Raw genomic sequence first — 113,883 nt, forward strand, 5'->3', positions numbered from 1 at the left:
CCAGCAAGGGCAACGAGGTCGAGGGCGGCGCCCTGGCCAAGGGCAAGAGCGCGATGTACCACGCGGCCACCGCCCTGCAGGCCACCCAGCTCGGTGCCGCGATCGGCGCCGACAACGTCGGCATCGGCTTGCCGCTGGAGGGCGTCAAGCGGGTCGCGTTCGGCATCCCGGGTGCCCTGGTGCTGGCCAAGCACGCCGAGAGCAAGGACGCGGCGAAGAAGTTCGCCACCTACCTGTCCTCGCCCGAGGTCGCCGCCAGCCTGGCCGCGGAGTCGGGCTTCTTCCCCGCCCGTACCGACGTGACCGTGCCGGGACAGTCGGCCGCGGCCACGGAGTTCGCCAAGTCGCTGCAGTACGCCTTCCCCGGTGACACCCACCCGAAGGCCCGCCAGGTGATGGGCGTCATCGCCCCGCACATCCAGGCGGCCCTGCTCGGCAAGGAGGACGCCAAGACGGCGCTCGACGCGGCGGCCAAGGAGGCCGACGCGCTGCTGGGCAACGGCGGATAGGGATGCGCCAACGCCTGCGTGACCCGGTCACGGGCCTGCTGTTCGTGCTGCCTGTGCTGGTGCTCTTCCTGATCTTCAGGATCTTCCCCGCCCTCGGCGCGGCGGGGATGAGCCTGACCAACTGGAACATCGGCGGAGAGTGGAGCTTCGTCGGCGCGGACAACTACGCCCGGCTGCTCGACGACACGATCTTCTGGACGAGCCTGCGCGTGACGCTCGTGTACGTGGCCGTCTACGTGCCGCTCACCCTGCTCGTGTCGCTGGGCACGGCGTTGCTGCTGAACCAGGTCGTGTTCCTGCGCGGCCTGTTCCGCGGCATGCTGTTCCTGCCGTACGTGACCAGCTTCGTGCTGGCCGGCGTCATCTGGCGGTGGATCTACGAGTTCGACGGCCTGATCAACGGCATCCTGGGCAAGGCGGGGCTCGGCCCGGTGGCCTTCCTGGAGCAGTCGTCGCTGGTGCTGCCGGCCCTGGCCGTGGTGTCGGCGTGGAAGGGCTTCGGCTACTCCATGCTGATCCTGCTGGCCGGATTGAAGGCGATCCCCGGCTCCTACCTGGAGGCGGCCCGGGTCGACGGGGCCTCGGCGTGGCAGCGCTTCCGCCGGATCACGCTGCCGCTGCTGAAGCCCGCGCTCTTCTTCGTCCTGGTGATCGAGACGATCAGCGCCTTCCAGACCTTCGACACCGTCTACGTGATGACCGGCGGCGGTCCCGCCAGGGCCACCTACACCCTCATCTACGGCATCTACGACCACGGCTTCAGATCCTTCGACTTCGGCTACGCCGCCACGTGGGGGATGGTCCTGTTCGCCCTGGTGCTCATCGTGTCGCTGATCCAGCGCCGCTTCCTGGACCGGGGGAACACATGACGCGCACGCGGCAGAGATGGCCGCTCGTCGCGCTGCTCGGCGTGCTGTCGGTGCTGACCGTCAGCCCGTTCGCCGCCATGCTGATCGTCGCGCTGTCGCCCGCGGGCGCCCCGACCCTGCCCGCGCAGTGGCCGGACTCGCTCACGCTCGACAACCTCACGCGGGTGCTGTCCGCCTCCGGCTTCGTGGGGTGGACGGTCAACTCGCTGGTGTACTCCGTGGTCTCGGTGGTGATCATCCTGCTCACCGCCTCGATGGCCGGGTACGCCTTCGCCAAGAAGCGCTTCCCCGGCCGCCAGGCGATGTTCTGGACGTTCCTCGCGACCATGATGGTGCCCTTCCAGGCCACCCTGATCCCGACGTTCGTGCTGGTCAACAGCCTCGACGGGGTGGACACGTTCTGGGGGCTGATCGTCCCGACGCTGGCCAACTCGCAGGCGGTGTTCCTGATGCGGCAGTTCATCATGGGGCTGCCCGACGAGCTGTTCGACGCGGCCAAGGTCGACGGCGCCTCCGAGCTGCGGGTCTACTGGACGATCGTGGTGCCGCTGACCCGGCCCGTCCTGGCCACGCTGGGCGTGTTCGTGTTCCTGTGGCACTGGAACGACTTCCTGTGGCCGCTGGTGGTGGGGCAGAGCGACGCCACGCGTACGCTCACCGTCGGCCTGACCACGCTGCGGACCGAGGAGATGCAGCTGTCGGTGCTGATGGCGTCGGCGGCGATCTCCGTGGTGCCGTGCCTGCTGGTCTTCTTCCTGTTGCAGCGGTACCTGGTCAACAGCATCGCGATGACTGGGCTGAAATAAGCTCTCTCGGGTGGATATTTCGGCACAAGTCCTCCGTGATCGTCTTCGCGGCACGCTGCTCGCCGCCGCGGCCACCCCCATGACGGAGTCGGGCGAGGTGGATCTCGGCGTGGTCTCGCGCTACCTCACCGGGCTGGTCGAGGACGGTGCTGACGGGCTGGCGGTGCTCGCGCACACCGGCCGCGGGCCGTACTTGACTCCGGACGTACGCGCCGCCGTGATCGAGCGCGCGGTCGCGCTCGGCGTGCCGGTCATCGTCGGCGTCGGCGGCGCCCCCGAGCGGGCCGTGGCGGAGGCCCAGGTGGCCGCGAGGCTCGGCGCCGATGGCGTCCTGGTCTTCCCCGCCGAGGGCGACCGGCTGGGCGGCCACGAGGCGATCTGGCGGGCCGCCGGGATCCCCATGATCGCCTTCGACCTCTACACCCGGCCCTGCCCGGCCGACACCATGCGGGACCTCCTCCGGCATCCCGGCGTGGCCGGGATCAAGACCGCGCTGCTGTCCGACGCCATGGGCTGCCAGCGCGCCATCACCCTCGCGAGAGAGGCGGGCCGGCTGGCCATCACCGGTGAGGACCGCATGTTCGGCCCGTCGCTCCTGTGGGGCGCCGAGGCCGCCCTGGTGGGCCTCGCGGCCGCGTCGGTCCAGGTCACTGCCGGGGTCATGGCCGCCTACCGAGGTTCGGACCTGCGGGCCTTCGACGCGGCGTCGGGCCGCCTGGACCGCCTGGCCACCGTCACCTTCACCGAGCCCATGGAGGGCTACGTCCAGCGCATGCTGTGGCTCGCGGCGGCCGAGGGCCGCATCCCGGAGTCCCACGCCCACGACCCGTACGGCCCGCCCCTGCCGGAGCAGGAACGGGCCGCGGTGGCGAGGGCGGGGGGCTACCTCGCGATGTAGGCGTCGGCGACGGTCTGCGTGACGGCGCTGCCGTCCTTGCCCTTCGCCTCAGCCTTGATCGTGATGCTGCCGGCCGGGTTGACCACCAGGACCTTGTAGGAGCCGCCCGGCGCCGGGAGGACCACGGCCGGCGTCCAGTGGGCACCCTTGTCGGCGGAGGTCCAGACCCGCAGCGCGGACGCGCCGCCCTCGGCCTTGACGGTGAACGCGAACGGCCGGCCGGCCGCCACGGTGTCGTTGCCCGGCAGGTTGAGCTCGTACCGGAGCTGGATCAGCGGCAGCCGGGCGCACGGCTGCTTGTCACCGAAGAGCAGGCCGTCCAGGCAGGTGTAGGGGGCGTTGTCCTTCACCGGCCGGGCCGAACGGAACGTCCAGGTGGACTCGACGCTGGTGCCCGCGTGCTTGCCGGTGAACCCGTCCTTCCACACGTTGGTCAGCCGGTACGTGCCCGACCCGGCCGGCACGCTGTAGTACGGCAGGCCGATCTCGTCGGACTGGGGCTGCACCTCCGTCTCGCCGCTGAACAGATGGGTCTGCTCGTCGCCCGGCGCCCCTACATAGGTGTGGCTGGGGTTGGCGGCGTCGGTGTAGTAGCCCAGGCCGAACGGGACGAGCGCGCGCATCCGCAGCCGGTCGCCCTGGCGGCAGCCGTCGCAGAAGATCCCCGGATCGACCCAGTCCGGCCGGTCAGGCCCGGTGGTGATCTGGGTGGGCATGAGGGCCTCGTTCCACTCCTCCCGCTCCTGGGTGGCGCGGGTGAACCCCCGTTCGGACATGGCCAGGCGAGTGGTGTCCGTGGCGGGGTCGCGGAACTGGTAGCCGCGCTGCCACAGCACCTCGCCGCCGGTCGTGTTGTAGTACTCGGTCCGGGTCACGGGCGCGTTGAAGAGGTGCGAGCCGCGGACGCTGAGCGGCTGGACGGGGATGTAGGTGTGGTCGACCTCGTTGAAGTTCGGGTACGGCCCCCACCTTCCCGCCTGCATGGGGAACTGGGCGTGGTAGGTGGTGTCGATCGCGGTCAGGTCGCGGGCCTTCGGGGCGAAGGTCAGGCGGCCGGCGGTGGTGCCCTTCACGTAGTAGGCGAGCTTGTACTCGAACGGGCTGTTCGGCTGGACGGTCAGCTTCCCGGCCGGGTACGGCTTGCGGGCCATGGCCTTGCCGAGGGCGTCGGCTTCGGCGCTGTCGAGCCACAGGAGGGGCAGCTTGTTCTGGGCGAGGTAGGCGTCGGCGCTGAGGATCCAGGCGAAGCGGTCGTTGGTGATCACACCCGCGGCCCCGCCCTTGATCGCCGTCTCCATGTCGGTCAGGAGGAGTTGCAATGAGTCCCTGGCGGGGAGATAGACCAGCTTGCCGCGTATGTCCGCGCCGATGGTGGTCAGGCTCAGCCGCTGGTCGGCGGCGAACTTGGGCACCAGGGCGTCGTGCTCACTGACGTAGCGCGGATGCAGCGACAGGCCCGGCACGCTCAGCGAGACCTCCGGCGCCCGGCGGATCTGGTCGAACAGGAACGTGAAGGTGCCCACGGTCGGCTTGGACGTGACCGGCGTGACCCAGTAGTTTCCGGTGATCGCCGGCTCGTAGCTCAGCAGCGAGGCGCCGGCGTACATCCGCCCCGAGGCGGTCGTGCGGACGTTCATCGTGTTCAGGAACACCGGCTCCGACTCGCGCGGCGTGCTGATCCGCAACGGTTCGGTCTTCGTCGCGTCCAGGGTGATCGTGGTCTCGCCGGTGAGCTTGGTCTCGGGGGCGATCAGCAGGCCGTACTGGAGCTGGTGGGCCGGCATGGTGTACCACCACGGCTGGGTGCTGATGGAGTAGACGCCGCCGTGGGCGAGCTTCACGTCCACCTGCACCGTGCCGGGCACGTCGGTGGCCCGCCAGCTCTCGGTGACCATGGTGCGCGGCTCGCCGTCGAGGAGCGGATCGGTGTCGCTGACCCTGATCACGGACAGCGGTCCGGGGTTCAGCCTCGCCCACTCGGGCTTGCCGACGAGCTTGACGTGCACCGTGTCCATCTGGGCCTGCTTGCGGAAGGCGATGGGCGCCGTCAGCCGGTCGGTCCCGGCCGTCGCCGTCAGCCGGCCCTCGTACCAGCCGGGTTCGCCGAGCTTGGGCTCGATGGTGAGGTCCGCCGAGGCGGTGCCGCCCGCGGGCACGGTCAGCGACGACGGCGTGATCGAGGCCATCCCGGCGGGCACCTGCGCCTCGCCGCGCGCCAGTGCCAGCGACAGGGACAGCGTGACGGGGTCCTTGCCGGTGTTGCGGTAGGTCACCTTCTTGGTGAGCGTCTGGCCGGTGTACGGGTCGGTGAACCCGGCCGACACCACCGACAGGTCGTCGAAGACCTGCTGGGTGACGGCCCGGCCGATGTCCAGCCGACCGGCGCCCTGGTCGTACGGCGAGGTGGCGTCAAGGGGCTGCGCGGTGCCCACCAGGGCGGTCTTGAGCTGGTCGGGCGTCCAGTCGGGATGCTGGGCGGCCAGGATGCCCGCCGCGGCGGCCACGTGCGGCGTGGCCATCGAGGTGCCGGACGCCGCCGTGTAGTTGTCGTCGATCGGGCCGCCGCCCGGGACGCTGCTGCCCTCGCCGAGCGAGGTCCCGGCCGCGCGGGCCGCGATGATGTTCACGCCGGGCGCGGTGATCTCCGGCTTGATCGCGAAGTCGTCGCTCAGGCGCGGGCCGCGGCTGGAGAACGACGCGATCTTGTCGGCGGAGTCGACCGCCCCGACCGTGAGGGCCGAGGTCGCCGCGCCGGGCGCGGCCACGGTGAACCGGTCAGGGCCCGAGTTGCCCGCCGCGACCACGAACAGCGTGCCGTACTCGGCGGTCAGGTCGTTGGCCGCCTGGCTCAGCGGGTCGGTGCCGTCGGTCGCGCCGTTGCTGCCCAGGCTCATGTTGACCACCCGGGCGTGCTCGGTGGCCGCCTGCCACTCCATCGCCGCGATGATCTCGGAGTTGTTGCCGCTGCCGGTGTCGTCCAGCGCCTTGGCGATGGTCAGCCGGGCACCGGGCGCCACGCCCTTGTAGCGGCCGTTGGACGCGGCGCCGCTGCCCGCGATGATGCCCGCCACGTGGGTGCCGTGGCCGAACTTGTCGGAGGCGTTGGCCGGGTCGCCGCCGCCGGGCCTGCCCGCCGGGACGAAGCTGCGCGCCTCGGCGATCCTGCCCTGAAGGTCGGGGTGCTGGGCGTCGATGCCGGTGTCGATGATGCCGACCGTGGCGCCGGTGCCGTCGAACCCGGCGGCCCACGCCTTCGGCGCGCCGATCTGCGGGTTGCTGACGTCGTCGAGCGCCTTGGCCTTGCCGTCGAGCCACACCTTGCGCAGGCCGTTCTCGAGGGCGGGGGCCGCCTTCGCCTTGGCCTCCGACGGGGTCGTCTCCCCGGTCACGGACTGCCAGAACGTTCGGGCCTGCTTCTTGTCGACCTTCAGCGCGGCGCCGTCGATGCTCTTCAGGACCAGCGGTTCCGTGCCGCCCTTCAGCGCCCGGGCCTTGCCCGCGACGTCGCCGGACTTCACCTGCGGCTGGTACTGGACGATGAGGGGCAGCCGATCGGCCTTGGCGTCGCCGTACCCGTTGACGGCCAGGTAGTCGACGTTGAACAGCTCCTTGTCCAGCAGGCCGCTGCTGACGTAAGGACCGGCGTCAGCGGGGATCACGTAGTAGCCGTGCTCGTCCTGCTGGGCCTGGTAGGTCGTCGCCTCGTGGCCGTCGCGGGGGTCCACGACGACCGCCGCGCGGCCCGCGGCGTCCTTGGAGTAGGTGAGGGTGTCCCCGGTGACCAGGGTGATCTTGACGGGCGCCGTACCCCGCGCCTTGACGGCGGCGGGCGCGTTGGCGGACCCGTTGGCGGGCGCCTCAGCGGGTGCGGCGGCGGGCGCGGCGGTGGCCGGCTCGGCTACGGCGACCAGCGGCACCGCCAGCGCGAGCGCGAGTAAGGCCCCGAGACCGCGGCGCCGGGGGGTGGACAGCATGCGCACGGCACTCTCCTGTGCGGTGGAGATCGTTTCCTCGCTGACCTAATCTGGGAATCAGTCAGGGCACAAGTACGCCGGAGGGGCCAAAACCCGCCAGGTGGCGGTATCCCGCCATTGGTCAGAAGGGTGCCGCCATGCTCGAAGCGATCGGCCTGTCACCGGCCGAGAGCCGCCTGTACACGATGCTCGTCGAGAATCCGCGGTCATCGGCCGCCGAACTCGCCACGCACTGCGGGGTCTCGACGCCGCTGGCCGCGCGCACGCTCGCCGGATTTGCCCGGCGCGGGCTGGCCAGCCGCCTGCCCGGCCGCCGCGCCCGATACGTGGCGGTCGCGCCGGACATCGCCATCCGGCCGATGCTCAGCCGCCAGGAGGAGGAGCTGCACCAGGTACGGACGGCCATCCACGAGCTCACCACGTCGTTCCAGCGGGCCTCACGCTACGCGGCGCACCCCGCCGAGCAGGTGGAGGTGGTCATGGGCACCGACAACATCATCAGCCGGGCGTACGCGCTCCAGGAGAGCGCGCAGAGCATGTTCCGCAACATCGACAAGCCCCCGTACGTCATGCCGGACCTGTCGGGCAATACGGAGCGCGAGCTGCGGATGCTCCAGGCGGGGGTCGACTACCGCAGCGTCTACGACCTGGAGGCGCTGGCGATGCCGGGCCGGCTGGAGCTGATCCAGGCCGCGGCGGCGCGTGGTGAGAAGGTGCGCGTGGTGGCGGACGCGCCGGTGAAGATCTGGATCGCCGACGACGCGCTCGCGCTGATCCCCATCCGCAGCGGGGCGTACGCGATCGACGCGGCGTTCATCCTGCACCACTCGGCGCTGCTGGACGCGCTGATCGCGCTGTTCGAGCGGGAGTGGCGGCGCGGCTTCCCGTTACGCGCGGTGCCCCGGCCGCCCGCCGACGGTCCGGACGAGCTGGCCAGGGACCTGCTGGCGCTGATGGCCGGGGGACTGACCGACGAGGGCATCGCGCGGGCGCTCGGGCTCGGGCTGCGTACCGTGCAGCGCCGCATCCACGACCTCATGCAGGACCTCAACGCCATCACCCGCTTCCAGGCGGGGATGGCGGCGAGGGAACGTGGGTGGATCTGACGGTTGTTCTGACGGCTCAGCGGCGGCCTGAGATGGCGATGCGGACCAGGTCTCGGCCGCGTACGCCGTACAGGGCCTTGCCGGAGGGGTCCAGGGCCAGCTTGGGCTCGCCGCCGAACCACTGACCGGCCAAGCCCTCGACGATCGTCTTCGCCGTGAACGTGACCAGGTCCAGCTTGTACACCTTGTCGCCGTCGGTGCAGTAGGCGACACGGTCGGTGACGAACAGCTCGCCGCCCTTGGCGCCCACCTTCAGCGTCCTGGTGACCTTCTTGCGGATCAGGTCGAACTCGAACACCTCACCCGTGCTCGCCATGCCGTACAGGGTGATCGGGCCCAGCGCGAGGGAGGAGATGTACCGCGCGCCCGCGATCGGCTCGACTTGCCACAGCAGCTTCCGCTTGACCAGGTCGAACGCGGCCAGCCTGGCGCTCGTGGTGACAGGCGGCAGCCCGAGGCCCTCCTGGGTGGTGGTGCCGAGGTAGGCGGTGCCGAGGCGGGTGGCGACGGAGTAGACGGTCTGCCGCTCGACGGCTGGACGATAAGTCTCGTACGTGCCGGTGCGCGGTGAGTAGAGCGACAATGCGCCGTTCATGTGGCCGGGCTCCGGCTGCGTGGGCATCACGACCAGGCCCGTCCGCGCGTCGTAGGCGAGGTCACGCGGCCGGTCCTGCTGGTTGCCGGTACGGGCCAGCAGCTTCGGCTCCGCCTCGTCCGGCCGGTAGGAGTAGAGCGCGGCCTGGGTGTAGACGCCGAGGTAGGTGGTGCCGCCGACGGTCAGCAGCGTCTTCGGCTCGCCCGAGATGCCGAGCCTGCTCACCTTGCCCGTGGCCAGGTCGTGGACGTCGGCGCCGCCCTTGCCGCCCACGTAGACGCGGCGGCCGTCGGAGTGGACCGACATCGGCTCCTCCGGCGCCGCCTTGAGCCCGCGCTGCACCAGGTTGAGGTAGTCGAGGGTGCCCGTCGCGGGGTCGTACACGAAGACCGCGCTGTCCTGGATGCCGTAGACGCGCCCCTCGTGGGCCAGCAGCCGATGCGTGAGCGCCTCGAAGTACGGCAGGCCGAGCACTTCCAGCTTGCCCGTGGCCAGTTCGTAGCGGTAGAAGGTGCCCGAGGGGCGGCCGGAGAAGTAGACATAGCCGTCGTGGATCAGCACCGCGACGACGTACTTCTCGCCCGGAGCCGTGGCCTTGACCAGCTTGTAGTCGCCCGGCGCGGCCTTGTCGAGGACGACCAGCTCGGCCAGGGAGTTCATGCCGCCGGCGATGTGGGTGTCGGAGATGTTCATGCTCGACACCCAGTCGCGGTCGGCCAGAGCGGCCGGGAGCAGCTCCCGCTTCTCGCCGGTCGCCCGGTCGATCGCGACGAGGTGGGCGTGGGAGCCGACGCCCGCGTAGACGTACTTGTCGTCGGCCTGGATGCTGCGCACGTACGCCTCACCGGGGGCGGGCTGGCCCAGGTCGCGGCTGGTGCCCGTGGCCGGGTCGTACTCCCAGACGCGGCCCGGCTCCGACGTGCCCATGTAGACCTTGCCGTCGGGGGAGGAGGCCATGGTCCAGATGTAGTGGTCGGGGTATTCGGCGACCTTCGTCACCTGTCCCGCGACGGTGTCGATGCGGTAGAGGTCGGAACGGGCGTGCGTGCCCACATAGACGTCGGTGCCCACCCGGCACATCGCCCAGACGCCCACGCCGGTGGGGATGTCGAAATGGGTGGTGACCGAATCCTTGGCCAGGTCGTAGGCGCCCACCACGTTGGGAGACAGGCCGCGGGAGCCCACGTACAGGACGCCGCCGACGAACTCGCCGTTGCCCAGCGGGCTGGCGACGCTCGCTGGCCCGAGGCCGGTGACGGTGCCCTCGGGCTCGCGGCTGCTCTTGGTCTCCTCGCCGGACCGGGCTTCGGCGGCCTTGGCCTGGATGACCGGTACGGCGGTGAGGGAGGCGGCCGCGGCGGCCGCTCGCAGGAAACGACGACGGGGGATCATGTGCGGCTCCCTTGGTGAAGTTGCGCCGCACGCTATAACGGACCGGGCCGTAATGTCCAGATCGTGTTAGTCGGTCTCCAGGCCGAACAGTTCCGCCGCGTTGCGCCACGCGATCCGCTCGGCCGTCTCGCCCCTGAGGTTCGCCGCGGCGACCGAGCCGAAGGCCGACGACGGGTCGATCAGCGTCGCGTCGGTGCCGAACAGCAGTTGCCGCGCGTCCACGTTCGCCGCCACCTCGGCGATGCGGCCCGCCGGGGCGTGGGACCAGCAGGGCTCCAGGTAGAGGCGGTCGCAGGCGCGGGCCGCCTCGATCGCGTACCTGAACCCGTCGGCGCCCATGTGCCCGGCGATCACCCGGAGCCCCGGCGTGTCGAGGCAGACCTGGGCCAGGTCGAGCACCGAGGGGCCCCAGGTGTGGACCAGCGCCGGGCAGCCCGCCGAGGCGACCAGTTCGAGGGCGTCGCGCAACTGGGGCGAGGTGGCGGGGGAGCCCGTGTAGTCGGTGTGGATCTTGACACCGACGAACCGGCCGGTAGGCAGGTACTCGGCCAGATCCCGGACCGCCTCCTGAAGCCTGCGCGGGTTGATGGTGACATAGCCGTACAACCGACCCTGTCCGCCTTCGCGCCCACTGTCTGGACCGCCTTCGCGCCCGCCGTCCGGGTCGCCTTCGCGCCCGCCGATCCCGCCGTTTCCCTGGTCGTTCAGGGCTGCGGCCAGGGCGCGGTTGCCCGCCGGGGCGTCGTAGATGACCGCCTCGGTGGACGACACGATGGCCCGGTCGATGCCGTAGCGGTCCATGGTGGCGAGGGTCGCCCCGGCCACGTCCATGGTGAAGAACCAGGGGCCCCAATGGGCGTGGACATCGATGATCATCCGAGTAGCCTCCTGGCGTTGCCGCCCGCCACGGCGGCCACCTCGTCGGGCTTCAGGCCGCTGGTCGCCAGCCTGAGCAGCGGGACAACGGGTTCGTAGTGGGGGGTCCGCGAGCCGTACAGCAGCCGGTCGGCGCCGAGCTCCGCGGCGACCGTCTCCAGCGCGTCGGGGGAGTTGAGCAGGCGGGTGGAGGTGTGGAAGCCGGGCTCGTCGGCGGCGGCCACCAGGAAGTCGCCCAGATGGTAGAAGTGCGTGTCGAGGAAGACCACCCTGGCCTCCAGCCCGGCGAACGGCTGCCAGAACCTGCGTACGTCGCCACCGGTCAGGACCGTCATATCCAGCCGCGCCGCCCGCCGGGCGACATGCCGGACCGACGGAAAACCGGGCTCCACGCCCTGCTCATCCGGAAACAGCCGGACCGCCCGCACACCCGCGGCCGCGAGACGGTCCATCTCGTGCCCCGCACCCACGGGATCCCGCAGATCGACCACCCCTACCGGTACGAACGCCGCCGCCGCTCCGGCCGTCGGCCCGCGCGACGCCGCCCCTCCGTTGGGCGCCGCCAAGGTGTCGGCTGCCGTCAGGTCGTCGGGCGCGGTCTGTTCGCCGGATACCGTCAGGGTGTCGGCTGCCGCCAACGCATAGGGCGCCGCCAGCGCGATGGTCGTGTCGTTGCCCGAGCGTACGTCGAAGAGCGCCGCCCGCAGGCTCGCCACCGCCCCCGCCCGGATCCGGTGCGCCGCCAGCATCGCCCGTACGGTGGCCGGAGTCCCGGGCGGCCCGTCGCGGTCCGGGTAGGCGCCCACGAGCACGTCGACGTCCAGGGCCACCTCCAGCCCACCGATCAGCCCCCAAGCGTCGAACGCCATACCGGTCTTGTCCCTAATCGCCATGAAGCCAATCATGCCATTGACGAACAGCGCGCATAAGATTACGGTCATGGCCAAAATCGCTCAGTAATGAACGCGAGGCCCACATGCTCCGCTCACTCATGGTCGTCGTGGCCGGCCTGTTACCCGCCCTCCTCACAGCCCCCACCGCCGAAGCCGCTGCCGTCGCCGATTGTGCGAGCCCGGCGGTGGAGACGTTCGGGCCGGCGTCGGTCACCGGCGCGATCGTCGGCGCCGTCGTCCACGAAGGACACGCCTACGTCGTCGAACGCGGCCCCAAGCCGCCCGTACTGGCGGAGATCGACCTGGCCACCCGCAAGGTCGTCAGGAGCGTCACGCTCCCCGACGGCCCGGCGGCGGGCGAGGCGGAGGGTGGCTGGGCCACCGCCGTGTCCGGCGGCAAGATCTATGTCGGTACGTACCCGGTCCCCGACCTCTACAGCTTCGACCCGGCGACGGGTGAGGTGAAGCGCCTGTACTCGTTCGGGAAGAACGGCGGTTTCGTCTGGAGCCTGACCGCGGCGCCCGACGGCACCCTCTACGCGGGGACGTACCCGGACGGCAAGGTCTGGGAGTACGTCCCCAGCACCGGCGCGGTCCGGAACTTCGGCGTACTGGCGCCCGGCGAGCGTTACGTCAGGGCCATCGCCGCGGACGCCGACCACGTCTACGCCGGCCTGCTCGACAAGGCCCAGCTCATGTCGATCGACCGGGCCACCGGCACGGCCACGCGGCTCGCCACCGGCCCCACGGGATTCGGCGCCGTCGCGGAGCACGGCGACCGCGTGTACGCGGCCAGCGGTGGAACCCTCATCGACGTGCGCAAGGACGGCACCGACCTCCGGCAGCCCGCCCTGGCGGAGGGCAGCCTCGACATGCTCACGGTGGTCGCCGACGGCACGGTCTACGCCACCACCCGCCCGGACGGCGCGGTCTACCGCTACCGGACCGGCGACGCCGCGTTCACGAAGATCGCCGACCCGCCGTCCCCCGGTGACGAGACCAGGCGGCTGCAACTGCTCGACGACAACACCCTGTTCGGCGTCTCGGGCAGCGGCGGCATGTGGTGGCTCGATCTGCGTACGGGCAAGTCGGAGTTCGTGGACCTGGTCGAGGCCGGAATACCCGCCGGTGCCGAACGGCCGCAGAGCATGCTGCTCGTGCCCAACCGCGCCCTCTACATCGGCGGGCACTTCTCGATGGAGGTCCGCGACCTGCGTACGGGCGCCAAGCGCAGGTTCCGCCTGCCCGGCGAGCCCAAGGACCTGGTGCGGCGCGGCAACAAGATCTACGCGGCCATGTACCCGAGCGGGCAGATCCTCTCCATCGACATCCGCACCGACCAGGTGCGCGGGCTCGGCTACCTGGGCCACGACCAGCAGCGGCCATGGGACATCGAGTACGACCCGCTGACCGACAAGCTCCTGGTGGCCTCCGCGCCACTCGGCGCCAAGCTGTCGGGCGCCCTGTCCGTGGTCGACCCGGACACCGGCAAGATGGACGTGTACGTGGACGTCATCCCCGGTCAGAGCCTGATGAGCCTGTCGCTGGGCGCCGGCGTCGTCTACCTGGGCGGCGACGTGCTCGGCGGCGGGGGCACTCCGCCGGTCAAGACCTCGGCGTCCGTGGCGGCCTTCGACCTGAGGAAGCGCAAGGTGATCTGGCAGGTCGATCCGGTCGCCAATTTCCGGACGTTCCAGGACATCAAGGTGCACCGTGGGCTGCTGTACGGCGTGTACAAGCGCGACTCGGGAGCCTGGATCGCGCTGGACCTGGCCACCAAGAAGGTGGTCAGCCAGGGCAAGCTCGCCGGCTACGGAGAGTTGACCGTACATCGGGGCAAGGTGTTCGTGTCCACCTTCTTCGGCGGCGGCAACGCCTACGAACTCGGCACCGACGCCAAGCTGCTGGCCACCGGCCTGGGCGACGAGTGGTACACCAACCCCCAGCTCCACTTCGAGCCCGGCAGCTGGCGTGCCTGGGCCCTGGTGGGCCGGAACCTGGCCCGGATCAGGCTCGACCCCGGCTGCCCGCCCTTGACCATCCCGGCGACCACTGGCTAGATTTCGGTCTGTGCCGAAATGTGTGATCGATGCCCACCGGCTGATCGGTCCCGTACCGTTCGACGACCTGCCGTCGGACCCCGGGCCCGAGATGGACCGGCTGGGCATCGACCGGGCCTGTGTGACCCACACGCTCAGCCTCTACTCGGACGCGCAGGCGGGCAACGAGGTCCTCCTGCGGCTGGACGACCCCCGGCTCATCCCGGTGCCCGTCGTGGTGCCCGGCGTGACCGGGGCGTCCGCGCCGGTCGCGGTTCACGAGGTGCTGGCGTGGAACGTCCGCATGATCAGGCTCTGTCCCGAACGCCACCGCTTCGACCTCACCGGCCCGATCGCGCTGCGCTGGCTGGCCGCCATCGCCCTGCCCATCGCGATCGACCTGGATGAGACGTCGCCCGCCCAGCTCCGCACGCTGCTGGAGCGGCTGCCCGAGCAGCGCGTCCTCCTGCTCAACCCCGGCTACCGTCGCCTGCGCGCGGTGGCCGAACTGATGGCGGAGACCCGCCGCCTCTGGCTGGAGATCGGCACCGTCAACACCCAGGGCGGCGTCGAATGGCTCGCCGATCGGTTCGGGGCGGACCGGCTGGTCTTCGGTACGGGCGCGCCGATCGCCGACGACTGCGGCCCCCGTTTCCTCCTCGACCACCTCGACCTGGAGCCGTCCGCCGTCGACCTGATCGCCGCCGACTCCCTGAGCGGGCTGATGTGAGCCCCCTTCCTGGGCGGGCCGATGTGGTCCTTCGTCCTGAGCGGGCTGATGTGGTCCTCGACGCGCACGGTCACGTCGGCGACTGGCCCGACTTCCTCATCCCCGATCCGTCCGCGGAGGGCCTGGTGGCCACGATGGACCGGATCGGCGTCACCGCGATGGGCATCAGTCACCTGCTCGCGGTCGGCCCGGACGCCGTACGCGGCAACCGGCTGGCCGCCGAGATCGCCGAGCGCTTCCCCGGCCGGTTCGGCGTCTGGCAGGTCTACAACCCGCACCACCGCACGCCCCTGACCCTGGAGGGCGTGTGGGGCGTGAAGCTGCATCCCGACGTACACCAGTGCCGTCTGGACGACCCGCTCTACGACCCGGTGTGGGAGCTCGGCCTGCCCGTTCTCGCCCACGGCCAGACCGACTCGCCGTGGAGCGACCCCGCCCAGTTCGCCGCAGTCGCCGCCCGCCATCCGGCGGTGCCGCTGCTCATGGGGCATACCGGGCTCTGGGCGTACGGCTTCGCTCGCGCCGCCCGTCTGGCGGCCGACCACCCGAACCTCTACCTGGAGATCTGCGGCTCCAAGATGACCGGCCGCTGGATCGCCCGGCTCGTCGACATGATCGGGGCGGATCGGGTGGTGTTCGGGTCGGACGCCTGTTTCCTGGACCTGCGCACCGGTTTCGGCCGGATCGCCCTCGCCCCGCTCACTGACAGGGACCGCACCCTCGTCCAGGGCGCCAACCTCGCCCGCCTCCTCGCTCTCCCTCTGTGACCTGAACCCCCCGAGCCCCCAGCCCCGAGCCATCCCGAGCCCCCAGCCCCCACCCATCAGCCCCGAGCCCCGAGCCATCAGCCCCGAACCCCGCGAACCCCGACCTCTCCAACCCATCCCGGACCCCCAACCGCCAGCTCACCCCAACACGCCCCACCTCACCCCGAGCCGAATCGAAAGGGACGCTCCCCGTGACACTCGCCCTCCACGGTGGTACGCCGGTCCGCTCGGCGCCCTGGCCCGCGTGGCCGCCGCCGCTCGACCCGGCCCAGCGCGCTCTCGTCACCGAGGTCCTGGAGAGCGGCCAGTGGGGCGCCACCCAAGGCGGCTCCACGGTCGCGGACCTGACCGCCGCGTTCGCCCACAGGTCCGGCGTGCCGTACGGCGTGGCGGTCGGGAACGCGACACTGGGCCTGTTCGCCGCGCTGAGAGGTCTGGGGGTTGGGCGGGGCGACGAGGTGATCGTTCCGGCCTACACCTTCGTCGCCTCGGCCACGGCGGTGCTCCTGGCCGGTGCCACGCCCGTGATCGTCGACGTGAACCCGGTGGACCTGCACCTGTCACCAGAGGCCGTCGAAGCAGCGCTGACGGACAAAACGGCCGCCATCATGCCCGTCCACCTGGCCGGCAGCCCCGCCGACATGGATCCGCTCAACGCGCTGGCGGCCCGCCACGGCCTGGTCGTGGTCGAGGACACCGCCCAGGCGCACGGCGCGACCTACAAGGACCGCCCGGTCGGCGGACTGGGCGATGCCGGGGTGTACAGCTTCCAGGCGAGCAAGGCTATGACGGCGGGCGAGGGCGGCTTGATCGTCTGCCGCGACGAGGCCGCGTACGAGGCGATCTGGTCGGTCTGCAACCTCGGCCGGCGGCTCGGCGGTCAGTGGTACGGCCACCCGTCGGTCGGCTGGAACCTCCGGCTCACCGAGATCCAGGCGGCCCTCCTGCTGCCCTGGCTCGACCGCCTCGACACTGAGATCGCCCGCCGCGAGGCCTTCTGCGCCGCCGCCGAACGCGAACTGGCCGACTGGTGCGCGGCGCATGGCGACCAGTCGGCGGGTGTGGGTGCAGCGGGTGGTGGTGAATCGGCGGGTGCGCAGTCGGCGTGCGGTGCGGGCCCGTCTGGGGCGCGGACGGCGTACGGCCGCGGGTTGCCGGTGAGTGTGGTGCCCCGGCCGCCTGGTACCACCCGGGACTCCCGCCATCTGCTCATGCTCCGCTTCCATGAGCCGGTGGACCGGGAGTTCCTGCTCGCCGCGATGGCCGCCGAGGGGGTGCCGCTCGAAGGCGGGTACCCGCCGCTCGGGACGATGGCGGCGCTCGTCCGGGAGGGTGCTCGGGTGGAGCCGTGCCCGGCCGCCGAGGCGGCGGCACGGGAGGTGGTCTGGGTCCGGCAGTCGATGCTCATGGACGACCCCCGCCACGCCGCCCACCTGGCCGAGGCCCTGGCCAAGGTGCTGGCCGCCATGCCGCCCGCCTGATCGTCGTCATCCATGCCCGCTCAGTTCGATCAGCAGGGCGCCGGGATCGCTCTGATCGGATTTTTGAAACCTGGCGATCGGGTAGCGGTGGAGGATCTCCTCCGGGATGGCGAAGGCGTCCACAAGCAGCAGCGCGTACGGCGCGAGCCGCGCGACCGCCTCGTCGAGGAGGATGGGCAACTGCTCGACGTGCTCGGCCGACAGGTGGCCCGCGGCCATCAGGCTTCCGCTGTGCGGGGAGATCCGCCGCAGGGCGAAGATCCGGTGGAGGAGGTGCAGCAGGTCCTGTCCCGCGACGTCTGGGACACCGGGGCGCAGCAGGTCCTGCCCAGCAGCGTCCGGAACGCGGGGGTGCGGCAAGTCCTGCCACATGGCGTCCGAAACGCCGGGGTGTAGCAGGTCCTGCTCGGTAGCGTCCGGAACGTCGGCGGCGGCGTTCAGCAAGGCATCCCCCGCCAGTCGCTGCGCATGGGCGGCGACGAGTTCCAACGCGGGGTTGGTGGCGGCGTTCCAGCGGTTCAGCGGGTGGGGGTCGGCGCATCGTTCGAACGCGGCGCGGGCGCGCCGGTCCCAGATGTGCTCGAGGCAGATCATCAGGTGGTGCAGGAAGCGCGGGCTGGTCAGGGCCGGGGGCGGCGCGGGCGGAGGCGGTGGCAGCGGGTCCCTCAGCAGCATCTTTCCCGCGGCCTTGAGCCAGATGGGCAGGTTGTCGCCTTCGGCGGTGATGGGCAGCTCGCTGCCGGTCAGGAAGTCGGCCAGTCCGTTGACCAGGAACAGCCCCTGGGCGCCACAGCGCTCGCGGCACTCGATCAGCACGTCCCTGCACTGCCAGGTGATCCAGCCCTTGGCGATCGCCACCAGGTTCTCCGCCTGGCCGCGGTCATGCGTGGAATGAGCCGCCCACTGTCGTACCGCGGTCCGGTGCAGGAGCGTGGCGGCGTACACGGTGGCCAGCGCGTCGAGCAGCCGGGCGTGATGGCTGCGATAGGCGAACAGGGGCACGCTGCCGCCCGTGACCTGGCTGAGCCCGGAGGTGTGCCTGGTGTGCGCGTAGCGGATGGCGATGGCGAGCGCGGCGCGGGTGCCGCCCAGGCTGGTCGCGCTCATGCAGAGCTTGCCTTCGGTGACGCGGCCGATCGAGTACAGGAACCGTCGCCGGCGCTCGACGCCGCCGGTGAAGGAACCGTCCGGAAGGATCCGGCCGCGCTCTGACTCCAGCAGCGCGTGGCGGGGCAGTCGTACGTGGTCGAACCCCGTCAGGCAGTGGTCGATCGGGCTGCCCATCCGTTCGGGCAGCCACCGGATCTCGACCCCGGGAAGCGGTCCCGACTCGTCGCTCAGTGGGGTGAGAAAGAGGAACACGCCCTCGTCCGCACCGTCGACGATTAGGCGGGCGGCGACCACCGCGGTCTTCGGGCCGCCGATCGCGCTGGTGTTCGGCATGAACTTGCGGGCGCCCGGGTGCGGGGTGTGCAGGTCGAAGCACGCGGTGAGCGGATCGTAGACGGCGGTGGTCTCCAGCTCGGCGGCGCTGTTGCCGTGGGCGAGCTCGGTGCACAGGAATGTCCCGGTCCGCTGGAGCGGGGCGTAGTCGCGCAGGCTGCGCCGCTCGTGCGGGGTGTGGTCGTGGAGGCTGCCCAGGAACAGGTTGTAGTGGATCCCGGCGAGCATGGTGGTGCCGCAGTCCACGGGACACGCCCATTCATGCAGGGCGGCGAGCGTCTCGATGTCGGACACGAGATCCTCGACCGACCGCACGCTATTGTCGACGTGCCTGAGCCGTTGGTACGACCGGCGCATGCGGTCGTCCGGAGACAGGTCGGCGTTGTCGCGGAAGGGCTCGGAGGCGAACAGGCGGCGCCACGGTTCGTGGACCTCGCTGAAGCGCGGTCCGAAGAGCGCCGCTGTGAGTGCTGATACGTCCGTGACGCCCAAGGTGCGCCCTTTCAGAGTGAAGTACGGCGCACCCCCTGCGGGCAGGAGGTACGCCGTGTCGATCAGAAGCCGGGCCGATCAGAAGCCGGGCCGATCAGAAGCCGGGCCGATCAGAAGCCGGGCCGATCAGAAGCCGGGCCGATCAGAACCTGTGCTCGTCAGAAACCTGGACCCGTCAGAACCTGCCGAACAGGGCGTTGGCGGCTGCGTCGGGATCGGTGCCGAGGAAGTACTCCGTCGACGCGCGTTGCAGTTCCTCGCGCGTCAGGTGCCCCTTCGCTTCCTCGTCGAGCAGGGCGAACGCCTCGGCGCTCTCGTCCGCCGGGACGCCGAACCCGTGCGTGAGGCTGCGGGCGAACTCCTCGCCGGTGATCCGGCCGTCGCCGTCCGCGTCGGCGATGTCGATCAGCGCGTCGAGCAACGGCCGGATGCGCTCGTAGCCGTCGGACTCGTCGAGGACGCCCTCGGTGAAGCCGTCGACGTATTCGGCGAAGCTGACGTGCCCGTCGCCGTCGGCGTCCATGGGCTCGATGACGTCCTCCCAGAACCGGCGGAACGTCGCGCGGACGGCCTCGTGCTCGGGCGATCCGGGCGCCAGGCCGCATGACGCGCTGACGCCGTCGGCGGCGGCGAGATAGTCGTCCAGTTCCAGGGTGTCGCTGCCGTCCCGGTCCATCAGCCCGAAGAAGTGCCGCAGTTTCCGCTCGAGGAGATCAGTCATGGGGTGCCCCTTGCCTTGACGGTTCCTTTACTGATTGTGATGGCTGGATAACTGTGAGTAAAGGAGCGTTCCGATGGATCTACTTTGTAAAGGCGAGCCGGCGCGGCTATGGCACCATGCACTACATGGGACCGTCGCGGATCCTCGCCGTACGACACGGCGAAAGCGAGGCGAATGCCGCCTACCGGCGAGCGGGCGACACGCCACTCGTCTACGAGCGTGGCGATGACGAGGTGACCCTGACGGACCTGGGCCGGCGGCAGGCCGGGGCGCTCGGGCAGTTGCTGGGGGCGCTGCCGCAGGAGGAGGCGCCCGAGTTCGTGTGGTGCTCGCCCTACGCGCGTGCGCTCGACACCTGGGCGAGCGCCTCAGAGGTGTGGCGGACGTTGCCGGTGACGACGGACGAGCGGCTCAGGGATCGGGAGCGGGGGATGCTCTCCCCGTACAACGAGGCGGAGATCGGGCGGCGCCATCCCGAGGAACTGGCGCGCCGGCGGGCGGCGGGGGACTACGACTATCGGCCGCCGGGCGGTGAGTCGGTGGGTGACGTGGCGGTCCGGGTGCGCGCGGCGGTCGGTGATCTGGGCGCGCGGGCCGCTGGGCGGCGGGTGCTGATCGTCGCGCACGACGCGGTGGTGCTGACCCTGCGGCATGTGATCGCCGAGACGCCGGACGCCGAGCTGGCCGCCATGGATGAGTTCGCGCCCGTGCTCAACGCCTCCGTCTCGACGTGGGAGGCGCTGGACGGCCGTCTTGAGCTGCTGTCCTTCAATGACGTCGACCACTTGCGGTCCTTATAGCGGCCTCAACCACTTTTGATGAGATCGGCGCGACCCCGCGTGTCGTCGGCGTCGAACCAGGCCTGCTCCTTGGCGAACCACTCGCGCCACCGCGGTTCCAGCTCCGGCCCGTCGCGCTCGATCACCCGGCGCAGCCGCACCTCTTCGGGGGCCTCCACCCAGATGGTGAACGCCAGCAGATGGCCCGCCGATCGGCGGGCCGTGCCCACGCCTTCGATGATCAGGACCGGTGCGGCAGGGACCGTGATCAGGTCCGTGTATTCGCCGCGTACCCAGTCATAACGGCGGAACGCGCCCGGGAGTCCGCGCTGGAGCGGGCGGAGCACCTGCGTGTCGAGGGCGTCGAACCAGCCGCCGGGGCCCTCGTCCCACGGGACCGGGAAGTCGTCGCTGTGCACTACCTGGCAGCCGAGTTCGGTGGCCAGTTCGCCGGCGAACGTGGTCTTGCCCGACCCGGCGGGGCCGTCGACGGCGACCAGCCGGACCGGCCCGCACGACGGATCGAGCGCCTGGATGCGGCGGGCGGGCGATTCCACGGCTCCCAGGGTAGGTGAAGGAGACACGAAGCCTGAAAGACTACTCTTTCGCCACGAACGCAATTCTGGAGGCTGACCTTGCCCGGACCCCTTGGTGACATCGTGGTGCTGGATCTGTCCAGGGCCTTGGCGGGCCCGCACGCCGCTCAGATGCTCGGCGATCTCGGCGCCCGGGTGATCAAGGTGGAGCATCCGGACGGAGGAGACGAGTCCCGGGGCTGGGGGCCGCCCTTCGTCGGGCCGGATCACGATATTTCCACTTATTTTCTGGCGGCGAACCGCAACAAGCAGTCCATCGCCATCGACCTCAAGTCCGCCGACGGCAAACAGCTCGTCGAGCGCCTGGTACGCCAGAGCGACGTGCTCATCGAGAACTTCCGTACCGGCGTGCTCGACCGCCTCGGCTTCTCCGTCGAGCGGCTGCACGAGCTCAACCCGCGCCTGGTCATCCTGTCGATCACCGGCTTCGGCCACGACGGGCCCGAGGGCGGCCGGCCGGGCTACGACCAGATCGCCCAGGGCGAGGCCGGCCTGATGTCGCTGACGGGCCCCTCGCGCGACGAGCCGTACCGTGTGGGCGCGTCCATCGCCGACCTGCTCGCGGGCATCCACGGCGCGTACGGCGTGACCGGGGCCCTGTACGAGCGCGAGCGGACCGGCCGGGGCCGGGTGGTGCGTACGTCGCTGCTGGCCGCCGTCACCGGCGTGCACTCCTACCACGGCACGGCGTGGACCGTGGGCGGCCAGGTGCCCGGCGCCAACGGCAACCACCACGCCTCGATCGCCCCCTACGGCGCCTTCCATTGCGCCGACGGGATGCTGCAGATCGCGGCGGCCAACGACGGCCAGTGGAAGAAGGTGGCCGCCCTACTGGGCATAGACCCAGATGTGGCTAAATATGCGACGAACAGGGAGCGATTCGCGCACCGGGATGAGCTGATCGCCGACATGGAGAAGGCTCTGGCCGCGCACGACCGCGGCCACTGGCTGGCCAGGCTCGGTGAGGCGGGAGTGCCCGCGGGCGCGATCCGCTCGATCGACGAGGTCTACACCTGGGACCAGACCCGCTCGCAGGGCCTGGTGATCGAGGTGGACCATCCCGTACTCGGCCGCATCGAACTGCCGGGCCCCCCGCTGCGCTTCGAAGACGGCCCCGAGGTGGCGCACACTCCGCCGCCCGCCCTGGGCCAGGACGGCGACGCGGTGCTCAGCTGGCTGGAAGAGCGCGAGGGGTGATGCGAATCCGATGGCACCGGCGGGCGCTCTGGTGCGTCAACATTCCGACATCGCCGGTTAGTAGGGAGCCATGGTGAGCCGTCCGGACGCGCGCACACTGATCGAAACGGTCCTCGACGCCGGATCGTGGAAGTCGTGGGACGCGCCGCCCGCCGATCCGGTGGCGCCGGGCTCCTCCTATGCCGACGAGCTGGCCGCGGCCCGCGCCAAGTCCGGCTATGACGAGTCCGTCGTCACCGGCGAGGGCCTGCTCGACGGGCGGCGGGTGGCCGTGGTGGTCTCCGAGTTCTCGTTCATGGCCGGGTCGATCGGGGTGGCGGCGGCCGAGCGGGTCGTCGCCGCCGCCGAGCGGGCCACCCGTGAGCGGCTGCCGCTGCTGGCCGCGCCCGCCTCGGGCGGCACCAGGATGCAGGAGGGCGCGCTCGCGTTCGTGCAGATGGTGAAGATCACCGCCGCGGTGCAGGCGCATCGCGGGGCGGGCCTGCCGTTCGTGGTGTATCTGCGGCATCCGACGACCGGTGGGGTGTTCGCGTCGTGGGGCTCGCTCGGGCATGTCACGGCCGCGGAGCCGGGGGCGCTGATCGGGTTCCTGGGGCCGCGGGTGTTCGAGTCGTTGCACGGTTATCCGTTCCCCGAAGGCGTACAGGTGGCGGAGAACCTGCACGAGCACGGGCTGGTCGACGCGGTGGTGTCGGCCGACGACGCGCGGGAGGTGGCGATCAGGGCGCTGTCGGTGCTGTGCGCCGAACGTAGCGGGCTGGTCGCCGGCGAGCCGCCCGAGGAGGACCTGCGGCCGGTGGAGGCGTGGGAGGCGATCACCCGCTCGCGCCGCGACGACCGTCCCGGCGCGCGCACGCTGCTCAAGCTGGCCGCCACCGACGTGACCCCGCTCACCGGCAACGGCGCGGGCGAGAACGAGCCGGGCCTGCTGCTGGCGCTGGCGCGGTTCGGCAGCGCGCCGGCCGTCGTGCTCGGCCAGGACCGGCGCCGGGCGCGGCCCAGCTCGCCGCTCGGCCCCGGCGGGCTGCGGATGGCCAGGCGCGGCATGCGGCTGGCCGCCGAGCTGGGGTTGCCCCTGGTCACCGTGATCGACACGGCGGGTGCGGCGCTGTCGAAGGCGGCCGAGGAGGGCGGGCTGGCCGCGGAGATCGCCCGCTGCCTGGCCGACCTGGTCATGCTCGACGCGCCGACGGTGTGCCTGCTGCTCGGTGAGGGCGCGGGCGGCGCGGCGCTGGCCTTGCTGCCCGCCGACCGGGTGCTGTGCGCGCAGCACGCGTGGCTGTCGCCGCTGCCGCCGGAGGGCGCCTCGGCGATCCTCTATCGCAGTGTGGACTTCGCGCCGGAGATCGCTCAGCAGCAGCGGGTGCGGGCCACCGACCTGCGGCGTGACGGGATCGTCGACCGGGTGATCCCGGAGGTGCCCGATGCCGCGTACGAGCCGCGCGCCTTCTGCGAGCGGGTGGGACGGGCGCTGGAGTACGAGATCGCCGGGCTGCTGGCGCGCAGCCCGGCGGACCGTCGAGCGGCCCGCCAGGCCCGCTACCGCAACCTGGGCGGCTAGCCTGGCGGGCCGTTACCGCTTAGCGCGGCTCCTTCGGCTCGTACGTCCACAGCACGTGTCCATCGGCGGCGAAGCCGGTGAACCGCATGCCCGACCAGAACAGCCCCTGATTGCCGACCGCCTTGGGCACCGGCCCGGCGAACAGCAGCACGCCCTGGTTCCAGGGGTCGGGCACCGTGCTCGCGGTGAGGCGCCCGCCGCCCTTGAGCGTGACCTCGACCTTGGCCGTGCCGGGCACGGTGAAGCCGTACCACTCCTGCCGGTTCCCTGACCATTGCAGGGGGAGCTCCGGGGCGGCGATCATGTCGCTCAGCTTCCCACCTGGGGCGGGCTGGAAGGAGCCGGGCTGTTCCTTGCCGTCCTTCCACCACTTGACGCACGGGCCGTCGTGCAGGTTGGCGGTGAGCCCGCTGGGGAAGACGTGACCGGCATCGAGGGGCTTCTTGTCCTCCCAGCACCAGCCGCGCCGCGTCAGGTCGACCTGTTCGATTTGCTTGCCTCGCACCTTGTACGCGAAGGCGCGCACTTTCGCGTCGCGCGGGTACCTGACCCACCACACGGGCGCGGGCAGGTCCTTGCCGCGCGTCAGGGTGGCGGGCAGGCGACGTCCGTCCTCCAGCACCGCGTCGATCGACAGCCAGTCGTCCTCGGCCGCGCCGAAGGCGACGACGCTGCCCGGCAGCGGCAGGTAGGTCTCCACCCGGCCACTGGAGAGGCTGTCGGACGGCGGTTCGGGCCGCACCCGGGCGCAACCGATCTGCTCCCCGCCGTCGGCGCCGGTGCCACCGGTGGCGCACAGCTGCAGGCCGTCCTCGTAGGGGTACTTGCCGAACGAGAGCCGTACCGGTCCCTTGCTGAAGTCGTCGGTTCCGGGGACGGTGATGGGCTCGCCGATCCGCTTGAAGTTCGAGTTCGGCGACGAGGTGCGGCGTGGCCTGTCCTCACGCCAGAGCTGCTTGCCCGCGGCGTCGTAGCCCGCCCACCAGCCGCCGAGAGACCAGTCGAGGGGTGGCAGGTGCGCGAGGGTGAACAGGTTGCGGTCGAGGTTCCACGGATCGGGGATGCCCTGCATGGTGAGCGGGGCGTCGGAGCCGAGCGCTATCTGGATCTTGACGGTGTCCCGCTTCGTGGCGGTGTAGATGAGTCCGTCCTCGGAATGGATCATGGGGGCCTTGGCCGTCATCGGATCCTTCAGGTCGAGGTTGACCCAGCCGAGCTCCTTGGTACCGCGGAACCAGACCACACTGCGGCCCTGGACCTTGTCGTCGTAGGGGCGCACCATGACCTCGCCGGGCAGCCGCATGGGCTGGCCGATCGGTGTGTGCCTGCTGCTCTCGCCGGCGAGGCGCCTGGGCGAGGTGTCCGAGCCTCGCCTGCCGCGCGCGTCGGTGAACTCGACCGTGGACACCTTGTCCCCGGCCGACAGGGCCAGCGTCCAGATGACCATCGGGGCGCCCTCGGAACGGTGCACGGTCGCGTCGACGCGCCGGCCGTCCGCCAGCACGGCCGTGACCTTCGCCACGTCGTTGTCGGCCACGCCGTAGTCCACGTAGGCGGACGGGGTGTCGGCGCGGGTGGAGCCCTCGTACATGCCGCTGCGTTCAAAGATCTCGGCCACGCGCAGGTCGTGGCACGAGCCGTACGGATCGCCGTCCGCAGGGACGGCGACGAAGCACACTTCGGGGACGCCGAGCGGGTCCCGGGCGAACCACAGACGCAGCGGCTTGCCCCGCGCCGGATCGTCCACCACCACCTGCTCCCCGGCCGCCGTCTTGCCCTCCATGAGCTGCTTGTAGACCTCGTCGGGATCGCTCGCGCTGTTGCGGCCCAGACCCCCGTTGAGCAGGATGGGGACGAAGATGGCCAGCAGCGCGATGGGCAGGGCGGCGAGCAGCCACCGCCCGCGCGGCACCGGCGGGGGAGTGCGGCGCTGGACCTTGAGCCAGGCGTTCGGATCGGCCTCGTAGGTCTGGGCACGGGCTTCGAGTGCCGCCCGCAGGCGTGCTTCGAGGTCGCTCACTGGTCCTCCTCCTTCAGCGCCTTGCCCAGAGCGGCCAGGGCCCTGCTGGCGTGGGTCTTGACCGAACCCGCCGAGACGCCCATGACGTCGGCGATCTCGCGTTCGGACAGGTCGAGCCAGTAGCGCAGGACGAGGGCTTCGCGCTGCCTGCGCGGGAGGCGGTCGAGTGCCGCGAGCAGTTCGCGGTGCTCCTCGGCGACGATCACCGCGTGCTCGCTGCTGCGTTCATGCTCGGGAGGATCGGGGCGGCGCAGCCGGACCAGCCTGAGGTGGCGCAGGCGGTTGCGGGTGAGGTTGCAGACGATCGTGCGCAGGTACGACACGGCCGCCCCGTCGTCGCGCAGCCGTCTGATGTGCAGCCGGGAGAACGCCTCCTGGGCGATGTCCTCCGGGTCGTCGGCGCCGAGCAGGCCCGCCAGCCGTACCAGGGGGTGGTAGTGGGCGGCGAACAGCTCGGCGAATGACGGCTGCGCCATGGTGGAGGAGTCGATCACAGTACAGAGACACCCAAGACGGGCGTCGGTTGACTAGGGGACGGGAATCCGTTCGACGCGGATCGAGAAGACCTCCTCACGGGGCACCACGACCTCGTAGGCGCCGTGGTCGACCATCCAGTAGCCGAGCGCCTCCGCCTTCATGCCGCTGTGGCCGGTGTAGGCGATGTGCAGGCCGTCGTCGTCCTCGTCGAGCACGATGCACGGCTCGCCGCCGAACGCACCGACCGTGCGGATCAGCGCCAGCCAGTCGAGCTCGGCGCGGCCGACCGTACGCCGCCAGTAGCCGGAGCCCGGCTCGAATCCGTCGAGCTCCTCCTCGCTGAACAGCACCACCTGGTCGCTGTCGGGGCCGAGCGCGGCGGGCAGCGTGCGCTCGGCGAAGCGCGCGACGAAGCCGGCGGCCACGGGGGTGATCTCGTCACTCATGCGGCGGGCCGCCAGGTGAGCCCGTCATAGGTGGCGAACGGCCGCTCCTGTTCGGGGGTGATGTGCACGATCTCCGCCCCCGCGGGGATGGGGATCGGCGTGGTGTGGAACTGCGGGACCACGTGCTCGCGCGAGGTGGTGAACCCGTTTCCGGCGAACGGCGGCGCGTCGCTCCAGTCACCGCCCATATGCGGTCCGTACGGAACGGCGTAGGTGTCGGCGTCGCGGGCGTACCAGCGCATGACATAGAGCTCGGGCACGTCGGCCGTCAGCTCCGATCCCTCGAACGAAAGGTCGAGTCCGTAGTAGAGCTGTCTGGGGGTCGTCAGCCGGACGCAGTCCTGAAGCCGGTAGACGTAGCCGGAGATGACCGTGCGTTTACCCGATAGGTATGGCACGAGCAGACGCGGCGGGACGACCTTCTGCATCTGCGTTCTGCTCACTGTTCTACTTTACGATCGCTTGATACCTAGTACGCGATGTTCGAGGCACGGCAGGGCGGTCCTGGCCGCTGCGGTCACTTCTGGATCCACCTCCACGAGCTGAATGCCCGGATTGGTGCCCAGATCGGCGCGGACTACACCGAGCGGGTCGACCAGCATGCTGCGGCCCACCCCGAAACCGTCGCTCGACTCGGCCGGATTGGGTGCCTGGCCGACGGCGGCGGTCCAGGTCGTGTTCTCCAGCGCCCGCGCCCGGACCAGCGTGGTCCAGTGATCCTCCTTGAGCGGGCCCGATCCCCACGCGGCGATGACCGCGAACAGCTCGGCGCCCTGGTCGACCAGCGCTCTGGCCAGCTCGGGGAAGCGGACGTCGTAGCAGGTGATCAGCCCGACGCGGAGCCCCGCGAGCTCCACCACCGTGGGCTCGGCGCCGGGGGCGACCAGCTCGGATTCCTTCGCGCCGAAGGAGTCGAACAGGTGGATCTTCCGGTAGGCGGCCTTGACGGAGCCGTGCGCGTCGATGGCCACGGCGGTGTTGTGCACTCGGCCGGAGCTCGGCTCGAACACGCCGGCGATCACCGCGAGGCCGTGCTCGCGGGCCGCCCGCGCCATACCGGACACGAACGGCCCGTCGAGCGGCTCGGCCAGGTCGGTGATGCGGCTGCCGTAGCGGGTCAGCGTCGCCTCGGGGAAGATCGCCAGGTCGGCGCCTTCGGCCTTGGCGAGCGCTTCGCGGACCCTCTTGAGGTTGGCAGACGGGTCAGGAGACACCGGGATCTGGCAGAGGGCGATTGTGGTCACGGCCCGACTCTAACCGGTTGGGCACCCGTCGAAACCAGGTCAGGCATCGCCAGATCCACTCGAGCGGGCCGTACCTGAATCTCGCCAGCCACCAGGCGCTGAACGGAACCTGTACGGCCAGCGTCGCCACGGTGATGACGAGCACCCACCAGCGCGTGGGATCGGTCTTGAGCAGGGGGCCCGCCAGGGCGATCACCAGCGTGCCGGAGACGTAGTTGGTCAGCGCCATCCGCCCGAGCGGCTCCAGCGCCGCCGACAGCGGCGCCGACCACCGGGTGCGCAGGGCCAGCAGCAGGCCGGTGGAGTAGGCGGTGGCCCCGGCGAGCGCGGCCACGCTGTAGACGGTCCAGTTGTGGTTGGTGGTCCAGGCGGCGGTGAGCAGCGCGCAGGCCAGCGTGCTGACCGCGAAGACCGGCAGCAGCAGCCGCCCGGACGGGCGCGACTGCATCAGCGCCATGCCGAGCAGGAACAGCGCCGGGATGAGATATGGCCCGGCCCCGACCGACACCGTCCACACGACCGCGGCCACCCCGAGGATCATCATGGGCAGGCCGCCGGCCAGGAACGAGGCGGGCAGCAGCACCAGCGCCCCGAAGGCCGCGTAGGCCGTCAGCACCTCGCCGCTGTAGAACGTGCGCTGGAGCAGCCCGAAGCACAGCAGCCAGAACAGCCGGCGCAGCAGCACCCACCGCCCGGCCCGCTCCAGGACCAGGACGAAGCTGATGCCGAACAGCAGCGAGAAGATCGGGTAGAACCGGCTCTGGAACAGCGCGTCGATGGTCCAGTCGATGCCGTTCTTGGGTTCGTGCACGGCGTGCTGCCAGGTGTTGACCAGCATGATGCCGCCCACCGCGAAGCCGCGGAGCGCGTCGAGCTCTCGGATGCGCCTCACAGGATCCAGGCGAACCACCATACGAGGAATCCGGCCGCCGTGACCGCGGCCACCGCCTGTGGCCATCCCCGCCGCAGCGCGAGCGCGCCGAGCGTCAGTACGGCCGAGCCGACCGCCACCCAGGTGTACGGCCAGGCCGAGGCGGGCAGGCCGACGGCCAGCGCGGTCTCGTTCTCCTTGAGCATGCCCCACACCGCCGAGCCGAGCAGCCCCGTGAACGCCGTCCCCGCCAGTCCGGCGAAGGCGGTCAGCGCCCGGCCCTTCAGCGCGCCCGCGACCAGCTGGATCAGCGACACCAGCGCGAACAGCGCGAACGGGGCGGCCAGCCAGGGCGACAGCGAGATCTGGTACGGGGCGCCGGTCGCGAGTACGTCACCCGGGTTCAGCCGGGGGAAGACGGTCGCCTTCTCAGGCGAGCAGGGTGCGGCCGCCCCGCCTGACGGGGTGTCCACGAAGGCCAGGATGTGGCGGCGGGCGCAGGCGTTGGCCAGGAACACCGCGTGGCCCGTGCCCGCGAACTCCACGAAGCGGGCGTTGGGCAGGCTCTTGGCGGCGGGCTCGCTGGTCCTGGTCGGCGTCGTGGGGTCGTACTGGCCGCCCACCACGAGCACCGGGGCCTTCGTGGTGGCGTTGACGGGTGCCGACTTGGGAAGCTTCCAAGCATCACACACCGCTTTGTCGCTGTTTACGGTGAAAAGTCGGGATTTTGTGGCGAATGTGTTGAACGGGAACTCGTCCTGGCACTGCACCGCGTTGTACAGCCCGAACTCGTGGGAGACCAGCCCGTCGCCCACCGCGTCGGCGAGCGGGCGCAGCAGCTCGTCGTGGCCCTTGCTCAGCGCGTCGATCATCGCCGGCGCCACGGCGAGCACGTCGGCCTCGTGCAGCGCCTCCGCCATGATCGTCGAGACGTCGTCGCCGGTCAGCCGGGCGGTAAAACCCGTGCCGAGCAGCGGGTCCGTGGTCGGCACGCGGGCCGGGCGGGCGTTCAGCCGCTGCACCATCGCCTCGAACGGCTCGCGCAGGCCCAGCTTGGCCACGGTGTCGGTTAAGTTGCGGTCGGCGTCGTCGTACCAGCCGACCTTCTCCGGCAGGTACGAGTCGAGCACCACCGAACGCACACCCGCCGGGTCGGCGGCGGCCACGTCCATCATGACCCGGGTCGAGTAGCTGACCCCGAACAGGTTCCAGGTGGGGTAGCCGAGCGCCTTGCGCAGCTCGACGACGTCGGCGGCGATCTCCTTGGTGTTGTAGCCGCGCAGGTCCACGCCCTGCCGCGTGAGCCGCTCCCGGCACTTCAGCGCGGCGGCGCCGACGTCGGCCGACGGCTCGCGCAGCCGGTCCAGCATCGCCTCGGCCGTCTCCGGGCAGCCCAGCGTCGGCTGGGAGTATTTGCTGCCGCGCTGCTCGACGGCCACCACGTCACGGTCGGGGAACATCTGGCTCAAGAACCCCGTGAGCTGCATCGACGCCGAAGCCGGGCCGCCGCTCATATAGACGACCGGGTCGGGCTTACGATCCTTGGCCGTGGAGGCGTGCACGGCGTAACCGACCTTTATCGTCTTGCCCGGCGTGTCCCTGCGTTCGGGGACGATCAGGAAACCGCAGGTCGTCTGGTCGGGCGTGGCGACGGGACACGCGCTCTTCTCGACACCGCCCGGAGCCATGACGGGCGGCGCGGAGAGGGCGAGTGCGAGGAGGACCCGGATGATCACGGGAAGAGGTTAGCGGGAAGAGATTAATCGAGGGGAGACTAATAGTGTGGGGCCGTGACGGAACCACTTGTATCCCGGATGCGCGCCTTCGGCACGACGATTTTCGCGGAGATGAGCGCGCTGGCCGTACAGACCAGCTCGATCAACCTTGGGCAGGGATTCCCCGACACCGACGGGCCCGCGGCGATGCTCGACCGGGCGGTGCAGGCCATCGTGTCCGGCGCCAACCAGTATCCACCCGGCCCCGGCGTCCCTGAGCTGCGGCAGGCCGTCTCCGAGCACCGGGCCGACCACTACGGCCTCGACTACGCCGCCGACGGCGAGATCCTGGTGACCGTGGGGGCCACCGAGGCCATCGCGGCCAGCGTGCTGGCGCTGTGCGAGGCGGGCGACGAGGTGATCGCCTTCGAGCCCTACTACGACTCCTACGCCGCCTCCATCTCGCTGGCCGGGGCCCGGCTGGTCGCGGTGACCATGCGGCCGGTGGAGGGACGATTCACCTTCGACCCGGACGAACTACGCGCCGCCGTCACGCCGCGTACCCGGGCGATCCTCGTCAACTCCCCGCACAACCCGACCGGGACCGTGTTCACCCGCGCCGAGCTGACGGTCATCGCCGAGCTCTGCCAGGAGGCCGGGCTGACCGCGATCACCGACGAGGTGTACGAGCACCTGACGTTCGACGGCGTCGAGCACATCCCCCTGGCGACGCTGCCCGGCATGCGCGAACGCACGGTGATGATCTCCTCCGCGGGCAAGACGTTCTCCGTCACCGGATGGAAGACGGGCTGGATCTGCGCCCCCGCCCCGCTGATCACGGCGGTGCAGACGGTCAAGCAGTTCCTCACCTTCACCGCGAGCGCGCCGTGGCAGCTCGCGGTCGCCTACGGCCTGCGCAACGAGCTGGAATGGGTCTCGGCGCTGTGCGACGGGCTGGGGCACAAGCGGGACCGGCTGATGGACGGGCTGGCGGCGGCCGGGTTCGAGGTGCTCAAACCGTCGGGGACGTACTTCGTGCAGACCGACATCCGGCCCCTGGGCTTCGAGGACGGGCTGGAGCTGACCCGGCGGCTGCCGGAGCTGGTGGGCGTGGTGGCCATCCCGACGCAGGTCTTCTACGACCACCCGGACCGGGGCAAGCACTTCGTCCGGTTCGCGTTCTGCAAGAAGGACGAGGTCATCGACGAGGCGGTCACCCGGCTCAAGCGCCTGTCGGCCTAGCGGCCTCTCGGAAGTGTAGTTGTTCGGCTACGGCGAGGAATGAGCGCAGGTGGGCTAGGGTAGGAGCCGCCCCCAAACAGGGATCGCCTCTGGGCCCCGACCCCCCGAAGGAGACGGAATCGTGCTCACCGTCGGTGACCGCTTTCCCGAATACGCGCTCACGGCGTGCGTCGGCCTCGACCCCGAGCGGGCGTTCGCGGAGATCGACCACAAGACCTACGAGGGCAAGTGGCGCGTCGTGTTCTTCTGGCCGAAGGACTTCACCTTCGTCTGCCCGACCGAGATCGCCGAGTTCGGCCGGCTCAACGGCGAGTTCGCCGACCGCGACACGCGGGTGCTCGGCGTCTCCGTCGACTCCGCGTACGTCCACCACGCCTGGCGCAAGCACCACGACGACCTGCGTGACCTGCCGTTCCCGATGCTGAGCGACGTCAAGCGCGAGCTGAGCGGCGCGTGCGGGGTGCTCGGCGAGGACGGCACGGCCCAGCGGGCCACGTTCATCGTCGACCCGCACAACGAGATCCAGTTCACGATGGTGACCGCCGGATCCGTGGGCCGCAACGTCAAGGAGGTCCTGCGCGTCCTCGACGCCCTGCAGTCCGACGAGCTGTGCCCCTGCAACTGGACCAAGGGCGAGGCCGGTCTCGACGCGCGGATGCTGCTGGCCCAGTGAGCGAGCTGACCTACGGACCCGGTGGCGCATGAGCATCGACGAGCTGAAGACGGCGCTGCCCGGCTACGCCAAGGACATCCGGCTCAACCTGGGCTCGGTCACGACCACCTCACCGCTGACCGACCAGCAGCTGTGGGGCACCGTGCTGGCGAGCGCGCTGGCCACCAGATCCGGGCGGGTCATCGCCGCGGTCTGCGAGGAGGCCGCCGGCAAGCTGTCGGCGGAGGCGTTCACCGCCGCCAAGGCCGCCGCGTCGATCATGGCGATGAACAACGTCTACTACCGGGCCACCCACCTCATCGGCGACGAGACGTACGCGACGCTGCCCGCCCGGCTCAGGATGACCGTCATGGGCGATCCGGGCGTGGACCGGGGCGACTTCGAGCTGTGGTGCCTGGCGGTCTCCGCGATCAACGGCTGCGGCCGGTGCCTGGAGTCGCACGAGCGGGTGCTGCGCGGCTCCGGCCTGCCACGCGAGCACATCCAGGAGGCGCTGCGCGTGGCCGCCGTGATCAACGCCACCGCCGCGACCCTCGAAGCCGAAGCGGCCCTGGTCACGGTCTGACAGCCGCTCTTGGGGCTTCCATGGCGGAGGTGGGCTCTCCGGGTGTCCACCTCCGCCACGGTTCAGCCCTTGGCGCTCTTGGTGTCGTTCGCGTCCTCGATCTGCGGCGCGTCCAGCGGGGTCAGCGACGCCGTCGCCTCCTCGTGGTCCATCCCGGTCGCCTGGAGCAGGTCCACGGCGATGGAGCGCAGCTGCGCGATGATGACGTGCGCCGAGAAGCCCAGCCGTTCGGGACGCTCCCGCGCCGCGACGGCGAGCAGCGCCTGCCGGGCCAGCATGGGCTCGCGGCCGGCCGCCAGTTCGAGCTGGAGCAGCAGCGCCGCCTCCGACACCTCGCGCATCGCCTCGGCCAGCGAGGTCGGCGGCGGGCTCGTCTCACCCAGTGCCGCCAGCGTCCGGCGGGCCAGCACCCTGGCGTTGCGCAGGGCCAGGTCCACCGGCACGGCCACGGTCTCGTACCTGGCCAGGCGGCCACGGCGGTGCCAGTGCAGCGGCGAGATCAGGGTGATCTCCTTGCTGGTCTCCACCGCCCGCTCGAACTCCGCGACCGCCGCCTGGGTGTTGCGCGCCTCCTCCAGCGCCTCGGCGGCCAGGTCCACGTCGCGCTTCTCGATCGCCTCCGCGGCCCGTTCGAGCACCGTGGACAGCGCGTCGAGCACGCCCGACAGGTGCTTGGCGGCGATCGTGAAGGGGCTGGCCGGAAGCAGCGCCGCCGTGGCGATGCCGATGACGCCGCCGGTGAGCGCGTCGGCCATCCGGTCCCAGCCCCCGGCGCCGTCCGCGGGCACCAGGGCGGCGACGAGCACCGCGGACGACCCGGCCTGCGCCACGAAGAGCGCCCCGCTGTTCAGCAGCACCGCGGCGGTCATCGCCAGCGCGACCACCAGCATGATCTGCCAGGCGCCCGAGCCGATCCAGGACACCAGCAGGTCGCCGACTCCGACGCCGAGGCTGACCCCGACCACGAGCTCGGCCACCCGGCGCAACCGCTGCCCGAGGCCCACGCCGAGGCAGATCAGCACGGAGATCGGCGCGAAGAACGGGCGAGGGTGGTCGAGCAACTGGATGGCGACGGTCCAGGCGAGCGCCGCGCCGACCGCGCACTGCGCGATGGAGGGCGCCATGAGGCCGAACCCGCTCAGCCGTTCCCGTACATGATCGCTGAGCCTCGTTCGCACCCCTCTACCCTGGCGGATCTTTGTGACATTAAGGTCACATTGCCCGTATTCGGGCGTGTCGGGACCGCGGTGGTCACCGCATCAGGGGACGTCCTCTTCGCCCGCGTCCAGGGGCGGGAGGGCGGCCATCGCCTGCTCGCGGTCGCCGCCGCTCGCCTGGAGCAGGTCCACCACGATCGACCGGTACTGAGCGACCATCACCCCGGCCGAGAACCCCCACCGCTCATCCGCCACCTGCCGCGAGGCCACCGCCAGGATCGCCTCGCGGGCCCGATCCGGCTCGTGCCCCAGGGCCAGCTCCTCCCGGAGCAGCTGGGTGGCGTCGGCCAGGTCGCGCAGCGCGACCGGCAGCCAGGCAGGCGGCGGGTTCTGCCCTCCGAGGGCCACGACGGCCCGCCTGGCCAGCACCCTGACGTTCCTGACCGCGTGATCGAGCGGTACGGCGGCCGTCTCGTACCCCTCCAGCCGGTGGCGGCTCTGCCAGTGCAGCGGTGAGATGGTGGCGATCTCCCAGCTGGTCCCCAGCGCCTGCCGGAAGGTGTCCACGCTCGCCTGCGTCCCCCGCGCGACCTCCAGCGCCTCGGTCGCCAGGCCGGGGTCGGTCCTCTCGATCGCCTCCGCGATCCGCCGGAGCGCGTCGCCCAGCGCCTCGAACATCCCCGACGCCTGCCTGGCCACGAGGGCGAACGGGCTGGCCGGCAGCAGAGCCATCGCGATGATCCCCATGACGCCGCCGACCAGCGCGTCGAGCATCCTGTTGACCCCGCCGACGCCCGACGGGGGCAGCAGGGTGGCGACGAGTACGGCCGAGGACCCGGCCTGCAGGACGATCAGGGAACCGCTGTCCAGGAGCACGCCCATGGCCATAGCCAGCGCCACCACGAGCGCGATCTGCCAGGCACCCGAGCCGATCCAGGACACCAGCACGTCGCCGACGCCCACGCCGAGGCTGACCCCGACGACCATCTCGACCATCCGGCGCCGCCGCTGCCCGAGGCCCACGCCGATGCAGATGATCACCGCGATCGGCGCGAAGAACGGGCGAGGATGCCCGAGTACGTCCTTGGCCACCAACCAGGCCAGCGCCGCCGCCACGGCGCACTGCCCGACCGTCGGCGCCATCAGGACCAGCCTGCTCAGCCGCCGTTTCACCTGCACGAACCCTCGCCTACCCAGCTTGCGGCGCTCCATCGGCCAGGAACTCGTCCACGGCCCGCAGGAACGCCGCCCGCGCGGAGACGTGGATGAGATGCCCGACCTCGATCGTGACCAGCTCGGCCCCCGGAATCCGCTCGGCCACCGCCTCGACGTCGAGATGGCTGGCCCCCGACAGGACCAGCGTCGGCGCGGTGATCGAGGCGAGCCCCTCGGCCCACGCCGGATCGGGCGCGAGGAACTGCCGCTCGGTCTCGTGCACCATCCGCCAGTCGAAGCCGGGGGACTCGCCCTCCTCCACGATCGGCGGGCGGTTCTTCATCGCGTACGGGGGCGCCGGATCCTCCAGGACCAGCCGCTCGACGCGATCGGGCCACGTCATGGCCATGAGATAGGCCACCGCCCCGCCCAGCGAGTGCCCCACCAGCGTCGCCCGCTCGAAGCCCAGTTCGTCCAGCAGCGCGACGACGTCGCGCGCCATGTCGGCCAGCGCGTACGCGCCCGGGTAGTCGCTGGCGCCGTGCCCCCGCAGGTCGATGGCGAAGACGTGATGGCGGGCGGCGAAGTGCTGGGTGATGCCGTTCCAGTCGTTGTGGTCGGCGGTTCGCCCGTGGATGAGCACCAGCGGGGGAGCGGCGGGGTCGCCCTCCTCCCGATAGACGAGCTTGATCCCGTTTACGTGTGCTTCGCGAATCACACGGTGACCCTATCCCCGAGGCCGGCCGCCACGTTGGGCAGACATTGCCGGTGAGAGCCCGTTCGGCTGGTGGATAGCGTGTTCTGCGTGCCGCCTGGGTAGGTCTGGGAGTCGCGCGTGTTCGCCGCCGAACCGTCGAATCGCTGAATCGTCGAATAGGGGTTGTGATGCCGGATCCGATAGAAGTGCGCAAGGTGCCGATCGAGAGCGTGACGGACGCCTCCGGCCTGGCGCGGCTGATCGACGACGGAGTGATCGAGGCACACCGGGTGCTCGCGGTGATCGGCAAGACCGAGGGCAACGGGGGCGTGAACGACTACACCCGGATCCTGGCCGACCGGGCCTTCCGTGAGGTGCTGGCGGCCAAGGGGCATCCGGCGCCGGAGACCGTACCCCTGGTGTGGTCCGGAGGGACGGACGGCGTGCTCAGCCCGCACGCCACCGTGTTCGCCACCACCGACCCGGCCGGCGCGCCCCGATCGGATGAGCCGCGCGTGTCGGTCGGCGTGGCAATGAGCGACGTGATCCTCCCGGAGGACATCGGCCGTCCGGCGATGGTGGAGAAGGTCGCGGCCGGGGTGCGCGAGGCGATGAAGATCGCGGGCATCGATGACCCGCGCGACGTCCACTACGTGCAGACCAAGACGCCCCTGCTCACCCTGGCCACCATCACCGACGCCAAGAGCCGCGGCCAGGACACCGCCATCGAGGAGACCGGCCCCTCCATGGACCTGTCCAACTCCACCACGGCACTCGGCATCGCCGTCGCCCTCGGCGAGATCGAACCGCCGCGCGCCGATCAGATCCACAAGGACCTGTCCCTGTACTCCTCGGTGGCCTCGTGCTCGTCCGGGGTCGAACTGGACCGGGCGCAGATCGTGCTGGTGGGCAACGTACGGGGGATCGGCGGGCGCTACCGGATCGGCCACGGCGTGATGCGGGACGCCCTGGACGCCGACGGCATCTGGGACGCGATCCGCGACTCCGGCCTCGCGCTCCCCGAGCGGCCGCACCACACCGACCTCGGCGACCGCCTGGTGAACGTCTTCATGAAGTGCGAGGCCGACCCGTCCGGCCGGGTCCGGGGGCGGCGCAACATCATGCTCGACGACTCCGACGTGCACTGGCACCGCCAGATCAAGGCCACGGTGGGGGGAGTGGCGGCGGCGGTCACGGGCGATCCGGCGGTGTTCGTCTCGGTCGCCGCCGTCCATCAGGGCCCGTCGGGCGGCGGTCCGGTCGCCGCCATCGCCGACCTGGGAGAAGGGTAGTCTCGGGCGTTGTGCCCAGCATTCCCCAGCCACTCGATCCCGGCGACGACGGCACGGCCGCGCCCGCCGTGGCCGCCGCCCTGGCCTCCTACGAGCGAGGCGAGGCGGACGCCACCGAGGTGCTCAACGCCCTGACCGGCGCCCGGCTGCTCGTCCCCGTGGTCGCCCTGCTGACCGAGTCCGAGGTGGGCGAACACGGGCTGCGCCAGGAAAAGGAGAGCGAGATGGCGCTCCCCAAGCTCGTCGGCAAGGACGGCAGGCAGGCGGTGCCGGCGTTCACCGGCGCCGAGTCCCTGGCCAGATGGCGCCCCGACGCCCGGCCGATCCAGGCCGGCCTGCTCCAGGTCTGCCGGGCCGCCGCCGGTGAGCGGGTCGCGGCGGTCGTGGTGGACGTGGCGGGGCCGGTGCCGTTCGTGATCCAGGGCGACGTGCTGGAAGCGCTCGCGGCCGTCGAGTCCGGCACGCTCGACGAAGTCTCCGGCGTGACCGTGGCCCACGTAGAGCCGATACGCAAGCGCCGCTGGTTCTCCAGGAAGTAGTCTCGGCGGAGTGGTGGCACTCGTCGCGCTCCTTGGACTGATCGTCGGCCGCTACGTCAGGACGCTCGCCGGCTGCTTCGTACCGAACCCCCCGGACACCCGCGAGGAGGCCCACGCCGCCCTGGACGCCGTGCTGCGCACGGTGCCCGTGCCGGGCGGGCCGCCCACCGTCGAGGTGGCCACCGCCGCCGTCGCCGCCCTCGTCGCCTGGCGCGCGGGCCTGCCGTACGTCTACTTCGCCCTGGCCGGTACGGCCCTGGCACTCATCGACTGGCGGACCACGAGGCTGCCCGACGTGATCACGCTGCCGTCGTACCCGATCCTGGCGCTGACCCTGCTGCCCACCGGAGAGCTGCCCAGGGCGCTGCTGGGCGCGCTGGCGCTGGCCGCCGCGTACGCCGTGCTCTGGTTCGCCCGCCCGGAGGCGATGGGACTGGGCGACGTCAAGCTCGCCGGGCTGATCGGCATGGCGGCCGCGGCGATGAGCTGGCAAGCCTGGGTCGTCGCGGCCGTCGGCGGCCAGCTGTTAGGTGCCCTCTACGCCATCGTCCTGCTCCTCACCAGACGCGCCACTCGTGACACACAGTTCCCTTTCGGCCCGTTCATGCTGCTCGGCGCCTTCACGGCACTCTGTCTCGGCCAGTGAACACCGGACATCCCACTAGGCGGCACGTGGAAGACTTGTACGCATGTTGCGCTGGTTGACCGCCGGAGAGTCCCACGGCCCCGAGCTCGTAGCCGTCATGGAAGGCCTGCCGGCCGGGGTCGAGGTGACCACGGCCGCCATAGACGAGGCCCTGCGCCGCCGCCGGCTCGGCTATGGCCGCGGCGCCCGGATGAAGTTCGAGCAGGACCAGGTGACGATCGCCGGCGGCGTCCGGCACGGCCGCACGATGGGCAGCCCGATCGCCGTCCGCATCGGCAACACCGAGTGGCCCAAGTGGGAGAAGGTCATGTCGGCCGACCCGGTCGACCCGGCCGAGCTCGACGGCCTGGCCAGGAACGCCCCCAGGTCGCGCCCCAGACCGGGCCACGCCGACCTGGCCGGGATGCAGAAATACGGCTTCGACGACGCCCGCCAGGTCCTCGACCGGGCCAGTGCCCGCGAGACCGCGGCCCGCGTCGCGCTCGGCGAGGTCGCCAGGCGCTTCCTGAAGCAGGCGCTCGGCGTCGACATCGTCAGCCACGTCACCTCCATCGGCGGCGCCCAGACGCCCACCGAAAACCTGCCGGGCCCCAACGACCTGGCGCGCATCGACGCCGACCCCGTCAGGTGCGCCGACCCCGAGGGCAGCGCCGCGATGGTCGCCGTCATCGACCAGGCGCACAAGGAGGGCGACACCCTCGGCGGCGTCGTCGAGGTGCTCGCCTACGGCCTGCCGCCCGGCCTGGGCAGCTACACCCACTGGGACCGCCGCCTCGACTCCCGGCTGGCCGGGGCGCTCATGGGAATCCAGGCCATCAAGGGCGTGGCGGTCGGCGACGGCTTCGAGACCGCGCGCCGGCCCGGCTCGCGCGCCCACGACGAGATCGAATACACCGCGGCCGACGGCGTCAAGCGCATCACCAACCGCGCGGGCGGCGTCGAGGGCGGCATGACCAACGGCGAGATCCTGCGGGTCAGCGCCGCGATGAAGCCCATCTCCACCGTCCCGCGGGCGCTGGCCACGATCGACGTCAAGACCGGCGAGGCGGCCAAGGCGCACCACGAGCGCTCCGACGTCTGCGCGGTCCCGGCCGCGGGCATCGTCGCCGAGGCGATGGTCGCGCTGGTGCTGGCCGACGCGGCGCTCGAGAAGTTCGGAGGCGACTCCGTCGAGGAGGTCGCCCGCAACCTGTCCGGCTACCTGTCATCGATGGTGATCAAATGATCAAGGCCGTGCTGATCGGCCCCCCGGGGTCCGGCAAGACCACCCTCGGCCGCCTGCTCGCCGGCCTGCTCGGCGTCTCCTTCCGCGACACCGACGCCGACGTCGAGGCCACCGCGGGCAAGCCCGTCGCCGACATCTTCATCGAGGAAGGCGAGGCCCGCTTCCGCGAGCTCGAACTGCTGGCCGTACGCAAGGCGCTCGCCGAGCACGACGGCGTGCTGGCCCTGGGCGGCGGGGCGGTGCTCAACGAGGAGGCGCAGGAGCTCCTGGCCGGCCAGCCGGTCGTCTACCTCCAGGTCGGCCTGTCCGACGCGGTCCAGCGGGTGGGCCTGGCCTCGGCCCGGCCGCTGCTCGTGCTCAGCCCGCGCAGCCAGCTGAAGAAGCTCATGGAGGAGCGCCGCCCGATCTACGAGCGGCTCGCCGTCCTGACGGTCGTGACCGACAAGCGCGAGCCCGCCGAGCTGGCCGAAGAGATCATGAAGGGGCTCCCGTCATGAGCGCGACCAGGATCGCCGTGCGCGGCGACAGCCCCTACGAGGTGGTGATCGGCACCGGCGTGCTGCCGGAGCTGGCCGGGCTGTTCAAGCCGGGCGTACGCACGGTCGCGGTCATCCACCCGGCGGGCCTGCCCGAGATCTCCCGACCGGTCTGCGAGGCGCTGTCCGGCGCCGGATACGACGTGGTGGAGCTGCCCGTGCCCGACGGTGAGGCGGCCAAGTCGATCGAGGTGGCCGCCGAGCTGTGGTCCGCCCTGGGCCGCTACGGCGTGACCCGCTCCGACGCCGTCGTGGGCGTCGGCGGGGGAGCCACCACCGACCTGGCCGGGTTCATCGCCGCCACCTGGCTGCGCGGCGTCCAGGTGGTGCTGGTGCCGACGACGCTGCTGGCCATGGTCGACGCGGCGGTCGGCGGCAAGAACGGCATCGACACCCCTGAGGGCAAGAACCTCGTCGGCACCTTCCTGCCTCCGGCGGGCGTGCTGTGCGAGCTGAGCACGCTGTCGAGCATGCCGCGCGCCGACTACGCGGCCGGGCTCGCCGAGATCATCAAGGGCGGCTTCATCGCCGACCCCACCATCCTCATGCTGATCGAGGACGACCCCGGCGCCGCCGCCACGCCCGAGGGGCCGCACACCCGCGAGCTGATCGAGCGGAAGATCCAGATCAAGGCCGACGTCGTCGGCGCCGACCTGCGCGAGGCCGGGCTGCGCGAGATCCTCAACTACGGCCACACGCTCGGCCACGCGATCGAGCGGGCCGAGCACTACACCATGCGCCACGGCGAGGCCATCGCCATCGGCATGGTGTTCGCCGCCGAGCTGTCCAGGCTCGACGGGCGCATCGGGATCGACCTGGTCGAGCGCACCCGGACCATCCTCACCTCGGTCGGCCTGCCCACGACCTACCGGGCCGACGCGTGGCCGCAACTGCGCGACCACATGCGGCTGGACAAGAAGAACCGGGGCGCCAAGCAGCGCTTCGTCGTGCTCGACGGGCTGGCGAAGCCGGGACGGCTGGAAGGGCCGTCCGAGGAGCTCCTGGAGGCCGCCTACCGGGCGGTCGGCCGGTGACGCTGCGGCAGCCGGCGTCCCGGGCGGTCAGCCGGTGAGGCTGCGGCAGCCGGCCGCGTCCCGGGCCGCGGAGCCGACGCCTTTCCCCCGATCGCCGTTCCTTAACCGTCTTCCGCTCGATTACTTTGCACGCGTGTCGGGGTGGCGGTGGGCGTGGCGGCGGGGTTCGCACTACAGTCAGATGTCCTGACGCACCACGGCACGGCGGAGATGAACAGCAGGTCATGAGGCAATATCGCTCTTTCGTCGCTCTTGGTGACAGCTTTACCGAAGGTCTCAACGACCCCGGCACCAACGGCCACTACCGTGGCTGGGCCGACAGGGTGGCCGAGCGGCTGGCGGCCGACGACCCGTCCTTCCGCTACGCGAACCTGGCCGTGCGCGGCAGGCTGCTCGAGCAGATCGTCACCGAGCAGGTGCCGATCGCCGTCGAGATGGCGCCCGACCTCGTCAGCCTGTGCGCGGGCGGCAACGACCTGCTACGGCCGGGCAGCGACCCCGACGTGATGGCCAAGCGGCTCGCCCGCGCCGTGCGCGACCTGCGGGCCACCGGCGCCGACGTGCTGCTGTTCACCGGCGTCGACCCGCGCGACACACCGGTGATGCGGCGGCTGCGCGGCCGCTTCGCGATCTTCTATCTGCACGTACGCTCCATCGCCGACCTGTACGGGTGCCGGCTCGTCGACCAGTGGTCCATGCAGGGGCTGCGGGACTGGCGGGCGTGGAGCGAGGACCGGCTGCACATGAACCAGGACGGGCACCGGCTGGTGGCCGCCCGGGTCCTCGACGTGCTGGGCGTGCCGTTCGACGACTGGCACAAGGTGTGGCCCGAGCGCGTCCTCGACCCGCGCGCCCGGCGTCGCGAGGACGCGCAGTGGATCCGCGAGCACCTGGTGCCGTGGGTGACTCGCCGCCTGCGCGGCGCCTCCTCGGGCGACGGCCTCGACCCGAAACGCCCCGACCTCGCCCCCTGGGTCCACTGAGACCTCGCCCCCTGGTCCACTGACGAGGCCAGCCCAGCCCTCTGACCAGCCCAGCCCTCTGACCGGCACGGCTCTCAAAGACCCCTGCCGGGCAGGCGGCGGGTCAGTCTTCCGTGGACAGGCGCTTGAGGGCTGCTCGGGGGATCGCCGGGTCCGTGGTGCGCCAGAACGGCGGCAGGGAGCCCAGCAGGAAGCCGCTGTAGCGGGCGGTGGCCAGACGCGGGTCGAGGACGGCGATGACGCCCTTGTCGTGCTGGGCGCGCAGCAGCCGCCCGGTGCCCTGGGCGAGCAGCAGGGCGGCGTGCGTGGCGGCGACCGTCATGAAGCCGTTGCCGCCCTTGGCCGCCACGTGCCGTTGCCGGGCCGAGGTGAGCGGGTCGTCGGGGCGCGGGAACGGGACCCGGTCGATGATGACCAGCCGCAGCGACGGGCCGGGGACGTCGACGCCCTGCCACAGCGACAGCGTGCCGAACAGGCAGGTCGCCTCGTCCTCGGCGAACTGCTTGACCAGCAGCATCGTGGAGTCGTCGCCCTGGCACAGCAGTGGCACGTCGAGCCGGTCGCGCAGCGCCTCGTTGGCGGCCTTGGCGGCCCGCATGGAGGAGAACAGGCCGAGCGTGCGCCCGCCCGCCGCCTCGATCAGCTCGGCGATCTCGTCGAGGTAGGCCTGCGGCAGCCCGTCACGGCCCGGCTGTGGCAGGTGCTTGGCCACGTACAGGATGCCCGCCCGTGGATGGTCGAACGGCGAGCCGACATCGATGCCCTGCCAGCCCTTGTCGCCCAGCCCCCACTGGCGGGCCAGGCCGTCGAAGGTGCCGCCGAGCGCCAGCGTGGCCGAGGTGAGGACCACCGTGCGGTCGCCGAAGAGCCGGTCGCGCAGCATGCCGCCCACGTTGAGCGGGGCCACCCGCAGCGCGGGCGGGCGCCGGTCGGTGGCGCCCTCCAGCCACACCACCTCGGCCCGGTCCTCCTCCGAGGCGTGGCCGTAGGCCTCGAGCATGCGCACCGCCGTGTCGTGCACCTCGTCGAGCGCGGTGAAGGCGGCCTTGCGCTGTCCGGCTCTGTCGGGATCGTCCTTGTCGCCGCCGCGCGGGCCGAGCGCGGAGACACAGCGCGCCGAGGCGTCGCGTACCAGCGCCAGCGTGAGCCCGAGCACTTCGGGCAGCTCGTCGACGCGTCCGGGGGGAGCGGCGGCCAGCAGCGCCTTGAGGTCTTCGGCCGCCTCCATGAGCTGGTCGGCGATGGGTTGCTCGATGAGCCGGCCGACGCGGCGCACGGCGAGCGCGGCCGAGCTCTCCGACAGCTCGGAGGTCACCACCGAGGTCACCCGGTCGACGAGTTCGTGGGCCTCGTCGACGACCACCATGGCGTGCTCGGGCAGCACCGGGATGTCGCCCATCGCGTCGATCGCCAGCAGCGCGTGGTTGGTGACGACCACGTCGACCTCGCCGGCCCGGCTCCTGGCCAGCTCGGCGAAGCACTCGGCGCCGCTGGGGCAGCGCGTGGCGCCCAGGCACTCCTGGGCGCTGACCGAGAACTGCCGCCACGCCTGCTCGTTGACCCCGGGCACCAGCTCGTCGCGGTCGCCCGTCTCGGTCTCCTCGGCCCACTCCTGGATGCGCTGGACCATCCGGCCCGTCGCGCCGACCTCGCGGGGGTCGAAGAGCTGGTCCTGCTCGTCGTCCTCGGGCCAGCCCGCCGTCGCCTTGTAGCGGCACAGGTAGTTGCGCCGGCCCTTGAGGATCGCGAACGTCGGCTCGTGCGGCAGCTCCTTGCCGAGCGCCTCGGCCAGCCGTGGCAGGTCGCGGTCCACGAGCTGCCGCTGGAGGGCGATCGTGGCGGTGGAGATGACCACCGGCTTGTCGGCCTCCATGGCGTGCCTGATCGAGGGCACCAGGTAGGCGAGCGACTTTCCGGTGCCGGTGCCGGCCTGGACCGCCAGATGTTCCTCTTCTTCGATGGCCCGTTGGACGGCCTGCACCATCGTGATCTGGCCCCGCCGTTCGCTCCCTCCGAGAGCGCTGACCGCGATGCTGAGCAGTTCTTCGGCTGAGGGAAGATGGGAGTCCGGCACGGCAGTAAACGGTACCTGCAATCGGGGGTCGACGCGCCGAACGCCGTGTGATCGTGCAGACGCATCCCGGCGTTCTGGGACGTCCACAGCGGCTCGCGTGGCACACTGAACGATCGGAACTCCAACTGGCCCAAAAGACCTACCTGGAAGTGGCCAGTGGGGTATGAGGTCAGATGGGGAGAGCCGGTTCAGTAGGGTTTACCGGGGTTGAGTGGACGGATAAAGGCTGGTTAAAGCAGTATGTCTGCCATGTCGGAAGTTGTCCCGTTGCCGTCGTTCGGCGAAGTGTTCTTCGATGCTCGAGGTCAGGAGCGGTGTCTCCGGGTCACGTGGCATGAGGGCACCCTGGTGCTCAGCCTGTGGCGAGGTGAGATGTGCACCGCCAGCTTCCGCATGCCGATGGACGATGTCGGCCGGTTGCTCGACACCCTCGATGACGGGTTCGCCGAGGCCACGGGCGAGCAGCCCGCCGTGCCCGCGCACGACCCGGGCACCGAGGTGATCCCCGGCACCGGCCAATACCAACGGCCGCACCAGAGCTCTCCACCGCCGCCGCACGAGGACCGGCCCACCGCCGCTCTGTCCCCCAACGACGTCCTGGTGGCCAGGGGCGCCCCGCCGCCTCAGGACAAGCTGGTCGCCTCCTACGGCGAGACGACCGCGCCGGCGCCGCGCGAGCCTCTTGGCCAGCAGTACGGCCAGCAGGGCTCCTACGGCGCGCAGCAGTACGGCCAGCCGAATCCCCGCGAGCCGTTCACCGGCCCCCAGTACACCGAGCCCGAGCCGCCCGAGCCCTTCACCGGCCCGCAGTACGCGGTCCCCGCCGCCCCGGACCCCTACAGCGGCGCCCCCCAGTACACCGGCGACCCCTTCAGCGGCCCCCAGCAGCCCCAGCAGTACGCGCAGCCGGCGCCGGCCCAGGACCCCGGCGAGCCCGTCTACCAGATGCCCGGAAGCCGCCGCAGGCAGGCGCCCAACACCGACCCGCTCGGCTTCCCCTCCCAGTCGGCCCCGCCGAACCGGCCGCAGCCCGAGCCCTTCGCCCAGCAGCAGCAGCCACACGACCCCTATGGCCAGCGCGGATACCCGCAGCAATCGCCGCAGCAGCCGGACCCGGCCGGTCTCGGCACCCCGATGCACGGCATCCCGGGCGCGGGCCGGCCCCGGGAGCCCATCACCTACGCCAAGCGCGAGGCGTACCCGCCGACGCAGGTGCCCTACCCCTCCACCGACGGCTTCCCCGCCTACCAGACCCCGCCCAACCCGGTCGACCCGCTGTTCTCGATGGGCCAGCAGCAGGGCACGCCGTACCAGACGGACCTGTCCCGGCCCTACGTGGGCGACCCGATGTTCTCCACCGGTGAGCGGCTCCGCCCCGACCAGGAGTACGACGACGACAGGGATCACCGCAGGGAGTGGTGAGCCCGAGGCGGGCGGCCCATCTCATGAGCGGTACGCTGCCTTCGCGTGCCCGTGCCGAGGTGGAGGAGCGCCGTGAACCCCACGATGGGCCTGCAACTGCTGCTGGTGGCGGCAGGGGCGGTCGCGGTCGCCGCCGTCGCCCGGCGCAAGGGCTGGCCGGCGCCGCTGCTGCTGGTGGCCGCCGGGCTGCTGGTCTCGCCGCTGGTGCCCGCCGTGCCGCTGGACCCGCAGCTGGTGCTGTTCGTGTTCCTGCCGCCGCTGCTCTACTCGGCCGCGCTCGACAGCTCCTATCTGCGCCTGCGTGACGTCAAGCGGGCCGTGGCGCTGCTGTCGGTCGGGCTGGTGCTGTTCACGACGGCCGTCGTCGGGCTGGTCGTCCACCTGCTGCTGCCCGATCTGCCGCTGGCGGCGGCGTTCGCGCTGGGCGCCATCATCGCGCCGCCCGACGCCGTGGCCGCCGTCGCGGTCGGCCGCCGGCTCGGGCTGCCGCGCCGGGCGCTGACGATCCTCATCGGCGAGAGCCTGTTCAACGACGCGACCGCGCTGACCCTCTACCGCGTGGCGATCGGCGCCGCCGTGGGCGGCACGGTGGACCTGCTCGAAGGGGTCGGCGAGTTCCTCTACTCGGCGGCGGCCGGGGTGGCGATCGGGCTGGCGCTGGCGTTCCTGTTCTCCTGGGTGTTCCGGCACACCCGCGACTCCCTGGTCGAGAACACGCTGATGCTGCTGATCCCGTTCGCCGCCTACCTGGCGGCCGAGTCGGTGCACGCCTCGGGCGTCATCGCGGTGGTGATCGTCGGGCTCTATCTCGGCAACCAGATGCACCAGCGGGGGTTCGGCACCCGGCTGGTGTCCGACGCGGTGTGGAAGGTGACCGACTTCTTCCTGGAGGCGATCGTCTTCGCGCTGATCGGCCTGCAGCTGGTCACGGTGATCAAGGGCATCGGCGGCTACGGCGCCTGGGAGGTGGCGCTGTACGCGGTCGTGGTGTTCCTGGTGACCGTACTGTCGAGGTTCGTGTGGATGTTCCCCGTCACGTACCTGACGTGGCTGTTCACTGGGAGGCGCAGGGGCGAACCGCACCCCGCGCCCGCACCGACCGTGATCATCAGCTGGGCGGGCATGCGCGGGGTCGTCTCGCTGGCCGCCGCCTTCGCCATTCCGGTCGGCATGCCCGACCGCGACATCCTGCTCTTCCTCACCTTCACCACCGTGATAGGCACGCTGCTCGTGCAGGGCACGACGTTCCCCGCGCTGATCAGGCGGCTGCGCGTGTCGAGCGAGCAGGAGCAGTATGAGGACAGGCTGGCCGAGGCCGCGGCGCAGCAGGCCGCGCTCGCCGCGGGCACCGAGGTGCTCGACGGGCTGATCGAGGCAGAAGGCGAGCCCGACGAGATCCAGAAGCAGGTCATCGACCAGCTCAGGGAGAAGTCGTGGCGGCGCTCGCTGACCGCGTGGGAGCGTCTGGGCGGCGGCACCGCGCAGGGCGGCGCCGAGACGCCCAGCACGCTCTATCGCCGGCTGCGCCGGGAGATGCTGCAGGCCGAGCGCGAGACGTTCGTCCGGCTACGCGACGAACGCCGCCTCGACGACGAGGTGCTGCGCGAGGTGATGGCCGAGCTCGACTTCGAGGAGGCCATCCTGGAGCGTTAGGCCCGCCTCAGGCCATCGCGTTGTCGACGAAGCACCACTTCCAGCTCTCGCCCGGCTCGTACGACTGCATCACCGGGTGCGAGGTGGCGTGGAAGTGCTTGGTGGCGTGCTTGTTGGGTGAGGAGTCGCAGCACCCGATATGACCGCACTCCAGGCAGCGGCGCAGGTGCACCCACCGGCCACCCGCCGCCAGGCACTCCTCGCAGCCCTCGGGCGTGCGCGGGGCCGGGTCCTCCGCTTGGGAAATATGCTCACACGTTGCCATAGGTGAAATCCTAGAGCTTCCGCGACACGGCAATTAGCTCGCACCCCTCCGGCTTGGTCCCGCCGGGGCGTGAACCCGTTGGGTAGGTTCGGAGTATGCGTCGCCTCAAAAGTCAGTTCGTGCCCCTTGCCGCCTTCACCATGTTCGTCTTCGCCGCGGGCTGCGGTGAGGTCAACAACACCATCGACAAGGCCCAGTCCTGCCTGGAGGCCCCCAAGATCGTCACCGAGCTGGGCGCCAAGCTCACCGAACTGAAGGACGACCCGAAGGCCATGGAGAAGGCCCTCGACGACAGCGCCGCCAAGCTCAACGAGGTGGCCGACAAGGCCGCCAACACCACGCTCAAGCAGGCCTCCGACGACCTGGCCAAGACACTGAGCGGCATCAACGTCAACAACGTCAACGACGCCGTCGACGCGGTCCAGAAGGTCGGCTCCGAGACCGCCGCCTACCTGGAGAAGGTCGCCAAGGCCTGCGGCGGCTAACCCGGCTTCTCTAGGGGGAATGTGTGCCAATTAGCGTCGTTCGTATGGAGCCTGACCCGCGTTTCACGCTCGCGAACGAGCGTACATTCCTCACATGGCTGAGCACCGCGCTGGCACTCAGCGCCGGGGGCGTCGCCATGGCGGCGCTCCCCGACCACCTGTTCGTCCCCTGGGTGCGCACCGCCCTGGCCGTGGTCCTGGTCTCGCTCTCCGCGCTGGCGGCGGGCATGGCCTATCCGCGCTGGCGCAACATCCAGCGCGCGCTGCGCGAGCGCGCGCCGCTGCCACCGCCCGCCCTCGCCGCCGTCTTCGGCTACGGCGTGGCGGCGGTGGCGGTGATCGCCCTGGTGGTCATCGTGATGGGCGCCTGATCCGCCGATGTCCGAGGAGATCTGGGACCCCGGGCTGCAGAGCGAGCGGACCCGCCTGGCCTGGGTACGCACCGCCGTGGCCCTGTCGTCGGGCGGTCTCGGCGCGATGGGCCTGTCCGCGCGGCACGGGCTGCCCCTCGCCGTCGTCGTCACGTTCGTACCGGCCGCGCTCTGCGGCGCCGCGCTGCTGCTCAGGACCAGGACACGGTTCCGCCGCGTACAGGAGGCGCTGCACGGCGGCTGGCCCGTCGACGCCGGGCTGGACGCGCTGTTCGCCTGGCTCGGCACGCTCAGCGTGGTGGCCGGAGCGCTCGCGTTCGTCCTGGCCCTCGCCTAGCTGGTACGCATTCAGTCCGCCACCAAGGTGAGCATGCCGCCGGGCTCGCCGCGGATCCGTCCCCCGAAACCGCGGCCGGCCCTGTCGAGGGTCACGCGCAGCCACTCGGCGTCGTCGGGTGCGGCGTGGCGGAGCCGTATGTGCCGGATCCGCAGGGGTGCCATGCGCAGGGCGGCCAGCCGTCCGGAGCCCGGATCGAGCGAGGCGAGATAGAGCAACCGCAGGTCGCCGCGGTATTCCTCGTACCCGCCGATCCCCTCGTAGTCGTCGATCATGTCGCCGCAGCCGTGCAGAATCAGGTGGCCGCGGTAGATCTCGATCGGGCGCGGATGGTGCGAGGAGTGCCCGTGCACCACGTCGACGCCGCCTTCGATGAGTGCGTGCGCGAATTCGATCTGCTCCCGGGAGACCCAATACCCCCAGTTGGAGCCCCAGTGGATGGAGGCCACCGCGATATCCCCGGGCCGTTTTGCCCGCCGTACCCGTTCGGTGATGTCGGCCGCGGCGGCCGGCGACGGCTCCGGCACGAAGTCGACGCCGGAGCGGTCCGGGGCCGCCGCCCAGTCCGGTGGCACACCACTGGACGGCATGCCGAACGAGAACACCAGCACGCGCCGCCCTCCCGGCACGGGCACGGCCACCGGACGGCGCGCCTGGTCCAGGTCCCTGCCCGCCCCGGCGGTGGCGAGCCTGGCCGCGGCCAGCGTGTCGAGCGTTTCGGCGAGCCCGTCGCGTCCGAAGTCCAGCAGGTGGTTGTTGGCCAGTACGCAGACGTCCGGCCGCGCCACGGCCAGACACGGGAGGTTGTCGGGGTTCATGCGGTAGTGGAGGGCTTTGTCCGGAGCGTACGCGCCGCTCGTGGTCACCGTCGTCTCCAGGTTCACCACCCGGACGGCCCGCGCGTGCGCGTCCAGGATCGACAGCGCGTCACCCCAGGGCCAGGAGAAGCCGACGGGGCGCGGAATCGGTCCGTTGACCGCCTCGGCGAGCTCGACGTAGACGCGCGCGTCGTCGATGTGCGGCTCGCGCAGGGCGGGATCACCGGGATGCGGCAGGACCTGATCCACACCTCGGCCGAGCATGACGTCGCCACAGAGGCACAGGGTCACCAGGTCAGCGCCCATGCCTCCATGGTATGGCGGCTGTCATCGGGGGCGGTTGCCAGTTCGCGACAAATAGGACGACACTCGAAGGAGGGGGTGACTCATGGAAGAAGAGCTCAAGATCCTGCCATTCGAGTGCCGCGGGTGCTGGCATGTGTGGGAAGAGGAATACCTCGTCAGGCGCTTCGACGATCGTCACGGCAACGAGCGCGAGATCTGGTTGCGCTCCGGTGTGCCGGTCCCACCGCCTTCGTCGGGCGCCATCTGTCCCAACTGCGGCTGCCAGCAGGCGACCATGTTCCCGGAGGGTTATCTCAGCCGGCATCCAGAGCTGAGGCCACCGGCCGAGCCTGTTACGCCCGACGCGACACCGCTCCTCAGTCCGGTCCAGAGACGGGTTTACCCTCTCTAACCTGACAGTAGGTGAGCATTTCATAGCCCTGAGTGTCATAGTGCCGTCTTGCCGGGTGGCAGGACGAGGCGGACACTCTAATCGGATGGCGGCACGTGACCGGGGGTGGTCCTGGTGCGGGATGGGTTCAATACCCAGGAGACATGGCCTTTCGAGTGCATGCGCTGTTTACATGTCTGGGAAGAGGAGTACGTCGTCAGGCACCTCATGGACGACTACGGCAACGAGGTCACGATCTGGCTGCGCGCCGGCGTGACCGTGCAACCGCCCTGGTCAGGTATGTCCTGTCCGGGCTGCGGGGCATACCACGTCACGTCGTTCCCGACGGGATACCTGTCACGACACCCCGAGCTGGTGCCGGTGCCGGTGCCTGAGCCCGTGGCGGAGGCGCCTGCCGTGGTCGCCGGGTCCGTGGCGGCGAGGCGGGTGCCCATGGCACGGGCACCCCTCCCCGGACGGCTTCTGCTGGCGGTGGGCCTGCCCGTGGCGTTGTTCGTCGGCTACGAGCTGTACGAGAACATGACGCGCGTGGTGCACCCGCACTGAGGTGACGACAGAGCAGCGGGGTGCACCCGTGCTGACAACAGCGGGGTGCACCCGCGCTGATGTCAGCGGGGTGCACCCGCGCTGACGTCAGCTGCTGAGGCTGTCCAGCCAGGCCTGGTGCAGGCCGGCGAAGCGGCCGGAGGCGGCGATGAGGCGGTCCGGTGGGCCGTCCTCGACGATCTCGCCACTCTCCATGACCAGCACCCGGTCGGCGATCTCCACGGTCGACAGCCGGTGCGCGATGATCAGCGCCGTGCGGTCGGCCAGGATCGTGCGCAGCGCCCGCTGCACCAGCCGCTCGCTCGGTACGTCGAGGCTGGAGGTCGCCTCGTCGAGGATGAGCACCGCCGGATCGGCCAGGAACGCCCTGGCGAAGGCCACCAGCTGACGCTGACCGGCCGACATGCGCCCGCCCCGCTTGCCCACCTCGGTGTCGTAGCCGTTGGGCAGCGCGGAGATGAACTCGTGCGCGCCGATCGCCTTGGCGGCCTCGCGTACCTCACGGTCGGACGCGCCGGGGCGGCCGAACCGGATGTTGTCGGCGACCGTACCGCTGAACAGGAAGTTCTCCTGCGTCACCATGACCACGGCCTTGCGCAGCGTGGGCTCGTCGAGCGTACGCAGGTCGACGCCGTCGAGCAGGACGCGGCCCGCGGTCGGGTCGTAGAAGCGGGAGATCAACTTGGCCAGCGTCGTCTTGCCCGCGCCCGTCGAGCCGACCAGCGCGACGCTCTGCCCCGCCGGAATCGTCAGGTCCAGCCCCGGTAGGATCGGCCGGTCCTCGACGTAGGCGAACCTGACGCCCTCGAACCTGACCTTGCCACGGGCCTTGGGCAGCGCCGCCGGCTCGCGCGGCTCCGGTACGGCCGGCTCCTCCTCCAGCACACCCGACAGCTTCTCCAGGGCGGCGCCCGCCGACTGGAGGGTGTTGTAGAACTGGCTGATCTCCTGCATCGGCTCGTAGAACTGGCGCAGGTAGAGCAGGAACGCCGCGAGTACACCGACCGTGACCTCGCCGTGCAGCGCCAGCCAGCCGCCGTAGACCAGCACGACCGCCACGGTCACGTTGCCGATCAGCTTGATGCCCGGCATGAACACCGCGATGAGGTGCATGCTGCTGGCGTTGGCGCCACGGTAGTCGTCGTTGAGCTGCTTGAAGATCTCCTGGTTGCGCGGCTCCCGGCGGAAGGCCTGCACGGCGCGGATGCCGGTCATCGACTCCACGAAGTGCACGATGACCAGCGCCACCGTCTCCCGGGTACGCCGGTAGACGATCGCCGACTGGCGCCGGAACCACCGGGTGAACAGCAGCAGCAACGGCAGCGGGATCAGCGCCACCAGGCCCAGGTGGACGTCGAGCACCAGCAGCAGCGCGGCCGTGCCGAACATGGTGAGCACGGCGGTGACCAGGCCGTCGAAGCCGGACTGCAGCAGTTCGGCGATGGCGTCGATGTCGGAGGTGAGCCGGGAGATGACGCGGCCGGAGGTGTACTTCTCGTGGAAGCTCAGCGACAGCCGCTGGAAGTGGTCGAAGACCCGCCTGCGCAGCTCCAGCAGGATGTTCTGGCCGATGCGGCCCGCCATCTGCAGGAACACCTGCCGGGTGAGGGCCTGCGTCACCGCCGCCGCCAGGATGACGCCGACGACGGTCAGCAGCGTGCCGGGGCCGGTGCCCTTGAGCATCGGCGGGATGCCCGCGTCGATGCCCACCTTCACCAGGTAGGGGATCGCCAGGCCCGCCAGGTTGGACACGACGATGATCGTGGTGAGCAGCGCCATCGCCTTGCGGTGCGGCGTGAGCAGGTCGCCGAGCAGCCTGCGGGAGCGCTCCCGCAGTAACACCGTCACCGTCTCGGACAGGTCGTCCTGGTTCTCGGAGGCGACGCCCCGCCAGTCGGCCGCGCTCGACGTCGTCGTGGTGGTGGTCATCGCAGGGCTCCTTCCGAGGGGTCGAAGTCGGCGTCCTGGGCGAGCAGCTCGCGGTATTCGGGCACCTCGTCCAGCAGGTCGTGGTGCCGTCCGACGTGCGTGATCGTGCCGTCTCTCAGCAGCGCCACCTTGTCGGCCAGCAGGACCGTGGAGGCGCGATGGGCGACCACGATGCCGGTCGCCTCACGCAGCACGTGGCGCAGCGCCTCCTCCACCAGCGCCTCGGTCTCGACGTCGAGCGCGGACAGCGTGTCGTCGAGGACCAGGATCCGTGGCCTGCTCAGCACGGCCCGCGCCAGGGCGAGGCGCTGGCGCTGGCCACCGGACAGGGACATGCCCTGCTCGCCGATCCGGGTGTCGAGGCCCCACGGCAGGTCGTACACGAACATGGCCTGGGCGGTGCGGATGGCCTCGTCGAGCTCCTCCTCGGTGGCGTCCTGGCGGCCGAGCGTGAGGTTCTCGCGCACGCTCATCGAGAACAGCGTCGGCTCCTCGAACGCCGTGGCCACCACCTCGCGCAGCGCGGGCAGCGACAGGTCGCGTACGTCGTGGCCGTCGATCGTCACCCGGCCGGCGGTGGGGTCGATGAGCCGGGGTACGAGCGAGGTCATCGTCGTCTTGCCCGAGCCGGTGGCGCCGACGATGGCCACCGTCTCGCCCGGGCGTACCTCGAGCCACACATCACGCAGCACCGGCTGGTCGGAGTCGGGGAAGCGGAACTCCACCCCCTCGAAGCGCAGATGCCCGCGCGGCCGCTCGATCGACCCGGAACCGCCCTCGATGGCCGGAACCGTGTCCATGACCTCCATGACCCGGTCGGCGGAGGTCATCGCCTCCTGGGCCATCGCCAGGATGTAGCCGAGGCTGGCGACCGGCCAGACCAGCTGCAGCATCAGCGTGGTGAAGGCGACCAGTGTGCCCAGCGTCAGCGAGCCGCCGCCCACGGCCAGCGCGCCGAGCAGCAGGACTAAGGCGAGGGTGAAGTTGGGGATCACCTCGAGGAAGGTGAAGAAGCGGGCCGACAGCCGCACCTTGTCCATCGAGGTGCCGTAGACCTTGCGCGCCGAGTCGTCGAACTGGTCGAACACGTGGTGACGGCGGCCGAACGCCTTGATCGTCCGGATGCCGATCGCCGACTCCTCGACGACCGTGGCGAGGTCTCCCTGCTCGTCCTGCACCTGGCGGGAGATCCTGATGTACTTTTTCTCGAAGCTCAGCGACACCAGGATGATCGGCACCGCCGACGCGGCCACCAGCAGCCCGAGCGGCCAGTACATGTTCAGCAGCAGCACCGTCACGGTGGTCAGCTGCAGGATGTTCATGACCAGGAAGAGCATGCCGAAGCCGAGGAAGCGGCGGATCGTCGACAGGTCGGTGGTGGCCCGCGACAGCAGCTGGCCCGACTGCCAGTCGCCGTGGAAGCCCATCGGCAGGCGCTGCAGGTGCGCGTAGAGGTCGTCGCGGATCTGGGTCTCCAGCCCGAGGACCGGGCCGGTCTGCGTCCAGCGCCTGAAGAAGATCAGGAACGCTTCGAGCACGCCCACGCCCAGGGCGACGAGGCCGAGGGGGAGCAGGGCGCCGGAGTCGCCGTGGAGCACGGGACCGTCGACGACCTCCTTGCCGACGAGAGGCAGGGCGATGCTCGCCCCGATGCCGATGATCGCTGCCAGCCAGATGAAGACCAATCTGGTGACATAGGGGCGGAGATAGGGCTTCATCCGCCACAGGGCATTGGAGGAGAGTGAGGTGAAGATGGGCAGGGGACGGCGAGGAGAACGCGTATCGGGAGGCATCCCATCCAGGCTAATACGTTGGATCAACCGATTTTCTGCCGCCCACCGCCTGCTCCCTGCGGCCAAAGCGGAACAGTTTTGCATCCGCCCAGCCCATTGAGTGCCCTGGTCCGAGACCCGTGGGGTGATATATCCGGATGCGGCGCGAGCCGCCGATGAAGTTGACTGCCCCGCATGAAACTTCGGGGAGCGACTACGCGGGCGAGACGGATCTGCGGGCGATGGAAGGAGCACGTGGGCGGCTCTGGTTGCGCGCCCGCTCAGCCCGTTAACCCGTGGCGGGTCGCGTAGTGGGTGGCCTCGACGCGGTTGCGGACGCCGATCTTGGTGAACGCGTTGTTGATGTGCGTCTTGACCGTGGCCTCGCCGATGAACAACGCCTCGGCGATCTCCGGGTTGCTCAGGCCGCTCGCGATCAGGGCCAGCACTTCTGCCTCGCGGGCGGTCAGGCCGTCGGGCAGTTGCCGGGCTTTGGGGCGCGGCGCGCGGTGCATCGCCTCCACCAGCCGGTCCGAGACCTTGGCGGCGAAAGTCGACTGGCCCGCGACGGCCGAGCGCAGCGCCGCCGCGATCTCGGCGCGGCCCGCGTCCTTGGTCAGGTAGCCGCGCGCGCCCGCCCGGAGCGCGCCGGCGATCGACTCGTCGTCGGTGTAGGTGGTGAGCACGATGACCGCTATGCCGGGATGCTCGCCGACGATGCGGCCGGTCGCCTCGACGCCGTCCATCACGGGCATCCTCAGGTCCATCAGTACGACGTCCGCGGGGTGGGCGCCGTCCGTGCCGTTCGCGATGGCCGCGGCGTTGGCGGCCAGCAGGTCGAGGGCCTGGCGGCCGTCTCCGGCCGTACCCAGGACCTCAATGTCCTCGACCAGGCCGAGCAGGGCGGCCAAGCCCTCGCGCATGACTTGCTGGTCGTCCACCACGACCACTCTGATCACTTTCGTACCTCCACAACCGACCGCCCCCGCGTTCGCCGCGCTGATCGTTCCCGGATCTGCCGCACCGCTCACTCCGGCACCTCCGCGGTCACCTGCCAGGTCCCCTCTTCGTAGCCGGAGTCGAGTGTGCCGCCGGCCAGCGCGAGCCGTTCGCGCATGCCCGTCAGTCCGAACCCGCCCTTCGCCGGGACTTCGGCGGGCAGCGGGTTGCGTACCCGCAATCGCACCACATCGGCGGTGAAGTCGAGCGTCATCGACACGGGCGCGTCCGGCGCGTGCCTGGCCGCGTTCGTCAGCGCCTCCCGCGCGGTCCCGACCAGCGAGACGGTGGCCGCCGACGACAGGCCGCGGGGGATCCCACCAGCGCGGAAGTCCACCGGCGACCGGTGGTCGCGCCGGTGCGCCTCGGCCAGCGTGGCGAGCGCGTCGGCCAGTGAGGGGTTGTCCTGGCGCAGCGCGGCCACCGCGGCGCGGGCCTCCGCCAGGCCGTCCGCGGCCAGCCCGCGCGAGCGCCGCACCGTCGCCAGCGCGCCGGTCACGTCGTTCTTCTCCGCGAGCAGGGCCTCGGCCAGCTCCAACTGCACACCCAGCGCGCCCAGCGAGTGCGCGAGCACGTCATGGATCTCGCGGGCGATCCTGGTGCGCTCGTCCAGTGCGGCGGCTCGCGCCTGCTCCGCCTGCGCGAGCCGGGTCTGCTCCAGGAGCCGTTCGGCCTGCTCGCGCCGTACGACGTGCTGTCGGTGATTGACGCCGACCAGCGTGATCGCCAGCAGCACCAGCGCCTGCCCGAACGCGCCGACGGGTGTTTCCCCGGAGATCGGCCAGGTCAGTACGGCCAGCGCCATCGTGCCCGCGCCGACGCCCACGATGGCGGCCACGGACGGGGTGGCGAGCGCGGCGAACCGGCCGAGGATGATCGCCGTGAGGAGCAGCGCCGTACTGTCCTCGGCCGCCCCGAGCGCCACGGCGGGCAGCAGCGTCGCCGCGCCCAGCAGCCCGGCCGTGAGCCGGGGCCGCGACCGGTCGAGCGCCACGAACAGCAGCCAGCACGCGGCGCTGACCCCGTACAGCGCCCAGATCCACAGCGCGCTCTCCCGCGCGGTGACCAGGGTGATGATGACGAACAGCGTGCCGAACACCTGCACCACCAGCCAGCCCGGCGCGATGGTGTCCGGCAGCGACCGCTTCTGTTCCATGCGCTTGATTCCACCAGGTACGGGCTGGTCAGCGCAGGCGGGTGATGAGCTCGATGAGAAGAAGCCGGTAGGCGATGAACCCCACCAGCACCACACCGGCCACCACCGCGATCCCGACCCACGTCTTGCCGTGCATCTTGCCTCCCTTGAGCGACTCCTGCGCTTTGTCGGCTGCGAACCTGAGCAGTTCGTTTCTGTCCATGACCGCGAAACTACGGATCGGGGCGGGTGGAGCGGCACCGCCAGATGGTGGAGATACGGGTGGAGAAGTGGGGTGGAGCGCCTAGACGGCCGCCGTCAGGGCACTTGGCAGGCTCTTGCGTCAAGGAGGAGACGGTGACCGCAACGGAGAAGGCGGGGCGGCAGGCTCGGGCCGCCGCCAGGAAAGCGGCCGCGCATCCGGCGCTGAACCGGCTCGCCAGGGTCGGGCTGGCCTGCCGGGGAGTGCTGTACGCGCTGATCGGGGTGGTGGCCGTGCGGATCGCGCTGGGCGAAGGCGGGGGACGGGAGGCGGACAAGGCGGGCGCGATCTCGACCGTGGCGCGGTTGCCGTTCGGGGAGGTGGCGTTGTGGGTGATGGTGGCGGGGTTCGTCGCGCTGACGCTCTGGCAGTTGTCGGAGGCGCTGTTCGGCGGGCTCCGCGTGGCGGACCGGCTGGAAACGGTCGGCCGGACCGCCGTGTACGCGCTGATCTGCGGCACCTTGCTGAGCGTGCTGCGGGCCGGGAAGGCCACCTCTGACGATGAGAAGTCGCGGGACGCGACGGAGGCGCTGCTCGGCCTGCCGGGAGGGCCGTTCATCGTGGGCGCGATCGGGCTGGGCCTCGTCGCGCTCGGCGTCCGCTGGGGGCACCAGGGCGTCACCAAGAGGTTCCGGGACGAGCTGAACCTCGGCCAGATGTCCCCGCGGGCCCGCTCGGTGATGGACAGGCTCGGGTTCGCCGGGTATGTCGCCCGCGGGGTCATCGCCGGCCTGGCCGGGGTCTTCGTCGTCGAGGCGGCGATCACGTACGACCCGGACAAGGCGGGCGGGCTGGACGCGACCCTCAGAGCCTTCGCCGCGACGCCCGTGGGGCCCTGGCTGCTCGTGGTGGTCGCCTTGGGGCTGGTGCTGTTCGCGGGTTATTGCTTCGGCGAGTCACGCTGGCGCCGCGTCCGCTGACGCCCGCGTCCAGCGTTCACGGGCGTCAGCGTTCACGGGCCGGCGCTCATCGGGAGCGGGGGTGGAGCAGGCCGGCGTCTCGTTGGATGGCGGCTGTGGCGACGGCCAGCTTCTCCTCGTCGGGGAGCGTGGTGTTGTCCTCGTACGTGACGCCCGCCGGCACGTCGTCCACCCCGACCGGGTCGGCGTCCCAGAAGTTGCCCCGGTAGACGACGTTGTCCAGCGGCGGCGCCACCTGCAGGACGGCGGTGTTGTCGGCGCGCGCGACCACGTTGTCCTCCACGGTCACCCAGGCGGCGCCGTAGTCGGTGTAGAGAGCGAAGTTGTACGGCGTGCGCGTGTCCTTGATGACGTTGCCGCGGATCACCGCGCCGTTCTCGTGCGAGTCGCCCTGCGGCCCCGAAAGGTAGACGCCGCCGCCGTCGGCCAGTACCCCCATCGTGCCGACGGTGAGGTTGCGCAGGATGCGGGTGCCCTCGGCGGGCCCGGCCACGATGCCGCAGTGAGGCACCTCCTCGACCTGGTTGTGGGCGACTGTGCAGCCCTTGGTGCCCAGCACCGCGATGCCGGGGGAGCCGGTGAACTCCAGGCCGGTGTGATGGATCCAGTTATCCTCGACCAGGGGGTTCACGGCGCCGGTGACGGAGACGGCGCCGGCCGAGAGCGTGTCGAAGTCACATCCGCGCACGCTGACGTCCGTGCCGCCGGTCAGCTCCAGGCCGGCGGCGCCCATGCGGGTGAAACGGCAGCGCTCGACCGCCACGCGTACAGCGTCCTCGATCACCACGCACGCGGGGATCCTGGCCGACTCGCGCGGCACCGTCACCCATGCCTGCCCCTCGACGAGCTCCACCTTGTCGACGGGGCCGCCCTCGTAGTAGCCGCTGCCGTGGTAGTGCAGGAAGCCCTCCGCACGGCCGGGCCGCAGCCAGGTGGCGTCGGCGAAGACCAGGCCGCGGAAGGACACCCCGCTCGTGCCGGTGGCCCGCAGCAGCGTCTCGAGAACCGGGGCGACCACGCGCGTACGGTCCGGCGCCTCTTCCGGAAGGGGAAGGTAGCGGAGGACGTGGTGACCGGGCCGCGAGCGGTCCAGGACGAAGGTGCCGGGCTCGGTGAGGAAGGTGACGTCGTTCTCGACCCGGGTGGGCAGGCCGGGGCCGCGGTTGATGTTGCCTTCCCACGCGGAGTTGTAGAGGTCGAGGGCCCACCCGAAGCCGGGCTGAGCCATGGTGATCACGCTCGCCTCGCCACCGTCCGTCCCGGTGGTGACCGCGGTGATCGCGTCACTGTCCGTCCCAGCGGTGACACCACCGTCCGTCCTGGCGGCGATCGCGGCGACACTGCAGCGGGCCTCGGTCCATGGGTAGACGCCGCGGTAGACGAACTCGACGTCGGCGGGGTTGTGCCAGGCTCGCGGGGCCGCGCTGTCGCTCTCGTAGCCGGTCTCCGTCATGGTCACGGTGCCCGGCAGGCCGTCTATGGCGGCGCGTTCGACCCGGCGGCCGTCCACGTACAGCTGGCGCGTGTCCAGGTCGCCCACGTCGGCCAGCCACACGCCGTCCTCGATCCGCCAGCCGGTGATCTCGCGACCGCCGCTGACGACGACCTCCTCCTGGTCAGCCGTTCCGTAGCCGTGGGCCTGGTAGACGATCCGGTGTCCGTCACGGCCGGAGTCGGCCTCGGTGAGCTCGAACGGCGCGGTGAGCACGTGGGTGCCGGCCCGCAGCTGGACGATGACATCCCCGGTCGCGGTCACGGCGGGGTCACGCGCGATGTCCCCGGTCGCGGTTCGAACGGGGTCCCCGGTCACCGTCCCGGCGGGGTCTCGTACGAGGTCTCGTACGGCGTCGCGGGCGCGGTGCAGGCTGGCGAACGGGCGCTCCGCGGTGCCGGGCCAGGAGTCGTCGCCCGAGGGATCGACGTGGAACACGGTCATGATGTACCGCCTCTTTGCAGTGTATGGTGTACACGAGGTATTACACCATAAACAAGGGAGGTGTCCATGGCGAGAGGTGGCGCGGGAGATCCCGACGACGGGGTCGAACTGCTGTGGCGAGAGGGTGACGTCGAGCCGCGACCAGGGCTGAGCCTGAGCCGGATCGTCCGGGCGGCGATCGAGCTGGCGGACGCCGAGGGGCTCGAAGGGCTGTCGATGCGCAAGGTCGCGGACCGGCTCGGGTTCACCACGATGTCGCTCTACCGCCACGTGCCCGGCCGCGACCACCTGCTCGACCTCATGCGCGACGCCGTCATGGGCTCACCGGGCGCGGCCTTCTCCGGGAAGGGCGGCCAGGAACAGGGTGCGGGCGCTGAGGAAGCAGGTGGCCAGGGGCGGAGTGCGGGCGCCGAGGAAGCGGGTGGCCAGAGGCGGAGTGCGGGCGCCGAGAATGCGGGTGGCCAGGGGCGGAGCGCCGAGGAGGCCGGTGGTTGGCGGGCGCGGTTGGAGGCGTGCGCGCGCGAAGGGTGGCGGCTGCGCGAGCGGCATCCCTGGCTGGCCGAGGTGCGGGGCACTCGCCGGGTGCCGGGGCCCAACGCCGTCGCCCACTACGAGTACATGCTGAGCGCCGTCTCCGGCACCGGTCTCACGCCCGCCGAGATGATCGCCGTCGTCGGGCTCGTCGCCCGGTTCGTTGACTCCGAGGCCCTGCGGCTGGCGGAGGTGGCGCGGACCGAGCGTCTCAGCGGGGTGAGCGAGGAGGAGTGGTGGGGCTCCCGCGACTCGCTCTACGCGCGGCTCGAGCGCTACCCGACCCTCACGCGTCTGTGGGAGGAGGGCGGCTATGACGAGCCCGAGGACCCGTTCGAGTTCGGCCTGCGCCGGGTGCTGGACGGCATCGAGATGCTGGTCCATGAACGTGATGAAACGCGTGATGAAAGATGTCAGATTTGTGGTGCGCCGGTTGAGCGGGCCGCGTCGGGACGTCCGCGCGCGTACTGCTCACGGGCCTGCCAGCAGCGCGCCTACCGTAAGCGCAAATCCGGCTGACTATCGCCTGTGCCAGGCAAAGGGCCAGCCGGGCATCGGGCATCGGGCAAGGCGGGCACAGGGCCAGGTCCTCGCGCCGTCAGGCCCCGCGGCGGATCGCCACGATGGCCACGTCGTCCTCCCGCGAGCCGAACGCGGCGAGCAGCCGGTCGCAGAACTCCTCCAGATCGTCCTCGACCGTCTCGGCCACCTGCCTGGCCTGCTCCAGACTGTCGTCGAGCAGGATGCCGCGGTCCTCCACCAGCCCGTCGGTGAACAGCAGCATCGTGGCGCCCGCGGGCAGCTCCAGCCGGTTGACCTTGTAGTCCTCGTGCGCCACGCCCAGCAGCAGGTTGCCCAGCCCCAGGTAGTGGGCACCGGGTCCGGCCAGCATCGGCGGGATGTGCCCGGCGTTGGCCAGTTCGACCTCGCCGGTCTCCGGGTCGATGAGCAGCAGGCAGACGGTGGCCGTCATGCCGGAGTGATAGCGGCGCAGGACCTTGTTGAGCAGGTCCATCGAGGCGCTCAGGTCGACCGAGTCGATCAGTGAGGCGCGCAGCGCGTGCCGCAGCTCGGCCATGATGGTCGCCGCGTGCAGCGAGTGGCCCGCCACGTCGCCGATCGCCACCAGCACCCGGTCGCCGACCCGCAGCACCTCGTAGAAGTCGCCGCCGACCTCGATGTTGTCCACGGCCGGCTGGTAGCGGAAGGTCACCTTCAGCCCCGGCACCTCAGGGATGCGCGTGGGCAGGAGGCTGCGCTGCAGAGTCAGCGAGATCGTGTGTTCCTCGGTGTAGACGCGCAGCGCGTCGACGGCCAGCGCCAGCCCTTGGCCGAGCTGCCGCAGCACGTTCAGCTCGTCGGCGTCCAGCGGAGGGTCGGCCTCCAGCCCCAGGTAGACGGGTGGCTGGCCCCTCTTGGTGCGGCACAGCACGCCCGTCACCGGCGCGTTGAACTCTACGTCGCTCACCAACGTGAGCCACTCGGCGGCCGCCATGGTGAAGACCTTGGCACCCGCCGGCTCGCCCAGCGACATCGCGCTGAGCCGGTCCAGCAGCTGGGGAGCGGCGGACCTGCTGCTGGCCGTCTCGCCGGGCCGGGCGCGGAAGCGGCGCATCCGGCCGTCGGGCGGCAGCGCCAGCGCGCCCGCGTAGCGGCCCAGCACGTCGACCGTGCCCTCCACGGCCACAGTCAGCAGCCGGTCGAAGGAGTCGGCCCCGTTCATCCGCAGCGTGACGTCGGCCAGCTTGGCCAGGCGCTCGGCCATCAGCTCCGCCCGCCGCCTGGCGCGGTAGTAGCGCAGCGTCGCCTCGACCGTCGCGGCGAACTCGGCCGGCTCGATCGGCTCCGACAGGTAGGCGTCGGCGCCGCGTTCGAGCCCTTCCGTACGATCGGCCGAGGTGATGGCGTTGCCCGACACCTGGATGACCGGGATCGAGGTCGTCGCCGGGTTCGCCTTGATCCGCTCGCACACCTCGAAGCCACCGATGTCGGGCAGCCGTACGTCGAGCACGACCAGGTCGGGGCGGTTCACGGTGAGCATGGCCAGCGCCTCCTCGCCGCCGGCCGCCTCGACCACAGTGTGGCCCGCCCTGCGCAGCCAGCTCGACAGGATGTAGCGCTTGGTCGGCGTGTCGTCGACCACCAGCACCATCGCGGCGCCGCCGGCGGGCTCGATCACCGCCCTGGCCACGTGCTCAGTCATGATCCGTCCCCGCCGCGCCCCGGATGGCCTGGAGCAGCTGGTCGCGGCGCAGCCCCTGCTTGGACAGCACCGGGTGGCCGGACGGCGCGGCGTCGGGCCGGATCGTCACCACCACGACGCCGACCCGCCCCAGGGCTTGGTCCTCGGCCATGCGCTGCAGCAGCGCGGTGCCGTCGAGCCGCGGCATCAGCATGTCCAGCAGGATCACATCCGGCGGGCGCGCGGTCATCATCTCCAGCGCGGCGACGCCGTCCGCCGCCTCCTCCACCTCGACGGCGAAGCCGTACAGCATCCTGCGGGCGGCGGCGCGGAACGCCTCGTCGTCGTCGGCGACCAGCACCCGCGCGATCTCGGGCGTGCCGTCGTGGTGCGGCAGCCGCATTGTCACCGTGGTGCCCCGCCCGACGTCGCTCGTCAGCTCCAGCGTGCCGCCCAGCGCCTCGGTGAGCCGGCGGGCGTACGGCAGGCCGAGCCCCGTGCCCTTGACCCTGACCTGGAGCGCGCTCGGCACCTGGAAGAACTCCTCGAACACGGTCGCCAGATACTCGCGGGGGATGCCGATGCCCGTGTCGGTGACCGTGATGACCACCTCGCCGGCGGCCGCGTCGGCGTGCGCGCTCAGCCGTACCTCGCCCTCCTGGGTGAACTTCAGGGCGTTGGACAGCAGGTTGCGCAGGACGCGGACCAGCATCCCCTCGTCGGTGTAGACGTCGGTGACCTCGGGCGCGACGTCGACGCGCACCGTGACGTCGCCGGGCCCGCTGGTGGGCTGCATCGTCAGGCGCAGGTGCTCGGCCAGCGTGGGCAGGTGGACGACCGACGACTGGGGGTCGAGCCGCCCGGACTCGGCCTTGGCCATGTCGAGCAGCTCGCCGACCTGCTCCAGCAGCGTCTCCGCCGAGTCGCCGATGAAGCGCACCTGACGTGACTGCTCCTCGCTGAGCGGCTCGCTGCCGGGCCCGATCATCAGCCTGACCAGGCCGATGATGGAGTTGAGCGGGGTGCGCAGCTCGTGGCTGACCGTCGCCCAGAACCGGTTCCTGGCCTCGGCCGCCTCGCGGAGCTGGGAGGACTTCTCATCCAGCTCCCCGTACAGGGCGACCACGCCGCGGTTGGTCTCCTCCAGCTCGGCCGACAGCTGGTTGTACAGGGCCAGCACCCCGGTGTTGGTCTCCTGCAGCTCGGCGTTGAGCCGCAGGACGTCCTCCAGGGTCGCGGCGAGCTCCTTGTTCTGCTGGCGTAGCTCTTCCAGGGCGCTGACCGGCGCCATCCCGGCCAGGCGTTCGCGGATCTCGTCGATCGGGAGTCGTGGGGAGTGGGGAGGCAGCCGCTTGGCTATGGTGACGCGACCGTGTTCGGCGTCGAGGGTGACCACGTCGACCAGGCGGCCGGCCAGCGCCAGCCCCTCCGATCGGGCGAAAACCGCGCCCATTGCGTGATCCATGGTGATGAGCAGTTTCCCTTCATCGAGCGAGAAGACGACGGCCGCCCCGGTGCCGAGCAGCTCCCGGCAGACCTCGCTCAGCGCGGTCGCCACCCTGACCTGGTCCTGTGCCTCCAGCCCGGCCAGCTCGGCGACGGCCTTGCCCAGGCGGCGCACCACGAAGACGTCATGGTCGTGGTCGAGCGCGGCCCTGGCCAGCTCAGTCGCGGTCATCGCCGGACCTCACGGTCACCACGCAGGCGTCGTCCCGGCGGCTGCCCGCCTCGCGCAGCAGCCCGGCGGCGACGACCGCGGGGGAGCGGGCGAACAGGCCCGGCATGGCGGCGGGGTCCCACCGTTCGGTCAGGCCGTCGGAGTGCAGCACCACGGTGGCGTGCTCGGGCAGCTCGAACTCGTACTGGCGCAGCTGCCGCGCCTGGTGTCCGGCGATGCCGGGCACCGAGATCATCCCTCTGCGGGCATCGGCGCTGACGATCCAGCCGGAGACGTTGCCCAGCCCGGCGTAGGAGACGGTGGCGCCCCTGACACGGGCCACCGCGACCGCGCCTCCCCGGGTATGGACGAGGCCCCGATGCAGGCGTTCGAGTGTCGCCAGCGGCTCTTCGTCCGCCGCCCGCCGGAACAGCTCCACCGCCGTCCTGGACGCCTGGGCGGCCAGCTCGCCGTGGCCCAGGCCGTCGCACAGCAGGATGGTCGTCTCGGACGTGGCGCCCTCGCCTGTGGCGGCGATCGCGAAGGAGTCGCCGCAGACCGCCTCCTCGCCGATGGGGCGGCTCAGGCCGCTGGCGTACGGCGCCGAGGTGGGCGCGCCGGTGGCGGCGAAGCGCATGACCAGGATGGTGCCCTTGCCGGGCAGGGAATGGACGTCGTACCAGGACGAGATGCGGGCCATCGCCCCCATCCCGATGCCGAGGGTGCCGGAGGTGGAGTAGCCGTCGCGCAGGGCGCGGGCGATGTCGGGCATGCCCGGGCCCTTGTCGATGGCGATCAGCTCCACGACGGCCGGGTCCCCGGGCTGGGAACGGACCATGACGACGCCCTCCACCGCGTGCTTGACCAGGTTGGAGACGGCCTCGGTGACCGCGACCGCGGTCTGCCCCGTACGTTCGCCGTCGAACCCGGCGGCCTCGGCGAGTTCGACGGCCATCCGGCGTACGGCGCCCACCGCGCTGGGGTTCTCCGCTCGCACCCAGGTGTCGTCCCGCGTGTAGCTCACCGGCACCATGTCATCGAGCCCATTTCGTCACCGTCACCGTCGTGCCCTTTCCTGGAGCCGAGACCAGGTCGAACTCGTCGACCAGCCGTCGTGACCCGCTCAGGCCCAGCCCCAGCCCGGTGCCGGTGGTCCAGCCGTCGGTGAGTGCCTGCTCGATGTCGGGAATCCCCGGCCCCTCGTCGCTGAAGGTGAGTTTAAGGCCGCGGCGCGTCCCGTTCTCGACGATCTCGATGCGGGCCAGGCCGCCGCCGCCGTACACCAGGGCGTTGCGGGCCAGTTCGCTGGCCGCGGTCACCACCTTGGTCTGGTCGATGAGGGACAGTCCCACCTCGACCGCGACACTCCGGACCCGCTGGCGGACCATGACGACGTCGGAGTTGCTGGCGATGGGCAGTTCCCAGCCGCCGGTCACGACGTCGCGCCTCTCACGTGGTCGAGCAGCGCGATTCCCTTCTCCAGGTTGAGTGCGGTGCGTACGCCGCCCAGCGACAGGCCGAGCTCGACCAGGGTGATCGCGACGGCCGGCCGCATGCCGACGACCACGGTCTGGGCGTCGAGCAACCGCGACGTGGCGGCGATGGTGGCCAGCATCCTGCCGATGAAGGAGTCGACGATCTCCACCGCGGTGATGTCGATGATGACGCCGCGCGCTCCGTGGGTCACCACGGCGTCGGCCAGGTCCTCCTGCAGGGCGAGCACGCTCTGGTCGTCCAGGTCGATCTGGATGGAGATGATCAGGATGTCGCCGAGCTTGAGAATGGGCACCCGGTCCATCAGACGTCCTCCGTCCGCACCGCGAGCCGGGTCGCCTTCGGCGCGATCACCTCGATGCCGCTGCGCCTGAGCGCGTGGGCCAGCGCGTCGGCGAGCGAGGCCTTGGTCACGATGTCGCCGAACTCGATGCCGAGGGTGACGATGGTGTGCGCGATCTGCGGGCGGATGCCGGAAATGACGCACTCGGCGCCCATCAGGCGGGCGGCGACGACGGCCTTGAGCAGGTGCTGGGCGACCTGGGTGTCGACGGCCGGGACACCGGTGATGTCGATCACCGCGTGCTCGGCGCCCGTGTCGACCAGCGTCTGCAGCAGCTTCTCCATCACGACCTGGGTCCTGGCGGAGTCGAGCGTGCCGACCAGGGGCACCGCCACGATGCCCTCCCACAGCTTGACGACCGGCGTCGACAGCTCCAGCAGCTGCTCGGCCTGGTCGAGGATGATCCGCTCGCGGGCCGTCGTGTACGTCTCGAAGGTGAACAGGCCGAGGTCGTCGATGAGCCTGGAGAACCAGATGAAGCCGCGCAGCGCCTCGGCGCCGCCGTCGCTCTCGACGGCCTCGTACAGCGCCTCCTTCAGGCCGAAGACGGCCCTGGCGGTGTCCGCGGGGGTGAAGCCCTGGCGGGCGCGGGAACGTGACAACTCGGCGAGCAGGCCGCGCATGTCGGCGAGGTCGCCGCCCTGTTCGAGGGAGGCGAGCAGCGCCCGGTAGATGTCGTTCAGCTCCTCGCTGGACGCCTTGGCGATCAGGGTCCACCGGTGCAGGATCTGCGTCTCGTTCTCGCGGAGCAGCTCTTCGATACGTCGCCTGGCGACATCGGCATCGACGGTCAAGGTCACTCCTGGGAGGAAATTTCACCGGCATTGCCGGGGATGCTAACGACACTGTTCCGCTTCGGCGGGCGCTTAGCGAGATAGCCCGCTTCATGCGTTGAACGACCTTATCTGACGATATAAAGGGATAAGTCCTGCTTTGCGAGATAGTGATTCACGGCCGATCAGGCGAAACCGGCGCCATCCGCCGGGCGGGCACCCAGCCTGGTCAGCAGCCGTACCATGCGCGGGGCATCGAGCGGATCCACCGGCAGCACGTGGCCGGTCCACCAGCGGGCGATCTCGGGTGTGGGCCCCTGCTGGATCATCGGCAGATAGTCGTCCAGCGGCGGATCGTAGACGAAACCGGGCACTACACCGAGCCGCTCCAGCCCGGCGACGATCTCGTCGCGGCTCTCGACCAGCAACGGCACCCGCAGGAGCGGACGTACGGGGGATTCGCGGACGCCCGCCGCCACCCACGGCGTCCGGCGCAGCACCTCGACCCCGGCCAGGCGCCGCTCCCGCTCGCGGTCGATCGCCCGCAGGCGCGCGCGCTGGTAGCGGCAGAGCGCGGGGCCCGGGCGCATCCGCCAGCCGTCGTGGTCGATCCCCAGCCACGGGTCCATGGCCGACAGGTTGCCCCTGACGGCCATGAGGGCTTCCTCATGGGGCGCGGGGCGGTGCCCGCTCCACTTGACGATCCCGAGCCGCCGCGACAGGTGCCACATCAGCCGGACCGCGCCGGTGCGGTGGAGGGTCTCGCGGAGCATCGGCTGTACTACGGCCTCCAGCTGGTCGCGCGGCTCGCCGGACAGCAGCAGCGCGTCTCTCGCCTCGGCCAGCGCCGCCAGCGCGCCGGGGTTGGGCGTGGTCAGGAAGCCGCCGGACGCCCGGCCGTGCTTGGCCAGGCTGTACACGCCGGCCTGGCCGAACGTGCCGGCCAGGCGCCCGCCGACCATCGTCTGGAAGGCGTGGGCGGCGTCGTCGATGAGGACGAGGCCGCGCCGCTCACACTGCGTGATCAGATCCCTTATCTGGTCCGGCTGGCCGTACAGGTGGGTAGTGATGACGCCAGCCAGGCCGCTCCAGTTGACGCGCGGCGCGTCGATGTTGCCGTCGCGCCACGACACCGGCGCCATCACCGGCTCCAGGTCGGCGGCCAGCACCATGAACAGCACGGCCTCGGAGGTGGTCGGCGCGATCAGCACCCGCTCGCCGGGGTCGAACCAGTGGCGTAACGCCAGCAGCAGGCCGAACCGGGCCGACGGCACATGCAGGCAGTCCTGGCCGACCCGGTGCCGCATGAGGTCTTCCAGCGGGCTCATCGGCGACCTCGCCGGACGCGGCGTCTCAGCATTCGTTCGGCCAGAGCGTGCAGGAAGGACCGGTCCAAATGCGCCCCTCCCTGGTCTTGATCACTTTGCAGATTTATAGCAGCAGAGCCTCGATAGGGCTTAGGGGGCGTAACGAAGTGATATCCGCTATTCGACGACGGTGGCCGCGCTGCGGCGCGGCCCCGCGTACCGCGCCAAGAAGCTGACCAGGACGCTCAGCCGGTTGCGGCCGCCCAGCAGGTAGGTCAGGTGCAGCCCGATCCAGGCCAGCCAGGCGAGCGGGCCGTGCATGGTCATGCCGTTGGACAGCTGCAGCACGGCCGAGGCCCGGCCGACCGTGGCCATGATGCCGGGATCGTTGTAGGAGAAGGGCGCCGCGGGACGGCCGTGGGCCAGCGCCAGGATCTGCTTGCCCACGTGCTCGCCCATCTGGATGGCGGGCTGGGCCAGCTGCGGCAGCGGGTCGGGCGGCCCGGCCAGGTCGCCGGCGACGAAGATCTCCGGGTACGCCGCGACGTTGAGCGCCTGGGTGACCTCGATCCGGCCGCCCTTGCCCTGCGGCAGGCCCAGGTTCGACACCTCGGCGGGCGCGGCGACGCCCAGCGCCCATACGGTGACGTCGCTCGGCAGCCGGGTGCCGTCGCTCAGCACGACCGCGTCGGGCTCGACCGAGGCCACCGTGCTGCCGAGCCGCAGGTGCACGCCGCGCCTGCGCAGCGCGTTCGCGGCCGCGTCGCGCAGCCGCGGCTTGTACGGCGAGAGCACGTAATCGAAGCGCTCGACCAGGGTGACACTCGTCTGATCGGGTTTGATCTCCGGATAGGTCACCGGGAGCGTCCGCTGGCGCAGCTCGGCCATCGTGCCCGCGATCTCCACCCCGGTCGCGCCCGCGCCGACCACCACGGCGTGCGCGCTCTCGCGCTTACCGTCCGCGACCTGCTCCAAGAGGGTCTGCAGCCGTTTACGCAGCACGATCGAATCCTGGACCGAATAGATCGGGTAGCCGTTGTCCCGCGCGCCCTCGATGCCGTACCAGTTGGTGGTCACTCCGGTGGTGAGCACGAGGTAGTCGTAGTCGAGCGAGGTGCCGTCGTCGAACTCCACCCGCCGCTCGGCCGGGTGCAGCTTCGTCAGCGCGCCCCGCCGGGCCCGCGCCCGCCGATACTTGGCGGCGAACGCCCGCGTCGGGTAGGTGATGTCCCCGGCGGCGAGCCCGGCCGTCGCCACCTGGTAGAGCAGCGGCTGGAAGGTGGAGTAGGGGTGACGGTCGACGAGCGTGACGCGCGCGCCACCGCGGGCCAGTTCCCGGGTGGCGTTCAGTCCGGCGAAGCCCGCGCCCACGACGACGACATGCGGCCTGGTGGACCGTGCTGGTTCCTGGACCATGGCGAGATGCCCCCTCCGGCGGATGCTCATAGGGTGCATATGGCACAGGAGGCAACTCTTAAACCATTCGCCGGAGCTCTCTCAGTTGGCGCCCATCTCGATGGTCTCGGCGACCTCGGCGTGCCGCTCGGCCTCCTCCTCGGCGAAGCGGGCCTCGTCGAGCTTGTCGGCGATGTCCTCGTCCTGCCGCATCAGCGCGTCGAGCGACTGGCCCGCCATCTCCAGCACGCCCATGTCCGCGTACGCCTGCTGCAACCGCGGGCTCCACAGCCCGATATCCTTCACGCACGGCACGATCCGGCTGAACAGCAGCGACCGGAACAGCCGCAGATACTCCGAGTGCTCCGTGGCCACCTCCGCCTCTTCGACCTCCGCCTTCGACAGGCCCAGGTTCTCCCAGGTCTCCCGGCCCCTGAGCCGGTCGCGCATCAGGTAGCAGCCCTCGATGACGAAGTCCTCGCGTTCGCGCCGCTCGGCCTCGGTTAAGTTCCCGTAGAAGTCGCGCAGCGCCATCCGGCCGAAGGCCACGTGCCTGGCCTCGTCCTGCATGACGTAGGCGAGGATCTGCTTGGGCAGCGGCTTGGTGGTGATGTCGCGCATGACGCCGAACGCCGCCAGCGCCAGGCCCTCGATCAGCACCTGCATCCCCAGGTAGGGCATGTCCCACCGCGAGTCGCTGAGCGTCGAGTCGAGCAGCGACTTGAGGTGCTCGTTGATGGGGTAGGCCAGGCCCACCTTCTCCTGCAGGAAGCGGGCGTACGTCTCGGCGTGCCGGGCCTCGTCCATGGTCTGGGTGGCGGCGTAGAACTTGGCGTCGAGATCCGGGACCGACTCCACGATCTTGGCCGAGCAGATCATCGCGCCCTGCTCACCGTGCAGGAACTGCGAGAACTGCCAGGCCGCGCCGTGCAGGCGGACGTCCTGGCGCTGCTTGTCGTCCATCCGGCGCCAGAGCGGCGTGTCGTAGATGGCGATCGTCTGGTCCGGGATGCCGAGCACGTTGTACGGGTCGACCTCGAGATCCCAGTCGATGCGCTTGGTGGAGTCCCACTGCTTGTCCTTGCCCTTTTGGTACAGGGCCAGCATCCGATCCCTGCCGTCGTCGTACTCCCACGTAAACCTGCTGGCACCGGACATCTTCACGTCCCACGTGGAGAGCTCGGCCGGGATGGTGTAGAGATCGTGCGTCGACATGGGGTCCTCCGCAGGGGGGCTACGTACACCGTACGTCCACTGTCGAGGCTTGCACGTACGGCGTACGTACGTCAATAGAATGAGCTATGCCCACCGAGCCTCTCTCGCGGACCCGCATCGTCGCCGCGGCGATCGACCTCATCGAGCGTGAGGGGGCCGACGCGGTGTCCATGCGGCGCATCGCCGCGGACCTCGGCGTCGGCGTGATGTCGCTCTACAACCACGTGCCGAACAAGGACGCCCTGCTCAACGGCGTCGCCGAGGCGGTGCTCAGCCAGATCGAGTTCACCGACGACCCCGACGCCCACTGGACCGACCGGGTGCGCATGCAGGCCCGCGCCTTCCGCCAGATCGCGCACGGCCACCCGCGCTGCACGATGCTCGTCGTCAGCCGCCAGCTCCACTCCAACGCCGGGCTGCTGCCGGTCGAGCGGGCCCTGGCCACGCTGCGCAGCGCCGGATTCGACGGGCAGGACGCGGTGCGGGTGCTGCGGATGTTCATCGCCTACATCGTGGGCTCGCTGCTGCGCGAGGTCGGGGTCACGCCCACGTTCGCCCCGCCGCGCGGGCAGATGATCAACCCGGACGACGTCGATCCCACCCTGTTCCCCGAGGTGAACGGGCTGGCTCCGCTGCTGTCCAGCTGTGACCACGACGCCGACTTCGACTTCGGCGTCGAGTTGCTGATCCAGGCGATCGCGGTGCTGCCGAAGCGCAAGAGGGAGGGCACCCGGTGATCCCGGATGCCCTCCAGCTCTTCTAGTACCAGTTGTGCGCTCTGAAGTGGCCCCAGGCGCCGCACGGTTTGCCGTATCTGCCCTTGATGTAACCCAGGCCCCAGCGGATCTGCGTCTCAGGGTTGGACTTCCAGTCCTCGCCCGCTCCCCGCATCTTTCCTCCGGGGAGCGCCTGCGGGATGCCATAGGCGCCTGAGGAGCTGTTGTACGCGTGGTGGTTCCAGTTGCTCTCTCTGGTCCAGAGATTGTCCAGGCACTGGAACTCCTGGTAGGACCAGGCTCGCTGGACGACCTGGTTGAGCGCGATGCCCTTGTTCCGGCTCTTCGGCGCCTTGGCCCTGATCTTGATCTTCGGCCGCGCGGAGGTGGTCCAGGAACGGGTCTTGATCACGGGGGCGTGCCATGAGCCCTCGATGACCCGGGGCTCGGGTATCCGCGGTGCGGTCGCTCGCGGTTGTGCTGGTCTTGGTTGGGCTGTTCGCGGCTGTGCGGTTCGCGGTCCGGCTTCGGCCCAGACGAGGGTCGAACTGCCGGTGACGGCCGTGAGCGTGGTCAGAGTGATGAACGTGTAGCGCAGGGCGCGGTTGCTGTCCATGTCGATCCTTGCTGCCAGGTCGCGTGCGGACAGGCGCTCTTGCTTCCCCGGCGCCCTTGCCGGTCCGCGTCCGTGGCTCGGACGAGGAGGGTCCGCGCGGCCCCCCGGGCTTCCGTTGACGCCCACATGGTGCTGGGCGGCCCGGAGGGCTCCACGACGTTTCTCTAGCCCGGTTTCTATTACGCACAGTCACTATCAATCACTCTCGGTGATTGGCTTTGGGAAGACGATGGCGTGATCGCTAGAGATATTTAGGGTGCTCGCAGGGCCGCCATGGCGCGGCCCGTTCGCGCGTTGACCTGGCCTTTCGTGAAAACAGGGACAGGCTGGGGGCGCGGATCAGTACCAGTGGCGGGACTGGAAGTGCGCCCACGCGCGGCAGGGGGAGCCGTACCGCTGCTTGATGTAGCCGAGGCCCCACGCGATCTGCGTGCGCGGGTTGGTGCGCCAGTCGCGGCCCTTGGTGGCCATCTTGTGGCCGGGCAGCGCCTGCGGGATGCCGTAGGCGCCCGAGCCGTTACCGGCCCGGTGGTTCCAGCCGCTCTCTCGCGACCAGAGGCGCACCAGGCAGCGGTACTGGGCCTTGGTCCAGCCGCGCTTGGCGACCATGTGCTTGGCGATGGTCTTGTTCTTGCTGATGGCGCGTTGCGTGCTTGTTTCGGAGCTTGCCTGGGAGCTCTGCGCCTGTGCGGCCGTCGCGCCGCCTGCCACCACGAACGTGGCGGACAGGATCAAGGCGCTCGTACGGCGGAGCATGGGCATGCGGGTTCCCTTTCGATGGGTTCGGGGGACCGCGCCACCCTGCCCTATCCGCCCGATTTACCGCGAATTGACCATGAAAAGGTAGATCGTCAGTAAAGATCACGCTTTGGGGCTGTTCAGGGGAAATGTCGGGAAAATGTGGAGTGCATCACAAACCGGGAGAGGGGGCGTTCTGTAGGGTCGGCTCATGAGTCTTCGTGACATTCCTGTCCGCACCCTCGCGGACGCCCCCACCACGCTCGCCGAGCTCGTCGGCGACAAGGCCGTGCTCATCGTGAACGTGGCCTCCAAGTGCGGCCTCACCCCGCAGTACACCGGCCTCGTCGAGCTGCAGCGGCAGTACGGCGAGCGCGGGTTCAGTGTGATCGGCATGCCGTGCAACCAGTTCATGGGCCAGGAGCCCGGCTCGGCCGAGGAGATCCAGGAGTTCTGCGCCACCACGTACGGCGTGGACTTCCCACTGCTGGAGAAGGCCGAGGTGAACGGGCCCGGCCGGCACCCGCTCTACGAGGCGCTCGTGGAGACGCCCGACGCGGAGGGGGCGGGCGGCGACATCCAGTGGAACTTCGAGAAGTTCCTCGTCGACCGCGAGGGGGCAGTGGTCGCTCGCTTCCGTCCGCGTACCACCCCGGACGACCCGGCGGTCATCGCGGCGATCGAGAAGGTGGTCTGAGGGCGGGTGGCCCCAAGGACTCTCGGATGGTCCGTCGCACGACCGTCTCGGTCTCTGTGAGGTCCGTATGAGGCTGGGGTCCTTGGGAGGTACCCCCTCCGGGCGGCGGAAGAGGACCGTCCGTCGTGGCTGGGGTTCCTTCGGGGGGAGTGTAAGGACGGATGCCCGGCGGACGTGCGTGGACACCGTCCCAGGGGCGGCGGCAGTCGGTCGGCGGGGGTGGCCAGTGGCTGGGGCCCCAGCCACTGCGGACGTTGGGGGGTGGTCAGTGGCGGGGGCCGCAGCTGCCTCGGACGATGAGTTCCGTCGGGAGCAGTACGCTCCGGGGGCGCCGGGTCCCCGCTCGCAGCACCAGCTCCGCCGCTCGGTAGCCGATGTCGCGGCCCGGTTGGGCGATCACGGTCAGCGGCGGGGAGCACAGTTCGGCCCACGGCACGTCGTCGTACATCACCAGCGACACGTCCCGTGGCACCCGCAGGTCCAGTTCCCTGGCTGCCAGGACGGCCGCCTCGCCCAGGACGTTGCCGCCGGTCACCACGGCCGTCAGGTCGGGGCGGCTCTGGAACAGCCCGGACGCGGCCGCGTAGGCCGAGTCGCGGCTGCCCGTGGCGAACACGATCAGATCCTCATCCACCGGCGCGCCGACCGCCTCGCGGAAGGCCGCCACCCGCCGGCCGTGCCCCGGGCCGCCGAGGAAGGCGATGCGCCGGTGGCCGAGCCCTCTCAGGTAGCGCACCGCCGTACGGATGCCGGCCCGGTCGTCGGCCAGCACGGCGGGGACGTCCAGCGGCCGGGCGCGCGAGGCGGGCGGCAGGCCGTCGAGCAGCATGAGGTCGGAGACGCCACGCGACGCGGAGTCCCTGTCGGAGGGCACATCAGAGGCCGCGTCGGACGGCAGCCGGTCGGCGAAGACCACCGTCATGCCCGCCTTGATCGCCGGGGCCCATGTCTCGGCGCCGCCCGACGGGACCGCGATCACCCGGTCCACGCTCTGCTCCAGCAGCATGCCGACCAGTTCGGCCTCCTGCTCGGGATCGTCGCCCGTCGAGCCGAGCACGACCGGCTCGCCCGCCGAGCGCGCGCAGGCCAGCACGCCCTCGGCCAGCTGGCCGTAGAAGGTGTCGGTGAGGTCGGGCACGAACAGCCCCATGCCGCCGGTGCGCCGCTGGCGGAGATTGCGCCCGAGCGCGCTCGGGCGGTAATCGAGGTGGGCGGCGACGGCCAGCACCCGTTCCCTCGTCTCCGGGCTGGCCGAGCCGCCGGACAGGACCCGGGACACGGTCGCGACGCCGACGCCCGCAGCCTCGGCCACATCCTTGATGGTGGCCCGCCTCGATTCCATGGAAACGATTCCATCATGGTTTCCGCCGCGCAGGAAGACCAGGACACTGACATGCGCTGATCTCTTGACACACATGTCCGTTTCGGGTGAGATGCTTGAAAACGTATCCATGCAATTGGATACCCCCCGCACATCATCCGGGTCACCCGCCCGGGAGCGCGAAGGAATGTCATGGCATCCATCGTTCTGACCAATGTCGACAAGATCTACGCCGGTGGCGTTAAGGCTGTGAACGGGCTCAACCTTGAGATCAAGGATGGCGAGTTCATGGTGCTGGTCGGCCCATCCGGTTGCGGTAAGTCGACCGCGCTCCGGATGATCGCCGGTTTGGAGGACATCAGCGGTGGCGAGATCGCGATCGGCGAGAAGGTGGTCAACCACCTGCCGCCGAAGGACCGCGACATCGCCATGGTCTTCCAGAACTACGCGCTGTACCCCCACATGACGGTCGAGGAGAACCTCGCCTTCGGCCTCAAGCTTCGCAAGATGCCCAAGCCGGAGATCCAGAAGCGCGTCAACGAGGCCGCCAAGATGCTCGGCCTGGAGACCTACCTCAAGCGCAAGCCGGCCGCCCTGTCCGGTGGTCAGCGCCAGCGTGTCGCGATGGGCCGCGCCATCGTCCGCGAGCCCCAGGCGTTCCTCATGGACGAGCCGCTGTCGAACCTCGACGCCAAGCTCCGTGTCTCCATGCGCGCCTCCCTCAACCAGATGCACGAGCGCCTCGGCGTCACCACCGTCTACGTCACGCACGACCAGGTCGAGGCCATGACGCTGGGCGACCGCGTCTGCGTTCTGCGCGACGGCATCCTGCAGCAGGTCGACACGCCGCAGAACCTGTTCGACAAGCCGGTCAACCTGTTCGTCGCCGGCTTCATGGGCTCGCCCGCCATGAACTTCGTCACCGCCGAGCTGGTCCGCGACGGCGGCACCGCCGTCACGTTCGCCGACCTCAAGCTGGACATCCCGGAGTCGACCTTCACCGACAAGCCGGGCCTCGACCAGTACATCGGCAAGCAGGTCATCCTCGGCATCCGCCCGTCCGACTTCGAGGACGCCGCCTCCGCCGGCCAGAACGCCAACGGCTGGGCCACGCTGGCCGTCAAGGCGGAGGTCACCGAGGAGCTCGGCTCCGAGATCAACGTCCTGTTCCTGATCGACGCCCCGCCGGTCGAGCACAAGGACACCGTCGCCGCCGCCGACACGGGCGACGACGAGGAGGCGGCGCTGCCGCTGGTGGGCGACAAGTCGCTGTGGACCGCCCGCGTGAACGCCCGCAGCCACGCCCGTCCTGGCTCGAGCCTCGACCTCGTGCTGGACACGCACAACCTGCACTTCTTCGACCCGACCTCCGGCCTGGCCATCGGTCACGAGGCGAACGTCGGCAAGTGATCTCCACCGAATCTCGGCCGTGAGCCCGCTCACGACCGGACTGGGCGTGAGTCCCCCTCACACCCGCCTGGGTGCGATCACGTCGCACCCAGCCAGGGCCCCCACCGCGACCCCCTCCCGCGGTGGGGGCCCGCCTGCTTGTACGACCTCAGCGGCCTTGTACGACCTCAGCGGCCGAATTTCGCCGCCGCGCTGCTGACGATCGTGCGAGGGACGAACCTGCCGATCGCCGCGACCGCCTTGTACCGCACGTCCGGAATCGACACCCGCTTGCCCAGGGCCAGGTCGCGCATGGCCGCGTTGACCACGTTGTCGGCCTTGAGCCACAGGAAGCGGGGGATGTGGGAGGTGTCCATGTACGCCCGGTCGTGGAACTCCGTCCGCACGAAGCCGGGACACAAGGCCATCACCTTGATACGCGGATTGCCCACCTCGGCCGCGGTCGCCTCGCTGAAGTTCACCACCCACGCCTTGGACGCGCTGTAGGTGCCGTGGACGAAGAACGCCGCGACGGAGGCCACGTTGATCACGCCGCCCCGGTCGCGCTCCCTCATCCCGGGTAGCGCGGCGAGCGTCAGCCTCAGCACGGCCTCACAGTGGACCTTGAGCATGCGTAGCTCGTCCTCGACCGGCACCTCCAGGAACTTCTGGGGGTGTCCGAAGCCGGCGTTGTTCACCAGGAGATCGACTCCATCGCGCAGCCGCGCCTCGACCCGGGCGAGGCCGTCGTCGGTGGCGAGATCGGCGGGCAGCGACTCGACGCTGACGCCGTACCTGAGCTTGAGCTGGCCCGCGATCTCGCCCAGCCGGGCCTCGTCGCGGGCCACCAGGACCAGGCTGAACCCGTCGGCGGCCAGTCGGCGGGCGAAGGCGGCGCCGATGCCGGCGGTCGCGCCCGTGATCAATGCGGTAGGCATGGCAGCACCTTAACGCCTCTCCCGTCACCGTCTGGTGGGAGCGTGCTCACCGGTGCTCAGGGGCGTTCGATGTGCTCCGGGCGGGATTGGGCGTCCGCCAGGCGCCGGGCGAGTTCGTCGCGTTCGCGGGTGATCTCGGCGAGTTCGTGCTGTAGCTCGATGATGCGACGGATGGCCGGCAGCGTCATGCCCTGGTCCATCATCGTCACCACTTCTTGGACGCGGCCGATCTCGTGGCGGCTGTAGCGGCGCTGTCCGCCCGACGAGCGCTGGGGGGAGACCACCTGGTTGTCGTCGATGCGCCGCAGGAACGCCTGCTGTACGTCCAGCATGTTCGCCACCTGGCCGACAGTGAACAGGGCCGCGTGTTCGTCGTCCATGGGGAGTTTCATGACCGTTCCTCCTGTCGGAATGCGGGCGGCCCCGCCCGGTGGCGCTCGAAGGGGCCGTACCGGGGCGGGGCCGTGGCCTGTCCAGGTGCAACGGGCGCTGCGTGGGCGGTCAGCTCTTGATCGCCTTGTGTGACTCGGTGGTGCGCTGGATGGCCACCTTGCGCGGCTTGGCCTGCTCCAGCACCGGGATCCGCACCGCCAGCACGCCGTTGTTGTAGGCGGCCTCGATCGCGTTGGCATCCAGGTGCTCGGACAGGTAGACCCGGCGTGTGAAGGAGCCCATTACCCGCTCCCGTACGAACAGGCGCTCGTCCTGCTCGTACTCCTCCTCGCGCCGCGCGGTCACCGACAGGACGCCGCGGTCGACGGTGACCTCGATGGAGTCGGGGTCGACGCCGGGCAGGTCGAACCGCAGCACCACATCGTCGGCGCGGCGGAGCCCGTCCATCGGCATCGTGGCCCCGTTGCCCTGAGCGTTGGCTTGGCGGGCGAGACGGTCGAACTGGCGCTCGAACTCCTGGATGAACGGGTCGATCGACGTGAGCAGCATCGCGCTTCACCTCCGAAGACACCCGGGGGCTCCTCAGTCCCCCGGAATACCTATCCTCCGTCCGAGAGGAAACCTACAGCTGGAATTATAAGTTCTCTCCAGGCGAAGTTGTCAACTGGTTGCCGCGGTGTCGCTCCCGGGGCGAGCCCCCGGTCACTTCTCGCCGCGGCCACCGCGATCGCTGCTGTGCTTGCCGCGCCCGCTTGCCTGCTTGTCCGGCCCCGGCTTTTCGGTCTCGAAGGACTTGTCCTGCTGCTCGTCCTTTTCGTCGCGCTCACGCTCGTGTTTGCCCATGCCGGCCTCCTCGCCAGTGCGTCGCTTAGTGTGATCTTAAGACTACCTAGAGTCTCTGATGACCGTAATTCTCGGCGACGGACGGCCTGCATGGCGATCCGGCGACCGCGGTAGGGCAGCCGCCGGGATGCCGATGCGAAAGGGCTAGGCCACCTTCGAGGAGGGTGCCGCCCAGGTGTTGCACGAGCCCGGGTCGCCGGTGGCGAAGCCGCGCTTGCTCCAGGCGACGATGGTGGCCGTCTTGCCGTACCAGCGCGCCTCGCCGGCTGAGTCACCGTTCTGCATGCTCTGCAGGTAGGTCCAGTCCTTGGTGGTCCTGCCCTTCAGCGGCCAGACGCTCTTGATGAACGCGCCGGAGAAGCACTCGTTCTGGAGGGAGCTGCGCCGGCTCAGCTCGCGGTCCTCGGCCTTGCTGTGGACCGACAGCACGTCATAGGCGTCGGCGATTCCGACGAGCTTCTTGACGTGCCAGCCGTACACGTAGGAGACCGTATTGAGCAGCCACATGTCGGACGGGTCCTCGAGCCACGACTTGCCGACCTGGAAGGTCAGCGTGTTGGTGCGGTCGCAGTAGTAGACCTGGGAGTCGTCCTTGCGGGTCTTCATGCCGCAGTACGTCTTCGGGAACTTGTCCACGTGCCGAACCTTGGGCTTGCTGAAGGGCAGGCCGGCGGCGGTGAGGTGCTGTTCCCAAGTGGTGTCGAGGCAGGCGACGATCGCGTCGATGTAGGCGCGGGCCAGCTTGCGGTTGTTGCGCTTGACCGGCGGCTCGTCACAGGTCGTGACGGGCAGCGCGCCGGCCTCGTAGAGGGGGTTGGCGATCAGCTTGGGGTGTTTCACGGGGTCGGCCGCCGTCGTCGCGGCGGTGGCCGTACCGGTTAAGGAGAGCATCGACGCGACGGTCAGCGCCATGATCGGAAATTTTCTCACGAGGGGTGACAATAGGGCCGCTGGCGTGTTTTCGCATCATCAATTCCTTTGTATCCGTTCCTTCACTGTGCGTCGTCTCGATGCGGGGGCGCGGGCCTGCCCGGGCGGGGGTCGGGAATGGCCGACCCAAGAGGGCGCCGGAGTAACAAACACCGCTATTGACTCGCCAGCCACCAGCACTGTCACAAATGCCATTTATTGTCATGTGAAATGTTAGATATCAAAATCAGCGCCGTCATTCGGGCGTCGGCGAAAATTAATTCCCATACCCCTTCACATTGAAGCGGCGACCTCTCAAGATGAAAAAGTTCGCCAGAATCGCTTCACGGAAGGGAAGATTCATGAGTGCACGCTCAAGGCGCGCCGCAATTGTCGCTTTTGCGACATTGCTGGCAGTCTCGGGGTTGAGCGCGACCGCGACCGCGACGGCAGCACCTTCCCCTGCCGCATCCGCCACGGGGGCGGTGAACAAGTCCGACAGCAAGAGCATCCAGGCCCACTGGACCGCCGAACGCATGCGCGCGGCCACGCCGGAGCCGGTCGTGGCGGTCCCGGACGCGAAAGCGGCGCCGGAGCAGGTCAAGAACGTTCTGCCCAGCCGCTCGGCCGAGGGGTCGCTGCCGACCAGGAAGATCAGCCGGTCCGCCAGTCCGTCGTCCGGTCTGCTCGCCGGCCAGCGGGCCGAGCGCTGGGGGCGTCAGGGGAGCATGCCCGCCCTCACGATCGGCAAGATCTACTACACGCGCAATGACAACAGCTCCGGCTACTGCACCGGCAGCGTGATCAACGCCGCCAACAAGAACACGGTCTGGACCTCCGGCCACTGCGTGCACGCGGGGAGCGGTGGCGCGTCCGGCTGGTTCCGCGACTTCATCTTCGTCCCCGACGCCGACAACGGGCTAGAGCCTCAGGGCCGCTGGACCTGGCGATACGCCAACACGACGAACGGCTGGTTCAACAACCACAACTGGAGTTACGACATCGCGGCCATCGCCTTCAACCCGCAGCCGGCCCGCGGCAACCTCCAGGACTGGACCGGCTCGCAAGGCTACAAGTTCAACCAGGGCCAGGCGTGGACCGGCATCAACGCCTTCGGTTTCCCGCAGGACGGCTACCAGCGCACCGACTTCACCGGCAACGACCTGTGGTACTGCTTCGGCAACGTCACCCGCGCCAGCTCCTCCGACGACCGTATGCACATGAACAACGACATGTTCCACGGCTCCAGCGGCGGCCCCTGGCTGCAGGACCTCCAGCTGAGCCGAGGCTGGGGCTACATCATCGGCGCCAACAGCCACCGGGACGTCGACGCCAACCAGAACCCCACCAATATCGTCTACAAGTCGCCCTACCACGGTGACGGGGCTGTCAACGTTTATAACGATGTAACGGCCCACTAATCACGATAAAAGAGGCGAGGGGCTTGACGGCCCCTCGCTTTTCGTCATCCCGGGCTGGCCTCATTCATGCGCTCCTTGGTCCAGTGGGACGCGATGTCCTGCGGAGCGCGCGTATTTTGGACCCCGGTCGCCGCTTCGTCGGGAGCGGGCGAACGGAAAATCACGACCACCGTCGCCGCCACCACGAGGGCGGCGGCGGCTGCCACAAGTGCGATGGCTTTACTCCTCATACCGCCATCGTACGACCAAGCGATGGCGCAGAGGCTTATGCGCGGTGATATGTCCGGTCAGGGATGAGCAGGAGCTCTACGCGCTCAGCCGCCAAGGTCTCCTCTATCGGATCGATCCCGCCTGACGCCCTCGATCAGATCCTCGACCTGATTGTTCAGTCGCGAGCCACGGGTCCAGCCCGCGTAGTGGGTGAGGAAGACCACGACCTCCCGCAGCTCGCTCTCACTCAGGTCGCCCGCGCGCAACGCGGCGTCGAGTCGCACCTCCAGCTGGTCGTCGATGCCCTGCCCGACGAGCAGGCCGAGCAGGAGCAGGTGGCGCTCCTTGGCCGAGAGGACGCCGCGTGACCAGAGGTCGGCGAACATCCGCTCCGCCGTCATGCCGAAGCTGTCCACTGTCTCCATGGCCGGTTCTGTCATTGTCCGCTCCGGGTAGCAGGGGATCCCTCTATCTTTCGCTACTTTGCCGGTTGAACCAATGGGGGCACGCCAACGCAGTGGGGACGTCCGCTTCGAGCGGATCTGTAACAACTGAAGCCAAGGTACGGCCAAGATTTGGTCAAGATTTATCACCGTACACTCGGCCTCATTCCGCATGAAAGCGGGCACAACAACTCCGTTGGTCCGTAAAGCGGAGGTAAGCCCTGGTGAACAAGACACGGGCTTGGATCGCGCTCATGACCGCGATCGTCATGCTGTCAGCGTGCGGGCAGCCGGATTTCACCTACGTACGTGACAAGGAAGGCACCACCTACTTCAAGGTGCCGTCCTCCTTCAGCCAGCTCAACGCCTATCCGATCGAACTCTCCCTGTCGGGCGACCATCCGAACTCGGAGGCGGCCCGGCTGCGTCGCGAGCGGGTCTGGTCCACGGCCTTCGACCAGTCCGCGCAGCCGTCCGTCACGCACCTGCTCAGCTCGACGGATCCGTTCATCTACGCCACCGTGCACAAGCTCACCGACGAGCAGCGGGACGGGATGTCGCTGGATCGGCTGCGTGACTTCGTCCTGCCGGTGACCGCGCAGATCCGCGCGATGTACCTGTCCAAGGCGACCGAGGCCGGGCGGCAACCGCTGTTCAACCGGTTCGAGTCGATCAGCGATCAGATCCTCCAGCTGGACCGTGGCGCCAGGGGAGTACGGGTTCGCTTCAACTACCAGATCGGCGGCGACGTCCAGACCTTCGACCACACCGCCATCCTCGACGAGCGGGGAGCCACGGTCTCCGTGATGCTCATCGGCTGCCAGGCGATCTGCTTCCGAGCGCGCGCGGCCGAGTTCGACAAGATCGAGCAAACCTTCAAGCTGCTCCGGCTGCCCGGATGAGGGAGCGTCATTGACCACGACCACGCATCACGGCGGGCTGCGCGCGCCCGGTAGCGGCCCCTCCGATCCCGAAGCCGTGACCAGGAAGAAGATGCGGTTCTGGGATCGCAGCAAGTTCCTCATCGGGCTGGTCCTCGCCTTCCTCGTCCTCACCTGGAAGGTGATGGCCGACTACGAGGGCATCGTGTCCTTCGGCGAGGCCATGCGGGCCATCGCGTACGCCTATCAGTGGATCTTCTGGCTGCTGGGCGTCGAGGCGCTGCGGCAGCTCCACTTCTTCGTCAGCGAGCGCTGGTCGGCCTACCACCGCTTCTGGAGCCACCGTGTCTTCGGCGGGTTCGAGCGGTGGTCACACCGGCGCTTCGACGACTGGACCAGGTATCGCTTCTCCCGCGCCGCGAAGATCGTCTTCTGGGTGGTGCTGATCGCGCTGGTACTCGGCGCGGTGCTTGAGACCAGCCCGTTCCTCGCCCTGTTCAGCGCGCCCGCGCTGATCTGGAAGGCGATGCCGTTCCTGATCCAGATCGTGTTCCTGTTCTTCGTGGTCATCATCCAGTTCGTCGGCCTGTTCTGGTTCCTGTCCAGAGGCGGCGTCGAGACGTACTTCCCCGACGACATCAAGACCCGCTTCTCCGACGTCTGGGGACAGGACCACGTCGTCGAACGCGTCCAGGAGAACATCGTCTTCCTGGAACGGCCCGACGAGATCGAGAGGCGCGGCGGGTACGTGCCCAGCGGCCTGCTGCTGTGGGGGCCGCCGGGCACCGGCAAGACGCTGATGGCCGAGGCGGTGGCCGGCGAGACGGGCAAGCCGTACGTGTTCGTCGACCCCGGCGCGTTCACGAACATGTTTATGGGCATCGGCATCCTCAAGGTCAAGACCCTCTTCAGGAAGCTGCGCAAGCTCGCGCTCCGGTACGGCGGGGTGATCGTCTTCTTCGACGAGGCCGACTCGCTGGGCAAGCGCGGCCGGCTCGCCCAGCAGGGCCCGCAGGGGCAGGGCGGCGGCTTCTCCGGCTGTCACGGCGCCAACTATCTGTCCGAGGAGACCCGCTCGGTGCTCGCCTTCCGCGCCCGGCGGGAGGTGGAGGAGCCGGAGACCCGCAACCGCTTCTTCATGGGCGGTGGCGGCATGAACAGCGGCGACCCGGGCACCCTGCAGGCCCTGCTCACCGAGCTGTCCGGGCTCAAGAAGCCGCGCGGCTTCTTCAACCGCCTGGTCAGGCGGCTGCTGGGGATGCGGCCCAAGCCGCCGCCCAAGTTCCGCATCCTCGTCATGATGGCCACCAACCGGCCCGACGCGCTCGACGAGGCGCTGCTGCGTCCCGGCCGCATCGACCGCATCTACAAGGTCGGCTACCCCTCCAAGGCCGGACGGGTCCGCACGTACCAGGGCTATTTCGACAAGGTCGACCACGAGCTGACCGAGCAGCAGATCGACAAGCTCGCCACCATCACCCCGTACGCGACGGGCGCCACGATCAAGGACCTGGTGAACGAATCGCTGATCACCGCGATCCGCGACGGCCGGGAGATCATCTCCTGGTCCGACGTACTGCGGGCCAAGCGACTCAAGCAGCTCGGCCCGCCCGAAGACGTCGAGTACATCGAGCGGGAGCGGCACGCCGTGGCCGTGCACGAGGCGTGCCACGCCGTGGTGGCCTACGTGACCCGCTTCCACCTGGAGATCGACATCGCCACGATCGAGAAGGGCGCCGACTACCTGGGCATGGTCGCCTCGATCAAGCCTGAGGACCAGTTCACCCGGTGGAAGTCCGAGTACGAGGCCGACATCATGGTCTCGCTCGCCTCTCTGGCGGGGGAGCGGATGTTCTTCGGCGAGGACAACTCCTCCGGCGTCTCCAGCGACCTGCACTCGGCGACGTTCCTGACGGCGCTCATGGAGTCGTACTGGGGGATGGGCTCGGGCGTCACCTCCCTTCCCGCGCTGCAGGAGCTGGAGATCCACGGCGGCAAGGCGATGCCACGGCGCGGCGGCGGCCCGATCGGCATCACCGAGCGGGAGCCGAGCCGGGGCCAGGCCGAGCTGGCGCCTGACGTGCTGGGCGAGCGGATCGAGTTCAACCTGGTCCGGCTGCTGGAGAAGACCGAGCGGCTGCTGGAGGAACATCGCCGCGACGTGCTCTGCCTCGCGCACGCGCTGGAGACGCACAAGACGCTCAACGGCGACGACGTCGTGGCGATCATCGAGCGGGAGACCGGGCCGCTGATCGATGGCACGATCTACGCCTCCGACGAGCTGTACCAGGAACTGGAGGAGTACCACCGGGACGCGGCCAGGGCGCACAAGGAGCACAGCCGGATCGAGCGCGACCTGCCTGGGCAGGTGGAAGAGCCTGCCTACCAGCCCAACGGCCAGACCCCCGGGTGGCCGGTCGGGCCCGCCCTTCAACCTGGGCCGGTTCTTCAACCCGAGCCGGTAGGGACTGTCCTGGCCGCCGAGCCCGCCGTGGTGACCGCCGAGATCGTCGCCGAGCCGGGCAGGCCCGAGTTCGTGCCGTGGGCGCCTGACCCCGCGCCCGTCTACGCGGCGCCGTCGCCCCAGCCGGTCGAGCCGCCGCCGCCCAGGCGCCGGGCGTGGGTCGTCGTCGCCAGTCTGCTGGCGCTCGTCGTGCTCGCGCTCCTCACCGGCCTGGTCCTGACGGGCGCGATCCCGGTCGCCGGGATGGCCTCGCCCGGACTGCTGCTCGTCCTGTTCGTCGTCGTGGTGGCGGTGATCGTGGGCGCCGGCCTGGCGCTCATCGCCATCAGAGCGGTACGAGGGGCGCAGGCCAAGGCGGAACACGAACGCGACCAGGCCCACGCCAGGGCGCAACTGCTGGCCGCCGCGATGGACCCCGACACGGCCATGCGGCTGCTCGGCTACGACGGCAGGGAAACGGACAGGAGGCCCTAAAGCAGGCGGGAGCCTTAGACCCGTATGTCGAGCCGGCCGATCGGCTCGACCAGCTCCTCCTCTTCATAGGTGAAGTGCGAGGACAGGACGGCGGCCAGCTGCTCGGCCTCGGCCCGTACCCGGTCGAGGCCGGTGTCCCCGGCCACCAGGTCCACACACGCCTGGTCGAGCCGGGTCAGCAGTCCGGCGATGACCTCGTGCTCCTCTTTGAGCTTGTCGATCACCGGCCCGAGCGAGCCGTCGCGCTCGAGTATCGCCGGGTACATGGCCTCGTCCTCGATCGTGTGATGCACGGTCACCAGCCGGCAGAACGTCGCGCAGAACGCGCCCAGCGTCCAGTAGTTCTGGCGCATGGTCAGCTGGTTGATCACCGAGCGCAGGGCGGCCGCGTCGAGGACGCCCGCGGCGACCTGGTCGAGCGCGTCCAGGACCTGTCGCATCTCCTGGCGGTAGCCGTTGTGCACGTCGATCAGGTGCCGGCCGAGCTGCCGCTGCCCCGGCGTGAGAGCCTCGGGATCGTGCTTGTGGCCGCGTGGCCTGCGCGCCTCGTCGAGGTCGGTCACTGTCACTGGCACTCCAGCCCGGCAGCCTCCGGCGCGGACCACAGGTCGTACATGAAGATCCCCCCATTTTGTAATAAATGATCTTATAGCCCGGTGGACTCTCCGTACTGATTAACACGACGTTCACATTCGGGCAAAAACCGGGAAACGGTTGACCGCAAGACTCGGCGTGGCTGTGAGACATCCTGAAAGGACCGACGTGAGCTACAAGGCTGAGTACATCTGGATCGACGGCACCGAGCCCACCGCCCTGCTGCGCTCGAAGACCAGAATCCTGGCTGACGGAGCCGAGCCGCCGGTCTGGGGTTTCGACGGTTCCAGCACGAACCAGGCCGAGGGCCACTCCTCGGACCGCGTGCTCCGTCCGGTCTTCACCTGTCCCGACCCGATCCGCGGCGGTACCAGCGTGCTGGTCCTGTGCGAGGTCGAGGAGATCGACGGCGCCCCGCACAAGAGCAACACCCGCGCCCTGCTCCGCCCGATCGCCGAGCAGTTCGCCGACCAGGACTCCTGGTTCGGCATCGAGCAGGAATACACCTTCTTCAAGGGCAGCCGCCCGCTGGGCTTCCCCGAGGGCGGCTTCCCCGCCCCGCAGGGCCCCTACTACTGCGGTGTGGGCGCCGACGCGATCTTCGGCCGCGACATCGTCGAGCTTCACCTCGACCGCTGCCTCGCCGCCGGTCTCGCGATCTCCGGTATCAACGCCGAGGTCATGCCGGGTCAGTGGGAGTTCCAGGTGGGCCCGGCCGGTCCGCTGGAGGTCTCCGACCACATGTGGATCGCCCGCTGGCTGCTCTACCGTACGGCTGAGGAGTTCGGCGTGGAGGCCACGCTCGACGCCAAGCCCGCCCGTGGCGACTGGAACGGCGCCGGCGCGCACACCAACTTCTCCACCAAGGCGATGCGCGAGGGCTACGAGCCCATCATCACCGCGTGCGAGGCTCTCGGCGAGGGTGACAAGCCGATGGAGCACATCACCCAGTACGGCGTGGGCATCGAGAGCCGCCTGACCGGCGCCCACGAGACCGCCCCGTGGAACAAGTACAGCTACGGCGTCTCCAACCGCGGCGCCTCCGTACGCATCCCGTGGCAGGTCGAGGTGGACAAGAAGGGCTACATCGAGGACCGCCGCCCCAACGCCAACGTCGACCCGTACGTGGTCACCCGCCTGCTGGTCAACACCTGCTGCTCGGCCCTGGAGAAGGCCGGCCAGGTCTGATCTCGGTAAGCGAGTAGAGAGGAACGCGGGCACCCCCGATATGGGGCCCGCGTTCCTCCGTTTTTCACACCAGGCGGGACTGGTAGACCCTGCGGGCCTCCTCCACGACCGCCAGATAGTCGGCGCTCACCCGGTCCCTGACGAGCTCTTCGAGCAGTTCCAGCCAGCGCAGGCAGAACGTCACATCCTCTTCCCTGGCCACCCGCCGGCCCTCGACGTCGAGGTAGACCGGGCTGGTGTGCGCCCGTACCTGCCCGCCGCCCTCGGCGACCGCCACCACATAGGTCGGCCAGATCACCGTCAGCTCCGCCGCCACCTCACCGGGCGGGCCGGCGGCCAGTTCGCCGTCGGCGGTCAGCAGCCGTACGTTCTCCACCAGCGGCCCGATCACCCGCCCGATGACCCGCACCCTGCTGCCGGGGGTCAGGTCGAGGGTGGCGCCGGGGCCGTGGCCCTCGATGGACAGCTCAAGGAACGGACCGGTCGTGGCGAACGTGCGGCCGCACCGTACCGCGTCGGCGTAGGACTCGGCGGTCAGCGGCCCGGTGACGTGCGCGTAGGTGCGCTCGCGGCCGATCGGCCCGAGCCGATGGGCCATACCGGCCACGGCGGCGACGCGGTTGCCCGCGCCGATCAGCCTGCGGTAGGCGCGGTCCGAGCCGATCGCCGAGCAGAAGCTGTCGACCAGGCCGAGGGCCGCGTCGACCACCGACAGCCGCGCGTCGTAGCCCGGATCGCCGTCGCCGACGAGCTGCTCGGGTGTCTCGACCGGACCGCGGAAGGCGTTGGCGTAGCCGATGAGCGCGCCTCGTTCGCGCAGCTTGCGGACGTTGTCGTAGCCCTCTTCAGGGCCGAGCGCGTGGTGGGCGAGATCCACCCTGGCCACGTGCGTCTCGTCCGACCACGGCAGATCGCGCCCCGACCAGCGCTCGACGGCGTCCTGGTCGCCCGGCAGCAGGTTGACCACGTGCAGGTCCTCGCCGTGCTGCGAGTCGGCCACCCACTGGGACGGCTGGTTGAGCGGGTCGTGCAGGTCGGCGCCGTACCAGCACGGCTGGTTGAGCGGGACGTGGAGGTCGGCGCCGTACCAGCCGCGGGCCGCCGCGTCATAGATGCGCCGCGGGGCCAGCTCGACCAGCGTCTCGCCGTCGCCCGGCACGAGGGTCGTCTCCGCCCAGTCGTACTCCATGCCTCTGGCCGCCCTGACCGTCAGCGGTTCGCGTGGGACGTCGAGCACCAGGTCGTCGCCGTGGAAGTACGGCAGGCCGTCGAGGTCGCGGGCCGGCGGGGTGTCGCGCGGGAACCAGCCCTTGCCGTCGGCGCTCCACACGCTCCAGCGACAGGGGAAGCCTGCCCGCAGCCGGATCGTCCGCTGCGCGATCTGCTGGGCGGTTTGTTGAGCAGCCCGTTGGGTCGTCCGTCCGGCAGTCCGCGCCTTGGTCGACGGCACCGGGGTGGTCGGCGCCTCGGTTAACGGTGTCGGATCGTCACGCATCGGCTTCTCCCTGTAATCGAAGGCGCCGTTATCGTGACACGACCATCACCCGCCCGGAAGCCCGTGCTTCCCGGCGGGGTGGTTTTCTTCCCTCAAGGTAGAAGGACCTAGAGCCGGAAGTTCATATCCGGTGCGATGTCCGCGACGTCCATCTGGGCCTTCTGCAGGTGGCCGGAGTGGTCCCAGTTCATCGCCTGCCAGCGGGTGAACTGGTCGAGCACCCACATGCCGGACTGGCGGCTGCCGTTGCCGGACTTGCCGTTGCCGCCGAAGGGCAGGTGCGCCTCGGCGCCGGACGTCGAGTTGTTGACGCTGACCATGCCGGCGGAGATGCCCTCGCGGAACTTCCACGCGTACCGGGCGTCGGTGGTGTAGATCGAGCTGGACAGGCCGTAGCCGGGCAGGTTGGCCAGCTCGATGGCCTCGTCGATCGTCTCGAAGGTCGTCACGCCCACGATGGGCCCGAACGTCTCCTCCAGGAACAGCTGGTCGGTCGCCTTGACGCCATCGACCACCACGGGGTGGTAGTAGAGACCGCCGTCGCCGGTGAAGTCGCGGCGCGGGGCTTCCTCGGTAATTTTCCCGATATTTCCGGACACGACGCGGTGGTGGGGCTGGATCCAGGTCAGATACTCCTCGTACCGATCCGCGAACTTCTGGTCCAGCAGCGGGCCCGCCAGCACGTCCTGCTCCGGGTCACCGACCTTGGCGTTCTGTACGGCCTGGGCGAACCGCTCGACGAACTCATCGTGAATGCTCTCATGCACGATGACCGTGCCCAGGCTGGTGCAGCGCTGACCGGCCGTACCGAAGCCGGAGAACAGCGCCCCCTCGACGGCGAGATCGAGATCGGCGTCCGGCATGATCACCATCGGGTTCTTCCCGCCCAGCTCCAGGCAGGCCGCCTGCAGATGCCGCCCGGTGAGCTCCCCGATCTTCCTACCGACCTCGCTGGACCCGGTGAACCCGACCTTGTGCACCGTGCCCTCCTCCAGCGCCAACTCCAGCCCCCGGAAGGTCTGGACGCCATCGGCGAACACGATGTTCAGCACCCCGTCGGGCAGCCCGGCGGCGGCGAACAGCTGGTACATCGCATGCGCGGAGGCCGCCGCGTATTCAGCCGGCTTCCACACCACGGCATTGCCGCAGAGCAGCGCCGGGACCAGATACCAGGACGGCACCGCGACCGGGAAGTTGCCGGCGGTGATCACCGCCGCCACACCTACCGGGTTACGGAAGGTGAAAAGCTTCTTGTCCGGCATCTCCGACGGCACGGTCTGCCCGTACAGCCTGCGGCCCTCGCCGAGGAAGAAGTCACACGTGTCAACGATCTCCCGCACCTCACCCAGGGCTTCGGCGTACGGCTTGCCGATCTCCCGGGTGACCAGGTGGGCCAGCGCCTCGGCATTGGCCTCGACCAGCCGCCCGATCGACGCGATCACCCGTCCCCTCACCGGAGCCGGCACCTTGGCCCACTCCCGCTGCGCCTCCTTGGCGGTGCGACAGGCGTCGGCGAACGCCTGGGCATCGACCAGGCCGACGCGGGCGACGACCTCGGCGATGCGTGCGGGGTTGGTCGATTCGTACGTGTCGGTGCCGGCGGCGTCCTTGCCACCCACAACGGAGACGATCTGACGAGTCACCGGATCCTCCTCATTTGGTCCTCAGCACAGCCCATCATCCCCCAAGCACGGACTTCGCTTGTGCTCAGGCTGTTTCCGCTGCTCACAAGCAGGGGCTTCGCTGCGCTCAGGCTGTTTTCCCAGTTGACAGGCATGGCCTTCGCTTGCGCTCAGACTGTGCTCATTGGGGCTCCGCCCCGGCGAGGGGCCCCGGCCCCTCGCGCTCCCCGGGGGTTGACCGTCTGATCGAAAAGCGAGGCTCACGGTGCGCCCCGCGTCTAACCACCAGTTGGATCATCGTTCTGCTCTGGACCGGGTGGATCCATGATCGTGACAGAAAACCCCTTCTCGGAGGTCCCACGAGACTAGTCGACGGCGGTCGGACGAGATTGCCCGTAGGCAGCAGGCGTCTTCTTCGAACAATGAGCAGTGCCACTGAGTCACCGCGCCCGACCAGTCAAGATCTGCCACCACAGATCTCGGGCAGCATGGGCAGGCAGCCACGTACTTTCAAGAATGTCAGTGGCGGCCTCCCCGAGGATGCGCCGAATGAACCACAACCCACCGGCCGTGCAGAGCTCGAACATCGGGTATTCACACACGCACGTATGCTCGCGGACTCGCCGCCGATAACAGCGTGGCACACTTTGCCCCCAGTCCACGCGTATGGCCTCTGGGTGTGGGGTGGCCGCCACGTGCAGGCCGTGATAGTCGAAGTGCGGGGGCGGACGGTTCACGACCGTACCGCCATCAGGGCCTGGTCGCGAAGCAGCGCCACAAACGTGTCCATGTCGTCTGCGCTCACCGTCTGCCGCAACCCCCTGTCGATGTCGGCATTCCGGAGTTGGACACCGCGCCGGGTCGCGTAGAACGCCCCCGCATCACTGCGGAAGAAGGACCAGGCGGGGAAGGTGGCACGCAGCGCATCAAGGTCGTAGCCCGAAGGTTGTTGCACAACTGCAGGCTACGTGAACCTTCCTAGTCCTTCCCCTAGGTACCCCGAGGAATGAATGGGAACCTTTGGGTTCCTATCGTTGCCCTATGGACTTCAAGCCTGATGAGCTCCGCTGGCAGGCCGTGGCGGACGAGATCCGGCGCAGGATCGCAGCAGGCGTATACCAACCGGGCATGCCCGTCCCCGGCGAGCCGCGACTGGCCGTCGAACTGGGTGTCTCCAAAGGGACAGCCCGTCGGGCGCTCAATGCCCTGCTTGCCGACGGCACGCTCTACTCGGTTCTGGGCAAGGGAACCTTCGTGGGCGTGCCCACCGACACCGAGCGCGCCGAGAGCCAAGCGCCCACAGACTGAGCACCAAGCCGGTCAGGGGGTGTCTTCGGATTTCTTCCCCCGAGCTCTGCCGGCGGTGGCCAGGAGGTAGGTCAAGGCGAGGATGGCCAGAGCGGTGGCAGCGGCGTACATGCTGGTGGGGCCCAAGGAGACAGTCAGTCCGCCGAGAAGGGTTCCGGCGCCGATGCCCACGTAGATGGCGGAGGAGTTCAGAGCCACGACCAGCGGAGCCTCGTGGGGGGCGACGGCGATCAGCCGGTGCTGCTGCGGCGGCGTCTGGCACCAGCTACCAGCGCCCCAGGCCATGGCGAGCAGGCCGACCATGACCGGGGAGGTGGTGTGGGCGGCGGCCAACGCGCCGAGAAGGCCCAGACCCGTGGCCATCGTCAGGTAGCCGGTGGTCAAGACGCGGACGCTGCCCCAGCGGTCGGTCGCGTATCCGGCGGCGAGGTTGCCCGCGACGGCGCCCACCCCGTAAAGGGCCAGGACCCAGACGGTGGCCGAGGGGGTGATCCCGACGGCCGACAGGGCGGGGACGCTGTAGGCGTACACCGTGTAGGCGGCTGCCATGCCGAGCACGGTCAGCGGGAGAATGGCGCGGACTGCGGGGTTGCCCAGGACGGACAGCCGGGTGCGTAGCGGGACCGGCGGGTTGGCGGGCAGGGCGGGTAGCAGGAGGGCCACGCCGATCGCGGTGATCAGGCAGAGGCCGGCGACCAGCGCGAGGGCGGGGCGCCAGCCCAGCCAGTGGCCCGCCAGGTCGCCGAGTGGCACGCCGAGTGCGGTGGCGATGGTCAGCCCGCCGATGACCACGGCCAGTGCTCGGGCTCGTCGTTCCGGACGTACGAGGGTGGCGGCTACGGCGCCCGCGTTCGGGGTGAACGCGGCGGCTCCTGCGGCGGCGGCGATCCTGGAGGCCATCAGCAGGGCGAAGTTAGGAGCCAGGGCGGAGCCTAGGTTCGCCAAGCCCAGGACGAGTAGGGCGGTGACCAGGAGCGCGCGGCGTGGGGCGCGGGCGGTCGCGGTGGCCAGGAGCGGAGACAGTAAGGCGTAGGCCGCGGCGAAGACCGTGACGGCCTGCCCGGCCGTGGCGGTGGATATGTCGAGGTCCGCGGCGGTGCTGGGCAGGAAACCTGCCATGACGAAGGCGTCGGTCCCCACGGAGAAGGTGCCCATGGCCAGGACCAGGACCAGGACCGGGCCCAGTCCGCCCTGCCGGGACGGGTGATGGTGAGCGGCCCTGGCCCGGCCGGCCCGGCCGGTAGGTGCGGTGGCTCGACCGCCCATTATCGAGACATTTGGCATCCCGATTCTCCTTCGTAAGAGAGCCCGACCGATTGGCCGGGCCGTGTCGTCAGTCGCAAGAGAGCCCGGCCGATCGGCCGGGTTGTGCCGTCAGGTGCCGAGCCGCTGGTGGAAGCGTTGTACTCGGCGAGGGGCGCCGGCAGGGCTGGCGGCGATGAGGTCCGCGAGCGTCTGGGCGGCCAGCTCACGCCGCCAGGCCAGCTCGGCGCGGCGCATCGCGGTGGCGATGCCGCATGGACGTTCGAACTCCCGGGCGGGGGTCTCCGCGCCGGCTCCGCGCTGCCGGATATCGGTGCAGCGGAACGCCTCGGCCGAGCCTTCGATCGCGCTCACGACGTCCATGAGCGTGATGCGCTCGGGCGTACGGGCCAGGCGGTAGCCGCCGCGCGCGCCCGGGGTGGAAGCCAGGATGCCCGCCCGGACCAGCGGCTGTAGCCGCTTCTTGAGGTAGGCGGGCGGGAGTTCGAAGATCTCCGCCAGCTGGGCCGTGGCCACGGGAGCCTGTTCTTCCAGCCATGCCAGTGCCAGACAGCAGTGCAGGCCCCACTCGACGCCCTCGCCCATGAACATATCAGGGATATTACATGTCCCGATTCGCCGGCCTCGTCGCGGATGCGGGCGCATATCCCGGAACGGGTCCGGAACGCGATCAAGTATCCGGTGAAGGGTGATAGGGGGACGGTCGGTTTCACGACGCCGGCGACGATCGGTCAGCTGATCCACCGCGCCGGCTGTCCGGTCAGGCGGGAGATGGTGTCGAAGTCGGCGTCCGCGTGCAGCACGGTGAGCTTGTGGTGCCGGGCCGTTACCGCCATGAGCAGATCGACCGGCGAGGCGCATTGGTGCCACCCCTTGTCGGCGAGCTCGCGCTGCAACTCGCCGGTCTCGGTCCAGGCGGAGTCGGGGATGGCGTAGTACGGGAAGGTTTCCCGGAGGAGGTCGCCGGCCTCGTAGAAGGCGGGTCGGCCGCCGACGGCGCGAAGATACTCCTGTCTGACCGGCTCGCAGATGCCGACGAGCCCGGCGCAGACGGTCTGGTCCCATTCCGTCCCAGCCTGGCCTCGGTAGAAGCGGACCAAGGCGCTGGTGTCGATGAGATAGAGCTCCGTCACGCCACGTCCGGTTGTGCGCTGTCGCTCTTGTCGATGGCGGAGAAGTCGATCTCTCCCTGGGCCACCATCTCACGCATGCGCGCCACAGCCGCCGCCCGTCTGCGTCTATCGACGATCTCTCGCAGGGCGGCGTTGACCGTGTCTTTCTTGGAGGAGGTGCCGAGCAGCTTTGCGGCCTCGGCCAAGGCTTCGTCGTCGAGGTCGATCAAGGTCTTGGTCATGACGTCACCTCGCTGTATATACGAATCAGAATTAGTATATCAGCAGCAGGTCGACAGAATCGGGTACTGGACGTGCTGGGCTACCGATACCTGTTGACGGACGCCGCGACGAGCTTGGCCGCCCGATCCGCAGTGGCGTGACCAGGTTGCCGGGCAGAGACGTCGATGACCACCGAGACGTTCAACAGGCGGAAGGTGGTGTGGGTTTGGTAGGGCGCGAACCCCCAGGTGCGCTTTTGGGTATAGCTGTACGCCTCGTCGCCGACCTTCGGCCCTTTGCGGAGCTTGGTCCCCGGGTTGCGCTTCGGCTCGTCCTTCATGTACTTGACCAGGCTCTGGTGGTAGAGACCGGCTGCCGAGGCATTGGGCAGACGGAACGCCATGACGCGCAGGCCGGTGCCGTCCGTCGCGGACCAGCCGCAGGAGGTGTCGAGCACGTACTGGCGCTTCATCGGAGTGCCGAACAGCGAGCGCGTCTGGGCGTTGGTCAGCAGGTCGCAGGCCTCGAAGTCGCGAGTGATCAGCGGTGTGGCCGTCGCCGACGGCGACGGGCTGAACCTCGGTGCCGCGGAGTAGGTGGTCCGGGGTGTGAGCGCGTAGCCGAGTAGGCGGACGATGTTCGGAAACAGGATCGGCACGACCACGACCCCCGCTGCCACGGTCAGCACCACCGCCAGCGCGGCTCCCACCAGGACCTGGGGCCGGACGCGTCGAGGCGGACGCTGGGGCGAGCGGCCCGGCATGGTCCGTTCTTGTTTCGGAGCCGGGCCCGTCGCGGAATCTCCGCGTGAGATGGCCTCCAGCCACCCGGCCACCTCGTCCGGGGGACAGCGGCGTTCCGGGTCCTTGTCCAAGATCGCGGCCAGCACGGGGGCGAGCGGGCCGGCCAGGCGGAAGGGGGCAGGCTCCTGCATCAGCACCGCGGCCAGCACCGCGGCCTCGTTCGGGCGGGCGAACGGCGGGCCGCCCTCCACCGCCGTGAACAGGGTGGCGCCGAGCGACCACAGGTCGGCGAGCGGGCCGTCGGCCTCACCCCGCAGACGCTCCGGGGCGATGTAGCCCGGCGAGCCGCTCAGCATCCCCGTCTGCGTGAGCCCGGTGTCTCCGGCGACGGTCGCGATGCCGAAGTCGGTCAGCAGCACCCGTCCGTCGTCGGTGAGCATGACGTTGGCGGGTTTGACGTCTCGGTGCAGGATGCCCGACGCGTGCGCCGCCGCGAGCGCGTCGAGCATCCGCAGGCCGATTTCGGCGACCCGGTGCGGCGGCAGGGGGCCGTCGTCGCGTACCGCCCGGTCGAGGGAGCGGCCGCGGACCAGCTCCATGACGATCCACGGCCGGTCGTCGTCGAGGACCACATCGTGCACGGTGACGATGGACGGGTGGGAACGCAGCGTCGCCGCGGCGCGCGCCTCACGGAGTGTGCGTTCGGTCAGCTCGGCCCGCGATGCCTCGTCGAGGTCCGACGGGAGCCGCACCTCCTTGACGGCCACTTCCTGCCGGAGGAGCTCGTCCGTCGCCCGCCAGACCGTGCCCATGCCGCCCTGGCCGAGCTGCGAGAGCAGCCGATAGCGACCCGTGAGCAGCCTCACAGCGCTATTGCTGACGTTCCGGACTTTCCGACCATTTGTCGTCTCCTGTCGATATACGGCTCAGCGCAGGCACATTAGATAGTAAAGGGATCGGGTCGCGAGCGTCAGCGAATGGTGATCAGAGCCGGACTGGACGTAATCACGGCCACCAATCGAGCCATCAACCGAGCCGGCAAGCGGCTACCGGGTCACGACGGCCGGATCCGAGGGCCGGGACACGGCGGTGTCCCGCACGTTCTGAGATCACCGCGAGTGATGTCACAGCCCCCGGCCGGACCTGGTGCGTGAGGCAGGACAAAGTCCGCCAAATGTCCGGTGTATGCCCTGGCTCAAGGATCTTCGGCGGCTGACACTGAGCCTGGCCGAAATGTGCGGCCTCTTCTATCGAACCGGCAGCTCAACAGGGCCGTTGCAGGCTGCCCCCGATTATCTTTTGGAGACACCGTGTGGCGATGTTCGCGTGCTCCGCTCGTGGGATTGACGGCCGTATGCGCCGGCTTATTACCCGTGGCGGTACCGGCTGACGCGAGTGCGGCGGCGGTTACCGCGAGTTCAACAAATTTCACCGTCAACGATCCGGTGGGCTCCGCGTCCTGGGCGGTCGGTGAGGCGAAGCGGTCCGGCAAGCGGGTCGCGGTGACCGCGGAGCAGGCCGAGAGCCGGGACGTCTACGCCAACCCGAACGGATCGTTCACGGCCGAGCTGCGGACCATCCCGGTCCGGGCCAAGCGTGACTCCGGCTGGGTGCCGGTCGACACCGCGCTGCGGCAGCGGGCCGACGGCGGGGTGGAGCCGGGCGCGACCACGGTTCCCGTGGTCTTCTCCGGCGGCGGCGACCAGCCTCTCGTACGGCTCGGGCAGGGCGAGGCGCAGGTCGAGCTGCGCTGGCCGACACCGTTGCCGAAGCCGGTGCTGAGCCGGGACTCCGCGACCTACCCCGACGTCATCGCGGGGGTGGATCTGCGTATGACCGCCACCGCACAGGGCTTCACCGAGGTGCTGGTGGTGAAGGACAAGGCCGCGGCGGCGAATCCGAAGCTGGCCGAGTTGTCGTTCGGCCTGGCGGCGAAGGGCGTGTCGGTACGCGGCGACGGGCACGGGAACATCGGCGCCTACGACGACAAGGGCAAGCAGGTCTTCGGGTCCGGCGCGCCGATGGCGTGGGACTCGACGCCGTCGGCCACCAAGCGGGCCGTGGGCGAGCTTGAGCTGGGCAAGGACACGCTGGTCCTGCGGCCGGACAAGAAGCTGCTGAGCGATCCGGCGGCGACGTTCCCGCTGTACATCGATCCGGACTTCGCCGCGGGCCAGACGGGGTTCGCCATGGTGCTGTCCGGCCATCCGTCGCAGGCCTATTGGGGCGGTGACGGGGAGAACCTGGCCAAGGTCGGTTACTGCAACTGGGCGGGCTGCAACGGCATCGGGGTGGCCCGTTCGTACTTCCAGTACGACGCGTCGTTCATGGTCGGCAAGCACGTACAGGTGGCGGAGTTCAACGCCTTCGAGAACTACGCCCCCTCATGCTCGGCCCGGCCGGTCGAGGCGTGGGGGACGAACCCCGTCAGCGCGGGGACGACCTGGAACAACCAGCCCTTCCCCGGCGGCGGCCCGGTCGGCCTGGGGACGGTCAACGTCGCCTATGGCTACAGCGGTGCCTGCCCCGGCAACTGGGTCGGGTTCGACGCGACCGCCGCGGTCAACACGGCGGTGGCGAACAGCAACGGCCTCACGGCGATCATGCTGAAGGCGGCGAACGAGGGCGACGCGTACGGCTGGAAGAAGTTCAACACCAACCCCAGCCTGGTCATCACGTACAACAGCTACCCCAACACGCCGACTGGCCAGACGGTGGAGAACACCGCGTGCGCCGTGCAGCCGAACGAGCCGTACATCAATCCCTACATCGACAACGACCCCAACAAGGGACCGCGCGGGCCGCAGATGTCGGCGGTCGTCTCCGACCCCGACGGCGGCCCGGTGCAGGCCCAGTTCGAGTGGTACACGAGGTTCGGCGCGCGGCTCGGGGTGGCCGCGACGGAGTACAAGGCGTCCGGCTCCACCTTCACCATGGACGTGCCGGCGGCGAACGCCGGAGACGGCGCCAATCTGGCCTATCGCGTACGGGGCGCCGACGGCGTCGACTTCGGGCCGTGGGGGCAGTGGTGTGACGTCACCATCGACAGAAAGGGCCCGGACAAGGCGCCGAAGGTCACTTCGGCGACCTACCCCGAATGCCCGCCACCGGACTACGACCCCTGCCCCAGAGGCGGCGGCATCGGACGCACCGGCGGATTCACCCTGAGCGCCGACGGCGTCAGTGACGTGCAGGGGTTCGAGTACTTCCTGTACGGCCAGGAGAACACCTTCTCCTCCGTCACCGCCAGTTCGGGCAGCGCGAACATACTGGTCACACCGCCGGAGGACGGCTCATTGGACCTGTACGCCCGCAGCGTCGACCGCGCGGACAACCTGGGGCCGCTGTACCGCTACCACTTCATCGTCGGGCCGGGCACGCCCCCGAGGGGCCACTGGAAGCTCGACGGGTACGTCGAGACCAAGGCCGTCGACGAGTCGCCCGCCCAGCACGACGCGACCCTCTCAGCCGCGGCGCGCTGGCGGGCCGGCCGCCATGGTGACGCGCTCTGGCTGGACGGCGGCACCGCGTATGGGGAGACCACGGGCGGCGCCACCGTGGATACGACGAAGACGTTCAGCGTCTCGGCCTGGGTGAAGCTGGACCGGCTCGACACCGTCTACCGGACGGCGGTCAGCCAGGACGGCAGCCGGATCAGCGGGTTCTTCCTGCAGTACAACCCGAACACCAAGAAGTGGAACTTCATGATGCCGGCCTCCGACGCCGACGCCGCCGCGCGTCACGTCGCCGAATCGGCGGGCCCGGCGGTCGCCGGCCGGTGGACCCATCTGGTCGGCGAGTACGACGCCGCCGCCAAGGAGATCAAGCTCTATGTGGACGGCGTCGCCGGCGCGCCCGCCGCTCACACCACGCCATGGAGCGCGAGCGGGACGGTGCAGCTGGGCCGGGCCCGATACGCCGCCGGGCCGGTCGACTACTGGCCGGGCTCGCTGGACGAGGTGCGCGTCTACGACCGGACCCTGGCCACCGAGGAGATCCACGATCTGGCCGGCAGCCCGGCGGCCGAGGAGCTGTTCCTGCCGCTCGACGACGGGACCGGCACGACGGCGCAGGAGGTGTCCGGTAGCTACCGGGTCGGCGCCCTGGGCAGCGCCGCCTCCTGGAGCACCGGCAAGGTCGGGAGCGGGGCGGTGCGGTTCGGCGGCGGTAGCGAGACACTGGCGACCGGCGTGCCGGTGCTCCGTACCGATGCCGGTTTCACCGTCACCGCGTGGGCCAGGCTGGACGCGGCCGACGATCAGTGGCGGACGGTCCTCAGCCAGGACGCCGTCCAGGGGAGCGGCTTCCAGCTGCGCTATCGCGGTGACACGCACAAGTGGTCGTTCGCGCTGCCGCAGTCGGCGACCGACACCCAGCTGACCGCCCTCAGCGCCGATTCGGGAGAGAGCGCGCAGGCCGGGGCGTGGACGCATCTGGCCGGGGTCTACGACCCGGCGGCTCAGGAGATCCGGCTCTATGTCGACGGCGCGAAGGTGGCCTGGAAGAAGGCCACGGCGACGGTGAACGCCACAGGCGCGTTCCAGATCGGCCGGGGCCGGCAGAACAGCGCGGCGGCGACACCGTTCGCCGGAGACGTCGACGACGTGCACGCGTGGACCGGCGTCCGTACCGCCGACCAGATCAAGGCGGACAAGGCGCAGCCCGTCACCAAGCGACGCAGCCTCTACGGGAGCCAGATCGCCCGATACGTCAACCTCGCCGGGCCGCACATCGTGACGGACGGGCCGGTGCCTGCGGGTTCGCACTTCGAGTTCTCCCTCGGCCAGCCGGCCGGGGCGGACGAGCCCAACACCCGCGTGGTCTATTCGTGCCGTAGCGGGACGGCGGACTACTTCCTCAACCCTGACAACTGCGGTACCTACACCAACCTCGGCAGCGTCGGCCGCTTCTACATCACGCCGCCCGCCGGTGTGCCCACGCGCCTGGTCTACCGGTGCCAGGTTCCCGGCGTGGGACATTTCGCCTCCACGGATCCGGGGTGTGAGGGCCAGACGACGGAGCTGCCGGCGCTCGGCTACACGCGCGCCTACACCCACCTGATCAGGCACAACACGACGGGCTACCCGTACGACCACGCCAGCGACACCGCCCGGCTCCCGGCGAACTACCGTCCGGAGGGCAACATGGGGACCCTGTCGATGACCCAGCTGCCCGGAACCACGGCGTTGATGAGCTGTCAGGACGGCACCGACACCTTCACCTCCGCCGACGCCGCCTGTGAGGGCAAGACGGTCGTGCGCAGGCTCGGCTTCATCTGGACCAGCGCGCCGCAGTCCGTGCCCGGGGCGCCGAACGCCGTCGGCGTCGAGCTGTTCCGCTGCCGGGCGAGCTGGGGCGATCTGTTCGACTCGCGTGATCCCAAGTGTGAGGGACAGACGCAGGACCGCTCCCTCGGTTTCGCCGTCACCGGCCTCTGACCCGGAAAGGGATCTCGACCCGCCGGCCGGCCGCCAAGGCGGACTGGCCGGAGACGGTGCCGGCCGATGGGATGAGACACGAGTGATTAATCCACGGAAGGGACTGATTGCCCAAGGGAGGGAAGGGACGGAGTAGGAGCAGGTCACATGCTCTGTCACGAGATGGGATGGGGCGGTTATGGCAGATCACACCTTTCGTGATCGCCGGGACGCCGGACGGGCACTGAGCGGTCTACTGACTCAATACCGCGATCGTGACGACGTGATCGTGCTCGGGCTGCCGCGCGGCGGCGTACCTGTGGCCTACGAGGTGGCCGCCGCGCTGGAGGCCCCGCTGGATGTGTTCCTCGTGCGCAAGCTCGGCGTGCCGGGGCACGAGGAGCTCGCGATGGGGGCGATCTCCAGCGGCGGGGTGATCGTGCTCAATGAGGAGGTCGTCCGCGGGTTCGGCATCGAACCGTCGGTCGTGCGCAGGGCGGCCGAGCGGGAGGGCCGCGAGCTGGTACGGCGGGAGCTGGCCTATCGCGAGGGGCGGCCGATGCCGGAGCTGGGCGGCCGTACCGTCATGCTGGTCGACGACGGCCTGGCCACTGGGTCGAGCATGCGGGCGGCCCTGCTCGCGGTGCGGCGGCTGCGGCCGGAGCGCATCGTGGTGGCGGTGCCGGCCGCGCCCAGCTCGACCTGCGAGGAGCTGCGGCTGGAGGCGGACGAGGTCGTGTGCGCCACGACGCCGTCCCCGTTCTTCGCCGTCGGGCAGGCGTACTGGGACTTCGACCAGGTCACCGACGAAGAGGTGCGGGAGCTGCTGCGGGCGGCGGCACGGCCCGGGAACGCGAACAGTACGCGCTCGGGCGGCGGGCGGTCCGAGGCGGCGATCATCCGCATGGCCGCCGCGGTCGTCGAGAACGGCGTGCCCCCGGACGAGACCCTGTTCGGGCTGGTCGGGGATGCCCGGCTGGTGCTGATCGGGGAGGCTACGCACGGCACCGCCGAGTTCTACGCGGCGCGGGCGGAGATGACCAGGAAGCTCATCGAACAACGCGGCTTCCACGGCGTGGCGGTCGAGGCCGACTGGCCGGACGCCTACCGGGTCAACCGCTACGTACGCGATCGCGGCGAGGACGAGACGGTGGAGGAGGCGCTGCGCGGTTTCGAGCGGTTCCCGACGTGGATGTGGCGGAACACGGCCGTTGTGGACTTCGTCGGCTGGCTGCGCGATCACAACGACCAGGTCGGCGACGAGGTGCGCAAGGCCGGTTTCTACGGGCTGGACCTGTACAGCCTGTACCGGTCCATGCAGGACGTCATCGACTACCTCGATCGGGTGTCCCCTGAGGCCGCGGCGCGGGCTCGCGAGCGGTACGCCTGCTTCGACCACGCCGACGGCGACGCCCAGTCGTACGGGCTGGCGGCGGCCTTCGGCGCGGGGGAGTCGTGCGAGGAAGAGGTGGTCGCCCAGCTGGCCGACCTGCAGCGGCACGCGTACGAGTACACCATGAGAGACGGCCTGCTGGCCGAGGACGAGCTGTTTCACGCCCAGCGCAACGCCGTGAGCGTGCGCTCGGCCGAGCGCTACTACCGCTCGATGGTCACCGGCCGCATCTCCTCCTGGAATCTGCGCGACGAGCACATGGCCGACGCCCTGGACGCCCTGGCCGACCATCTCGGCCGCGTCCGTGGTGAGCCCGCCAAGCTGGTGGTGTGGGCGCACAACTCCCACCTCGGCGACGCGCGGGCGACCGAGATGGGCGCCCGGGGCGAGCTCAACGTCGGCCGGCTGGTCCGCGAGCGCCATCCCGGCGAGTGCCGCCTGATCGGCTTCACCACCTATTCGGGTACGGTCACCGCCGCCGACGACTGGGGCGGCCCGGCCGAGCGCAAGACGGTCCGGCCGGCGCTGCCCGGCAGCGTGGAGGAACTGCTGCACCAGGCGAGCAGCGGGGAGTTCCTGCTCTGGTTCGACGTGGCCAAGCCCGCCGCCGACGTGCTGCGGACGGCGCGGCTGCAACGGGCCATCGGGGTGATCTACCGGCCGCAGACCGAGCGGCAGAGCCACTACTTCCAGGCCCGGGTGGCCGACGAGTTCGACGCGTTGATCCATATCGACGACACCCGCGCGCTGGAACCGCTCGAGCGGACCGCCGTCTGGGAGCGGGGCGAGGCGCCCGAGACGTACCCGTTCGCGGTCTAGCTTCGGGGAGGAGACCTTGTCGGGGGACAGGACCTTTCTGGGGACAGGACCTTTCTGGGGACAGGACCTTTCTGGGGAGAAGACCTTCGGGGGAGAGGATCTTTCGGGGAGGGGACATGAACATCGCGGAAGCCGGCGTGCGGATCCCGATCGGTGACGTGGCCCTGGACGCCGACGTCGCCGTGCCCGCCGAGCCGCGCGGAGCGGTGCTGTTCGCGCACGGCAGCGGCAGCGGGCGCCACAGCCCGCGCAACCGGTACGTCGCGGGGCAGCTCCAGGCCGCTCGCCTGGTCACCGTACTGGCGGATCTGCTGACCACGGCGGAGGAACGGCGTGACGCCGTGACCGGCGAGCTCAGGTTCGACATCGGCCTGCTCGCCGACCGCGTGGCCGCGCTGACCGACTGGGCCAGGGCCGACGCCAGGACCGCGGACCTCGGCATCGGCCTGTTCGGCGCCAGCACCGGCGCCGCGGCGGCCCTGGTCGCCGCGGCGGAGCGGCCCGACGCGGTGCGGACCGTCGTCTCCCGAGGCGGGCGGCCCGATCTGGCGGACGACGTCCTCACCCGGGTACGCCAATCCACCCTGCTCATCGTCGGCGGCGAGGATCCGGCGGTCATCGACCTCAACCTCCGGGCGATGCGGCGGATGCCCGGCGAGGTCCGCCTGGAGATCGTGCCGGGCGCGTCCCACCTGTTCGCCGAGCCCGGCACGCTTGAGCAGGTGGCCCGCCTGGCCACGGACTGGTTCGTCACCCGCCTCTGAAGTGTCAGCGGATCGTTTCGACGATCGGTGAAGCGTGGTTCCGGCGGGTCCGCCGCGCACTAGCGTCTATTCGCGGTACAGGCGTACGCGCGTAAAGGACAGGCCATGGGGGAGCGGCTGGAAATCCATCGGCACGTGGTCGATGGCGGGGTGGCGCGCTGGACGGACGCGGCCGTCCAGCTGCGGGACAAGCTGGCCGAGGCCAGAGGCAGGATCGAGAGCCTGCACGCGGCCGCGCCGTGGGGGCACGACTCGGCCGGCCGGGAGTTCGAGCAGGCGTACTTGGCCGACGACGGCCCCAACGCCATGCTCCGGGCGGGCGCCGAGTCGGCGGACTTCGCGGTGGCGGCCGGGCCTGCGGTGACGGAGAACGTGACCAACTCGGCGGGGGCCGACGCCGACCTGGTGGCGCCCAGACGCGTGATGCCGTCCTGATCATGTTTGGGGCCTGATCATGCGTGGGGAAGGGAAGGCGTGACCCGAAACGTCAGCACCCCGGTCACCAGCCCCCTGGCCGGGCAGGATGACACGATCGGCAGCGGCGGCTATGCCACGGACATCACGCCCGCGTGGGGGACGAGCCTGCCCGCGTGGTGCGACGCGCTGATCGCGCTGCTGTCCTCGGGACAGATGTGGCCGGAGGCCAGCGAATCCGGCGAGGCGGCGCTGGCGGTCGCCTTCGAGGACTGGAGCCAGGCGGCGCTGGAGTTCGCGGTGGCCGGGGGCACGGCGCGTGACCTGATCATGCAGGGTTACTTCGGCTCGGCGGCCGAGGAGTTCAAGAGGCAGGCCGACCAGCTGCTCGCGGAGGGGAAGGGCATCCCTGCCCTCGCCGCGCTGGCGCACGCGTACGCCCTTCAGCACGACAGTTACGCGCGTGAGACGCAGTACGCCAAGTTACTGATCAACGCCGGATTCTGGATCACCGTCTCGTCCATCGCCATCTCCGCGTTCGCGACGGCGGCCAGCGCGGGCGTGTTGACGCCGCTGATCGGCAAGTTCGCCGGCCGGCTGCGGACGTTCATGGACAAGGTGTTCACCTGGCTGGAACGGGTGGCGAAGGGCAGGTACGCCGGGTCGGCCGCCATCAAGCAGGCGCCGAAGCTCGCCGCGCTGGGCGGACGGCAGGCCGGCAAGGGGCTGCTGGCCAGGGCGGCGGCCAGCCACATGCTCAGGGAGATTCCCGAGGAGATCGGTGAAGGCTTCCTGATGGACTACGTCGCCCAGAAGGAACAGATGGATCGGGGCACCCGCACCCAGTGGGACGGGCAGAAGACCGCCTCCACGATCCTGGGCGACGCCTCGGGCGCGGTGCTCGCGTCGAAGGTGGCCGGGCCGGTGGCCGGGTTCGTCGGGCGGATGCCCGGAATCAGGTCGCTCAACGCCGCCGCCGGCGACGCTCCAGGAGCGCTCAACGCCGTCATGCGCTTTCCCGGCAGGGCGCTGCAGACCGGCCTCACGAACGCGGTGATCTCGACGCCGGCCAGCCTGGTCTCCAACGGCATCGTGTACGGCAAGTGGGACATGCCGACCGCGGAATCGCTGCTCGGCGGCGTCGTGGCGGGCGTGGGGCGGACGAACACGATCAGCCCGTTCAGCGTCGACGTCATGAGCGCGATCAGCCATCCGCGCCAGGCCCTCGACACGGCCTCCACCGCCGCACTGGCCGCCGACACGGCCCGCGCCGCCGCGACCGTCGCGCCGCCCGCTTCGGCGTCGCCCGTCTCGGCGCCGCCGGACACACCTGCTGGTCCTGGTGGGCCGGTCGAGGCCAGGGGCTTCCCGGCGCAGGACGTGGCCGCTCCCCGGGAACGTGCGGAGGTCCCCCGGGGCGTATCGGACACCAAGGTGCCGACGTCCAGGCCGGAACAGGCCGGTAGCACGAGGACGCCACACCGCCCGGAACCGGCACAACAGGAACCAGAGCACCAGGAACCAGAGCACCAGGAACCAGAGCACCAGGAACCGGGACAGCAGCCCCGACAGGAGCCACGACAGCAGGCGGACCCGACGGACTCGACGGACCCGACCGAGCATGCGGACACGCGCGAGCGCGCTGAGCCGCCAGCTCCCGCCGACCCGCCAGCTCCCGCCGACCGCGCCGAGGTAGCGGATCCTGCGGACAGCCCGCAGGCCAGGGAGGCCGTGGCGCCCTCTGTCCTGCCGGACCATACCCCCGCCCACGACGACCCTTCGTTCGACCACGTCCGGGACAACCTCAGCTCCACCCAGACCGACGCCGTTCATCGGGCCGAGCCGACAGCCACGGCGCAGGCGGACATCCCGGGCGGCACCCCGAGTGACGGCCCGCGCACCGCCGAGGACGCCCCCACCCGGCGCCCGCAGGCGAGCGCCGCCGATCCGGTGCCCGGTGGCCGGAGCTTCTTCGACCTCCTGAGCGGCAAGGACGCCGCCCCACCGCAGATGTACGGCCCGGCCGAGGACCGGAGCCAAGGGCGGCCGTACCAGTACGAGACCAGCGGCCCCGATCAGTGGAAGCTGACCGAGGAGGACAACGACCTCATCTTCCGGCGGGACATCGTCCCCGACCTGATGGCGGGCGTGAGACGGCCGGAGCACCCGCGCATCGTGTTCATCGGCGGCCAGGCCGCGTCGGGCAAGACCACCGCGCAGCAGTCGGCCATGGACGGCATGGGTCCCGACCGCGCCCTCATCGCCGACTTCGACGGCCTGCTGAAGTACCACCCGAGGTACGCCCAGCTGATGGCCGAGAACGACCGCATCGCCGCCAAACAGGCCGGCGGGGACGCGTACTTCTGGATGAAGAAGGTCATCGCCCTGGCCGCCGAGCTGCGGGTCAACCTCATCCGCGAAGGCGCGATGAACAGCAGCGAGGCCGTCGAGACCGAGGCCGCCCAGTTCCACGCCCTCGGCTACCGCGCCGAGGCCCACGTCATGGCCGTCCCGGCGCCGATCAGCCGCCTGTCCGTGCTCAACCGCTACCTGCGGATGCGCGACCGGGACGGGGTCGGACGCCTGGTCGCCCAGGACATCCACGACCAGGGGTACGGCGGCATCCCCGACACCATGCGGGCCATCGACCGAGCCAGGTACCTGGAGGCGATCACCCTCCACCAATGGGGCGGCGAAGTCGTCTACCGCAACTCCCTCGACGACACGGGGCACTGGCGTGGCCCGGCCAGGGCCGAGGAGATCCTGCGGGAGGCGCGCGAGCGCCCGTTCACCCAGGAGGAGGCCGACTGGTTCCGCAGGACGTACGCGGACCTCGACGCCAGGCTGCCGGAAGAGCTGCGGGCCCAGCTGCCCGGCATCGCCGACATGGCCGCCGCGCACGGCGTGGACCTCGACCCGGAGGGCAGGACGGAGCGGCTCCGGGAGCGCTACACGGCCCAGGCGGACGGCGTACTGCGCGACGAGCAGGCCGAGCAGCGCGAGCGGCTCTGGCAGCAGCACCAGCGCCGGCTGGCCGAGGCGGCGCCCGCCGAGCGGGAACGGCTGAGCCGGGAGCTCGCCGAGGAGTGGAACCGCCTGGCCGAGCAGCACGAGCTCGACCGGGCCGGGCTGCGCGTGCTCGCGTACTGCACCGAATGGGACCCCCACAAAGGCGGCATCATCGCCGTCAACCGCAAGCTGGTCGAGGGGCTCGCGGAGGCGGGGCACGAGGTGTACGTCCGGGTCGGGCACGAGGTGCCGAGCGGCACGGGCGGCGAGCGGCTGCACGTGATCGGCCCCCGGCGGTACGACCCGAGCCGCAGCGAGATGGACCAGCTGGAGTTCGACGGCGAAGAGCTGCCGCCGGACGTGGACGTCGTCATCGGGCACAGCCGCTACTCCGGCCCGGCGGCCCTGCGGGCGCGTGATCAGCTTTATCCGGACGCGCCGCTCGTGCACGTCCTGCACATGGTGACCGGCGCGCTCGGCCGGATCGCGGACATGGAGGCGCTGGGCCGCGACTTCGAGGGCATCGAGCGGGCGCTCGTCGCCGAGGCCGACATGCTGGCCGGCGTCGGCCCGGTGCTCGCCACGGAGGCGCAGCGGCTCGCGGACTCCAACCCCGGCGATCGTGTGCCTCCCGTCCACGAGCTCCTGCCCGGCGTGCCGTTCGAGCTGTCCCGGCAGCGCCCCTTCTTCGGGGAGCGGACCCGTACCGTCCTGCTCATCGGCCGCGCCGACGCCGCCCAGAAGGGCGGGCACGAGGCGGCGCTGATGATCCGGGAGCTGCAGAAGGACCTCGACGTCCGGCTGGTCATCCGGGGCGCGGCCCCGGAGACCGTGCCGGAGGTGAAGGAACGGCTGTCGAACGTGGCCGGCCGGGAGGTCGAGATCAAGCCCTTCACGCTGGACCGCGAGGAGATCCTGGCGGACATGCGGAACGCCGACGTGGTGATCATGCCGTCGCGGGGCGAGGGGTTCGGGCTGGTCGGGCTGGAGGCGGCGGGCGCGGCGGTGCCCATCCTGGTGCCCCGGTCGAGCGGCGTCGGCGCCCTGCTCGGCGACCCCGGCCGCTTCCCGCCGGAGCTCACCCGCGCCAGCCTGGTCGAGCAGGGGTTCGAGGACAGGGTGCCGGTCGAGCGCTGGGCCACGCACCTGAAGGAGATCCTGGGGGACCTGCCCAGGGCGCAGGAGAAGGCCCGCCAGCTGCAGCAACTCCTGCGCGAGGCGAACGCCACGTGGAAGGGCGCCGGAGAGTCCCTGGTCGCCGCGGTGCAGGACCTGGCGACCCGGCAGGGGCTCGCGGCGGCACCGGTGCCGGGGCACGCGGCGGCGCCCGATCTGCCGCCGATGCCGGGCGAGGGCTGGGTGAACTGCGCGCAGGGCCACGCCCACCGGGGACTCTTCGGCAGGTCCGGGCTGCTGGTCCACCACAGCGCCCCCGGCGGCGAGACGCACGTACTCATGCGGCAGCGGGATCCGTCCGACGACCTAGGGGGGACCTGGTCCCTGCCCGGCGGCGCGCGGGACAGCCACGAGTCGGCACCCGAGGCGGCCCTGCGGAAGACCGCAGAGGAGAGCGACCTGCCGCCCGGTGAGATCCACGTCGAGGAGGTCGTCAGGGACGACCACGGTGGCTGGTCGCACGACACCGTGATCGCCTCCGTCGCCGAGCGGGTGCCCGTCGCCGTGAAGGGGGACGAGTCCGGGGCGATGGCCTGGATCCCGATCTCCAGGGTCACGGAGCTCGACCTGCACCCCGGCTTCGCCGCCACCTGGCCCCGCCTCCGAGCGGTCCTGGAGGGTGAGTCTCCCTCCCCGGCACAGACCGAGCCGCCCTATCCGGCGGCGGCCAGGTACGGGTTCGCCGACGCCCCGGCACTGACCCTGCCCGCCCATCCCGTCACCGGTGCCCGCGTGACCAGGAGAGAGCCGCTCACCCATGGCGACGGCCTGCTGAACCGGGAGCTCGTCACGTTCGACGACGGCACCCAGGTGACCTACGAGCGGTACGCACGCATGGGCGACGCCACGGTCAAGGTGCTCGACTCGCATGTCGGCCGCGCGGTCGGCGCACGGGTCCCGCTGTCGTACGCGCTCGGCAGCCGGGACGTCTACAGCGACCACATGCCCGGCGAGCAGGCGACCGACCAGTCCTGGCAGCGGGCGGCCACCCGTGACGGGGTGTTCCTCGGCCTGTATCACGCGGTGACCGCCAAGCACGGCGTCACCCTCCAGGATCTCGCCCTCGGCCGGGGCGGCGCCCTCCTCGGGGTCGGCGACGGGGCCGCGTCCCATCTGCTGCTTCCCGACGCGGCGAACCCGTTCGTCCGCACGTTCTTCCGCGAGACCGAGCCGCGCGTGTTCAGATGGGTCGACAACCCGATCCCGCCGAACGACATCGCGATCATCAGGCGGCAGCTGGACGGTCTGCGCCCGCTCTTCGAGCGCATGAACCGGCTCCCCCTGCACGAGGCGGTACTCCAGCGTCTCTGGCACGTCGCCGAGCACGCGCGGGGCACCGGGCGGCTGCTGCCCAGAGCGGCGGACCACGCGGTCATGCTGCCGGTGACGGAGCCGGTCGGGCACTACGCGCCGCCTCCGCCGCCCGACTCCCCGGAACGCGCGCACCACCGCCAGGTCGCGGAGGCGCTCCTGACCGGGGACGGCGCCTTCACCAGCACCAGCGTCGCCAAGACGCACACCATCGACGCCCTCGCGGGCAGCATGCGCTCCTCGACGCCGGAGCTGGTCCTGGCCGCCGTCGGCCTGCACGTCGGCTCCGACATGGTCAACCGCCTGGGCGACGGCGACTACGTCCTCGCGCCGTTCAACGAGCGCTTCCCCTCCATGGGCGCGCGGGTCCTGCGCGTCGACGTGCTCGACCCCGCCGACCCGGCCCACGCGCCGGACAAGGTGGTACGGATGGACGATCCGTCCGCCGAGACCCTGGTGCGGCGGATCGCGGTGAGCGAACTGCTCGGGGCCTGGGCGCATCGCAACGCCAACAGCAACGTACGGGTGCTGGCGATGCAGGAGGTCGTCCAGGAGGAGTTCGGTCTCACGGAGGCGATGTCCTGGCCGATGGACGGCAAGACGCGCAGCGCGGTCGACATGGAGCTCCTGTACAACCGCGAGACGCTGCGCGAGTTCATCCGCCGCCAGTACGAGCTCACCCAGGCCGAGCTGGCCCGGCGCGGCATCGAGGAGGTGATCGCCTACCGGGGGATGGCGTGGCCGGAGGGCGAGCACTCGGCGTGGGCCGGGCTGCGCCCCGGGGACATGTTCGAGATGCGGCACCGGCCGCTGGCGAGTTGGTCCGCCGACCGCCAGGTGGTCATGGACTGGCTGGACACCCTCCCCGGCCGCGGCGTGCTCCTGATCGACAGGAAGCCCGCGCGGGACATCATCTCCGTGCCGCTCACGGGGATGGGCTTCTTCCGGCAGCGCGAGTACGTCTCGCTGCCGGGCGATCGGCTGGCGACCCTGGACCACGTCTCCGCGGGGATCGGCGGGTCCTCCCGGGAGGCCGAACCGCCGGTGGCCACCGGCGACCACGGCGGCTGGACCCTGCGGCCGACCCCCGTGACCACGGGCGAACTCGACCTCACCGACCCGCTGAGCCACCGGATCGACCGGGTACTCAAGGGGCAGGAGCCCTACCCGTCGTGGTGGCCGCACGACGACTCCGGTTACCACGTCACCAAGCGCGATCTCGACTTCCTCGGCATGTCCCCCATGCAGCTCAAGTGGCTCCTCACCCGGCAGGCCCCCATGGGCATGACACCGGAGCGGTATCACCGCTACGCCGGTGAACTGCTCGACGCGATCGGGCGCGACGGCATCGGACCGGCCGAGGTGGACATCCGGCTCAAGGGGACCGGCGCCGAGTTCTTCGCCGGGCTGCACAAGACGTTCCCGGCCGGGGAGGAGCTGGCCGGCAACCCGGAGGCGCTGCGCAGGCTGCGGGAATGGTTCGGCGACGACCCGAACCGCCCGCTGCGCCGTCCCTTCGACTCGATGTACCGGCTCGGCCTCGAGGAGCAGCCCAGCGACTATGACATGGACATCTCCAGCAGCGCGATGGTGCAGGTGGCCCGCTCGCACTGGCCGCCCGGCCGCTATCCGGGCGACTTCATGGGCGGCCACGGCTACATCGACAAGGACAGCCTGATGAGAGCCTTTCCCGAGCTGGCGGCGTGGAAGAATGACTGGGAGACGGCGCTGGGGCGGCCCATATCGCTGGGCTTGTTCGAGTCCAGCGGGCCGTTCGACGGGACGAGCATGGGCTCCGAGCTATCCTCGCACTTCCGCGACACCGACTGGATCATCCACCGCCCGGCCAACCCGAGAGCCTGGCTGACCACCTGGGGGTCACCCGACACGGGCGGGCCCTCGACCGACGAGCTGTCATCCGACCGGCTGTCCACCGACGGGCCATCCAGTTACGGACCGTCCACCAACGGACCGTCCACCGACGGACCGTCCACCCGACGAGAGGGAGAGTGACGATGCTCTGGCCGGCACTCCGTGTCCTGGCCCATGGGCGCCTGGCCGCCGATCAGGTGCGGCAGCTGATCGGCGCCCTGGACCTGGACGAGGTCGCGCGCGCCGAGGGGCCGGGGGAGGCGGCGAGCCTGGCACACCGCACCTTCACCGACGGCACCGGCGTGCGTCTCGTCCTGGACCTCTCGCGGGTCGGCGAGTCGGGCTGGCTGCTGGCCCTGTTCGCCGATGGGACGCCGCCGCCGGAGACCGTCGAGAGCCACCGTCGGCTCCTCCGCGACGCCGCCGAACGCCTCGGCCTGACGATCGTCCAGGTCGACCCGCCGCAGACCGCCGACGAGGTCTTCCTGACGCCGGCCCCGCCGGAGGGCGCGATCGGCGAGTCGTGGGAGCTGCCGTACGACGAGCTGGACCAGCTGTGGCAGCACCTCGGAGTGCGCGATGACGCACCCCGTGAGGTGAAGAAGATCAAGCTGGAGGCGATGACACGGGCCCCCGTCTGGTCCACCGCCCCGGACCGGCTACGCCGTCAGGCCGCCGACTTCCTGCGCGACTGACTCACCGAGTGCCGATGAACGTCTGGCCGAGCAGTTCCTGAGACAGGTCCCTGGCCAGACCAGCGAGCGCCTCTCCGCTGTCGCCAGGCCCGAAGGCGGCGCCGGGGGACAGGCGCGCGGCGAGCTCGTCCAGCAGGTCGGCGATGATCATCGCCTGGAGCTCCGTGACGGTCACGTTGCGAACCGGCTCGCCGGGTTGCCGGTCGTCGAGCCCGCGATCACCGGCCAGCCGCTGCCGCAGGTCCGCCGCCCGCTGCTCCAGAGTGATGGGCTCGCCCGGACCGTCACCCTCGTAGCGCAGGGACGTCAGGCAGTGCCGGAACGGATCCAGCTGCGACATTCGGGGTTTCGTCCTCTCAGTGGGCGACATCGTCAGGACCGCCATGCTACTCGCGACGGACCACCGGCGGCCGATTAAGGCCGGCACCGCAGAATTGCGGAGAGGATAAGCGGTAGGTTCGGCCACGTGCCACGCTCGCATGAAACCTGGCTGGGCGAGATAAAGCCCCAGGTCACGCCGCTGCCGCCGGAAGGATGGCAGCCATGGCCTTTGTGCCAGTTCATCCTAAAAATACATAGTAGATGCGACTTGAGGTGCGATTATTGTTATGTCTACGAAATGGCCGATCAAAGCTGGAAAGAGCAGCCGCGTCGGGTTTCGAAAGACGTCATCGCGCACACCGCCTCCCGGATCGCCGAGCACGCTCACGCGCACCGGATGCCGTCCGTCCACCTGATCCTGCACGGCGGGGAGCCGCTCCTGGCCGGTGCCGACCACATCGCCCATACCGTCCGGGCCGTCAGGCAGGCCCTGGGGCCGGGCGTCCATCTCGACGTGAGCCTGCAGACCAATGGGATGCGCCTCGACGAGACGTACCTGAAACTCTTCGACGATCTCGGGGTCCGCGTCGGCCTCAGCCTGGACGGCGACGCCGCCGATCATGACCGGCACCGGCGGCGGGCCGACGGGAGCGGCAGCCACGCGACCGTCTCCGCCGCGCTCGACCTGCTCACCGAGCGCTACCTCCACCTGTACGGCGGGCTGCTGTGCACGGTCGACCTCGACAGCGACCCCCTCACCACCTACGAGGCGCTGCTGGAGTCCGGGCCGCCGCGGATCGACTTTCTCCTGCCGCACGGCAACTGGGCCGAACCGCCGCCCGGCCTGCCCGCCGAGGACGGCGCGACACCGTACGCCGACTGGCTGATCCCGATCTTCGACCGGTGGTACGGCGCCCCGCGGCGGGAGACCGAGGTGCGGTTGTTCGCCGACATCCTGCACCTCCTCATGGGCGGCACGTCGTCGAGCGAGAGCCTCGGGCTGGGCCCGGCCCGGATGGTGGTGATCGAGGCCGACGGCGGCATCCAGCAGTCCGACACCTTGAAGTCCGCCTATCCCGGCGCTCCCGTCACCGGGTTCCACGTCGCCCGCGACACCTTCGACGCCGTGCTGCGGCATCCGGCCGTCATGAGCCGGCAACTGGGCGCCGAGGCCCTCGCGAAGGAATGCCGGGACTGTCCGGTCCTGTCGGTCTGCGGCGGCGGCCTCTACGCGCACCGCTACGACCCGGACCGCGGTTTCGGCAACCGCTCGGTGTATTGCGATGACCTGTTCCGTCTGATCACCCATATCCGCGGCGAGGTCGAACGCGACGTCGCCGCCCTGCTGGAAGGGCGCCGATGAGCCTCAAGCACCACATCATCCCGGACGAGCACTTCCAGGCGCTGGGCTCGGGGGCGGGGGGCGCGGCGGCGGCCCGCCTGCTGCTCAGCGCCCAGCACAGCAAGCACGTCCTGCTCATCCACGGGGTCGGCCGCGTCGCCCCGGAGGCGTACCGGCTGCTGAGCGAGGCCCAGAGGCATCGCCCGGAGGCGGTGGCGGCCGTGCTCCGCCATCCCGCCGTCGGCGCCTGGGCCTGGCGTACCTACCACGCGCTGGCCTACCGTGCGCTGGCGACGGGGTCCGGCGGGCACTCGCCCGCCCGGCTGGCCGCCGTAGCGGCCGCGGCCGCCGTCCGTTCGGGCATGGACTTCGAGATCGAGGTGCCCGCCGAGGAGGGCGGCATCATGCTGCCGTCGCTCGGCCGGGCCGTACTCGTCGGCTCCGCCGGCTCCTCGGCGACGGTCAGGCGCGCGGGCGGCCCGGCGGAGGTGATCGGTGACGAGACGGTACGCATCCCCGACGATCCCCATCAGGACGCCCCCGGCTGGCAGGCGCTGCGCCGCCTGGAGGCCACGGCCCACGGCGAGACCC

General features: G+C 70.3%; 103 protein-coding genes (2 of these 103 running past the window's edge). 47 read left to right on the top strand and 56 right to left on the bottom strand.

Annotation, left to right across the window (positions count from 1 at the left end; genetic code table 11):
• The 4 genes in view from AB0J16_RS12205 to AB0J16_RS12220 are tightly spaced (at most 10 nt apart) and all read left to right on the top strand, a layout consistent with a single transcriptional unit that may run on beyond the window.
• On the top strand, positions 1–509 hold the final stretch of the coding sequence (locus AB0J16_RS12205) for a sugar ABC transporter substrate-binding protein (RefSeq protein ID WP_358537683.1). Its footprint begins 733 nt before the window's first position; only the last 509 of its 1,242 coding nucleotides appear in the window; its start codon lies off the left edge, out of view; the stop codon is at positions 507–509.
• A gap of 2 nt (positions 510–511) precedes the next feature.
• The gene (locus tag AB0J16_RS12210; protein WP_358537686.1) at positions 512–1,378 is read left to right on the top strand and encodes a sugar ABC transporter permease; all 867 of its coding nucleotides are present in this window, start codon (positions 512–514) and stop codon (positions 1,376–1,378) included.
• On the top strand, positions 1,375–2,184 hold the full coding sequence (locus tag AB0J16_RS12215; protein WP_357941230.1) for a carbohydrate ABC transporter permease: 810 nt from the start codon (positions 1,375–1,377) through the stop codon (positions 2,182–2,184). Before AB0J16_RS12210 ends, AB0J16_RS12215 begins: the two co-directional genes overlap by 4 nt.
• Positions 2,185–2,194: 10 nt before the next feature.
• Positions 2,195–3,082: a dihydrodipicolinate synthase family protein gene (locus AB0J16_RS12220; RefSeq protein ID WP_358537688.1), complete on the top strand. Its 888-nt coding sequence runs from the start codon at positions 2,195–2,197 to the stop codon at positions 3,080–3,082.
• Here the strand turns inward: AB0J16_RS12220 and AB0J16_RS12225 are convergent.
• Complete coding sequence (locus AB0J16_RS12225) at positions 3,067–7,056, bottom strand: S8 family serine peptidase (protein WP_358538829.1); 3,990 nt, start codon at positions 7,054–7,056, stop codon at positions 3,067–3,069. The genes AB0J16_RS12220 and AB0J16_RS12225 overlap by 16 nt on opposite strands.
• Before the next feature lie 137 nt (positions 7,057–7,193).
• Here AB0J16_RS12225 and AB0J16_RS12230 point away from each other — a divergent pair, with 137 nt between their 5' ends.
• Positions 7,194–8,162 (top strand): helix-turn-helix domain-containing protein, encoded by a 969-nt coding sequence (locus AB0J16_RS12230; RefSeq protein WP_358537690.1) that lies wholly within the window; start codon positions 7,194–7,196, stop codon positions 8,160–8,162.
• A gap of 16 nt (positions 8,163–8,178) precedes the next feature.
• On the opposite strand, the gene AB0J16_RS12235 is transcribed toward AB0J16_RS12230, so the two are convergent.
• The 3 genes from AB0J16_RS12235 to AB0J16_RS12245 form a co-directional block, all read right to left on the bottom strand.
• Positions 8,179–10,149 carry a hypothetical protein gene (locus tag AB0J16_RS12235; protein WP_358537693.1) on the bottom strand — a complete coding sequence of 657 codons (1,971 nt, stop codon included), beginning with the start codon at positions 10,147–10,149 and terminating at the stop codon, positions 8,179–8,181.
• A 66-nt stretch (positions 10,150–10,215) separates the two neighbouring features.
• Positions 10,216–11,025: an amidohydrolase family protein gene (locus AB0J16_RS12240; RefSeq protein ID WP_358537695.1), complete on the bottom strand. Its 810-nt coding sequence runs from the start codon at positions 11,023–11,025 to the stop codon at positions 10,216–10,218.
• Positions 11,022–11,918: an amidohydrolase family protein gene (locus AB0J16_RS12245; RefSeq protein WP_358537698.1), complete on the bottom strand. Its 897-nt coding sequence runs from the start codon at positions 11,916–11,918 to the stop codon at positions 11,022–11,024. Before AB0J16_RS12245 ends, AB0J16_RS12240 begins: the two co-directional genes overlap by 4 nt.
• A gap of 83 nt (positions 11,919–12,001) precedes the next feature.
• On the opposite strand from AB0J16_RS12245, the gene AB0J16_RS12250 reads away from it, so the two are divergent.
• The 4 genes from AB0J16_RS12250 to AB0J16_RS12265 all read left to right on the top strand — a co-directional run bounded on the left by AB0J16_RS12250 (position 12,002) and on the right by AB0J16_RS12265 (position 16,935).
• Positions 12,002–13,978, top strand: a complete 1,977-nt coding sequence (locus AB0J16_RS12250) for a hypothetical protein (RefSeq protein ID WP_358537700.1) — start codon at positions 12,002–12,004, stop codon at positions 13,976–13,978.
• Positions 13,979–13,988: 10 nt separating this feature from the next.
• Positions 13,989–14,687 carry an amidohydrolase family protein gene (locus AB0J16_RS12255; protein ID WP_358537702.1) on the top strand — a complete coding sequence of 233 codons (699 nt, stop codon included), beginning with the start codon at positions 13,989–13,991 and terminating at the stop codon, positions 14,685–14,687.
• 23 nt (positions 14,688–14,710) lie between these two features.
• Entirely contained in the window at positions 14,711–15,454 is a 744-nt protein-coding gene (locus AB0J16_RS12260; protein WP_358537704.1) for an amidohydrolase family protein, read from the top strand.
• Between the two features lie 191 nt (positions 15,455–15,645).
• Positions 15,646–16,935: a DegT/DnrJ/EryC1/StrS family aminotransferase gene (locus AB0J16_RS12265; protein WP_358537706.1), complete on the top strand. Its 1,290-nt coding sequence runs from the start codon at positions 15,646–15,648 to the stop codon at positions 16,933–16,935.
• A 6-nt stretch (positions 16,936–16,941) separates the two neighbouring features.
• Here AB0J16_RS12265 and AB0J16_RS12270 read toward each other — a convergent pair whose 3' ends face one another.
• Both AB0J16_RS12270 and AB0J16_RS12275 read right to left on the bottom strand, forming a co-directional pair.
• The gene (locus AB0J16_RS12270) at positions 16,942–18,870 is read right to left on the bottom strand and encodes an acyl-CoA dehydrogenase (RefSeq protein WP_358537708.1); all 1,929 of its coding nucleotides are present in this window, start codon (positions 18,868–18,870) and stop codon (positions 16,942–16,944) included.
• 175 nt (positions 18,871–19,045) lie between these two features.
• Positions 19,046–19,591: an EF-hand domain-containing protein gene (locus AB0J16_RS12275; protein WP_358537711.1), complete on the bottom strand. Its 546-nt coding sequence runs from the start codon at positions 19,589–19,591 to the stop codon at positions 19,046–19,048.
• Positions 19,592–19,716: 125 nt separating this feature from the next.
• Between AB0J16_RS12275 and AB0J16_RS12280 the strand changes: the two genes are divergently transcribed.
• Positions 19,717–20,391, top strand: a complete 675-nt coding sequence (locus tag AB0J16_RS12280) for a histidine phosphatase family protein (RefSeq protein WP_358537713.1) — start codon at positions 19,717–19,719, stop codon at positions 20,389–20,391.
• 5 nt (positions 20,392–20,396) lie between these two features.
• On the opposite strand, the gene AB0J16_RS12285 is transcribed toward AB0J16_RS12280, so the two are convergent.
• Positions 20,397–20,927, bottom strand: coding sequence for an AAA family ATPase (locus tag AB0J16_RS12285; RefSeq protein WP_358537715.1), 531 nt, complete (start codon positions 20,925–20,927; stop codon positions 20,397–20,399).
• 78 nt (positions 20,928–21,005) lie between these two features.
• Between AB0J16_RS12285 and AB0J16_RS12290 the strand changes: the two genes are divergently transcribed.
• Complete coding sequence (locus AB0J16_RS12290) at positions 21,006–22,163, top strand: CoA transferase (RefSeq protein WP_358537717.1); 1,158 nt, start codon at positions 21,006–21,008, stop codon at positions 22,161–22,163.
• Between the two features lie 70 nt (positions 22,164–22,233).
• Positions 22,234–23,724 carry a carboxyl transferase domain-containing protein gene (locus tag AB0J16_RS12295; RefSeq protein ID WP_358537720.1) on the top strand — a complete coding sequence of 497 codons (1,491 nt, stop codon included), beginning with the start codon at positions 22,234–22,236 and terminating at the stop codon, positions 23,722–23,724.
• Positions 23,725–23,743: 19 nt separating this feature from the next.
• On the opposite strand, the gene AB0J16_RS12300 is transcribed toward AB0J16_RS12295, so the two are convergent.
• Genes AB0J16_RS12300 through AB0J16_RS12330 form a run of 7 tightly spaced genes read right to left on the bottom strand, consistent with a single transcriptional unit; the run spans position 23,744 to position 30,518 of the window.
• The gene (locus AB0J16_RS12300) at positions 23,744–25,744 is read right to left on the bottom strand and encodes a hypothetical protein (protein WP_358537723.1); all 2,001 of its coding nucleotides are present in this window, start codon (positions 25,742–25,744) and stop codon (positions 23,744–23,746) included.
• Positions 25,741–26,220 (bottom strand): SigE family RNA polymerase sigma factor, encoded by a 480-nt coding sequence (locus tag AB0J16_RS12305; protein ID WP_358537725.1) that lies wholly within the window; start codon positions 26,218–26,220, stop codon positions 25,741–25,743. The genes AB0J16_RS12300 and AB0J16_RS12305 overlap by 4 nt, the downstream gene beginning before the upstream one ends.
• A 51-nt stretch (positions 26,221–26,271) precedes the next feature.
• Positions 26,272–26,667: a hypothetical protein gene (locus tag AB0J16_RS12310; RefSeq protein WP_358537728.1), complete on the bottom strand. Its 396-nt coding sequence runs from the start codon at positions 26,665–26,667 to the stop codon at positions 26,272–26,274.
• Positions 26,664–27,110 (bottom strand): hypothetical protein, encoded by a 447-nt coding sequence (locus AB0J16_RS12315; protein ID WP_357941268.1) that lies wholly within the window; start codon positions 27,108–27,110, stop codon positions 26,664–26,666. Before AB0J16_RS12315 ends, AB0J16_RS12310 begins: the two co-directional genes overlap by 4 nt.
• Positions 27,111–27,119: 9 nt before the next feature.
• Positions 27,120–27,911 (bottom strand): carbon-nitrogen hydrolase family protein, encoded by a 792-nt coding sequence (locus AB0J16_RS12320; protein WP_358537730.1) that lies wholly within the window; start codon positions 27,909–27,911, stop codon positions 27,120–27,122.
• Positions 27,871–28,803 carry a DUF418 domain-containing protein gene (locus AB0J16_RS12325; protein ID WP_358537732.1) on the bottom strand — a complete coding sequence of 311 codons (933 nt, stop codon included), beginning with the start codon at positions 28,801–28,803 and terminating at the stop codon, positions 27,871–27,873. The genes AB0J16_RS12320 and AB0J16_RS12325 overlap by 41 nt, the downstream gene beginning before the upstream one ends.
• The gene (locus tag AB0J16_RS12330) at positions 28,800–30,518 is read right to left on the bottom strand and encodes an alpha/beta hydrolase (RefSeq protein ID WP_358537734.1); all 1,719 of its coding nucleotides are present in this window, start codon (positions 30,516–30,518) and stop codon (positions 28,800–28,802) included. The genes AB0J16_RS12325 and AB0J16_RS12330 overlap by 4 nt, the downstream gene beginning before the upstream one ends.
• A 54-nt stretch (positions 30,519–30,572) precedes the next feature.
• Here AB0J16_RS12330 and AB0J16_RS12335 point away from each other — a divergent pair, with 54 nt between their 5' ends.
• The 3 genes from AB0J16_RS12335 (at position 30,573) to AB0J16_RS12345 (ending at position 32,977) form a co-directional block, all read left to right on the top strand.
• Positions 30,573–31,739, top strand: coding sequence for a pyridoxal phosphate-dependent aminotransferase (locus tag AB0J16_RS12335; protein ID WP_358537736.1), 1,167 nt, complete (start codon positions 30,573–30,575; stop codon positions 31,737–31,739).
• Positions 31,740–31,860: 121 nt separating this feature from the next.
• Positions 31,861–32,412, top strand: a complete 552-nt coding sequence (locus tag AB0J16_RS12340) for a peroxiredoxin (RefSeq protein ID WP_358537738.1) — start codon at positions 31,861–31,863, stop codon at positions 32,410–32,412.
• Between the two features lie 28 nt (positions 32,413–32,440).
• On the top strand, positions 32,441–32,977 hold the full coding sequence (locus tag AB0J16_RS12345; protein ID WP_358537740.1) for a carboxymuconolactone decarboxylase family protein: 537 nt from the start codon (positions 32,441–32,443) through the stop codon (positions 32,975–32,977).
• Between the two features lie 62 nt (positions 32,978–33,039).
• Here the strand turns inward: AB0J16_RS12345 and AB0J16_RS12350 are convergent, their stop codons facing one another.
• The 3 genes from AB0J16_RS12350 to AB0J16_RS12360 form a co-directional block, all read right to left on the bottom strand.
• On the bottom strand, positions 33,040–34,155 hold the full coding sequence (locus AB0J16_RS12350) for an FUSC family protein (RefSeq protein WP_358537743.1): 1,116 nt from the start codon (positions 34,153–34,155) through the stop codon (positions 33,040–33,042).
• An 81-nt stretch (positions 34,156–34,236) separates the two neighbouring features.
• On the bottom strand, positions 34,237–35,307 hold the full coding sequence (locus tag AB0J16_RS12355) for an FUSC family protein (protein ID WP_358537746.1): 1,071 nt from the start codon (positions 35,305–35,307) through the stop codon (positions 34,237–34,239).
• A gap of 16 nt (positions 35,308–35,323) precedes the next feature.
• Entirely contained in the window at positions 35,324–36,007 is a 684-nt protein-coding gene (locus AB0J16_RS12360) for an alpha/beta fold hydrolase (protein WP_358537749.1), read from the bottom strand.
• Positions 36,008–36,174: 167 nt separating this feature from the next.
• On the opposite strand from AB0J16_RS12360, the gene AB0J16_RS12365 reads away from it, so the two are divergent.
• From AB0J16_RS12365 to AB0J16_RS12395, 7 genes are all read left to right on the top strand, one after another.
• Positions 36,175–37,278, top strand: a complete 1,104-nt coding sequence (locus tag AB0J16_RS12365) for a ring-opening amidohydrolase (RefSeq protein WP_358537751.1) — start codon at positions 36,175–36,177, stop codon at positions 37,276–37,278.
• An 11-nt stretch (positions 37,279–37,289) separates the two neighbouring features.
• Positions 37,290–37,817: an SseB family protein gene (locus AB0J16_RS12370; RefSeq protein WP_358537753.1), complete on the top strand. Its 528-nt coding sequence runs from the start codon at positions 37,290–37,292 to the stop codon at positions 37,815–37,817.
• 10 nt (positions 37,818–37,827) lie between these two features.
• On the top strand, positions 37,828–38,463 hold the full coding sequence (locus AB0J16_RS12375; RefSeq protein ID WP_358537756.1) for an A24 family peptidase: 636 nt from the start codon (positions 37,828–37,830) through the stop codon (positions 38,461–38,463).
• 43 nt (positions 38,464–38,506) lie between these two features.
• Positions 38,507–39,688 (top strand): chorismate synthase, encoded by a 1,182-nt coding sequence (aroC, locus tag AB0J16_RS12380; RefSeq protein ID WP_357941294.1) that lies wholly within the window; start codon positions 38,507–38,509, stop codon positions 39,686–39,688.
• Positions 39,685–40,185 (top strand): shikimate kinase, encoded by a 501-nt coding sequence (locus AB0J16_RS12385; RefSeq protein WP_358537758.1) that lies wholly within the window; start codon positions 39,685–39,687, stop codon positions 40,183–40,185. The genes aroC and AB0J16_RS12385 overlap by 4 nt, the downstream gene beginning before the upstream one ends.
• Positions 40,182–41,258 (top strand): 3-dehydroquinate synthase, encoded by a 1,077-nt coding sequence (aroB, locus tag AB0J16_RS12390; protein WP_358537761.1) that lies wholly within the window; start codon positions 40,182–40,184, stop codon positions 41,256–41,258. The genes AB0J16_RS12385 and aroB overlap by 4 nt, the downstream gene beginning before the upstream one ends.
• A gap of 224 nt (positions 41,259–41,482) precedes the next feature.
• Positions 41,483–42,241, top strand: a complete 759-nt coding sequence (locus tag AB0J16_RS12395; RefSeq protein WP_358537763.1) for an SGNH/GDSL hydrolase family protein — start codon at positions 41,483–41,485, stop codon at positions 42,239–42,241.
• A 103-nt stretch (positions 42,242–42,344) separates the two neighbouring features.
• Here AB0J16_RS12395 and AB0J16_RS12400 read toward each other — a convergent pair whose 3' ends face one another.
• Entirely contained in the window at positions 42,345–44,315 is a 1,971-nt protein-coding gene (locus AB0J16_RS12400; RefSeq protein ID WP_358537765.1) for an ATP-dependent DNA helicase, read from the bottom strand.
• Positions 44,316–44,564: 249 nt separating this feature from the next.
• Between AB0J16_RS12400 and AB0J16_RS12405 the strand changes: the two genes are divergently transcribed.
• Entirely contained in the window at positions 44,565–45,737 is a 1,173-nt protein-coding gene (locus AB0J16_RS12405; protein ID WP_358537767.1) for a hypothetical protein, read from the top strand.
• A 72-nt stretch (positions 45,738–45,809) separates the two neighbouring features.
• Entirely contained in the window at positions 45,810–47,390 is a 1,581-nt protein-coding gene (locus tag AB0J16_RS12410; protein WP_358537770.1) for a Na+/H+ antiporter, read from the top strand.
• Between the two features lie 7 nt (positions 47,391–47,397).
• Here the strand turns inward: AB0J16_RS12410 and AB0J16_RS12415 are convergent, their stop codons facing one another.
• On the bottom strand, positions 47,398–47,655 hold the full coding sequence (locus AB0J16_RS12415) for a UBP-type zinc finger domain-containing protein (protein WP_358537772.1): 258 nt from the start codon (positions 47,653–47,655) through the stop codon (positions 47,398–47,400).
• Between the two features lie 95 nt (positions 47,656–47,750).
• On the opposite strand from AB0J16_RS12415, the gene AB0J16_RS12420 reads away from it, so the two are divergent.
• The 3 genes from AB0J16_RS12420 to AB0J16_RS12430 are packed head-to-tail and all read left to right on the top strand — an operon-like array spanning position 47,751 to position 48,848.
• Positions 47,751–48,140 (top strand): hypothetical protein, encoded by a 390-nt coding sequence (locus tag AB0J16_RS12420; protein ID WP_358537774.1) that lies wholly within the window; start codon positions 47,751–47,753, stop codon positions 48,138–48,140.
• 44 nt (positions 48,141–48,184) lie between these two features.
• Positions 48,185–48,511 carry a DUF202 domain-containing protein gene (locus tag AB0J16_RS12425; protein ID WP_225289460.1) on the top strand — a complete coding sequence of 109 codons (327 nt, stop codon included), beginning with the start codon at positions 48,185–48,187 and terminating at the stop codon, positions 48,509–48,511.
• Positions 48,512–48,518: 7 nt separating this feature from the next.
• Positions 48,519–48,848 (top strand): DUF202 domain-containing protein, encoded by a 330-nt coding sequence (locus AB0J16_RS12430; protein WP_358537776.1) that lies wholly within the window; start codon positions 48,519–48,521, stop codon positions 48,846–48,848.
• An 11-nt stretch (positions 48,849–48,859) separates the two neighbouring features.
• Here the strand turns inward: AB0J16_RS12430 and AB0J16_RS12435 are convergent, their stop codons facing one another.
• Positions 48,860–49,972: a CapA family protein gene (locus tag AB0J16_RS12435; RefSeq protein ID WP_358537779.1), complete on the bottom strand. Its 1,113-nt coding sequence runs from the start codon at positions 49,970–49,972 to the stop codon at positions 48,860–48,862.
• 82 nt (positions 49,973–50,054) lie between these two features.
• Between AB0J16_RS12435 and AB0J16_RS12440 the strand changes: the two genes are divergently transcribed.
• Positions 50,055–50,363 (top strand): hypothetical protein, encoded by a 309-nt coding sequence (locus AB0J16_RS12440; protein WP_225289464.1) that lies wholly within the window; start codon positions 50,055–50,057, stop codon positions 50,361–50,363.
• Between the two features lie 159 nt (positions 50,364–50,522).
• On the top strand, positions 50,523–50,909 hold the full coding sequence (locus AB0J16_RS12445) for a hypothetical protein (RefSeq protein ID WP_358537781.1): 387 nt from the start codon (positions 50,523–50,525) through the stop codon (positions 50,907–50,909).
• A gap of 87 nt (positions 50,910–50,996) precedes the next feature.
• On the opposite strand, the gene AB0J16_RS12450 is transcribed toward AB0J16_RS12445, so the two are convergent.
• The 5 genes from AB0J16_RS12450 to AB0J16_RS12470 all read right to left on the bottom strand — a co-directional run bounded on the left by AB0J16_RS12450 (position 50,997) and on the right by AB0J16_RS12470 (position 56,967).
• Positions 50,997–52,838, bottom strand: coding sequence for an ABC transporter ATP-binding protein (locus AB0J16_RS12450; protein WP_358537784.1), 1,842 nt, complete (start codon positions 52,836–52,838; stop codon positions 50,997–50,999).
• A complete protein-coding gene (locus AB0J16_RS12455; protein ID WP_357941321.1) occupies positions 52,835–54,556 on the bottom strand; it encodes an ABC transporter ATP-binding protein in 1,722 nt (573 codons plus the stop codon). Before AB0J16_RS12455 ends, AB0J16_RS12450 begins: the two co-directional genes overlap by 4 nt.
• A 335-nt stretch (positions 54,557–54,891) precedes the next feature.
• Complete coding sequence (locus tag AB0J16_RS12460) at positions 54,892–55,569, bottom strand: response regulator transcription factor (RefSeq protein WP_358537786.1); 678 nt, start codon at positions 55,567–55,569, stop codon at positions 54,892–54,894.
• A gap of 68 nt (positions 55,570–55,637) precedes the next feature.
• On the bottom strand, positions 55,638–56,765 hold the full coding sequence (locus AB0J16_RS12465; RefSeq protein ID WP_358537788.1) for a histidine kinase: 1,128 nt from the start codon (positions 56,763–56,765) through the stop codon (positions 55,638–55,640).
• A gap of 28 nt (positions 56,766–56,793) precedes the next feature.
• Positions 56,794–56,967, bottom strand: coding sequence for a hypothetical protein (locus AB0J16_RS12470; RefSeq protein ID WP_357941329.1), 174 nt, complete (start codon positions 56,965–56,967; stop codon positions 56,794–56,796).
• A gap of 134 nt (positions 56,968–57,101) precedes the next feature.
• Here AB0J16_RS12470 and AB0J16_RS12475 point away from each other — a divergent pair, with 134 nt between their 5' ends.
• The gene (locus AB0J16_RS12475) at positions 57,102–57,926 is read left to right on the top strand and encodes a DUF1206 domain-containing protein (RefSeq protein ID WP_358537790.1); all 825 of its coding nucleotides are present in this window, start codon (positions 57,102–57,104) and stop codon (positions 57,924–57,926) included.
• A 46-nt stretch (positions 57,927–57,972) separates the two neighbouring features.
• Here AB0J16_RS12475 and AB0J16_RS12480 read toward each other — a convergent pair whose 3' ends face one another.
• On the bottom strand, positions 57,973–59,862 hold the full coding sequence (locus AB0J16_RS12480; RefSeq protein WP_358537792.1) for a right-handed parallel beta-helix repeat-containing protein: 1,890 nt from the start codon (positions 59,860–59,862) through the stop codon (positions 57,973–57,975).
• A gap of 66 nt (positions 59,863–59,928) precedes the next feature.
• On the opposite strand from AB0J16_RS12480, the gene AB0J16_RS12485 reads away from it, so the two are divergent.
• A complete protein-coding gene (locus tag AB0J16_RS12485; RefSeq protein ID WP_358537794.1) occupies positions 59,929–60,912 on the top strand; it encodes a TetR/AcrR family transcriptional regulator in 984 nt (327 codons plus the stop codon).
• A 79-nt stretch (positions 60,913–60,991) separates the two neighbouring features.
• On the opposite strand, the gene AB0J16_RS12490 is transcribed toward AB0J16_RS12485, so the two are convergent.
• The 9 genes from AB0J16_RS12490 to AB0J16_RS12530 all read right to left on the bottom strand — a co-directional run bounded on the left by AB0J16_RS12490 (position 60,992) and on the right by AB0J16_RS12530 (position 70,759).
• A complete protein-coding gene (locus tag AB0J16_RS12490; protein WP_358537796.1) occupies positions 60,992–62,596 on the bottom strand; it encodes a fused response regulator/phosphatase in 1,605 nt (534 codons plus the stop codon).
• The gene (locus AB0J16_RS12495) at positions 62,589–64,253 is read right to left on the bottom strand and encodes an ATP-binding protein (protein WP_358537798.1); all 1,665 of its coding nucleotides are present in this window, start codon (positions 64,251–64,253) and stop codon (positions 62,589–62,591) included. Before AB0J16_RS12495 ends, AB0J16_RS12490 begins: the two co-directional genes overlap by 8 nt.
• Entirely contained in the window at positions 64,240–65,265 is a 1,026-nt protein-coding gene (locus AB0J16_RS12500) for an ATP-binding SpoIIE family protein phosphatase (RefSeq protein WP_358537800.1), read from the bottom strand. Before AB0J16_RS12500 ends, AB0J16_RS12495 begins: the two co-directional genes overlap by 14 nt.
• A gap of 1 nt (position 65,266) precedes the next feature.
• The gene (locus tag AB0J16_RS12505) at positions 65,267–65,668 is read right to left on the bottom strand and encodes an anti-sigma regulatory factor (protein WP_358537802.1); all 402 of its coding nucleotides are present in this window, start codon (positions 65,666–65,668) and stop codon (positions 65,267–65,269) included.
• Entirely contained in the window at positions 65,665–66,030 is a 366-nt protein-coding gene (locus AB0J16_RS12510; protein WP_358436944.1) for an STAS domain-containing protein, read from the bottom strand. Before AB0J16_RS12510 ends, AB0J16_RS12505 begins: the two co-directional genes overlap by 4 nt.
• Complete coding sequence (locus tag AB0J16_RS12515; protein WP_358537805.1) at positions 66,030–66,863, bottom strand: STAS domain-containing protein; 834 nt, start codon at positions 66,861–66,863, stop codon at positions 66,030–66,032. The genes AB0J16_RS12510 and AB0J16_RS12515 overlap by 1 nt, the downstream gene beginning before the upstream one ends.
• A gap of 164 nt (positions 66,864–67,027) precedes the next feature.
• A complete protein-coding gene (locus AB0J16_RS12520; RefSeq protein WP_358537808.1) occupies positions 67,028–68,170 on the bottom strand; it encodes a DegT/DnrJ/EryC1/StrS family aminotransferase in 1,143 nt (380 codons plus the stop codon).
• Between the two features lie 156 nt (positions 68,171–68,326).
• The gene (locus AB0J16_RS12525; RefSeq protein ID WP_358537811.1) at positions 68,327–69,595 is read right to left on the bottom strand and encodes an NAD(P)/FAD-dependent oxidoreductase; all 1,269 of its coding nucleotides are present in this window, start codon (positions 69,593–69,595) and stop codon (positions 68,327–68,329) included.
• A 51-nt stretch (positions 69,596–69,646) separates the two neighbouring features.
• Positions 69,647–70,759: a ferritin-like domain-containing protein gene (locus tag AB0J16_RS12530; protein WP_358537814.1), complete on the bottom strand. Its 1,113-nt coding sequence runs from the start codon at positions 70,757–70,759 to the stop codon at positions 69,647–69,649.
• 86 nt (positions 70,760–70,845) lie between these two features.
• Between AB0J16_RS12530 and AB0J16_RS12535 the strand changes: the two genes are divergently transcribed.
• On the top strand, positions 70,846–71,496 hold the full coding sequence (locus AB0J16_RS12535) for a TetR/AcrR family transcriptional regulator C-terminal domain-containing protein (RefSeq protein ID WP_358537817.1): 651 nt from the start codon (positions 70,846–70,848) through the stop codon (positions 71,494–71,496).
• Between the two features lie 22 nt (positions 71,497–71,518).
• Here the strand turns inward: AB0J16_RS12535 and AB0J16_RS12540 are convergent, their stop codons facing one another.
• Positions 71,519–72,091, bottom strand: a complete 573-nt coding sequence (locus tag AB0J16_RS12540; RefSeq protein WP_358537820.1) for a lytic transglycosylase domain-containing protein — start codon at positions 72,089–72,091, stop codon at positions 71,519–71,521.
• Positions 72,092–72,430: 339 nt separating this feature from the next.
• Complete coding sequence (locus AB0J16_RS12545; RefSeq protein ID WP_357941357.1) at positions 72,431–72,853, bottom strand: transglycosylase SLT domain-containing protein; 423 nt, start codon at positions 72,851–72,853, stop codon at positions 72,431–72,433.
• Positions 72,854–73,040: 187 nt separating this feature from the next.
• Between AB0J16_RS12545 and AB0J16_RS12550 the strand changes: the two genes are divergently transcribed.
• Positions 73,041–73,526: a glutathione peroxidase gene (locus tag AB0J16_RS12550; RefSeq protein ID WP_358537823.1), complete on the top strand. Its 486-nt coding sequence runs from the start codon at positions 73,041–73,043 to the stop codon at positions 73,524–73,526.
• 265 nt (positions 73,527–73,791) lie between these two features.
• Here the strand turns inward: AB0J16_RS12550 and AB0J16_RS12555 are convergent, their stop codons facing one another.
• Positions 73,792–74,868 carry a LacI family DNA-binding transcriptional regulator gene (locus AB0J16_RS12555; protein ID WP_358537826.1) on the bottom strand — a complete coding sequence of 359 codons (1,077 nt, stop codon included), beginning with the start codon at positions 74,866–74,868 and terminating at the stop codon, positions 73,792–73,794.
• Positions 74,869–75,039: 171 nt separating this feature from the next.
• On the opposite strand from AB0J16_RS12555, the gene ugpC reads away from it, so the two are divergent.
• Positions 75,040–76,257 carry a sn-glycerol-3-phosphate ABC transporter ATP-binding protein UgpC gene (gene ugpC / locus AB0J16_RS12560; protein WP_358436916.1) on the top strand — a complete coding sequence of 406 codons (1,218 nt, stop codon included), beginning with the start codon at positions 75,040–75,042 and terminating at the stop codon, positions 76,255–76,257.
• A 167-nt stretch (positions 76,258–76,424) separates the two neighbouring features.
• On the opposite strand, the gene AB0J16_RS12565 is transcribed toward ugpC, so the two are convergent.
• The 6 genes from AB0J16_RS12565 to AB0J16_RS12590 all read right to left on the bottom strand — a co-directional run bounded on the left by AB0J16_RS12565 (position 76,425) and on the right by AB0J16_RS12590 (position 79,812).
• The gene (locus AB0J16_RS12565; protein WP_358537830.1) at positions 76,425–77,174 is read right to left on the bottom strand and encodes an SDR family oxidoreductase; all 750 of its coding nucleotides are present in this window, start codon (positions 77,172–77,174) and stop codon (positions 76,425–76,427) included.
• A 56-nt stretch (positions 77,175–77,230) separates the two neighbouring features.
• The gene (locus AB0J16_RS12570) at positions 77,231–77,566 is read right to left on the bottom strand and encodes a MerR family transcriptional regulator (protein WP_358537833.1); all 336 of its coding nucleotides are present in this window, start codon (positions 77,564–77,566) and stop codon (positions 77,231–77,233) included.
• 109 nt (positions 77,567–77,675) lie between these two features.
• Positions 77,676–78,116 carry an Hsp20/alpha crystallin family protein gene (locus AB0J16_RS12575; RefSeq protein ID WP_358537836.1) on the bottom strand — a complete coding sequence of 147 codons (441 nt, stop codon included), beginning with the start codon at positions 78,114–78,116 and terminating at the stop codon, positions 77,676–77,678.
• A gap of 153 nt (positions 78,117–78,269) precedes the next feature.
• Positions 78,270–78,410, bottom strand: coding sequence for a hypothetical protein (locus tag AB0J16_RS12580; protein ID WP_358537839.1), 141 nt, complete (start codon positions 78,408–78,410; stop codon positions 78,270–78,272).
• Between the two features lie 144 nt (positions 78,411–78,554).
• Positions 78,555–79,340 carry a neutral zinc metallopeptidase gene (locus AB0J16_RS12585; RefSeq protein ID WP_358537842.1) on the bottom strand — a complete coding sequence of 262 codons (786 nt, stop codon included), beginning with the start codon at positions 79,338–79,340 and terminating at the stop codon, positions 78,555–78,557.
• Between the two features lie 256 nt (positions 79,341–79,596).
• A complete protein-coding gene (locus AB0J16_RS12590; RefSeq protein ID WP_358537845.1) occupies positions 79,597–79,812 on the bottom strand; it encodes a hypothetical protein in 216 nt (71 codons plus the stop codon).
• On the opposite strand from AB0J16_RS12590, the gene AB0J16_RS12595 reads away from it, so the two are divergent.
• Positions 79,805–80,740, top strand: coding sequence for a hypothetical protein (locus tag AB0J16_RS12595; RefSeq protein WP_358537848.1), 936 nt, complete (start codon positions 79,805–79,807; stop codon positions 80,738–80,740). The genes AB0J16_RS12590 and AB0J16_RS12595 overlap by 8 nt on opposite strands.
• Before the next feature lie 44 nt (positions 80,741–80,784).
• On the opposite strand, the gene AB0J16_RS12600 is transcribed toward AB0J16_RS12595, so the two are convergent.
• Both AB0J16_RS12600 and AB0J16_RS12605 read right to left on the bottom strand, forming a co-directional pair.
• Positions 80,785–80,970: a hypothetical protein gene (locus AB0J16_RS12600; protein WP_358537851.1), complete on the bottom strand. Its 186-nt coding sequence runs from the start codon at positions 80,968–80,970 to the stop codon at positions 80,785–80,787.
• Between the two features lie 84 nt (positions 80,971–81,054).
• The gene (locus tag AB0J16_RS12605; protein ID WP_358537853.1) at positions 81,055–81,390 is read right to left on the bottom strand and encodes a carboxymuconolactone decarboxylase family protein; all 336 of its coding nucleotides are present in this window, start codon (positions 81,388–81,390) and stop codon (positions 81,055–81,057) included.
• A 227-nt stretch (positions 81,391–81,617) separates the two neighbouring features.
• Here AB0J16_RS12605 and AB0J16_RS12610 point away from each other — a divergent pair, with 227 nt between their 5' ends.
• Together AB0J16_RS12610 and AB0J16_RS12615 are read left to right on the top strand one after the other, a co-directional pair.
• On the top strand, positions 81,618–82,295 hold the full coding sequence (locus tag AB0J16_RS12610; protein WP_358537856.1) for a hypothetical protein: 678 nt from the start codon (positions 81,618–81,620) through the stop codon (positions 82,293–82,295).
• Positions 82,296–82,305: 10 nt separating this feature from the next.
• The gene (locus AB0J16_RS12615; RefSeq protein WP_358537859.1) at positions 82,306–85,212 is read left to right on the top strand and encodes an AAA family ATPase; all 2,907 of its coding nucleotides are present in this window, start codon (positions 82,306–82,308) and stop codon (positions 85,210–85,212) included.
• 14 nt (positions 85,213–85,226) lie between these two features.
• Here the strand turns inward: AB0J16_RS12615 and AB0J16_RS12620 are convergent, their stop codons facing one another.
• Positions 85,227–85,781 carry a hemerythrin domain-containing protein gene (locus AB0J16_RS12620; protein ID WP_358537862.1) on the bottom strand — a complete coding sequence of 185 codons (555 nt, stop codon included), beginning with the start codon at positions 85,779–85,781 and terminating at the stop codon, positions 85,227–85,229.
• A 193-nt stretch (positions 85,782–85,974) separates the two neighbouring features.
• Between AB0J16_RS12620 and glnII the strand changes: the two genes are divergently transcribed.
• Positions 85,975–86,994, top strand: a complete 1,020-nt coding sequence (glnII, locus tag AB0J16_RS12625) for a glutamine synthetase (protein ID WP_358537865.1) — start codon at positions 85,975–85,977, stop codon at positions 86,992–86,994.
• A 64-nt stretch (positions 86,995–87,058) separates the two neighbouring features.
• Here the strand turns inward: glnII and AB0J16_RS12630 are convergent, their stop codons facing one another.
• The 3 genes from AB0J16_RS12630 to AB0J16_RS12640 all read right to left on the bottom strand — a co-directional run bounded on the left by AB0J16_RS12630 (position 87,059) and on the right by AB0J16_RS12640 (position 91,066).
• On the bottom strand, positions 87,059–88,489 hold the full coding sequence (locus AB0J16_RS12630; protein ID WP_358537868.1) for a CehA/McbA family metallohydrolase: 1,431 nt from the start codon (positions 88,487–88,489) through the stop codon (positions 87,059–87,061).
• 107 nt (positions 88,490–88,596) lie between these two features.
• A complete protein-coding gene (locus AB0J16_RS12635; RefSeq protein WP_358537871.1) occupies positions 88,597–90,132 on the bottom strand; it encodes an aldehyde dehydrogenase family protein in 1,536 nt (511 codons plus the stop codon).
• A gap of 712 nt (positions 90,133–90,844) precedes the next feature.
• A complete protein-coding gene (locus AB0J16_RS12640) occupies positions 90,845–91,066 on the bottom strand; it encodes a hypothetical protein (protein ID WP_358537874.1) in 222 nt (73 codons plus the stop codon).
• A gap of 86 nt (positions 91,067–91,152) precedes the next feature.
• On the opposite strand from AB0J16_RS12640, the gene AB0J16_RS12645 reads away from it, so the two are divergent.
• Positions 91,153–91,419 carry a winged helix-turn-helix domain-containing protein gene (locus AB0J16_RS12645; RefSeq protein WP_358537876.1) on the top strand — a complete coding sequence of 89 codons (267 nt, stop codon included), beginning with the start codon at positions 91,153–91,155 and terminating at the stop codon, positions 91,417–91,419.
• 12 nt (positions 91,420–91,431) lie between these two features.
• Here the strand turns inward: AB0J16_RS12645 and AB0J16_RS12650 are convergent, their stop codons facing one another.
• The 5 genes from AB0J16_RS12650 to AB0J16_RS12670 form a co-directional block, all read right to left on the bottom strand.
• Positions 91,432–92,703 (bottom strand): MFS transporter, encoded by a 1,272-nt coding sequence (locus tag AB0J16_RS12650; protein WP_358537879.1) that lies wholly within the window; start codon positions 92,701–92,703, stop codon positions 91,432–91,434.
• 90 nt (positions 92,704–92,793) lie between these two features.
• Entirely contained in the window at positions 92,794–93,273 is a 480-nt protein-coding gene (locus AB0J16_RS12655; protein ID WP_358537882.1) for an Rrf2 family transcriptional regulator, read from the bottom strand.
• A 140-nt stretch (positions 93,274–93,413) separates the two neighbouring features.
• Positions 93,414–93,815, bottom strand: coding sequence for a PIN domain nuclease (locus AB0J16_RS12660; protein ID WP_358537885.1), 402 nt, complete (start codon positions 93,813–93,815; stop codon positions 93,414–93,416).
• The gene (locus AB0J16_RS12665; RefSeq protein ID WP_358537887.1) at positions 93,812–94,036 is read right to left on the bottom strand and encodes a type II toxin-antitoxin system VapB family antitoxin; all 225 of its coding nucleotides are present in this window, start codon (positions 94,034–94,036) and stop codon (positions 93,812–93,814) included. Before AB0J16_RS12665 ends, AB0J16_RS12660 begins: the two co-directional genes overlap by 4 nt.
• Before the next feature lie 80 nt (positions 94,037–94,116).
• Entirely contained in the window at positions 94,117–95,625 is a 1,509-nt protein-coding gene (locus AB0J16_RS12670; protein WP_358537889.1) for a serine/threonine-protein kinase, read from the bottom strand.
• 579 nt (positions 95,626–96,204) lie between these two features.
• On the opposite strand from AB0J16_RS12670, the gene AB0J16_RS12675 reads away from it, so the two are divergent.
• From AB0J16_RS12675 to AB0J16_RS12700, 6 genes are all read left to right on the top strand, one after another.
• Positions 96,205–100,197, top strand: coding sequence for a LamG-like jellyroll fold domain-containing protein (locus AB0J16_RS12675; protein WP_358537892.1), 3,993 nt, complete (start codon positions 96,205–96,207; stop codon positions 100,195–100,197).
• Positions 100,198–100,375: 178 nt separating this feature from the next.
• Positions 100,376–102,388 carry an erythromycin esterase family protein gene (locus AB0J16_RS12680; RefSeq protein WP_358537894.1) on the top strand — a complete coding sequence of 671 codons (2,013 nt, stop codon included), beginning with the start codon at positions 100,376–100,378 and terminating at the stop codon, positions 102,386–102,388.
• Positions 102,389–102,504: 116 nt separating this feature from the next.
• Positions 102,505–103,152, top strand: coding sequence for a dienelactone hydrolase family protein (locus AB0J16_RS12685; protein WP_358537897.1), 648 nt, complete (start codon positions 102,505–102,507; stop codon positions 103,150–103,152).
• Positions 103,153–103,257: 105 nt separating this feature from the next.
• Positions 103,258–103,587: a hypothetical protein gene (locus AB0J16_RS12690; protein ID WP_358537899.1), complete on the top strand. Its 330-nt coding sequence runs from the start codon at positions 103,258–103,260 to the stop codon at positions 103,585–103,587.
• Positions 103,588–103,626: 39 nt separating this feature from the next.
• Entirely contained in the window at positions 103,627–111,075 is a 7,449-nt protein-coding gene (locus tag AB0J16_RS12695) for a zeta toxin family protein (protein ID WP_358537901.1), read from the top strand.
• Between the two features lie 2 nt (positions 111,076–111,077).
• Positions 111,078–111,629, top strand: a complete 552-nt coding sequence (locus AB0J16_RS12700; RefSeq protein ID WP_358537904.1) for a hypothetical protein — start codon at positions 111,078–111,080, stop codon at positions 111,627–111,629.
• A 1-nt stretch (position 111,630) separates the two neighbouring features.
• Here AB0J16_RS12700 and AB0J16_RS12705 read toward each other — a convergent pair whose 3' ends face one another.
• Positions 111,631–111,969, bottom strand: coding sequence for a hypothetical protein (locus AB0J16_RS12705; protein ID WP_358537907.1), 339 nt, complete (start codon positions 111,967–111,969; stop codon positions 111,631–111,633).
• A 210-nt stretch (positions 111,970–112,179) separates the two neighbouring features.
• On the opposite strand from AB0J16_RS12705, the gene AB0J16_RS12710 reads away from it, so the two are divergent.
• Together AB0J16_RS12710 and AB0J16_RS12715 are read left to right on the top strand one after the other, a co-directional pair.
• A complete protein-coding gene (locus AB0J16_RS12710; RefSeq protein WP_358538831.1) occupies positions 112,180–113,313 on the top strand; it encodes an FxsB family cyclophane-forming radical SAM/SPASM peptide maturase in 1,134 nt (377 codons plus the stop codon).
• On the top strand, positions 113,310–113,883 hold the 5' end (the start) of the coding sequence (locus AB0J16_RS12715; RefSeq protein WP_358537910.1) for an HEXXH motif domain-containing protein. It continues 758 nt past the right edge of the window; only the first 574 of its 1,332 coding nucleotides appear in the window; the start codon lies at positions 113,310–113,312; the stop codon falls past the right edge of the window. The genes AB0J16_RS12710 and AB0J16_RS12715 overlap by 4 nt, the downstream gene beginning before the upstream one ends.

Origin of the sequence: Nonomuraea sp. NPDC049750, from assembly GCF_040659625.1 — a bacterium.
Lineage (GTDB): Bacteria > Actinomycetota > Actinomycetes > Streptosporangiales > Streptosporangiaceae > Nonomuraea.

Bases quoted from the DNA above. Each gene is read 5' to 3' on its own strand.
- AB0J16_RS12210 (WP_358537686.1), top strand. From the start codon at position 512: ATGCGCCAACGCCTGCGTGACCCGGTCACGGGCCTGCTGTTCGTGCTG.
- AB0J16_RS12215 (WP_357941230.1), top strand. From the start codon at position 1,375: ATGACGCGCACGCGGCAGAGATGGCCGCTCGTCGCGCTGCTCGGCGTG.
- AB0J16_RS12225 (WP_358538829.1), bottom strand. From the start codon at position 7,056: ATGCTGTCCACCCCCCGGCGCCGCGGTCTCGGGGCCTTACTCGCGCTC.
- AB0J16_RS12230 (WP_358537690.1), top strand. From the start codon at position 7,194: ATGCTCGAAGCGATCGGCCTGTCACCGGCCGAGAGCCGCCTGTACACG.
- AB0J16_RS12235 (WP_358537693.1), bottom strand. From the start codon at position 10,149: ATGATCCCCCGTCGTCGTTTCCTGCGAGCGGCCGCCGCGGCCGCCTCC.
- AB0J16_RS12240 (WP_358537695.1), bottom strand. From the start codon at position 11,025: ATGATCATCGATGTCCACGCCCATTGGGGCCCCTGGTTCTTCACCATG.
- AB0J16_RS12245 (WP_358537698.1), bottom strand. From the start codon at position 11,918: ATGGCGATTAGGGACAAGACCGGTATGGCGTTCGACGCTTGGGGGCTG.
- AB0J16_RS12250 (WP_358537700.1), top strand. From the start codon at position 12,002: ATGCTCCGCTCACTCATGGTCGTCGTGGCCGGCCTGTTACCCGCCCTC.
- AB0J16_RS12275 (WP_358537711.1), bottom strand. From the start codon at position 19,591: ATGACTGATCTCCTCGAGCGGAAACTGCGGCACTTCTTCGGGCTGATG.
- AB0J16_RS12280 (WP_358537713.1), top strand. From the start codon at position 19,717: ATGGGACCGTCGCGGATCCTCGCCGTACGACACGGCGAAAGCGAGGCG.
- AB0J16_RS12295 (WP_358537720.1), top strand. From the start codon at position 22,234: ATGGTGAGCCGTCCGGACGCGCGCACACTGATCGAAACGGTCCTCGAC.
- AB0J16_RS12305 (WP_358537725.1), bottom strand. From the start codon at position 26,220: ATGGCGCAGCCGTCATTCGCCGAGCTGTTCGCCGCCCACTACCACCCC.
- AB0J16_RS12310 (WP_358537728.1), bottom strand. From the start codon at position 26,667: ATGAGTGACGAGATCACCCCCGTGGCCGCCGGCTTCGTCGCGCGCTTC.
- AB0J16_RS12345 (WP_358537740.1), top strand. From the start codon at position 32,441: ATGAGCATCGACGAGCTGAAGACGGCGCTGCCCGGCTACGCCAAGGAC.
- AB0J16_RS12365 (WP_358537751.1), top strand. From the start codon at position 36,175: ATGCCGGATCCGATAGAAGTGCGCAAGGTGCCGATCGAGAGCGTGACG.
- aroC (WP_357941294.1), top strand. From the start codon at position 38,507: ATGTTGCGCTGGTTGACCGCCGGAGAGTCCCACGGCCCCGAGCTCGTA.
- AB0J16_RS12385 (WP_358537758.1), top strand. From the start codon at position 39,685: ATGATCAAGGCCGTGCTGATCGGCCCCCCGGGGTCCGGCAAGACCACC.
- aroB (WP_358537761.1), top strand. From the start codon at position 40,182: ATGAGCGCGACCAGGATCGCCGTGCGCGGCGACAGCCCCTACGAGGTG.
- AB0J16_RS12395 (WP_358537763.1), top strand. From the start codon at position 41,483: ATGAGGCAATATCGCTCTTTCGTCGCTCTTGGTGACAGCTTTACCGAA.
- AB0J16_RS12405 (WP_358537767.1), top strand. From the start codon at position 44,565: ATGTCGGAAGTTGTCCCGTTGCCGTCGTTCGGCGAAGTGTTCTTCGAT.
- AB0J16_RS12415 (WP_358537772.1), bottom strand. From the start codon at position 47,655: ATGGCAACGTGTGAGCATATTTCCCAAGCGGAGGACCCGGCCCCGCGC.
- AB0J16_RS12420 (WP_358537774.1), top strand. From the start codon at position 47,751: ATGCGTCGCCTCAAAAGTCAGTTCGTGCCCCTTGCCGCCTTCACCATG.
- AB0J16_RS12425 (WP_225289460.1), top strand. From the start codon at position 48,185: ATGGAGCCTGACCCGCGTTTCACGCTCGCGAACGAGCGTACATTCCTC.
- AB0J16_RS12430 (WP_358537776.1), top strand. From the start codon at position 48,519: ATGTCCGAGGAGATCTGGGACCCCGGGCTGCAGAGCGAGCGGACCCGC.
- AB0J16_RS12435 (WP_358537779.1), bottom strand. From the start codon at position 49,972: ATGGGCGCTGACCTGGTGACCCTGTGCCTCTGTGGCGACGTCATGCTC.
- AB0J16_RS12440 (WP_225289464.1), top strand. From the start codon at position 50,055: ATGGAAGAAGAGCTCAAGATCCTGCCATTCGAGTGCCGCGGGTGCTGG.
- AB0J16_RS12445 (WP_358537781.1), top strand. From the start codon at position 50,523: ATGCGCTGTTTACATGTCTGGGAAGAGGAGTACGTCGTCAGGCACCTC.
- AB0J16_RS12450 (WP_358537784.1), bottom strand. From the start codon at position 52,838: ATGACCACCACCACGACGACGTCGAGCGCGGCCGACTGGCGGGGCGTC.
- AB0J16_RS12455 (WP_357941321.1), bottom strand. From the start codon at position 54,556: ATGAAGCCCTATCTCCGCCCCTATGTCACCAGATTGGTCTTCATCTGG.
- AB0J16_RS12465 (WP_358537788.1), bottom strand. From the start codon at position 56,765: ATGGAACAGAAGCGGTCGCTGCCGGACACCATCGCGCCGGGCTGGCTG.
- AB0J16_RS12470 (WP_357941329.1), bottom strand. From the start codon at position 56,967: ATGGACAGAAACGAACTGCTCAGGTTCGCAGCCGACAAAGCGCAGGAG.
- AB0J16_RS12480 (WP_358537792.1), bottom strand. From the start codon at position 59,862: ATGACCGTGTTCCACGTCGATCCCTCGGGCGACGACTCCTGGCCCGGC.
- AB0J16_RS12485 (WP_358537794.1), top strand. From the start codon at position 59,929: ATGGCGAGAGGTGGCGCGGGAGATCCCGACGACGGGGTCGAACTGCTG.
- AB0J16_RS12490 (WP_358537796.1), bottom strand. From the start codon at position 62,596: ATGACTGAGCACGTGGCCAGGGCGGTGATCGAGCCCGCCGGCGGCGCC.
- AB0J16_RS12495 (WP_358537798.1), bottom strand. From the start codon at position 64,253: ATGACCGCGACTGAGCTGGCCAGGGCCGCGCTCGACCACGACCATGAC.
- AB0J16_RS12500 (WP_358537800.1), bottom strand. From the start codon at position 65,265: ATGGTGCCGGTGAGCTACACGCGGGACGACACCTGGGTGCGAGCGGAG.
- AB0J16_RS12510 (WP_358436944.1), bottom strand. From the start codon at position 66,030: ATGGACCGGGTGCCCATTCTCAAGCTCGGCGACATCCTGATCATCTCC.
- AB0J16_RS12520 (WP_358537808.1), bottom strand. From the start codon at position 68,170: ATGAGCCCGCTGGAAGACCTCATGCGGCACCGGGTCGGCCAGGACTGC.
- AB0J16_RS12525 (WP_358537811.1), bottom strand. From the start codon at position 69,595: ATGAGCATCCGCCGGAGGGGGCATCTCGCCATGGTCCAGGAACCAGCA.
- AB0J16_RS12530 (WP_358537814.1), bottom strand. From the start codon at position 70,759: ATGTCGACGCACGATCTCTACACCATCCCGGCCGAGCTCTCCACGTGG.
- AB0J16_RS12535 (WP_358537817.1), top strand. From the start codon at position 70,846: ATGCCCACCGAGCCTCTCTCGCGGACCCGCATCGTCGCCGCGGCGATC.
- AB0J16_RS12540 (WP_358537820.1), bottom strand. From the start codon at position 72,091: ATGGACAGCAACCGCGCCCTGCGCTACACGTTCATCACTCTGACCACG.
- AB0J16_RS12545 (WP_357941357.1), bottom strand. From the start codon at position 72,853: ATGCCCATGCTCCGCCGTACGAGCGCCTTGATCCTGTCCGCCACGTTC.
- AB0J16_RS12550 (WP_358537823.1), top strand. From the start codon at position 73,041: ATGAGTCTTCGTGACATTCCTGTCCGCACCCTCGCGGACGCCCCCACC.
- AB0J16_RS12555 (WP_358537826.1), bottom strand. From the start codon at position 74,868: ATGGAATCGAGGCGGGCCACCATCAAGGATGTGGCCGAGGCTGCGGGC.
- ugpC (WP_358436916.1), top strand. From the start codon at position 75,040: ATGGCATCCATCGTTCTGACCAATGTCGACAAGATCTACGCCGGTGGC.
- AB0J16_RS12565 (WP_358537830.1), bottom strand. From the start codon at position 77,174: ATGCCTACCGCATTGATCACGGGCGCGACCGCCGGCATCGGCGCCGCC.
- AB0J16_RS12570 (WP_358537833.1), bottom strand. From the start codon at position 77,566: ATGAAACTCCCCATGGACGACGAACACGCGGCCCTGTTCACTGTCGGC.
- AB0J16_RS12575 (WP_358537836.1), bottom strand. From the start codon at position 78,116: ATGCTGCTCACGTCGATCGACCCGTTCATCCAGGAGTTCGAGCGCCAG.
- AB0J16_RS12580 (WP_358537839.1), bottom strand. From the start codon at position 78,410: ATGGGCAAACACGAGCGTGAGCGCGACGAAAAGGACGAGCAGCAGGAC.
- AB0J16_RS12600 (WP_358537851.1), bottom strand. From the start codon at position 80,970: ATGAGGAGTAAAGCCATCGCACTTGTGGCAGCCGCCGCCGCCCTCGTG.
- AB0J16_RS12605 (WP_358537853.1), bottom strand. From the start codon at position 81,390: ATGACAGAACCGGCCATGGAGACAGTGGACAGCTTCGGCATGACGGCG.
- AB0J16_RS12630 (WP_358537868.1), bottom strand. From the start codon at position 88,489: ATGCGTGACGATCCGACACCGTTAACCGAGGCGCCGACCACCCCGGTG.
- AB0J16_RS12645 (WP_358537876.1), top strand. From the start codon at position 91,153: ATGGACTTCAAGCCTGATGAGCTCCGCTGGCAGGCCGTGGCGGACGAG.
- AB0J16_RS12650 (WP_358537879.1), bottom strand. From the start codon at position 92,703: ATGCCAAATGTCTCGATAATGGGCGGTCGAGCCACCGCACCTACCGGC.
- AB0J16_RS12655 (WP_358537882.1), bottom strand. From the start codon at position 93,273: ATGTTCATGGGCGAGGGCGTCGAGTGGGGCCTGCACTGCTGTCTGGCA.
- AB0J16_RS12665 (WP_358537887.1), bottom strand. From the start codon at position 94,036: ATGACCAAGACCTTGATCGACCTCGACGACGAAGCCTTGGCCGAGGCC.
- AB0J16_RS12680 (WP_358537894.1), top strand. From the start codon at position 100,376: ATGGCAGATCACACCTTTCGTGATCGCCGGGACGCCGGACGGGCACTG.
- AB0J16_RS12685 (WP_358537897.1), top strand. From the start codon at position 102,505: ATGAACATCGCGGAAGCCGGCGTGCGGATCCCGATCGGTGACGTGGCC.
- AB0J16_RS12690 (WP_358537899.1), top strand. From the start codon at position 103,258: ATGGGGGAGCGGCTGGAAATCCATCGGCACGTGGTCGATGGCGGGGTG.
- AB0J16_RS12700 (WP_358537904.1), top strand. From the start codon at position 111,078: ATGCTCTGGCCGGCACTCCGTGTCCTGGCCCATGGGCGCCTGGCCGCC.
- AB0J16_RS12705 (WP_358537907.1), bottom strand. From the start codon at position 111,969: ATGTCGCAGCTGGATCCGTTCCGGCACTGCCTGACGTCCCTGCGCTAC.